Origin of the sequence: Parapedobacter sp. GCM10030251, assembly GCF_042666505.1 — a bacterium.
Taxonomy (GTDB): domain Bacteria; phylum Bacteroidota; class Bacteroidia; order Sphingobacteriales; family Sphingobacteriaceae; genus Parapedobacter.
Genome location: NZ_JBHTDN010000001.1, coordinates 1,149,466 through 1,264,808, shown reverse-complemented (window position 1 = coordinate 1,264,808; position 115,343 = coordinate 1,149,466). Strand labels below are relative to the sequence as shown.

The 115,343-nt window shown below is 48.2% G+C and carries 83 protein-coding genes (2 of these 83 only partly in view); 46 read left to right on the top strand and 37 right to left on the bottom strand.

Going from position 1 to position 115,343, the window contains the following annotated elements:
* Positions 1-1,155, bottom strand: the 5' portion of a protein-coding gene (locus tag ACFQRK_RS05530) for an ROK family transcriptional regulator (protein WP_379004464.1). It extends 102 nt beyond the left edge of the window; only the first 1,155 of its 1,257 coding nucleotides appear in the window; its start codon is at positions 1,153-1,155; its stop codon lies beyond the left edge, outside the window.
* Positions 1,156-1,413: 258 nt separating this feature from the next.
* Here ACFQRK_RS05530 and ACFQRK_RS05525 point away from each other — a divergent pair, with 258 nt between their 5' ends.
* From ACFQRK_RS05525 to ACFQRK_RS05505, 5 genes are all read left to right on the top strand, one after another.
* Positions 1,414-2,685: a Gfo/Idh/MocA family oxidoreductase gene (locus tag ACFQRK_RS05525; RefSeq protein ID WP_379004462.1), complete on the top strand. Its 1,272-nt coding sequence runs from the start codon at positions 1,414-1,416 to the stop codon at positions 2,683-2,685.
* Between the two features lie 138 nt (positions 2,686-2,823).
* Positions 2,824-6,231 carry a family 16 glycoside hydrolase gene (locus ACFQRK_RS05520; RefSeq protein WP_379004460.1) on the top strand — a complete coding sequence of 1,136 codons (3,408 nt, stop codon included), beginning with the start codon at positions 2,824-2,826 and terminating at the stop codon, positions 6,229-6,231.
* A 197-nt stretch (positions 6,232-6,428) separates the two neighbouring features.
* Complete coding sequence (locus ACFQRK_RS05515) at positions 6,429-7,079, top strand: hypothetical protein (protein ID WP_379004458.1); 651 nt, start codon at positions 6,429-6,431, stop codon at positions 7,077-7,079.
* 189 nt (positions 7,080-7,268) lie between these two features.
* Positions 7,269-7,658, top strand: a complete 390-nt coding sequence (locus ACFQRK_RS05510) for a response regulator (protein ID WP_379004457.1) — start codon at positions 7,269-7,271, stop codon at positions 7,656-7,658.
* On the top strand, positions 7,642-8,727 hold the full coding sequence (locus ACFQRK_RS05505) for a sugar transferase (RefSeq protein WP_379004455.1): 1,086 nt from the start codon (positions 7,642-7,644) through the stop codon (positions 8,725-8,727). Before ACFQRK_RS05510 ends, ACFQRK_RS05505 begins: the two co-directional genes overlap by 17 nt.
* A 13-nt stretch (positions 8,728-8,740) precedes the next feature.
* Here the strand turns inward: ACFQRK_RS05505 and ACFQRK_RS05500 are convergent, their stop codons facing one another.
* The gene (locus ACFQRK_RS05500; protein ID WP_379004453.1) at positions 8,741-9,604 is read right to left on the bottom strand and encodes a beta-1,6-N-acetylglucosaminyltransferase; all 864 of its coding nucleotides are present in this window, start codon (positions 9,602-9,604) and stop codon (positions 8,741-8,743) included.
* Positions 9,605-9,801: 197 nt separating this feature from the next.
* Here ACFQRK_RS05500 and ACFQRK_RS05495 point away from each other — a divergent pair, with 197 nt between their 5' ends.
* From ACFQRK_RS05495 to ACFQRK_RS05480, 4 genes are read left to right on the top strand one after another with little or no spacing between them, the layout of a single operon-like run.
* Complete coding sequence (locus ACFQRK_RS05495; RefSeq protein WP_379004450.1) at positions 9,802-11,646, top strand: ABC transporter ATP-binding protein; 1,845 nt, start codon at positions 9,802-9,804, stop codon at positions 11,644-11,646.
* Positions 11,647-11,676: 30 nt separating this feature from the next.
* Positions 11,677-12,849, top strand: a complete 1,173-nt coding sequence (locus ACFQRK_RS05490) for a glycosyltransferase family 4 protein (RefSeq protein ID WP_379004448.1) — start codon at positions 11,677-11,679, stop codon at positions 12,847-12,849.
* Between the two features lie 4 nt (positions 12,850-12,853).
* Positions 12,854-13,861: a glycosyltransferase family 2 protein gene (locus ACFQRK_RS05485; protein ID WP_379004446.1), complete on the top strand. Its 1,008-nt coding sequence runs from the start codon at positions 12,854-12,856 to the stop codon at positions 13,859-13,861.
* Positions 13,861-14,919, top strand: coding sequence for a UbiA family prenyltransferase (locus ACFQRK_RS05480; RefSeq protein ID WP_379004445.1), 1,059 nt, complete (start codon positions 13,861-13,863; stop codon positions 14,917-14,919). Before ACFQRK_RS05485 ends, ACFQRK_RS05480 begins: the two co-directional genes overlap by 1 nt.
* Here the strand turns inward: ACFQRK_RS05480 and ACFQRK_RS05475 are convergent.
* A complete protein-coding gene (locus tag ACFQRK_RS05475; RefSeq protein ID WP_379004442.1) occupies positions 14,914-16,524 on the bottom strand; it encodes a hypothetical protein in 1,611 nt (536 codons plus the stop codon). The two genes, ACFQRK_RS05480 and ACFQRK_RS05475, sit on opposite strands and share 6 nt — an antisense overlap.
* 263 nt (positions 16,525-16,787) lie before the next feature.
* Between ACFQRK_RS05475 and ACFQRK_RS05470 the strand changes: the two genes are divergently transcribed.
* From ACFQRK_RS05470 to ACFQRK_RS05425, 10 genes are all read left to right on the top strand, one after another.
* Positions 16,788-17,495 (top strand): TolC family protein, encoded by a 708-nt coding sequence (locus ACFQRK_RS05470; protein WP_379004440.1) that lies wholly within the window; start codon positions 16,788-16,790, stop codon positions 17,493-17,495.
* 4 nt (positions 17,496-17,499) lie between these two features.
* Positions 17,500-19,647, top strand: coding sequence for an exopolysaccharide transport family protein (locus ACFQRK_RS05465; protein ID WP_379004438.1), 2,148 nt, complete (start codon positions 17,500-17,502; stop codon positions 19,645-19,647).
* Between the two features lie 341 nt (positions 19,648-19,988).
* On the top strand, positions 19,989-21,188 hold the full coding sequence (locus tag ACFQRK_RS05460; RefSeq protein WP_379004437.1) for an O-antigen ligase family protein: 1,200 nt from the start codon (positions 19,989-19,991) through the stop codon (positions 21,186-21,188).
* 131 nt (positions 21,189-21,319) lie between these two features.
* Positions 21,320-22,507 carry a glycosyltransferase gene (locus ACFQRK_RS05455; protein ID WP_379004435.1) on the top strand — a complete coding sequence of 396 codons (1,188 nt, stop codon included), beginning with the start codon at positions 21,320-21,322 and terminating at the stop codon, positions 22,505-22,507.
* 116 nt (positions 22,508-22,623) lie between these two features.
* Positions 22,624-23,727 (top strand): glycosyltransferase, encoded by a 1,104-nt coding sequence (locus ACFQRK_RS05450; RefSeq protein ID WP_379004433.1) that lies wholly within the window; start codon positions 22,624-22,626, stop codon positions 23,725-23,727.
* An 11-nt stretch (positions 23,728-23,738) separates the two neighbouring features.
* Positions 23,739-24,770 carry a RimK family alpha-L-glutamate ligase gene (locus ACFQRK_RS05445; RefSeq protein WP_379004431.1) on the top strand — a complete coding sequence of 344 codons (1,032 nt, stop codon included), beginning with the start codon at positions 23,739-23,741 and terminating at the stop codon, positions 24,768-24,770.
* Between the two features lie 6 nt (positions 24,771-24,776).
* Positions 24,777-25,355: a gluconate 2-dehydrogenase subunit 3 family protein gene (locus tag ACFQRK_RS05440; protein WP_379004429.1), complete on the top strand. Its 579-nt coding sequence runs from the start codon at positions 24,777-24,779 to the stop codon at positions 25,353-25,355.
* Positions 25,356-25,370: 15 nt separating this feature from the next.
* On the top strand, positions 25,371-26,873 hold the full coding sequence (locus ACFQRK_RS05435; protein ID WP_379004427.1) for a lipopolysaccharide biosynthesis protein: 1,503 nt from the start codon (positions 25,371-25,373) through the stop codon (positions 26,871-26,873).
* Positions 26,874-26,988: 115 nt separating this feature from the next.
* The gene (locus ACFQRK_RS05430) at positions 26,989-28,191 is read left to right on the top strand and encodes a glycosyltransferase (RefSeq protein ID WP_379004426.1); all 1,203 of its coding nucleotides are present in this window, start codon (positions 26,989-26,991) and stop codon (positions 28,189-28,191) included.
* Between the two features lie 40 nt (positions 28,192-28,231).
* The gene (locus ACFQRK_RS05425) at positions 28,232-29,929 is read left to right on the top strand and encodes a GMC oxidoreductase (RefSeq protein WP_379004424.1); all 1,698 of its coding nucleotides are present in this window, start codon (positions 28,232-28,234) and stop codon (positions 29,927-29,929) included.
* Here the strand turns inward: ACFQRK_RS05425 and ACFQRK_RS05420 are convergent, their stop codons facing one another.
* From ACFQRK_RS05420 to ACFQRK_RS05370, 11 genes are all read right to left on the bottom strand, one after another.
* Complete coding sequence (locus ACFQRK_RS05420) at positions 29,930-31,168, bottom strand: glycosyltransferase (protein ID WP_379004422.1); 1,239 nt, start codon at positions 31,166-31,168, stop codon at positions 29,930-29,932.
* Positions 31,169-31,244: 76 nt separating this feature from the next.
* Positions 31,245-32,003 (bottom strand): hypothetical protein, encoded by a 759-nt coding sequence (locus ACFQRK_RS05415; RefSeq protein ID WP_379004421.1) that lies wholly within the window; start codon positions 32,001-32,003, stop codon positions 31,245-31,247.
* Between the two features lie 9 nt (positions 32,004-32,012).
* Positions 32,013-33,083, bottom strand: a complete 1,071-nt coding sequence (locus tag ACFQRK_RS05410) for a sugar-transfer associated ATP-grasp domain-containing protein (protein WP_379004419.1) — start codon at positions 33,081-33,083, stop codon at positions 32,013-32,015.
* Positions 33,084-33,236: 153 nt separating this feature from the next.
* Complete coding sequence (locus ACFQRK_RS05405) at positions 33,237-34,097, bottom strand: glycosyltransferase family 2 protein (protein ID WP_379004417.1); 861 nt, start codon at positions 34,095-34,097, stop codon at positions 33,237-33,239.
* 38 nt (positions 34,098-34,135) lie between these two features.
* Positions 34,136-35,035: a glycosyltransferase family A protein gene (locus ACFQRK_RS05400; RefSeq protein WP_379004415.1), complete on the bottom strand. Its 900-nt coding sequence runs from the start codon at positions 35,033-35,035 to the stop codon at positions 34,136-34,138.
* 225 nt (positions 35,036-35,260) lie between these two features.
* Positions 35,261-36,325, bottom strand: a complete 1,065-nt coding sequence (locus ACFQRK_RS05395; protein ID WP_379004413.1) for a sugar-transfer associated ATP-grasp domain-containing protein — start codon at positions 36,323-36,325, stop codon at positions 35,261-35,263.
* Positions 36,326-36,618: 293 nt separating this feature from the next.
* Positions 36,619-37,992, bottom strand: a complete 1,374-nt coding sequence (locus tag ACFQRK_RS05390) for a hypothetical protein (RefSeq protein ID WP_379004411.1) — start codon at positions 37,990-37,992, stop codon at positions 36,619-36,621.
* Between the two features lie 191 nt (positions 37,993-38,183).
* On the bottom strand, positions 38,184-39,131 hold the full coding sequence (locus ACFQRK_RS05385; protein WP_379004410.1) for a hypothetical protein: 948 nt from the start codon (positions 39,129-39,131) through the stop codon (positions 38,184-38,186).
* Between the two features lie 5 nt (positions 39,132-39,136).
* On the bottom strand, positions 39,137-40,432 hold the full coding sequence (locus ACFQRK_RS05380) for an MBOAT family O-acyltransferase (protein WP_379004408.1): 1,296 nt from the start codon (positions 40,430-40,432) through the stop codon (positions 39,137-39,139).
* A gap of 302 nt (positions 40,433-40,734) precedes the next feature.
* Positions 40,735-49,185, bottom strand: a complete 8,451-nt coding sequence (locus tag ACFQRK_RS05375; protein ID WP_379004406.1) for an amino acid adenylation domain-containing protein — start codon at positions 49,183-49,185, stop codon at positions 40,735-40,737.
* Between the two features lie 11 nt (positions 49,186-49,196).
* Positions 49,197-55,760 (bottom strand): amino acid adenylation domain-containing protein, encoded by a 6,564-nt coding sequence (locus tag ACFQRK_RS05370; RefSeq protein WP_379004404.1) that lies wholly within the window; start codon positions 55,758-55,760, stop codon positions 49,197-49,199.
* 248 nt (positions 55,761-56,008) lie between these two features.
* Between ACFQRK_RS05370 and ACFQRK_RS05365 the strand changes: the two genes are divergently transcribed.
* Positions 56,009-56,929, top strand: coding sequence for a glycosyltransferase family 2 protein (locus tag ACFQRK_RS05365; protein WP_379004402.1), 921 nt, complete (start codon positions 56,009-56,011; stop codon positions 56,927-56,929).
* A 10-nt stretch (positions 56,930-56,939) separates the two neighbouring features.
* Here the strand turns inward: ACFQRK_RS05365 and ACFQRK_RS05360 are convergent, their stop codons facing one another.
* From ACFQRK_RS05360 to ACFQRK_RS05335, 6 genes are all read right to left on the bottom strand, one after another.
* The gene (locus ACFQRK_RS05360; RefSeq protein WP_379004400.1) at positions 56,940-58,220 is read right to left on the bottom strand and encodes a flippase; all 1,281 of its coding nucleotides are present in this window, start codon (positions 58,218-58,220) and stop codon (positions 56,940-56,942) included.
* Between the two features lie 292 nt (positions 58,221-58,512).
* The gene (dapA, locus tag ACFQRK_RS05355) at positions 58,513-59,394 is read right to left on the bottom strand and encodes a 4-hydroxy-tetrahydrodipicolinate synthase (protein ID WP_379004397.1); all 882 of its coding nucleotides are present in this window, start codon (positions 59,392-59,394) and stop codon (positions 58,513-58,515) included.
* 80 nt (positions 59,395-59,474) lie between these two features.
* Entirely contained in the window at positions 59,475-61,496 is a 2,022-nt protein-coding gene (ligA, locus tag ACFQRK_RS05350; protein ID WP_379004394.1) for an NAD-dependent DNA ligase LigA, read from the bottom strand.
* An 85-nt stretch (positions 61,497-61,581) separates the two neighbouring features.
* Positions 61,582-62,310, bottom strand: a complete 729-nt coding sequence (locus ACFQRK_RS05345; protein ID WP_379004392.1) for a hypothetical protein — start codon at positions 62,308-62,310, stop codon at positions 61,582-61,584.
* Between the two features lie 127 nt (positions 62,311-62,437).
* On the bottom strand, positions 62,438-63,469 hold the full coding sequence (locus ACFQRK_RS05340) for a glycosyltransferase family 2 protein (RefSeq protein WP_379004390.1): 1,032 nt from the start codon (positions 63,467-63,469) through the stop codon (positions 62,438-62,440).
* 24 nt (positions 63,470-63,493) lie between these two features.
* Complete coding sequence (locus ACFQRK_RS05335) at positions 63,494-64,414, bottom strand: lysophospholipid acyltransferase family protein (protein WP_379004389.1); 921 nt, start codon at positions 64,412-64,414, stop codon at positions 63,494-63,496.
* A gap of 184 nt (positions 64,415-64,598) precedes the next feature.
* Between ACFQRK_RS05335 and ACFQRK_RS05330 the strand changes: the two genes are divergently transcribed.
* Both ACFQRK_RS05330 and ACFQRK_RS05325 read left to right on the top strand, forming a co-directional pair.
* The gene (locus ACFQRK_RS05330) at positions 64,599-65,210 is read left to right on the top strand and encodes a WbqC family protein (RefSeq protein ID WP_379004387.1); all 612 of its coding nucleotides are present in this window, start codon (positions 64,599-64,601) and stop codon (positions 65,208-65,210) included.
* Positions 65,211-65,267: 57 nt separating this feature from the next.
* A complete protein-coding gene (locus tag ACFQRK_RS05325; RefSeq protein ID WP_379004385.1) occupies positions 65,268-65,927 on the top strand; it encodes a hypothetical protein in 660 nt (219 codons plus the stop codon).
* 4 nt (positions 65,928-65,931) lie between these two features.
* Here ACFQRK_RS05325 and ACFQRK_RS05320 read toward each other — a convergent pair whose 3' ends face one another.
* Positions 65,932-66,579, bottom strand: coding sequence for a hypothetical protein (locus ACFQRK_RS05320; RefSeq protein ID WP_379004383.1), 648 nt, complete (start codon positions 66,577-66,579; stop codon positions 65,932-65,934).
* Between the two features lie 74 nt (positions 66,580-66,653).
* Positions 66,654-69,281 carry a valine--tRNA ligase gene (locus ACFQRK_RS05315; RefSeq protein ID WP_379004381.1) on the bottom strand — a complete coding sequence of 876 codons (2,628 nt, stop codon included), beginning with the start codon at positions 69,279-69,281 and terminating at the stop codon, positions 66,654-66,656.
* A 293-nt stretch (positions 69,282-69,574) separates the two neighbouring features.
* Here ACFQRK_RS05315 and ACFQRK_RS05310 point away from each other — a divergent pair, with 293 nt between their 5' ends.
* The 11 genes from ACFQRK_RS05310 to ACFQRK_RS05260 all read left to right on the top strand — a co-directional run bounded on the left by ACFQRK_RS05310 (position 69,575) and on the right by ACFQRK_RS05260 (position 80,372).
* Positions 69,575-70,219, top strand: a complete 645-nt coding sequence (locus ACFQRK_RS05310) for a DUF6266 family protein (protein ID WP_379004378.1) — start codon at positions 69,575-69,577, stop codon at positions 70,217-70,219.
* A gap of 19 nt (positions 70,220-70,238) precedes the next feature.
* A complete protein-coding gene (locus ACFQRK_RS05305) occupies positions 70,239-71,102 on the top strand; it encodes an EamA/RhaT family transporter (protein WP_379004376.1) in 864 nt (287 codons plus the stop codon).
* Positions 71,099-71,716: an IMPACT family protein gene (locus ACFQRK_RS05300; protein WP_379004374.1), complete on the top strand. Its 618-nt coding sequence runs from the start codon at positions 71,099-71,101 to the stop codon at positions 71,714-71,716. Before ACFQRK_RS05305 ends, ACFQRK_RS05300 begins: the two co-directional genes overlap by 4 nt.
* 237 nt (positions 71,717-71,953) lie before the next feature.
* Complete coding sequence (locus ACFQRK_RS05295; protein WP_379004372.1) at positions 71,954-74,062, top strand: nitrite reductase; 2,109 nt, start codon at positions 71,954-71,956, stop codon at positions 74,060-74,062.
* A gap of 44 nt (positions 74,063-74,106) precedes the next feature.
* Positions 74,107-74,865: a uroporphyrinogen-III C-methyltransferase gene (gene cobA / locus ACFQRK_RS05290; RefSeq protein WP_379004371.1), complete on the top strand. Its 759-nt coding sequence runs from the start codon at positions 74,107-74,109 to the stop codon at positions 74,863-74,865.
* Positions 74,862-75,458 (top strand): bifunctional precorrin-2 dehydrogenase/sirohydrochlorin ferrochelatase, encoded by a 597-nt coding sequence (locus ACFQRK_RS05285; RefSeq protein ID WP_379004369.1) that lies wholly within the window; start codon positions 74,862-74,864, stop codon positions 75,456-75,458. Before cobA ends, ACFQRK_RS05285 begins: the two co-directional genes overlap by 4 nt.
* Complete coding sequence (locus tag ACFQRK_RS05280) at positions 75,455-76,156, top strand: phosphoadenylyl-sulfate reductase (protein WP_379004367.1); 702 nt, start codon at positions 75,455-75,457, stop codon at positions 76,154-76,156. The genes ACFQRK_RS05285 and ACFQRK_RS05280 overlap by 4 nt, the downstream gene beginning before the upstream one ends.
* Before the next feature lie 98 nt (positions 76,157-76,254).
* Entirely contained in the window at positions 76,255-77,193 is a 939-nt protein-coding gene (cysD, locus tag ACFQRK_RS05275) for a sulfate adenylyltransferase subunit CysD (RefSeq protein WP_379004651.1), read from the top strand.
* Positions 77,194-77,240: 47 nt separating this feature from the next.
* Positions 77,241-78,491 (top strand): sulfate adenylyltransferase subunit 1, encoded by a 1,251-nt coding sequence (locus tag ACFQRK_RS05270; protein ID WP_379004365.1) that lies wholly within the window; start codon positions 77,241-77,243, stop codon positions 78,489-78,491.
* Between the two features lie 304 nt (positions 78,492-78,795).
* Positions 78,796-80,127 carry an NADP-specific glutamate dehydrogenase gene (gene gdhA / locus ACFQRK_RS05265; RefSeq protein WP_379004364.1) on the top strand — a complete coding sequence of 444 codons (1,332 nt, stop codon included), beginning with the start codon at positions 78,796-78,798 and terminating at the stop codon, positions 80,125-80,127.
* Between the two features lie 50 nt (positions 80,128-80,177).
* Positions 80,178-80,372, top strand: coding sequence for a hypothetical protein (locus ACFQRK_RS05260; RefSeq protein ID WP_379004361.1), 195 nt, complete (start codon positions 80,178-80,180; stop codon positions 80,370-80,372).
* Between the two features lie 7 nt (positions 80,373-80,379).
* Here the strand turns inward: ACFQRK_RS05260 and ACFQRK_RS05255 are convergent, their stop codons facing one another.
* The gene (locus ACFQRK_RS05255; protein WP_379004359.1) at positions 80,380-81,063 is read right to left on the bottom strand and encodes an NAD-dependent deacetylase; all 684 of its coding nucleotides are present in this window, start codon (positions 81,061-81,063) and stop codon (positions 80,380-80,382) included.
* Positions 81,064-81,133: 70 nt separating this feature from the next.
* On the opposite strand from ACFQRK_RS05255, the gene rnhA reads away from it, so the two are divergent.
* The 5 genes from rnhA to ACFQRK_RS05230 all read left to right on the top strand — a co-directional run bounded on the left by rnhA (position 81,134) and on the right by ACFQRK_RS05230 (position 84,314).
* On the top strand, positions 81,134-81,592 hold the full coding sequence (gene rnhA / locus ACFQRK_RS05250) for a ribonuclease HI (RefSeq protein WP_379004357.1): 459 nt from the start codon (positions 81,134-81,136) through the stop codon (positions 81,590-81,592).
* Positions 81,593-81,702: 110 nt separating this feature from the next.
* Positions 81,703-82,212, top strand: coding sequence for a hypothetical protein (locus ACFQRK_RS05245; protein WP_379004356.1), 510 nt, complete (start codon positions 81,703-81,705; stop codon positions 82,210-82,212).
* A 24-nt stretch (positions 82,213-82,236) separates the two neighbouring features.
* A complete protein-coding gene (locus tag ACFQRK_RS05240; protein WP_379004354.1) occupies positions 82,237-82,890 on the top strand; it encodes a hypothetical protein in 654 nt (217 codons plus the stop codon).
* Positions 82,891-82,904: 14 nt separating this feature from the next.
* Positions 82,905-83,663 (top strand): sensor histidine kinase, encoded by a 759-nt coding sequence (locus ACFQRK_RS05235; protein ID WP_379004353.1) that lies wholly within the window; start codon positions 82,905-82,907, stop codon positions 83,661-83,663.
* A 24-nt stretch (positions 83,664-83,687) separates the two neighbouring features.
* Entirely contained in the window at positions 83,688-84,314 is a 627-nt protein-coding gene (locus ACFQRK_RS05230) for a response regulator (RefSeq protein WP_379004351.1), read from the top strand.
* A gap of 3 nt (positions 84,315-84,317) precedes the next feature.
* Here the strand turns inward: ACFQRK_RS05230 and lysA are convergent, their stop codons facing one another.
* From lysA to ACFQRK_RS05190, 8 genes are all read right to left on the bottom strand, one after another.
* Positions 84,318-85,511, bottom strand: coding sequence for a diaminopimelate decarboxylase (lysA, locus tag ACFQRK_RS05225; protein WP_379004350.1), 1,194 nt, complete (start codon positions 85,509-85,511; stop codon positions 84,318-84,320).
* 19 nt (positions 85,512-85,530) lie between these two features.
* The gene (locus ACFQRK_RS05220; protein WP_379004349.1) at positions 85,531-86,844 is read right to left on the bottom strand and encodes an aspartate kinase; all 1,314 of its coding nucleotides are present in this window, start codon (positions 86,842-86,844) and stop codon (positions 85,531-85,533) included.
* A 13-nt stretch (positions 86,845-86,857) separates the two neighbouring features.
* The gene (locus ACFQRK_RS05215) at positions 86,858-87,805 is read right to left on the bottom strand and encodes a D-2-hydroxyacid dehydrogenase (RefSeq protein WP_379004346.1); all 948 of its coding nucleotides are present in this window, start codon (positions 87,803-87,805) and stop codon (positions 86,858-86,860) included.
* Positions 87,806-87,853: 48 nt separating this feature from the next.
* Entirely contained in the window at positions 87,854-88,921 is a 1,068-nt protein-coding gene (serC, locus tag ACFQRK_RS05210) for a 3-phosphoserine/phosphohydroxythreonine transaminase (RefSeq protein ID WP_379004345.1), read from the bottom strand.
* A 151-nt stretch (positions 88,922-89,072) separates the two neighbouring features.
* The gene (locus ACFQRK_RS05205; protein WP_379004342.1) at positions 89,073-90,443 is read right to left on the bottom strand and encodes a sigma-54-dependent transcriptional regulator; all 1,371 of its coding nucleotides are present in this window, start codon (positions 90,441-90,443) and stop codon (positions 89,073-89,075) included.
* 31 nt (positions 90,444-90,474) lie between these two features.
* Positions 90,475-91,764, bottom strand: coding sequence for an NADP-dependent isocitrate dehydrogenase (icd, locus tag ACFQRK_RS05200; RefSeq protein ID WP_379004340.1), 1,290 nt, complete (start codon positions 91,762-91,764; stop codon positions 90,475-90,477).
* A 4-nt stretch (positions 91,765-91,768) separates the two neighbouring features.
* On the bottom strand, positions 91,769-93,901 hold the full coding sequence (locus ACFQRK_RS05195) for a cation:proton antiporter (protein WP_379004337.1): 2,133 nt from the start codon (positions 93,899-93,901) through the stop codon (positions 91,769-91,771).
* 87 nt (positions 93,902-93,988) lie between these two features.
* A complete protein-coding gene (locus ACFQRK_RS05190; protein WP_379004335.1) occupies positions 93,989-95,293 on the bottom strand; it encodes an ABC transporter permease in 1,305 nt (434 codons plus the stop codon).
* On the opposite strand from ACFQRK_RS05190, the gene fmt reads away from it, so the two are divergent.
* Both fmt and ACFQRK_RS05180 read left to right on the top strand, forming a co-directional pair.
* Positions 95,277-96,218: a methionyl-tRNA formyltransferase gene (fmt, locus tag ACFQRK_RS05185; RefSeq protein ID WP_379004333.1), complete on the top strand. Its 942-nt coding sequence runs from the start codon at positions 95,277-95,279 to the stop codon at positions 96,216-96,218. The genes ACFQRK_RS05190 and fmt overlap by 17 nt on opposite strands.
* A gap of 256 nt (positions 96,219-96,474) precedes the next feature.
* Positions 96,475-97,335: an RNA polymerase sigma factor RpoD/SigA gene (locus ACFQRK_RS05180; RefSeq protein WP_090629014.1), complete on the top strand. Its 861-nt coding sequence runs from the start codon at positions 96,475-96,477 to the stop codon at positions 97,333-97,335.
* Between the two features lie 72 nt (positions 97,336-97,407).
* On the opposite strand, the gene ACFQRK_RS05175 is transcribed toward ACFQRK_RS05180, so the two are convergent.
* Complete coding sequence (locus ACFQRK_RS05175; protein WP_379004330.1) at positions 97,408-100,248, bottom strand: M16 family metallopeptidase; 2,841 nt, start codon at positions 100,246-100,248, stop codon at positions 97,408-97,410.
* A 154-nt stretch (positions 100,249-100,402) separates the two neighbouring features.
* Here ACFQRK_RS05175 and ACFQRK_RS05170 point away from each other — a divergent pair, with 154 nt between their 5' ends.
* From ACFQRK_RS05170 to ACFQRK_RS05155, 4 genes are all read left to right on the top strand, one after another.
* Positions 100,403-101,107, top strand: coding sequence for an HAD family hydrolase (locus tag ACFQRK_RS05170; protein WP_379004328.1), 705 nt, complete (start codon positions 100,403-100,405; stop codon positions 101,105-101,107).
* Positions 101,100-101,855 carry a sulfite exporter TauE/SafE family protein gene (locus ACFQRK_RS05165; protein ID WP_379004327.1) on the top strand — a complete coding sequence of 252 codons (756 nt, stop codon included), beginning with the start codon at positions 101,100-101,102 and terminating at the stop codon, positions 101,853-101,855. The genes ACFQRK_RS05170 and ACFQRK_RS05165 overlap by 8 nt, the downstream gene beginning before the upstream one ends.
* Positions 101,856-102,221: 366 nt before the next feature.
* Entirely contained in the window at positions 102,222-102,638 is a 417-nt protein-coding gene (locus ACFQRK_RS05160; protein ID WP_379004325.1) for a Fur family transcriptional regulator, read from the top strand.
* 63 nt (positions 102,639-102,701) lie between these two features.
* Positions 102,702-104,693, top strand: coding sequence for a heavy metal translocating P-type ATPase (locus ACFQRK_RS05155; protein ID WP_379004323.1), 1,992 nt, complete (start codon positions 102,702-102,704; stop codon positions 104,691-104,693).
* Here ACFQRK_RS05155 and ACFQRK_RS05150 read toward each other — a convergent pair.
* From ACFQRK_RS05150 to ACFQRK_RS05130, 5 genes are all read right to left on the bottom strand, one after another.
* Positions 104,690-105,592, bottom strand: coding sequence for an amidohydrolase family protein (locus ACFQRK_RS05150; protein WP_379004321.1), 903 nt, complete (start codon positions 105,590-105,592; stop codon positions 104,690-104,692). The two genes, ACFQRK_RS05155 and ACFQRK_RS05150, sit on opposite strands and share 4 nt — an antisense overlap.
* A 16-nt stretch (positions 105,593-105,608) precedes the next feature.
* The gene (locus ACFQRK_RS05145; RefSeq protein ID WP_379004319.1) at positions 105,609-106,538 is read right to left on the bottom strand and encodes an amidohydrolase family protein; all 930 of its coding nucleotides are present in this window, start codon (positions 106,536-106,538) and stop codon (positions 105,609-105,611) included.
* 14 nt (positions 106,539-106,552) lie between these two features.
* A complete protein-coding gene (locus ACFQRK_RS05140; RefSeq protein WP_379004317.1) occupies positions 106,553-108,037 on the bottom strand; it encodes a RagB/SusD family nutrient uptake outer membrane protein in 1,485 nt (494 codons plus the stop codon).
* A 21-nt stretch (positions 108,038-108,058) separates the two neighbouring features.
* The gene (locus ACFQRK_RS05135) at positions 108,059-111,148 is read right to left on the bottom strand and encodes a SusC/RagA family TonB-linked outer membrane protein (protein WP_379004315.1); all 3,090 of its coding nucleotides are present in this window, start codon (positions 111,146-111,148) and stop codon (positions 108,059-108,061) included.
* Between the two features lie 815 nt (positions 111,149-111,963).
* The gene (locus tag ACFQRK_RS05130; protein ID WP_379004314.1) at positions 111,964-113,820 is read right to left on the bottom strand and encodes a von Willebrand factor type A domain-containing protein; all 1,857 of its coding nucleotides are present in this window, start codon (positions 113,818-113,820) and stop codon (positions 111,964-111,966) included.
* A gap of 77 nt (positions 113,821-113,897) precedes the next feature.
* Between ACFQRK_RS05130 and ACFQRK_RS05125 the strand changes: the two genes are divergently transcribed.
* A complete protein-coding gene (locus ACFQRK_RS05125) occupies positions 113,898-114,476 on the top strand; it encodes an RNA polymerase sigma factor (protein ID WP_379004312.1) in 579 nt (192 codons plus the stop codon).
* Positions 114,463-115,343: the 5' portion of a carboxypeptidase-like regulatory domain-containing protein gene (locus ACFQRK_RS05120; RefSeq protein WP_379004311.1), read on the top strand. The gene runs 427 nt beyond the window's last position; 881 of the gene's 1,308 nt are visible here — the first part of the coding sequence; its start codon is at positions 114,463-114,465; its stop codon lies off the right edge, out of view. Before ACFQRK_RS05125 ends, ACFQRK_RS05120 begins: the two co-directional genes overlap by 14 nt.

The following is a 115,343-nucleotide window of genomic DNA, read 5'->3' as shown; positions in this document are numbered from 1 at the left end:
TTCCACACGAGCCATATTCTTAAGCTGCGTCATGCAGTAGGTGTTGATGGCCTGCTGGATAGGAATGGTAATGTATTGGTTTGCCTCCGCGATCTTTCCACTCAGAATAATTAGTTCGGGATTGAAAAGTTGCACAAGCGCGGCGATGCCCTTCCCAAGCTTTTCGCCGATGAAGGAAAGGATGCTGATCGCATATTGATCACCTTTGTTGGCGGCTTCTATAACCTGTTGGGGTTCAATGTTTTCTATTTCTTGTTCGGATAACTCGTTGAGTAAGGAATCTTCACCGGATTGTATTCCTTCTTTGGCCATTCTTACCAGCGCAACCCCGGAAGCAACCGTTTCAAGGCAGCCTTTTTTGCCACAGTAACACAATGTGCCATCCTCGACAAACGGCATGTGTCCCATTTCTCCAGAAAACCCGGCTGTACCATTCCGTAATCGCCCATCCATGATTACACCTAACCCAATCCCCCAATCCATCAGGATGACCAATACATCCTTGCGTCTTTTTGCCATGCCGAATTTCAATTCGGCTATCGCAGCGCTTTTGACATCGTTGATGATAAATGTCGGCTTGTCAAATTGTGTTGAAAAGTAATCCTGCAGCGAAACGTGTTCATCCGGGTGCATCATATACGTATGATTGCGGCCACTGTTGTTATTGATAAGCCCCGGCATGCTGATGCCAACGGCTAAAATGGATGACCATGCAATTCCCGATGACCGGACGAAATTCGCAAGTAGCCGGTTTAATTCGATGGCAGAAGACCAGTCTTTCGTCAGCAAAAACGAAGATGTATCGGCATGTACAAACGTGTTGGTGTTGTCGACGATGGTCATTTTCACCCTGTATAACTCGACTTCGATACAAACAATAAAAAATGTATTGCTTTTTAACTTGTTTAATATCGGCTTTCGTCCGCCGATGGAACTTCCTTTTTCGTTTTGCTCCAATATTCCAGCTTCAGCCAAGGTATTAATCAACTCCAAGGTTTTTGGGGCGCTTATTTTTAGGTGTTTGCATATTTCGGCATTGGTCATACCGTGGTTGGCGATTAAGGCTTTAACCAATTTTAGCTTGAATCCTTGGTTTTTCCTCTCAATCTTCGACTTGTTTTCAAAGTGATTTTTACCCAAAAACGATGGCGACATAGCAGCTCTGTATTAGTGCTCAAAAATACTCATATTATCGGTAATGGACACATATTTTGCTACATATTTGCACATGTATTCTATCTTTTGAAAAAAAATATAAAAAGTTTTTGCTTTGACAGGGGAAATAATAAATTTGTCGGGCAAGACCGATTTGGAATTCAAATTATACAAATGAAATCGACTCCGTCAACGCCCTTATGCAAGGGCGATGAAGGAGTCGGTTCCATCAGACCATTAAAAACAAAATATTCTCTGATGAAAGAAAAAAACACATCCCGTCGGGAGTTTATTAAAAAAGTAACGATTGGGGCGGCAGCATTCAGCATTGTACCCCGTTTCGTATTGGGGGGGCAAGGTTATCTTGCTCCAAGTGATCACCTTACCAAAGGAGTGATCGGAGTTGGCGGAATGGGCCGGGGACATTTCGCTTATGCAGGTACGAAGACAGTTGCGATCTGCGATGTAGATACGCGTCACCTGGCATTGGCGATGAAGCAGCTCGGTGATACTGCGGTTAAGCAATTTTCGGACTTCCGTGAGCTGATCCAGTTGCCTGAGGTGGACATTGTGCATATTGCAACGCCTCCGCATTGGCACGGACTGATGGCCGCAGAAGCCGCGCGAATGGGAAAAGACATTTGGTGTGAAAAGCCGATGACACGTACCATTGGTGAGGGAAAACGTGTCGTGGAGGCCGTAAAGCAACATGGCAACATCTTCCGCTTGAATACCTGGTTCCGGTTCGAAGACAATTTTTATGGGATGAACGTTCCGGTAAAACGCATCAAAAAACTGGTCGATTCGGGTATGTTAGGTTGGCCGCTTAAGGTAACGATCAGCAAACACACCGGATTTGACTGGAAGTTTTATTGGGTAGGCCATGAAAACCTTCCCGTTGAGCAGGTTCCGAAGGAACTCGATTACGACATGTGGTTAGGTCCCGCACCTTATAAGCCTTATAGTACGCACCGTGTACATACAACGTTTAGAGGGTATTGGGATTACGATGGTGGCGGACTGGGGGATATGGGGCAGCATTATATCGATCCGGTCCAATATTTCTTGAATAAGGATGATGAAAGTCCGATTTCTGTCGAGGTGGATGCACCGCAACAACACAGCGACGCAGTTGGAACGTGGCGCCGCATAACGTATACGTATGCGGATGGTTGCCAAATTGTGCTCGATGGTGAAGGAAAGGATGTTGGTATGCCTTATATCGAAGGACCGAATGGTAAGCTTTTTCGGGGTTTCAAGTCGGATATTCCAGATATGGAACGGAAGCTCGCCGCTTTTCCGGATCCCGAACCACAGGTAACCGATTTTGTCGATGCCGTGAAAACACGCAAGAAGTTTGCGCTCAATGAGCAAAATGGTCACCGTTCCTGCACAATTGTCAATATGGGATTGGCGGCATTGCGCCTGGGGCGGTCACTCAAATTTGATCCGCAAACGCAATTATTCGTAGATGATGAGGCCGCCAACCGATTGGTGGATCAGCCTATGCGTGGCCCATGGGCAATTTAAATGACAGCGACGGATGCAAAAAGCCATGAAATCTGTTGAATGCCGTAAGCGGGCACAAACTTCATTGCAGCTACTAACAACTGAATGCAACAAGCTCATTTATGTCCTTGAAAATTTACGCTCATAAATATTATTGAAATGAAAAAAATCATATATGCGCTCTTGGCGCTGTTTATACACCAGGTGCCTGTGTCGGCCCAACATACCGATGTCCGGACCACCACCACCAAGATTGCCGACCTGCTGGCACAGCAACCTTCTGAAACTTCTGTGCGTTTTCGGGAAGCCATGGGGCAGATGGAACGGTTTACGGCGTCAGATATTGCAGCACTTCTTAAACAACTGGTGCCCCCGGGAACGGGTGATAATGCCGGAATCGAGTATGCAGTCAACAGTTACAGCTACCATGTGCTGTTACCGGGCAAGACGGGACAGCGTGCCACTTTCCTGCAAGGAGCTGTTGAGGCACTGAAGGCACTCGACAACAAAGACAACAAAGGGTTTGTGATCCAGCTGTTGCAGAATGCCGGAGACGACAGTGCCGTGGACGCATTAAGCCCGTACCTCACTGACGAATATCTGAGTGAGAAGGCCGCCCGGGCGTTGTCCCGCATCGGGACAGCGCGCGCAGGCGCTGCGCTGCAGAAGGCACTTGAAAACGCGAAAGGGATCACCGCGGTAAATATCATCGATGGGTTAGGTTTTATGGCTTACTCTCCGGCGGAGGAGGCTGTTTTGGCCAAAGCAAACACTACAGATCCTGCGCTTCGAAGAATCTCCTTGTACGCGCTTTCGAGACTGGGAGGAGCCGCCTCTCAATCGCTGCTAGCAGATGCGGCAAAATCGGCAGGTTATAAATACGATCCGACGGAAGCAACGTCAGCCTACGTCAACTATTTGCATAAACAAATAGCGAATGGTGAAACTGCAGCTGCAGGTAAGGCCGCGTCAAAAGTAATCAAGGAAGCTCGTCAAACGGATCAGACCCATACGCGCATTGCGGCTTTGGGCTTGCTTACCGAAACCAATAAGGAGCAGCAGGTGAAAACGCTGGTGAAGGCGTCACGCGATGATAACTCCAGATACCGCAACGCCGCTTTGGGTTTGCTTTCCCCATATTTGAACGGTGCAGTTTCAGCTAAATTGGTGAAGCGCTTGGACAGAGCCGACGAACAGGTACAAGTAGACATGCTACGATATGTTGCGAGCCATAAGCAATCAGGAGCCCTCCCGGAAGTCCGGAAGGCATTGCGCTCGGCCGCTCCAGCTGTTCGCAAGGAAGCCATAAACGCATTGCATCAACTGGATCCGGATGCCGCAGACAGCGAACTGATTGCCCTCTTACCGGCAAGCGATGCTGAAACCCGGCAGGCGATCAAGCAAGTGCTTCTTACGTCAAAAAATAAGCAGCTTACGCAGCTGGTCACCAGCGCGCTGAAAGATGAACAGAATGCCGATGTGCAAATCTTGCTAATCGATATTCTTGGTCAGCGAGGAGCGGGAGAAAGTATGCCTGTGATACTTGGGATCATTGGAAGCGACGCATCGAAAGCGGTAAAGACAGCAGCGTTCGGTGCATTGCCACAGATTGCCCGTTCCGAAGATTTGAATAAGATCCTGGACTTATTGACGGAGGCAAATAATGAATATGCGGGGGCGATACAGGCGGCAGCGGTGGTTGCTGTTACGTTGGGCGACGATCGAAAGACACAAACGCAATCGGTGATTTCCCGCTTTCAGGCTGCCGATGCCCAGCAACGGGCATTCTTTTTTCCAATACTGTCTGGAATAGGAGGAAAGGATGCCCTGGAAGTTGTTGCAGACCACACGAACCAAGGAGACCCGGTATTGCGAGGGGCTGCCACTACCGCGCTGGCAAATTGGACCGGAGAAGAAGCGTTACCGCAATTGATTGCATTGAGCCGAAAAAAGGTGACGGATTCCGGCCAACTGGATGCGGTAATCAAGGGGCTGGTCCGACTTGTGAGCGGTGCGGATCTTCCCGCTGATCAAAAAGTGCTCTACCTAAGGGATGCGTTCGAAGCTGCGGAATCGGTTGAACAGAAGAAGGCGGTATTACGTGCGTTGGAAGCCCAGAAGACGTACAACGCTTTGCTCTTTGCCGGCAAATTTCTCGACGATGAACAGTTGAAGTCGACGGCCGCAAATACGGTAATGAATATCGCATTAGACAATAAAGGCTTTTACGGAGCAGATGTAGTCCGTCTGCTGAACCAGGTAATCGAATTGCTTTCTGGCAGCGAAAGTAGCTATCTTCGTGAGGCAATCCAGAAGCACCTCAATGAGATGCCCAAGGGCTCCGGTTATGTATCGCTATTTAACGGGAAGGACCTAAAAGGTTGGAAAGGACTGGTAGCTGATCCCATAAAACGTGCGGCGATGGACGCCAAAACATTGGCTGAAGCGCAGATCAAGGCCGATGAAGTGATGCATGGCGGATGGTCCGTGCAAAACGGTGAATTGTTTTTTAATGGGCATGGTGATAATATCGCAACGGTTAAGCAGTATGGCGATTTCGAAATGCTGGTCGACTGGAAGCTCGCCAAAGACGGAAAAGATGGCGACGCCGGGATTTATCTTCGTGGTACGCCGCAGGTGCAAATCTGGGATACATCACGTGTGAATGTAGGTGCCCAAGTGGGGTCCGGAGGGTTATATAACAACCAGAAACATGAGAGTAAACCGCTGAAAGTTGCCGACAATCCGCTGGGAGAATGGAATACTTTCCGCATTCGAATGGTCGGCGATCGTGTCACCGTATATCTGAACGGTGAGTTGGTAACTGATAGCGTCGTGCTTGAAAATTTCTGGGACCGGAGCCTCCCTATATTCCCCAAAGAACAAATCGAATTGCAGGCCCATGGAACACACGTTTTCTATCGGGATATCTACATTCGTGAATTGCCCCGCAAGGAAGTGTTTACCCTGCCAGCACATGAAAAAAAGGAAGGGTTTAACGTGTTGTTTGATGGAACAAATATGGACGCTTGGCGAAAAAATACCGACGCATATAGTATCAGCGAAGAGGGCACCCTCGCGGTTGTCCCAACTGAGGGATCGGGAGGGAATCTGTTTACAAAAGAAGAATTTTCTGATTTTGTCTACCGTTTCGAATTCAGATTGACGCCCGGCGCAAATAATGGCATCGGAATTCGGGCGCCACTGGAGGGCGACGCCGCCTACGCCGGTATGGAAATACAAGTGCTGGACGACGGAGCCGAGATGTATAGGAATATCGAAGAATACCAACACCACGGCTCCGTATATGGCGTGATACCGGCAAAGCAGGGATACCTGCGGCCGGTGGGAGAATGGAATGAAGAAGAGATATACGTGAAAGGTAACAAAATCCGCGTGACGCTGAACGGTACGGTTATCGTTGATGGCGATTTGGCAGAAGCCTCCAAGAATGGAACGCTGGACCATAAGTCCCACCCTGGGCTAACCCGTAAATCAGGCCACATCGGTTTCCTCGGACATGGATCGGAGGTACACTTCCGGAACATTCGCGTGAAACGGCTATAGTCCATTTCAAAAAGCATGCATAAGGGCCGATATCCATAATTGACACGATATCGGCCTTTATGCATTTTATGCCAATAAGTTGCAGAAACATTGAATTGTTTTGTATGTTTGTTAAACTAATCGATTGGGCCAATCAATATTGATTGCTTACATATCTGTGCAAGATTCGAAAATGGAAGGTTAGCTATTTGTAAGGTATGGACTTTTATACAATTTTAGGACTGACAGGTGGCCTTGCATGGACGCTGGCATACATCGAAGCCATTCGTTTGGGCTTTGCTCAAAAGACGTTCGCGATTCCGTTTTGGGCCTTAGCACTCAATTTTTCTTGGGAGTTGGTGCAGTCAGCGTACAGTATCCGTCATAATAGTTTCAGTCTGCAATCCTATATTAATATCATATGGCTGTTATTCGATGTGCTGATATTGGTTACTTACTTTTTGTATGGTAAAAAGGGTTTTAAGAACTATGCAAATCCAGCTTATTTTATACCCTATAGCCTTATTGTGCTTCTGATTTCCATGCTCATCGAGTACGCATTTATTAAGGAATTCGGGGGCACTGACGGTGCTGTTTATTCGGCTTTTCTACAAAATGTCTTCATGTCGGTATTGTTCATATTGATGTTAATCGAGCGAAGAAGCAACAGCGGTCAAAGCCTTTTCCTGGCAATAAGTAAGGGCATCGGGACCGCTGCCAGTACCGTGTTATTCGGTGCCCTGGGGCACGCTGATCTGGCAAACTTGGTTTTTATACTCGGAAGCATTTGCTTTTTTTTAGATGTCGTTTACATCAATATGCTCGTTAAAGCAAAAACTTCGGAAGTTTCCATCAAAACAGGAAACTGAACTTTTCTCATAAAGCGATTAGCTGACCCCCGGCTATCATTTTCATACCTACCGCGTGGGTCTCTTTCAAGAGTTGATTTAGTTGTAGTGGATTGGCTACAAAGGGAGTTTATTGTACGTTTTTCTGCTTTTTTTCTTAAAAAAACTTTGAGATTTGTCCTCGGTAAATGCTTAGATCCTGTTTGAGGTATGAAGAAAAGAATTCTATTAGTAGAAGACGAACCAACGATACAGCGGTTATTACATTTTATACTATCGAAGGAATACGATGTACAGGCAACTGCGAATGGTTATGAGGCGTTTCTTTGGTTGGAAAGCCGCCAGATTCCGGATCTAATCATAATGGATTGGGTAATGCCGCAGATGGACGGGAGATCGTTTCTAAAATGCTTGAAAGTAAGTGGTTTATATAGCGAAATTCCAGTCATCGTACTTTCAGCATCGGAGAATGTCATCGAAGAGCTGAGTGGCCTTCCTTATTCCGTTAATAATTTTCTTAGTAAACCGTTTGATCCTATTATACTAAAAGAGACTATCAGAAGCATATTTAAAACATCGACTTATGGATTTGTTAACTGAAGTTAAGCAAGAAAGCAAATTTATAACAATTTCGGTTGCATATTTAGGGACTAAGTTTGTCGATGAGCTTGACAAAGCCTTGAATAAGGACATCAAGCTTATCCAATTCGACCACTTGGAGGTTTTAGATAAATACATAAAGAAACAATCGGTTTTGTCCGCGCCGGATATTTTGCTGTTGGAAATTGAGGAAAATATTGCTCCATTGCTTTCTTTTGTATCCGCATTCCGCAGCAATCCGCTTAATCAGGGCATCAGCATTATTTTGTTAGCATACAAAAATAACCGCTTAGCCGTAACGCAAGCATTTTCCTCGCTCGTCAATGACATTTATTTTTATCCGTTTAATGTAGGGAATATCGAAGAGCGATTAAAATTCATTATCAAATTTAAGTTGCTGAATAGCAAGTTGAAGACGGTGGATTCCAGATTGCCGAGTGGCGAATACCGGATGCCCTTAACAAAACGGATATTTGATATTCTGGTGGCCGGAACGGTGCTTATTCTGGCGATGCCGATTATGGTTATCGTTGCAATTTTGATTAAATTGGACTCTAAAGGGCCCATATTTTATATTAGTAAGCGAGCGGGATCCGGGTATAAAGTTTTTGACTTTTATAAATTCCGGTCAATGCGGGTTAATGCGGATAAAGAGTTGGCTAAATTGTCAGCCCATAATCAGTATGCACTAAATGGCGGTTCATCGGCATTTGTAAAGATTAAGGACGATCCCCGGGTTACACGTTTGGGGATGTTACTCCGAAACACAAGTTTGGACGAGCTTCCCCAGCTTTTTAATGTAATAAAGGGCGATATGTCATTGGTGGGGAATAGGCCGCTTCCACTTTATGAAGCGCAACAGCTTACCTCCGATGAGTGGGCCACGCGTTTCTTGGGTCCGGCGGGGATTACCGGCCTTTGGCAAGTGACAAAAAGGGGCAAAAGTGAGATGTCCGACGAAGAACGAAGGCGGCTGGATAACGACTATACCGAGAATTTCTCCTTCTGGATGGATTTCAAAGTGTTATTGAAAACGATACCTGCATTGTTGCAAAAAGAAAAAGTCTAACAAGCAACTTGCTTTATTTTTTTGTTAAGAGATCGGCATCTATGGCATCCAATACCTCACTGTCCGATTCGCTGTCGAACTTCCTGCCGTACAGTTTTTCCGATTGTTTCAATTGATCCAAGTCATCACAACTGAGTATTTTAGGACTCATGTTCCCTGCCGTCCAATCGATATAGCGCAAGTTGTCATTGACAAGTTCCTTTTTATGGACCGAATTGTAAAGGATGGTTTGAAAGAAGAATTCGTCCGGACCCCAGGTGTGTTTGAAAAAACGAGTGATCCGGGGGTGATCATGGATAACGGATAATACATGACGTATATGAGCGGTTGATAGGGTCATCCATTGAGATCGTCCAGTAAACGCCATGCCTAAGGGAATGTGCCGTGCGGGCAGAATACGGTTGATCACATTTTCTACGAAGTACTTTCCCCTGAACGGATAGTCTGCCAAATGGTATTTCCTGATTTTTTGCTGTGCTTCCACCCACCAGGGCGAATCATTAAAATGCATTTCGACAAACGATTTTCCCACATGGTTGTCCAGAAAGGCATGAACATCCGCTGCATTTTTAAGGGGATAATCGGCTTCGCTGAGCAAGTTGATGAAATCGTATTGCTCATCCTTACGGGATAAGATCTCTTTGAATGCTTCCAACGTAGCTCGCACCATGCTATAGGTACCCCATGTCACCTCCGTACGTTTGGTTATGAAAAAGGTATTTTCAATCGCGCCGACACGTTCAATAAATGGTGCAATGGATACCTTTTTATCAATGTGTATAAAAGTCTTTGCGTCCGCATGGGAAACCCTGCCGACCAAGCGCGATACCGACGCCGGTGAACGATGTGCTAAAATTAAATGTGCAACGCTTGCCACCTTAAGGTTTTTATTGTCGAATTTCCACTACAAAACACAAAATGTCAACGGTTTTTCCGTTTGAGTGCTGTAATTTATATCAATCTTTGCAAAGATACTAGGAATAATCATGTCGTCACGTGTCTGAGTAATTTTTGCAGTATCTTAAGAAATGGCAATCCTATCTAGTAGAAAAACAAGATATTCTAAAGTAATCAATGGTTAAAACGATATCGAAGACAAAAGATCAGGTCAGTTATTACCTTCATTTGCTATCCGACCTGAAGTTATCCCGTACACTCAAGATGGTATGGGCGCTGGAACCGCGTCGGACGGTCATCGTGGTTCTCATGCTTATTTTATCTACGGGCTTGCTCTTTCTGTCCTTATATACGCTTAAGGAGTTGATTGATATTGTCGCTAAATTTGAAATTGATTCACCTGGTTATCGAAATCAAATCATCGTTCAGGTGTTAATTGCGGGAGGCGCAATGGTGGCACATTCGGTCATGAGTTCCTTATCCAGCTATTTTTCCGAGGTCCAATCTACGCTTGTTTCCGAGCGGATTGACGATATGATTCATCGGCATACCGTCGATCTGGATATGGCGTATTACGAGGATCCCGAATATTTTAACATTCTGAAGTTGGCTAAGGACGCAGGAGGTGGGAGACCGAATGCAGTCCTTATGGGCTTGATCGGTATTTTAAGCGCCGGCTTCAAAATGATCGGTGCATCCGCTATTATCGTGTCCATCGATTGGCGACTGCTTCCGCTATTAGTTCTCTTTGTGTTCCCGATGTTTTTGGTGCATATATACTTTTCTGAAAAGCAGAACGCGTTGCGGATCAAGAATACACCCATTGAACGTCAAGCAAGCTATTTTGGCCACCTGATCACTTCCGAGATTTCGGCCCGTGAAATCCGGAGCTACAACCTTGGTGAGTACTTTAAACGGAAGTATTTTGCGATCCGTACCGAGTTAATCGGCCAGCGCTTAAAAATTAGCGGACAGCGGACAATCGCCGAATCGGGGTTTCATGCGATCGCTAGCTTGGGCTTCTTTACGTGTATCTATTTTATAACGATGGGGGCAATCGAGGGTAGGGTTTCTGCCGGAGATATCGCCATTTTTCTCGTAATTTTTCCGATGATTTTCGGATACCTGCATGAAATAACCACGGGCATTACGGCGGTATATTCCAATAATTTGTACGTTAAATATATCTTCGATTTGTTTGATTTAAAGAGCAAGATACATGACGCCGAATATCCGGAACCGGTACCTGTGACGGAGGACGTTAAGTTGGTCGTCGATCAACTGAAATTCCATTATCCGCATGATAAACGACTGATCCTCGATGGGGTTTCACTCGAAATACCACAACGGAAAATCGTGGCGCTTGTTGGGCTTAATGGCTCGGGTAAGTCGACGTTGATTAAGCTATTAACACGTCTGTATGATCCGACAGAAGGGGCGATCCGTCTGGACGGAACAGACATCCGGGATTTTTCTATTACCGGCTATCGGAAACAAATCAGTGTCGTTTTCCAAGACTTTTATAAATATAACGTAACGGCAGCTGAAAATATTTTCCTGGGTGATATCGATCGGGCTAAACACGATCCTTCCGATATCATTGAGGCCTCGAAGCAAGCAGGCGCTCATGACTATATTAAGGACTTCGAAGAGGGGTACCAGACGATGATGGGACGTGTGTTCGAAGGAGGGCATGAAATCAGTATCGGGCAATGGCAGAAGTTAGCCACCGCCAGGGCCTTTTACAGCTCAGCTCGGTTTCTTGTTTTGGATGAGGCGACCAGTGCGTTGGATGCGCAGTCGGAATATCGACTGTTTGATGCCTTGAAAGCAAATTTGGGAAACCGGGGAGTGTTAATCATCAGTCATCGTTATTCAACGGTGAAGCATGCAGATTATGTGTATGTCTTGTCTGACGGAAAAGTCGTTCAACACGGTGAACCCGATGCCCTGGCGAATTCGGCGGGTGCCTATACTGAATTGTTTAAAATCGACATAATGCAGGAAAGCGAAAATATATGATTGGAATTTTTACGTTATAGAACCTAAAACATGAGTAAAAAAGTCATTTTTGTCGTATCGGCCATTATGGATGCGTGGGGCGGAAGTGAAGAGCTGTGGTCCAAAGCCGTTCCCATTCTGCAAAAAGGAGGATTTCATGTGGTCGTTTGTAAACATCGAATCGACCGCGACCATCCAAAAATCGCGCGGCATATCCGGGAAGGAGTTGAGTTTTTACCTACCTCTCCGGTAAGGCCCCTGCCCGTACGCGTATATCGAAAAATCATTGAAAAATTGAGGCTGGCTTTGCGTTTACCGCCGTATACCGGGAGGCCGGCTTTTTCGTTAAGCATTGAGGCACTCACCTTTCAAAAATACCTGAAAAAATACCAGCCAAAAATGGTGCTTGTCTCACAAGGTGTCAATTTTGACGGATTGGGATATGCGTATGGCTGTATGGAATTAAATATACCGTATACCATTGTTTCTCATAAAGCCGTTGATTTTTACTGGCCACCGGCACCTCATCGAAATGAAATGCGGAACGTGATGTTGGGAGCGCGACGTTGTTTTTTTGTGTCCCAGCATAACAAACGGCTTACCGAAGAACAGTTTGGTGTCCGTCTGGCCAACAGCGAGGTGATTTTCAATCCCGTGAACCCCACAACTTATATTCCCTACCCAAACGGCAGCGAGAGTATCCATCTTTGCTGCATAGGGAGACTGTTTGCCATTGAGAAAGGGCAAGATATGTTAATACGCGTATTAAGCCAGGAAAAATGGAAGAATAGGCCCATAAAGGTTTCGATTATCGGAACCGGTCCCGATGAAGAGGTACTGAGAGAAATGGCTATAATGTTGGGGGCTACCAATATTTCGTTTCACGGCCATATTGACAATGTATATGAGATGTGGGGCCATTCTCACGCACTTGTTCTACCCTCCCGAACAGAAGGGCTTCCATTGGTTATTGTCGAAGCAATGATGGCTGGGAGACCGGTGATCACGACCGACGTGGGAGGTAATAAAGAGTTTTTAAAAGATGGCGAAACCGGGTTTGTCTGTTACGCAACAGATGACTCCTTGGACGCGGCTTTGGAACTGGCCTGGCAAAATAAACACCATTGGAAGGCAATGGGAGAAAAAGCAGCCAGTACCATACGAGCGACCATTCCTACTTCGCCAGAAACTATTTTTGCAGAAAAATTGCTATCGAGTTTATAAAGCTATGCAGTCGCCTCTGGTTTCCGTCATTATTCCTACATACAATCGCGCAAGCAAAGTGATGAACGCGGTGGAAAGCGTGATGGGACAAACCTACCCGCTAGTCCAGCTCATTGTGGTAGACGACGGTTCCGTCGATCAAACCCGGGATTTGCTTACTCAGGTAGACGGTATTACCTATGTCTATCAAAAAAACGCAGGCCAGGCCGCTGCACGGAACACAGGGTTGAAGTTTGCGAAAGGTGAGTTGATCGCTTCGCTAGATTCCGACGATAAATGGGCGCCCGACTTTTTGGAAAAATGTGTGCAGGCGCTAAACCAATTTGATGTGGACTTTGTCTTTACAAATTGGCATCAGCGATCCAAAGGGGCCGCCGACGATTGGGAGGATTTCTTTTCGGGGTATCGCTATTTAAAGCCTTTTTATAGGGGTGACGAGAAAGGGTTTGTGACATTGAACGCTCGTGACCTCCGTAGATTGTACTTGCAAGCGTGCCCATCGCCTTCGTCGTCAGCCTTGATAAAAAGATCATCAATGGTTAGCGGATGGAACCACCGCCTGAACATCGGCGACGATTGGGGGATGTATTTGGATATGATAATGACCAAGCCCACCCGTGCGGCATTCACATTGGAGAAATTGTGGTATAAGGATATCGATGGTCAAAATGTATTCGACGGTCGGCAACGAATAGAGGTAGTCAAATTGCTTTTAATAGACGATACCAAAACGCTATTGGATCAGTATCGAGATAAGCTGGATACAAATGAAAAAAAGCTGCTAGAACGGCAATATGTTGAAGGCCTGGTAGAGCTGGGTAAACATGTGCTAATCAGAGAAGGCAAAATCGCGAAGGCCCGTCGCCTGTTTATGGAGGCTTTCTCGCTAAGCGCCATACATAGCATGATATCCTTATGCAAATTGACTAAAACCGCCTTCGAACACCATTATCCGAATATAAAACGGAGGTTGCGGATCATTGGCCAGCCCGTAGCCGTCTCAAAAAATTAATGGAGGACAAGACTATGCCGGCTAGGAAAAATAACAAGGGGATAAGTGGTTTAAGCAAGCTGATACGTGCTTCGGAATGGTGGGGATTCAAGTTGCCGCCGTTACTGTCTATCGCCTATGCGACAACGTTTTTGTCGGGAGGCCGACTGTACGCGCTTTCTCCGTATTACCTTTTTTTTCTGCTTTCATTAGCCATCGGCGCTATTTATGTAAGCATTATCAATGACTTGACGGATATCCAGGAAGACCAGGCAGTCGGTAAACGCAATCGCGTGGCTAATCTCTCTCCTTGGTCGCGGACAGCGATTGTAGCGGGATGTTTCGCGGCTGGCACGGCCGTTTGCTATTGGGTATGGCCCGATCGACTCACCGTTGGCCTGTACGCATGCGCTTGGCTGGCGTTCACGTTGTACTCGGTACCGCCGTTTCGTTTTAAAAAAAGAGGAATTTTGGGTGTCATCTGTGACGCAAGTGGGGCACATTTCTTCCCTTCGTTGCTCATGGTTTCAGGTATCAGTTATGCAATGGGCGTAGAAGTAGACTATCATTGGTTTGCGTGGGTGGGCGTGTGGTCGATGTCGTTTGGGTGCCGGGGCATCTTGTGGCATCAATTCCTCGATCGTGAAAACGACATCAAGACACAGATTAAGACCTTTGCAGCCGGAATACGTCCCGAAAAATTCAAACCTTTCGCCATTGGATTATTTTGCGTCGAGTTGGTTGCGTTTACTGGTATGCTTTCACACCTAAACTTGGGTGCCGCCTGGTTATCGTTGGTTTTATATGTAGTGTTGGTGATCATACGATATCGGCGTTATGCGAATGTTCCCATCATCGTAATCTCACCGGAGAACAAGCACACACAGGTGTTGATGATTGACTATTATCAAACGTTCTTCCCCGCAAGCATATTGATATCCGCCAGCGTCGATCAGCCGCTTGCATGGGTTATATTGGTTGTCCATACAATTTTATTTCCCCGAAATTTGATTATTCCGCTCCGGGATTATTGGGTGGCGACGGCTGCATTATACCGACGAATACGGTATTCGCTATAGTACTTCCACAAAGATGGGAGTTTCCGTTACATTGACTGTAATTTTACCGTTTGCCACATCTTTCGTGCTGGTTTTCATTTCCTTGGCGCCGGCTACCAATTCGTGAATCCGAACCTGTTTGCGGTTTCCCACGGCAAGTTCAAATTTCTCTTCGCGGCCACGCTCGTCGGGAACGGTGAGCACATATATGCTTTTGTCATCCAGGGTATATAAGTCGACAATCGGGTCGGTATTCAATGTTTTTTGATAGAAATATTCGCCGATCAGCTTATTGGCTTGTAGAAGGAAGTCCCAAGTCGGCTTGCTTGTATACGGTTTATTTTGCTTATCTACGAAGCCCGAAGATGCGTATTGTATCGTGCTCCGTGCATCCACATCGTGCAACATGTAAAAAAACAACCGGTCGACGCCGAGTCTGGCATACATAAGCGCTGTGCGCAGATTCCAGTCAGCCTGGGTTTGGAGGGCAGATTTTTCCTTTATGGGGATCGCACGTTGAATGCTGTGTTCGTTAACGTCATAACCGACCTCCGTATTCCATACTTCCATACCCGGTAAATCGTTAATCACAAACTTTAAGAATTGATGAGCTACTTCAGGTGATGGAGAGATTTCCGGGGCAACCCCCCGTTGTTCTTTTCGGTCGCGCGTGGCCTGCCGGTTATTGGAATAATGGTGGTAATTTAGCACATCGAAACAAAGGTCGATGCTGCCATCTGCTTTGCGCCCGCGGTGTTTTTCACACCAGTCAATCATTTCTTTGATAAAATCCGGCTTAGCGGCAATACCGCCCATAACTACCTGCATATTAGGATCCGCATTTTTAACCCCCACACCAGGACCCAACGTGCCTTTGTGTCCGTCGTAAAAAGCTGACATATTCGCCGCGTATTCAGAACCCGTTTGCTGGGCAACTTTAGTGGGCTTCCACCACCTGTCCGGTTCGTTGTTGCACTCAACGTATTTAACGAGACCGAGACCTATTTTTACTTGATTGGGATCGTAATGAGGTTTCGGGTTGACATGGACGAGGGCTGGATCAACGTTTTTGTTGGCGCCATATCTCGCAGCGAACTGAAATCCCAGTTTAGCATGATCGATGTAAGACGCCGGATCACTCAGATCGGCTCCGTAAGGTGCAGGTACATTTTCGATGTCCCTTTTTTCAGGGGGATAGGTCTCTAAAAGCCAAGCCGGAATAGTCTTAATACAAGCCAGTACGGTAATGTCTTGTTCTTTACACCACTGGTATATTTCATCGTATTTCCACCCTCCCCTCGACGTAGGATTATATCCATATTTACCCTTGTTCTCCTCGATTTGCCGCCAATCCAAATAGTGCCGGAAACTGGAAAAAGGCTTGAAAAAGTAAGCTTGCTCAGGCTCTATCGGGATCCGTTGACTGCCGAAGTTCCATTCGAAGGCATTTATGCCCAACATGTCTTTGAATCGAATCTGATTGGCTTTGTTCGGTTGAGTGGCGGCTGTCAGCGGTGTGGTGCCCACTAACTCGGCCTGACCTTGCTGTTCGATACTCCTGTTATAGCAGGACAAAATCCCTAATAAACATAGACAAGTGATTAACAGGGTGTTGTTTATAATCATACCATCCTAACTTTAATGAACCTATTGTTTTCAGCATCAAAATAATAACGGTAGATTAACAGCTACAAAGCTAATAAATTCCTGTAGTTTTTAAACTACAATATCGAATAAATATGCGGATTGGCCATTACTTATTCTGGCATTAGAAATACTTTTGTTTGCCTGTTTGAAATACATCTGAAATGAATAGATTTTATCAACGGTTTTGTTCTTCTGAAATGGAAACTGTATTACATCCCACTAGTTTTAAAAATAATAGTCGAATGGTCTTAGGCAAAATAGGTATGGGCAAAATTGCCATAATGTTTATCGTGGTTGTTGCATTTTCGGCAAAAGGTGTGCGCGGCCAGGAATCGCTCATCAGAGAATTGGATTACCGATATCTGGATACGTTAATTGCGTTAGCTAAGCAAAACTACCCGAGAATGAAGATCCTTCAAGAGCAAGAAGCATTATCCCGGACGGACTTCCAAAGTTCCAAGCTAACGTACTTGGATGTATTTAACGGATCGTATATTTATCGCCCCAGAAATGCGCCTGCAGTCAACGAAATCAATCCGTATTTAATCAATGGCTATCAGTTTTCCGTAGGGGTGAATCTGGCCGGGCTGATTCGGAAACCTATTAACGTAAGGCAAGCGAAGCGGAGCTATCACGTTGCGCAATTGGAAAGCGAACAATATGAGGCCGAACTGGAAAACAATGTGAAGACTGCGTATTATAGTTATATGCAATCGATCAGCGAGCTCAAAGTCCGAACCCAATATGCACAGGACAGCAAGATTATGTTTGATCGCATACAACGCCAGTTTGAACAAGGGGAGGTCGAGCTGGAAACCTACACCGCTGCGAGATCGGAGCTATCGAGTGCGCATTCTGCTGTCATGCAAGCGGAGGTCAATTACCTAATCGCCAAAGACGGTCTGGAAGTGTTGGTTGGTATCAAGCTGGAAAATATTAATAAAGGTTAACGTCATGATCGATTTTAAAAGGTTACTGAAGTACATTTCAAGATATTGGTGGTTACTCATATTATTACCGGTATTTTCCATTGCGGTTACGTACTATTTTGTAAGGGACATGCCGGACAGTTATGCCTCGCGAACGTTGCTTTCGACCAATATTTCAGAGCTGTCTCGCCTAGGTACGGCGGGGCAGGTGCCTCGGCAGTTATATTCAAATATGTTGGGAATGATTCGAATGAAGCGGGTACTGGATGCCGTTTCTTACCGGCTTACCCTCCACGACCTGGAAGACGAGCAGCACGCATTTAGAAAGTATAACGATTCCTTGCGCACATTAACAGCAGGGGAGAAGGAAGCCCTGATTAATGAATTAAAGTCTAAAATCGCACAAAACACAGCATCCCCGAAGGAACTGGAGGCTTCTCCTGCGCTTTCAAAGGCGATTGAAGCCCTGGGCTATACGAACGAAGCCATTTTGAACAGTTTGGATATCAATCGGTACGGAGACAGCGATTTTCTGGGAATCGATTTTTATTCCGAGCACCCTGAGTTATCGGCTTATGCGGTCAACACCCTGGCTAATGAGTTCATCCAATACTATCATACGGTTACCAGGGTCGACGATGGAAGGGCCGTTGCTTTTTTAGATTCGCTGTTGAAGCAAAAAGAACAGGCGATGCAAGCAAAAAATGATCAATTAAGGGATTATCGCTCAACCAGTGGCATTTTAGACGCTAGCTCACATACCGGTATGTTGTACCAGCAAATAACCAGCCTGGAAAGTAGCCGGGCGCAGAAGCTTGTTGAAGTAGAAGCCGCGCAGGGTGCGATAAGGAATTTAACGAATCAGCTAAACTCTCCCGCTTATTCCAACCGCTCGGCACTGAATAACGAGGTGATTTTGCTGGATGGCGAATTGGAGGCGGCCAATCGGAAGTATATCGAAAGTAACTTTGGCGCCGCAGAGAAACGACGCGTTGATTCGTTGCAGCAAGAAAGGAGAAAATTGGTGGCGGGTTCCGGCGGCCAGACCGGATCCCTGCCGCTTACGTCGAATCGATCGCTCCAGGAAAGCCTTCAGCAAATGCAATTGAATTTGTCATCGTTGCGAAGCAGTATTACTGCTATCGAATCAGAGCTGGCAGCGGCACGGAGACGTTACAATGCCATGGTTCCCATGGATGCCGGGTTGCAAAGTCTTGAGCGCGATGCGGAGTTGGCGACAAGTGAGTACATGGAGATGCTAAACCGGTATAATCAAGCAGGATTCGCTTCAGAAGCGGGCTTACGGCTAAATGTGGTTGAATACGGCTTGCCGGGGCCTCCTACACCTTCAAAAAAACTGATCTATACGGGGCTGTCCGGGTTCGCAAGCCTGATGATGTGTCTCGCAGCACTCACGGTGTTATTTTTGTTTAATCGTCGGATAAACGATTCGGAACAATTGATGTCTGCGACAAAGGGTACGGTACTGGGAAGTTTAAATAAAATCAATCTCAACCAGTGGAATATCCGGAATATCTGGAAAGATGCCACCGAAAATCCACAACTCGGTCTATATAAGGACTTGATTCGGTCCCTTAGATTTGACATCAGTAGGCGTTCATTGGCCAATAATGATAAAATTCTCGGGATTACCAGCTTGAAACCGGGCGCCGGAAAATCATTTCTAGCCGGTAGCCTTGCGTACGCGTTTGCGCTAACGGGTAAAAAGGTCTTGCTTATCGGGGACGATTTAAGCGGTCTGATAGAAACACCGTCCACCGCACGCAACGGGGTCGAAAAAGGAAAGCAGGAGTTTGAGACGTTTCTCGTTAAGCGAGAGATCCAGGTCGAAGACCTCATAACGGTTTTGACACGCAACAGAGAGAACGCTTCGTTGTTTGAACTGCAGGACAGCCACACGCTTCAGACCGGATTTCGTACGTTGAAGGATACGTTTGATTTTATTGTGATCGATATCGACAGTTTTCAACGTGTTAATCAAGCGAAAGAATGGTTAATGTTTTCGGATTTATGCGTCGGTGTGTTTGAAGCGGGCGACCAGATTTCTGAAAACGCACAGGATTTGGTTCAATATATCCAGCGACATAAGGGCTTTTTAGGCTGGGTGCTGAATAAGGTCAATATTAAGCGACTTAGTAATGTCGGAAATTGATCTTACTGAAAAAGAGATTTGTTAGGTAACGGCTTTCTGTCAAGTATGATAAATAACAAGGTTGACATCACATGAAAAGGTTGGTTACTGCCGGTAACTCCACGCTAATGAGGGGGCTATTCCCGGCTATACTTATCGTAATTAGTGTCGCCCTAGCCTACACCACTAGTGAGATTGGGATTTTCGCGCCCATAGCGCTTATCTTGGCGAGCATCGGCGTTGTTTTTTGCATCGTATTATTCCGGAACCCTGTTTTAGGCCTTTTTGTCACATTGGTATTTTGCTTTGTAGTCACGATGATTACCAGGGAACTCCGGCTAACGATACAACTTGGTATTGGATTGGAAATACTACTTTGTTTAACGTGGTTGGCCGCTTTTTTAAACAAAGCAAAAAGTAATTGGGCAAACGCCAAAAGCGATGTCGTGGCGTTGGTGATTGTTTGGTTTGTGATCAGTGTTTTTGAGATCGTTAACCCTACGGCCCCAAGTATGATGGGGTGGGTTCACGAAGTGCGTAATACCGCGTTGAACCTGCTGCTCGTTATCCCTCTCACTATGATTTTGTTTACGGAAAGGCGGCATTTAGATATATTCCTAAAGATCATCATTTCCATTTCACTACTAGCGGCACTGAACGGCATAAAGCAACTTCATTACGGTCCGTTTCCGGGTGAAATGCGGTTTTTGGTTAATTCACCAACGCATATGCTTTTTGGTAAGATAAGGGTGTTCTCATTTTTTTCTGACGCTGCCGGGTTTGGTGCATCGCAAGCGCATATCGCGCTGATATGTTTTGTATTGGCAGCTGCTCCACTGAAACAGTGGAAAAGGATCGTATTGGTATTGATCGGTGCCGTGTTGATGTATGGGATGTTGATTTCGGGAACTAGAGGTGCTCTTTTTGTTTTCGCAGGCGTTCCAATCGGCTTATTCCTGACCAAGCAATTCAAGTTATTGTTGGGAGGAGCGATTGTTCTTTTCGGTATGGTCCTCTTCTTGAAGTTTACGATGATCGGTCATGGCAACTATCATATTCGGCGACTGCGGACGGCCGTTAATCCCGAACATGATGCTTCGTTTCAGGTTCGTTTAAATACGCAAGAGGAGCTACGTAGCTACCTAAGTTCAAGACCATTTGGAGGTGGATTGGGAACGATTGGCGCAAACGGACAAGAATTCAATCCGCATGGATATTTAGCGACTGTTGAGCCCGACAGCTATTGGGTCAAGGTCTGGGCGATGTATGGTATTGTTGGACTTGTCATTTGGTTCATCATCATGGCGTACATCATGGGCAAATGTTGCGGGATTATTTGGAACATAAGGGATCCGGTGTTGCGGATAAAGCTAGTAGCGCTGGTTTCGGGCACGATTGGAATTTTCATTGCCAGTTATGGCAATGAAATAATCAACAGAACGCCATCGTCAATCATTGTATACATGTCTTGGGCTATTATTCTTGTGGCTTCAAAATGGGATAAACCCGTCGCGCTCGATATAAAAAAGGAAAAGCATCTTGCAGCAAATCCATTAAACTAACAACAGTTACTTACATGCCTTTTGAAATTTTTATCATTCCGGGAATCATTGCCTTTCTGATAGGCATTAGCGCCGGCATAAAGGTCAATGCTACATCAACAAAACCGAACAAGAGATAGAAAGGGCTACGCATGGTCAATCAAAATATAGTCGTAGTCGGACAACAGCCTTGGGATACAACGCTGGGAAGCAATTGTAAAGACATCGCTGTGGAATTCAGCAAACACAACAAGGTGCTCTATGTCAATTCGCCGCTCGATAGGTATTCGTCCATATCGTTGAGAACCACACCATCCATACAAGATCGTTTACGAGTGATTAAAGGTAAGGAAGCTGGTTTTCGGGAGGTCAAAGAAAACCTATGGACATTGTACCCCGACTGCATCGTGGAATCTATTAATTGGCTAGACAATGTGCCCATTTTCAATGCGGTCAATCGGTTCAATAATAAACGCTTTGCGAATAGCATCAAACGCAGCATGGCACACTTAGGATTTGATGACTTTATTCTATTTAATGATAATGAAATTATCAAATGCCACTATTTACAAGAATATCTCAATCCAAGGGTTAGCGTCTACTATTCGCGGGACCTGATTATTGCGGCGCCTTACTGGAATAAGCACGGAAGTCGGCTTGAACCGCTTATGATTAAGAAAAGCGACGTTTGCGTAGCCAACTCCATGTTCTTGATGAACTATTGCAAGCAATACAACGAAAATTCACATTATGTGGGGCAGGGATTTAACGATAAGTTGTTTGCCAATTTCATAGGCAATACACCTGCGGAAATGAAAGAAATAAAAGGCAAACTAATCGGATACGTTGGTGTATTGCACAGTAGTCGGCTGGACGTAGATGCCATGATTTATATTGCCAAACAACGGCCTGAGTGGACAATTGTATTGGTTGGCCCCGAAGATGAAGGGTTTAAACGGAGTAAACTGCATGATTTACCCAACGTCGTTTTTTTGGGAATGAAAGACGGTAGCGAATTGCCCAACTATATTTATTCGTTTGATGTCTGTTTGAACCCCCAAGTGCTGACGCCGCTTACCATAGGCAATTATCCGCGGAAGATAGACGAATATCTGGCGATGGGCAAGCCTGTCGTCGCCTTGCAAACGCATGCCATGGAAATGTTTTCGTCGGTCACCTATTTGGCACAAAACAACGAAGACTATGTGCATCTCATTGATTTAGCACTCCAAGAAGATTGCAATGAGCTACAGGAGCAACGGAGGGAATTTGTACGGTCTCATACCTGGAAAAATTCCGTCGAGGCTATTTACGAGGCAATTGGAGCATTGAAAAAATAACTATGGATCTGGAGATATTATTATACTTGATTTGGTACAGTGTTCAGCTGGTTATTGGCTTTAACTTAGTATGGCCGCTACTGTTATATGGCATATACCTAATCAGGCGGAACAAATTGAACAACCAACCAGGAACTGCTGTTTCGCAAGGCGACTACGCAGTCATTGTGACGGCTTACGAGCAGACAAGTATGATTCCCGCCGTTGTGGATTCGCTGTTGCGATTAGATCACGATCAGTTCATCATTTATGTTGTGGCCGATAAATGCGATGTGTCATCGCTCCGATTCAACGATAACCGGGTGATTTTGCTTAGGCCCGAAGAAGTACTAGCCGGCAATGTGAAATCGCATTTCTATGCCATTGACCGATTCGTGAGGCCTCACAATCGCCTCACCATCATCGACAGTGACAACCTGGTCGAACCGACGTATTTGAGCGAACTTGATCGATCTTTCGCCTTGGGATTTAAAGCGGTGCAAGGAGTCCGTAAGGCCAAAAACATGGACAGCATATTTGCCCGCTTGGACGCGGCCCGAGACTTATATTACCATTTTTACGATGGCAAAATATTGTTCGATGGTGGGTCGTCGGCTACATTAGCCGGCTCCGGTATGGCGTTTACAGTGGATTTTTATAAAGAGTGCCTATTGGGAAAGACGATAGAAGGAGCCGGTTTTGACAAAGTGTTGCAATACGAGATTGTCAAACGGGGCGAACGAATTTGTTTCAATGAGTGGGCAATTGTGTTTGATCAGAAGACGAGTCATGCTTCCCAACTCGTTGCCCAACGATCACGATGGATCAACACGTGGTTTAAATACTTTACCTATGGTTTCAGTTTGATTAAATCTAGTTTGGTAGGTTGGAGCACTAATAAGTTCTTGTTTGGGTTGGTGTTACTGCGCCCGCCATTGTTCTTCTTTTTGATGTTATCCGTGTTGTTTCTGCTCATAAATTGGCTGGTCGGCAGCGTAGTGGCCTTGGTATGGCTGGTCGGGCTTGCGTTATTTGTTGCGGGGTTTTTCCTGTCGCTTTATGCATCGGGCGCGGAACGAGGAATCTATCGCGCCCTTATCAACATTCCCAGGTTTATGTTTTATCAGATATTGGCATTGATGAAATCCAAAAAAGCGAACTCGATTTCGGTGGCGACTAAACACACGGAGTACGAACAAAAGAATGATCATAAGCAATTGGGATCGGAAAAGTCTTATTAAAAAATTGTACAATGAAGATTGCGATACATCATACGCCCGGCACATTTTCGAATCGTTGGATCGAACACTGTGAGCAATTCGGCATAAATTACGGAGTCGTAAACTGCCACGATAACGACATTGTCGACCAGTTACGTGATTATGACGCCTTGATGTGGCACTATTATCACGATAACTACAAAGACTCGCTGTTGGCAAAACAGCTTCTTTTTGCATTGGAACAAGCTGGCAAGGTGGTCTTCCCAAACTTTTACACCAACTGGCATTTCGACGATAAGGTTGGCCAAAAATATTTGTTAGAGCTCTTTGAGGCTCCGCTCGTCCCTTCGTACGTTTTTTACGACGAAGCAGAGGCGAAGCAATGGGCCCGGCATACTTCCTATCCGAAAGTCTTCAAGATACGCAGAGGTGCGGCCAGTTCAAACGTCCGGCTTGTGAAAAGTGATAAGCAATGCATACGGCTGATCGATCAAGCGTTTGGAAAGGGGTTTGGTCAGTTTGATCCATTTCAAGCGTTTGAAGACCGAACAAGGCGATTTCGAGAAACAATGAACCCGCTTGAACTGATCAAGGGATTAGGCAGGTTTGTGGCTCCTCCTGCGTTTGCCCGAAAAGCCGGTCGTGATAGGGACTATGTTTACTTTCAGGACTACATCCCGAACAATGACTTTGATATTCGGCTGATAGTGATTGGAAATCGTGCCTATGGTATGAAACGCATGGTTCGTAGCGGTGACTTCAGGGCTTCCGGAAGTGGGCATTTCGTTTATGACGATATCGAAACGGATGTTCTGCGTGTTGGATTCGATGTTACTAAACGGTTAAGGCTTCAATGTGCAGCCTATGACTTCATCTACCACGATGGCAAACCGTTGATCATCGAAGTAAGTTTCGGTTTTGGCATTAAAGGGTCCAGTAAGTGCAAAGGATATTGGGATTCGGAGTTGATTTGGCATAGCGGCGAGTTCAACCCGCAAGGCTGGATGGTCGATGCCGTCCTCGAAGAAGTAGTGCGGTCGAAGGAAAACAGGGGCGATCATTGAACGGGTATGTTGATTGATAGAAAAAAGGCAATCGCCTACATGGCATTATTGATGACCGGCGTGTTTGTTTTTACGTCCGTAAAGTGGCTTTTGCACGTTCGTGGCATCGATCTGAGATCGTTGGCAAAAAAGAAGCAATTGATTAACGAATTGACTGAAACCATCATTCCACGTACAGACACACCCGGCGCTAAAGACGCCAATGTGGCTGATTTTATTATTAGTATGGTTACATCCGGGCTCCCAAAAACAGAACAATGGACGTTTTTGCTGGGGTTGGAGGATGTTGACAAATACAGCATCCGGCATTTTGGAGAGGTATTTTTAAAGTGTTCCGTCGCGCAGCGTACGAAGGTACTTCGTTATTTTGAAAGAAGCGAATGGGTGGGACCTCGATTGGTCCAAAAAATTAGAAATAAGTTGCTTGGGCGTTCGTTTTTCACTTTGTTTAGATGGTTGACGGTCTTAGGGTACTGCTCGTCGGAGGCTGGGGCAACAAAGGCGTTAAGTTATGATTTTATACCGGAGGTTTACAAGGGGTGTGTCCCTCTTGAAATCGGGCAAAAGGCTTGGGCAATTCAGTAATTAGATTGATTTATTGTGACAGAAGCAAGAAAAGTATACAGGCGGTGGTTTGAAACTGGCCATCTGACCGGGAATCTGAAGAAGAGGTCGGTGAAGGGAGGAGTCAATACTGTGTTTGCGCAGTTTTTCTCTTTTGGAACCCAAATGATTTCTACGGCTGTCATGGCTCGCCTTGTCAGCCCGGAAGGCTTTGGTGTGGTGGCGATGGTTACGGCAATCACTGGGTTTGTAGTGATATTCAAGGATTTGGGGTTTTCTTCTGCAGTTATACAAAATAAGTTTGTCACCCAAAAGCAGATCAGTACCTTGTTTTGGCTAAACATTATGTTTAGTTTCGTCATATCATTAATCATACTCGCGCTTGCGCCCGTCATGGTGTCGTTTTACGGAGAGCCTCGGTTGTTCAACATCACACTGGCATTTGCTTTCAGTATTTCTTTTGGCGGTCTTTCATTGCAACATAACGCCTTGATGAAAAGGCAGATGAAATTTAAACAATTGTCAAGTGTTAGGATGCTGAATGCTGCTACGAGTGTCTTGATTGGTGTTGCTTTAGCCTGGATGGGATTTGACTATTGGGCCATTGTTGGTGCAACGATAGCACAAACGGTTTTGAACGTGATCCAGCTATGGACCGTTTGCAATTGGCGACCAAATTTCGTGTTTGATGTAGCCCGTGTTCGCCATTTGGTAAGATTCGGGGCTGGCGTAACCGGATTTGACTTGGTAAACTATTTTTCAAGAAATGCTGACAATGTGCTAATAGGCCGTTTTATCGGCGCTACTGGCTTAGGGTTGTATAGCAAGTCATATCAACTATTGATGCTCCCCATCACCCAATTAAGGGGGCCATTGACTACCGTGGCCTTACCGGCGTTAAGTACGTTACAACGAGACCCCAAAAAATACGCTGAATTTTATAGGCGTTATGTTTTCATCCTGGCTTTTTTTTCCATGCCCCTGGTAGCATACTTGGCAGTATTTTCGGAAGAGGTCATTTTGTTGGTTTTAGGCGAAGCATGGATTGATGTGGCTTATATCTTCCAATTACTGGCCTATGCTTCGTTCATACAACCTGTCGCTGGTTCAACGGGACTGGTAATGATTACGACAGGGCAGACAAAGCGATATTTTATATGGGGGGTGATTAGTGCGATTGTCACAGTGCTGGGATATCTGGTTGGCATCAATTGGGGCATAACGGGCATCGCAGTTTCCTACATCGTCGTCAACTATACGTTGTTGTTTCCGGCGTTACATTGGAGTCTTAAGGGATCGCCAGTCTCCATCTACATGTTTTTAGCAGAAATTCAATACCCACTTCTGTTTTCAATTATCAGTGCGGCAGCCTGCTGGTCAACTAAAAATTTCTTCGGAAATTGGCCGGATTTATTATTGGTGGTCGTCGGTTGCAGTATTGGTTCCCTCGTCTATCTATCGCTTTGGTTTATTTCAAAACATACTCAAAATAAGTTTAAAGGGGTAATGGAAATTAAGAGTCTTATATTTAATAAATAAGAAAGGATTGCATAACAAATGGAGCGATTAATTATACCTGTTCACCAAATAGAGATAATCAAGCAATTTGTCGGTTTAGCGGGCTCCAACTTGAATACTATTGCATTAAAAAAATATGGATAAGCTGGATTTTGTTTTCGTTAGTTTACAACGCATAAACACTGATAGGGACTCGACGTCAACCGCTATTGCGAAAGAACTGGCCAAAACGCATCGGGTATTGTATGTAAATCCACCAATTGACAGAAGGACATTATGGTTCGGCAGCGATGATCCATATATCAGCGATCACATAAATTTACTTCGAAGTAATAAAGCGCCGGATAATTTGGAGAAGGCGGATGATAATCTTTGGGTTTTGACACCGCTGAATATTATTGAGTCGATAAACTGGATTCCACACACGGGTATTTTTAGGCTACTGAATAGACGGAACAATTCCATCTTCGGGGGTGAGATTCAAGCTGCATTGAATAAAATTGGTTTCGGGAAATTTATTTTTATAAATGACAAGGATATATTCAGAAGTTTTTATTTAAAAGAAATGCTACGTCCACGTTTAAGTGTTTATCTGGACAGGGATTATATTGTTGGCATGGATTATTGGAAACGACATGGAACCAAGTTAGAACCGGATCTTTATGCAAAATCAGATCTGGTGCTCTGTAACTCTCCGGGATTTACACAACAGGCGCTAAGGTACAATCCGAACAGTTTTTACATCGGAAATGGATGTGACATCACGCTTTTTGATCCTGCACGCCACTATGATGTTCCGGAAGACGTAGCAAGGTTAAGAGACCGCCCTATTGTTGGTTACATAGGTGCCTTGCTGGATATTAGATTAGACATTTCGCTGCTCGTGTATTTGGCAGAATCACGGCCTGCTTGGAACCTTTTATTGGTAGGGCCGGAGGACGAGGCTTTTGCAAATAGCAAGCTACATACACTGCCTAATGTATTTTTCCTCGGCAAAATAGAAAGCAGCCTAGCACCGGCATACATCCGTTATTTTGATGTTTGTATTAACCCGCAGATTAAGAACTCGATCACCGAAGAGAATTTTCCATTGAAGATCAATGAATACCTGGCTATGGGAAAGCCTACTGTCGCAACTAAAACGAATGTAATGGAGCAGGTGTTTAGTTCTGTAGTGTCACTGGCGTCATCGCCAGAAGAGTTTTTGCATTGTGTTGAAAGTTGCCTGGGGAGCGACACACAAGCGGCTACGCAAGCTCGGATAGACTGCGCACGGTCATTCAGTTGGGATAAAATAGCACAGAATGTGGTTGAAATTGTCACTCAACACTTGAAGTAAGGGAAAAAAATTCTGAAAATCACAACTAACGTTCTCTTGTATGCGTTCAAACAGCTACATAAATACAATTCAGACTTACGATGCTATCGTTATTGGATCGGGGATAAGCGGTGGCTGGGCTGCTAAAGAATTAACCGAGAAAGGGATGAAAACATTGTTGCTGGAACGTGGAAGAGACGTTAAGCATGGCGACTACCCAACGGCTATGCTGCACCCATGGGATTTTAATCTTCGCTTAGCGAACCCGATAGAAGATTACCATGAAAATCCCATACAAAGCATGGGATATGATCAAAGCAATAAGTTATTTTATGTAAATGACAGTGACCATCCTTACATTCAAGAAAAACCATTTAATTGGTATAGGGGGTACCAGGTAGGCGGGCGCTCGCTTACTTGGGGAAGGCAATGTTACCGTCTGAGCGATCTTGATTTTGAGGCAAATGTCAAGGAAGGCATTGGTGTGGACTGGCCCATTCGTTATCACGACCTAAAACCATGGTACGACTATGTAGAATCTTATGTAGGGGTAAGTGGCAGGAAGGATAATATAGCACATTTGCCAGATGGGCCTTATTTACCCCCTATGGAATTAAATTGTATTGAGCAGCATTTGGAGGAAAGCGTCAAACAGACCTATGGGCGTATGCTCACCGTAGCGCGCGTTGCAAACCTGACAAGTGAACGGAATGGCAGGGGGCCTTGCCGCTATCGGAACCTATGCTCACGCGGCTGCCCATTTGGTGGGTATTTCAGCAGCAACAGTGCCACCATTCCCCAAGCGCTGCACACCGGTAACCTGACCTTACGGCCTTTTTCGATTGTAACGGAAATCTTATATGATAACGCCACTGAGAAGGCAAAGGGCGTGCGGATCATCGATGCAATTACCCACGAAGTAATGGAATTTTATGCTCGAATTATATTTCTCAATGCATCAACTATACCTACGGCAGCCATTTTACTCAATTCTAAGTCACCCCGGTTTCCAAACGGGTTGGGTAATGACAGTGACCAGGTGGGGCGCAATCTGATGGACCATCATTCATCTGCCGGAGCGTCAGCCATGCATGAAGGCTTTGGAAACCAATATTACAAGGGTAGACGTCCCTGTGGTTTCTTAATACCTCGGTTTCGAAATCTGGTTGATGAAAAAAGCCGGAACCTTGACTTTTTACGAGGATACCAGATTCAGGGTGTCGGGCGAAGAGACGGTTGGCAGGAGAAGATGTTGTACCTACCAGGCTTCGGCAAAAAGTTTAAAAACGATTTGACGTCGCCCGGACCATGGACCGTGTGGATGGCCGGATGGGGAGAATGTTTGCCGTACCAGGACAATAGGATAACGTTAGATCGTTCCAAAATAGACCAGTGGGGCTTGCCTTTAGTGAACGTCGATTTTTCTTTTAGGGAAAATGAAAGTGCAATGCAGCAAGATATACAACGGACCTGTCATGAAATGTTAGAAAGTGCGGGGTTCAAAAATATTGAGATTTTTAATTATAATAGGCCAGGCGGGAGTACGGTTCATGAGATGGGGACGGCACGCATGGGACGTGACCCTAAAACCTCGGTAGTGAACCGTTTCAACCAATTGCATGATGTAAAGAACGTATTTATAACCGACGGAAGCTGCATGGCTTCATCTGCTTGTCAAAATCCTTCGTTAACCTATATGGCCCTTACGGCAAGAGCCTGCAATTATGCTTATAGTCAACTTAAAAATGGGTTACTATAACTACCCAGCCAAAACTTCGCAATAATACTTTTCTAATTTTTCACCGAGAACTTTCGAGTCGAAATTGTCGACTACGAAATTTCGGGCAGCTTCGCCCATTTTTTTTCTGAGGTCGGTGTTATGCACCAAAAGCTCTATTTTATCCGCAAAACCCTCTTCATCCCGTTCTGGTACAACAAACCCATTGATCCCGTTTTCTACACCATACTTCATTCCTCCGGCATCCGATACGATTACCGGAAGACACATCGCTTGGGCTTCTTGAATAACCAGCCCCTGGGTTTCAGCTCTTCCATCATCATCTACGATACCCGGTAATAAAAATAAATCAGATTCTTCCATGATTCGTATAATCTGTTCCTGAGTCTTGAAGCCGGAAAAAGTAATATGGTTTTCCAAGTTGTATTTATTTACTAACTTTTTAAGGTTTCCTAACTCTTTACCATTACCTACAATATGGAATCTAAGGCTTTTTATCTGCCTGTCATTGATTAAAATATGGGCAATTTTAATAAGTATATCGCATCCCTTGAGTGGGATTAACCGGCCACAAAAAAGAACATTGGTGAATTCAGCAATCGTTTTTGCCTTAGAAGGCTTGTAATATTGTGTATCTAAACCTACCGGCAAAAGCTTTATACGACGATAGTGCGGATTAATATTTAAAATCAGCGACTTTCCGAAGTCGTTGTTTACAGTAATTAATGTGTTGTTAGCAAAGAGCTCCTTGTAGCGTTTGCGATTCAAAGCTAATTCGTTCGGCATCATATCGTAACCATGAAACGTTGTTATTAGCTTGCTCTTTTCGAAAAACCCAAGGTATTTCCCCTTGAAAAAAAAATCGCTCATAAAGCCGAAATGGGCGTGAACGATGTCAAAATCTGATCCTAAACGATTGAATGCAAGGAGTTTGTAAAATACCTTCAGCTTCAAGGCGTCAATTTTAAATCTGAAGATATTGAGCGCTCTAATGTGGTTACGGCTTGGATTTCGTATACAGGTCTTGATAAAACATGCAAGCCGCTTTAACGCTGAATCGGGTATGTTCACATAGGTCGTTTTAGCAAGCAGGTCGTACTGGATAACCTTCGGATGTGGAGGGTGTTTCAGCGTACCCCAAGATAGGATCGCGATGTCATAGCCCCGGTCCAGCAAATATACCATTTGATTCACGATAAATGTTTCAGATATTCTTGGGAAATCAGGTATTAAAAATAAAATTCTTGGTTTTTTGTTCATTACACTAACTAATGGGAAGGAGCTGCTTGAAAAGTGATTGATCGTGGATATTTTAATTTAAAGGATTAATTGAGCGTTATAATGAGATGATTTTTTTTACAACCTTATAAAAGAATGTATTCTTTATAGGACGGGCTGCCTTGTCAACGTGGTACCTCCGTAGTGCCCCTTTGCTGAACCTATATTCGAGCCCTTCTTCAATCGTATACATACACGGATTGCAAATACCACACGGTTTGTTGTTTTTTGGAAGATGACAAAACCACGTTTTATTCATAATATCAATATAGTTCATTTCTTCGGCCCACCTCTTCATTGCTAACTTATTAGCATCCAGTATAGGGAAGCGATAATGTCCAAAAACCTTGATTAAACTTTCAGTTGAAACATCTTGGTTTAGCACGTAATAATCGCCGATTAACTCGTCCTGCTTTTTTATCAAGCTACCGTATTTTTTAATAATTGACGATGCCTTATCGTCTTCGTGTATAGCCAACTCTAGATTTTTAACGGTTACCGCAAACCTTGCTAACCAATCATATTGGCTACCAAAGAAGTTAGTTTTTAATATTTCATTGTACGCATCTGTGATTTCCGGATTTTTAACTATATCCTCTATCTTTATGGAGATCAGTTCGGAAATAACGCACTTTGTTTCTGGGTGCTGGCGAATGTCCTTTGTGATAATATCGATAGCCCTTAATTCGAAATCTTTGGACTTTCTCGTGCATTCGAGAAGGTAATAAGGCTGAATCGAAACAGGTTTATTTGCTAATTGCAGAATTCGGTATGTCGAATCCCATCCACCAGTCCAAAGAAGATGAATCTTTTCCATAGTTGTTTATTATGTGGTTCGTTTTCGTCTATTCGAGACCCTCCAAAGATTCTCCCAACCCAAATCCGAGAAACAAGGACCTTGGGTTGCTTCAGAGAATTTGATACCGTTGTGATTTCCATTCCACTCCATAATTTTAACGTCATCGTTTTCATCAACAATCATATCCCAGCCAATACATCGGGCAAGCGGCATTGATTTATGAAGGGCTACAGCAGTTGAGATACACTTAGCAAAGTTCGGTATCAGTTTTTTTGCAAACAGAGTGCCTGTATCTGGATGCCTGTCTGTCAGGTTCCAATTTGGCATAAAACCTTGATTATGCAATGCTCCCGTTTCCAAATTAACCGGAATCAATACACGGGACTCTGAGTTAATATGTGTGTCTTTACTGCGTCCTAACCGGAGAAAACAGGCTCTAGCTGTGCAACTGCCATAATCATCTATAGCTGTGGTAATACGTATTGTGGCGACTGAGTTGGGCATAAACGCTTTGAAAAAAGCATGCTGCTTGATATACTCCTGAATAACGCCATCGCCAAGCGTCTTTATCTTATTGACATCAAAATTTGATTCATCAAAGATCGAAATCCCGAAACCTCGGCCTGAATTGTCTTTTTTAAATACAACCTTATTTGAATCCCTGAAAACATATTCTTTGATTTTTTCTAGCGGAAAGGCGCTATAATCGGTTGTAAAAAAGAGCCCGTTGGTATAATAGAGAAGGTCTGGAAAACTATGCTTATTAAATAATTTGTTTGTTAACGATTTAAGGTCGCCAATTTTGCCATATTGTCCCTTTAATGCAGGAACCACAATTTTACCGTAGTAATTGTCGGGTATCCACCCTTCTTTAAAGGACTCGGCTACAGCGCTGTATACGTAAAGCCAGGGTGCATATCCTTTCCATCCCAAAACGTCGCTTGCATATTCATTTGAAAGTTTTATAGATTTTGCATCAGTCTTCCCTTTTATTGATTCAATGCTTTTTAAAGTTTCAAAGGCAATATTATTAAGCGATTTGTGATATTCATACGTTAAATATCTCTGGACCAAATTCTTTATAGTTTTTCTTTTCATCGTTCATAACGTTAATAGGCATTCTTAATTTTGGCTTTCATATCTTGCCTTTGAAAGCGAGTCAAACCAGGTTCACGCGAGCATTCCGCGGTGCTTCTGGATGGTGTTTTACCGTTTTTATATGATAAATCTTACGTTAGCTTATTTAAAAGATCAGTAGTTTTCCGAAGTCTTGGTGTCATGCTCCGGTAAAGGTCTGAACAGTGAAAAAAGGCGTTTGATCTCTTTGCGGATTCTATTAAATAATACTTTGGCGAAACTTCCTTCGGATTGCAGCGTCCGTGGCGCTGTCCAAACGCGCGAGCGGTTAGCCTTCATTTGTTTGATTTTTCCAAACTTCATCAGGTCAAAGCACATTCTGCCGTCCTCACCACGGATATTGTGATCCACAAAGCCGATAGCGCGCCCATTCGCAGCAATATACCCCATGCTCATGCCGTATGCATTAAGGTATGGCCGTTTGAAGTGTCTCAATTCGGCAATCATATCCTTCATTTTCTCGAATAAATACAATTTCCAGCGCGGATATTTCTCGTCGGGCAAAAAGGAATATCGACCGTAAGCACATACTACCTCCGGTTTTTTTAACACGCCGATCATATCATCTACCCAAGTAGGCGGATATAGGCAATCGGCATCTGCCAAAAGAATGTATTTTCCACGGGATTGTTGCTGGCCCAGTTCTCTCGCAGGCCCCGGCCCTTGAATGGGCTGGAGGAAGGTTCTTACGTCAAGTCGCTTTAGCGTTAGGTCCGTATGATCGGTAGAATTGTTGTTTACAACGATAATCTCAAGCGGTAGTACGGTTTCCATACGGGAAAGGCTATCAATACAGTTCAAAATATTGACTTCTTCGTTCCATGCGGCTATGACAATAGATACCGAGGGTGCATTACTTTGCAGCCTTTTAAGCCGGCCGTTTATTTGAGTAAAGACGTCGCCGGGAATTTCCCAATAGCTACCGAATTTATGATCACAGGTGTCAACCCAGTTTGGAATACGTATTGCGCTCATTTGGAATATAAAAAATACATATAATACAGCTGCCCATGTTAAGGCTGATAGGGCTTATACCGAACGCTTACATTCTCGAAATTGATCCGTAGATCGATTAACCTGTCAATTTCGGTATTGGAAACAAAAATGTTTTTCTCGGCTTTTGCTTTGAATATTTTTCTGTTCTCCTGATCATAATAGTCCCAATCTTTTCCGTTACCTCCTAAATTTTTTATTTTTTCATCCCGGGAGTTGCTGATATAATTTAGAAAGTTGTCAATCTGGACTTTTTTGTACGTAAGTCCGCTTCTTACCGCACGTTCTCTCAATTCATAATCTTGGAAACCGGTAGGGTAGAAGTCCTCGGAGTATCCACCTAATTTCAGAAAGTTCTTCCGGCTTAGCGCAATCCGTCCCACGGTTCCCCACAACGGATCTCGTTTAAATTGTACGATACAGTCTTCGCCGATTGTATTAAATAGGTAGTTCAGATAAAAGGCAAAGTCCTTTCCGGTGAAATTATCACCATCTACGTTGCAGACAACATCTCCGGTCGAGAAGTAGTGCGCTAGATTCTTTGCTTTAGACGCATGAAATGTTTTGGGTTCCGTCGTGTGAATATAGCGCAAAATGCCTTTGTCGATATAGGATTTGAACTTTTCGCGAATAAAACTATCCAAATTATCTGTTGAGTTATAGTTTACTAAGCAAATCTCCAAATTGGGATAGTCGATATTGTCATGGATGTTTTGCAATAAGGTCTTTTCTAGCTGGTACAGCCTGTTCATACAAGTAATACACAGCGATATTTTGTAATAAGTTAAGTCCGGAGCATAAATTGCCTCCGGGAGCTTTTCGATTTTCAATCTTCTTAATTTACTATCCCGTATTTCACGTAGGCGCTTTTCCCAGCTCAGTGGAATGACTCGTGATAGCAATAAACTGAATGTCGACATTAACGTTTAATTTTAGTTCAAAAACAAATACCGTATCCGATACATAAGATAAATAACCCTTTCATTAGGATCTTTACCGATTGGATGGCCAAAAATAAGATTAAGGTATTGAAGTTGTCTGTAAACCCATAAACAATACTTTTTCTTGTCGTCAAAATTCTACAATTACATCGATATGGATGACGGGCTGATGGTTGTTTATTAGTTCAAGTACTGGTAAGTGACTTAATCAATTAGCGATCTCTGCTCTCTCCAAAGTGTTTCCCAATGCATATCTGAGAAACAAGGGCCCTGGGTTGCTTCTGAGAATTTTATGCCATTATGATTTCCATTCCATTCCATAATTTTAACATCATTGTTTTCGTCGACAATCATATCCCATCCGATACATCGCGCCTGAGGTATCAATTTATGAAGCTCTAATGCTGTTGAAAGGCATTTAGTGAAATTCGGAATCGTTTTTCTTTCAAATAAAATTCCGGTATCAGGATGCCGGTCTGTGGTCGTCCATTTTGGCGTAAATCCCTGTTCATACAATTCTCCGGTCCTTAAATTAATTGGAATCATGATATGGGAATCAGACTTGACATGCGTATCTGCACTGCGCCCTACTCTTAAGTAACACGCTCTGACAACAGAATTGCCACTGTCATCTATTGTGGTAGTAAAGCGCATAGTGGCTACCGAGTTAGGCATAAGTTCGTTAAAAAAGGCGTGTTGGCTAATGTAGTCCTGAATAACGCCGTTACCTAACATTTTTACTTTATTGACATCAAAGCTTGATTTTTCAAGAAAAGAAATCCCGCGGCCCTGCGCTGAATTATCTGATTTAAAAACAATCCGATTTGAATGTTTAAAAACGATTTCCTTGATCTTCTCTGGTGAAATAATTTCATAATCTGCTGAAAAAAATAATCCGTTTGCATAGTATGCAAGGTCGGGGAAAACGTCTCGTTTAAATATTTTACTATTGAATGATTTTAAGTTTGCAACCTTTCCATAATCACCTTTCAGTGTAGGGACTACAATTCTACCATAATAATTGTCTGGTATCCACCCTTCTTTGAAAGAGCCACATACGGCGCTGTATACACTGAGCCAAGGGCCGTATCCTTTCCAGCCGAAAACATCGTTTGCGTATTCATTTGAAAGTTTAATCAATTTTGGATTGGTCTTTCCCTTTATAGATTCAATGTTTCTTAATATGTTAACGGCACTACCATTGAACTTGTTGTGATATTCATATGACCAATATCTTTTGACCAATTTCTTTGCGATTTTTCGGATCATAGTTGTTATGGGTTTACAATGTTTGGTACTATTTACGTACAGAAAAGTATTCGACTTTTGCAGCTGGTTTTATAATAACTTGCTTGTTTACAGGTTTTAATTGTTTTAGAGCATCTTTAGTCGCTTATATAGATACGTTGCCCGGAATCGCACAATCGGTCAGCTAATTTGACAGACCACCCTCAAGTATGTATATATAAAAGTAGGTGTATGTTGACTAAATCAAAGGAAGAACGGCGCGAATATTTTATTTTGTAGGTGAAACACTACAAACGCTCAGACGAACGAAAGGCTCATTCAACAGCACCGATAGATGGCGAGCTCGTATTCCGCTGTGTGCGATAGAAATCGAACGCCAAGAAATTGGGTGATCCGTTCCTATACGCTTCTGATTTCGTCGATAGTCTGAAGTTTTTTTCGTCAATGATACCTGCAGCGCTCGCCGTCGCAAAATAGCTGTTATTGGATTCGTTGAGCTTGTCCAGCTCCATCGATAAGTAGCTGACAATAGGGCTCTTCGGGTGTGGGGTAGGTAGGTTATAAGCCAGGTTATTGTAAACTTCGCATGTGCCACCAAGCAGGCGATAGGCATCCAGCACCACGCCATACCAGTCTTGCGACAGGTTAAGGCGCCCACAGGTATTGTGGTAGACCTTTACATTGGCGTAGGTGGTTTGCTGTGGAATCATCATCCGCGCGAAGGATTGCGTTTCGAAGGCGGAATATTTCCGGGAACTGAAAACAATGTTATTGAAAATGTGGACCTCTTTGGGCGTATTACCCACGCTGACCGCCCAGGCCCGGATGGCATTGCCCTGATGGTTGCTGATGTGGTTATTATGAAACTTCCCATTCCCGATCAGGTGGAACATGGCATTGTGATTATTATTTTGCGTGTTGATGTCGGAAAAAACGTTTCCGAAAATGTCGTAATCTTCAACCATGCCGACGTAAATCACATCTCCCGGGGAGGGACAGTTTGAAACATCCGTATTGGAAACCTCCAATTTCCTTACCAAGCCGGTAATCTCCGATCCACTTATCCCCCCGCTAAAATGTATTAATCGTCCCGTATTCGTCGCTTTCAGATGGGCAAACTTTATATCCTGGGAATAGGAAGCCGTCGAACCATCGTATATTTTCTTGGGGTTATAGGAAATCACATAGTCGGCTACATTTTTGAATTCGGCATGTTGGTAAACGAAATGATTAATGTCTCCGCTTAATTCAACCGCCCGATGTTTGTTGTCCCTAAAAACGAAGCCGTTTTGTATTTCTTCGGAGCCATCGCCCGAAATGACGATATGCGAGACGTTGGCAATGGCCATGGTTTTGCGGTAACCCACAAATTCAACCAGTCCTTCGTTTTCGATACGAAAGGGGCACCCCGCGCTGCCGTGAAGGTTTCGAATCACAACTGAGTTATATTGTCCTGCCTGGATAGCTAAGGTGATATTACAAGCGTATGGTTGGGTCTCACCATCAATGATCAACACGCCTTCGCTGTTGCCAGTCAAAATAAGTTTCTGTCGAGGAACGTCCGGCTCCGGACCTGACGAATCGGACTCCTCTTCCGCTATTGGCGAAGGGATCACATTTTTATCGCACGAAGAAAAGAAGCAAATCAAACACAACAATACCGGCAGTAAGCGAAGTCCAGGTAACATTTTGTTTTATCAAAAGGTAGAAAAAAAATATTTTGTAGTAGAAACACTACAAAAGAAATAAAATATTGTCAATCAGGCAAGTTTTTGTTGGTTTTTTAGTCAAAGGTATTTGGCAGAACACCGGGAGTACGCGGTGTTCTGATTAGCAATTTTGGTAAATGCCGGGGAGACGACTTGTTATTCCGATCGTTTTAATTCACAATATCATGTGCTAATTCACTGGAATATCTCTCCGCGCCTTTTTTGTTCAGGTGGAATATGTCCGCATACAATTGAAACTTATCGGTGTAATTGGTATCCTGTGAGTAATCGTAAAATTTAACCGCAGGATAATCCGCCACAATATCCCGGAGTTTTTGGAGTTTAGTGCTGTTGAACGAATTCGAAAAAATGACGGGAGATACAACAACCAGCGTTTTTATATTTTTCTCTTCGGCTTTCCTTAAAAATTGACGGAGTAATGCGATGGCTTTCTCATCGTAAATATCTTTTTGTTTCTCTTCCGCTGCTGCCTCATGTACGGCATTGGCTTTCTGTATTTTGAATCCTTTTTCCCCCATCGACCGTTCAAGTGGTAGGTAGCCATTGGCATAATCCGGCAGCTTGTTTTTCAATAGAAAATTGTACAGACCGATAAACAGGGAGGAATTATACGGGTAAATATGGCTGTATAACTTCACAGGCTCCAAATCACTTGAATAGCTCACGTATTTTAGTAGTTCGGGGTGTTCATCGACGTAAGGAAGTAACGCGGAGAGTTTGTGGTATTTGGCCTCGCCGGCATTTAATTCCCATGGGGTAACGTCCAGGATAATCATTTTGGGCGTATACCTGTTCAAAATGACTTCCTGTAATGCCGCATAATAGGGGATCATCTGTCCATCCATCCCTACGTTGTACACGCTTTTCTTTAGCTTCTCAGATAGGATGGCGGGCGAGTAGTGTCTGATCGCTCTTGAACTTCCAAAAACCAGCACGTCATGTGTTGTGCTGTCCAGTGAATAGGTGATTTGCGAGAATTGTCCCTTTTCTTGAGAAAAATAAAGCTTTTTTAGAACAAATCCTCCAATCCGGTCAACAGCAACAACGAGAAGTATAAAGATTAAAAGTCTTTTGGCAAATCGTAGAAACCCGTTCATTTCTGTTAAAATTGAAAGTAGATAAACTGCCCACCGCTAAATACCCCAAATAAGAGGATAATGACGATTAGCGTTGCCATGCTCGTATACCTGACCCACATTTTGGGGTGATTGACTAAGTTTAGCGCGTTCGGGAAATACTCCATTTTGAACTCGATTAGAAAGAGTAACAAGATGGCGAAAAGACAATGAGCCATGTTATTTATGCCGCCGGTAAATGGCGTTTGTCCGAATGTCTTTAAGCTTGACAACATTGTAATGGCATCGTCAAACGTATTCGCCCGGAAGAATATCCACGTAACAGACACCAGCAGTATGGTGATCGCGATGTTGATAAATCCGGGCAGTTCGTAGGTTATGCCCCATTTTTGCTTCAATCGGTCGAATATGCTTGCCGTTATCAGAAAAATACCGTGAAGAAAACCCCATATCACAAAATTATAACTTGCGCCATGCCAGATACCACTGATCGTAAAAACGATCAATAGATTCAAGTACATCCTCGGCACGGGTACGCGATTACCGCCCAGTGGAATATATAGATAGTCCCTGAACCACGTCGACAGCGAAATATGCCACCTGCTCCAGAATTCCTTTATTGATTTAGAAAAATACGGTCTGTTGAAATTTTTCATTAGGTCGATACCCATCGTGCGGGCACAGCCAATAGCTATGTCGGTATAACCGGAAAAATCGCAATAAATCTGTACCGCGAAAAAGAGCGAAGCAATGGCCACGGTCGTCCCATTGTGCGAAGACGGGTGACCAAAGACGGAATCTACGTAGATGGAAAGGCGATCTGCCACCACCAATTTTTTAAAAAATCCCCAGAGCATCAGTTTTAAACCGGACACCATTTTTTCGTAATCGAACCGTTGTTCGGTATGAAACTGGGGGAGTATGTTCTGCGGTCGTTCAATCGGCCCTGCCACCAGCTGCGGATAGAACATGACGTATAAGCTGTAGATGCCGAAATGCCGCTCTGCCTTGGTCCTTCCCCTGTAAACCTCAATGGTATAGCTCATGGCTTGAAAGGTATGGAAAGAAAGGCCGATCGGCAGGATAATATCAAGATAAGGGATTGGGTTTTGGTAATGGAAATTGTTGAGCAGGAGACTTATATTATCATTTATGAAATTATAATACTTGAATACGCAAAGCACGCCGATATTGGCGATCAGGCTTAGAATGAGGAAGTTTTTACGTCTTTTACCTTCACTTTTCTCAATCCAGATACCGGCGATGTAATCCACGACAATGGTTCCGCCTAATATCAAAATGTAGACTGGAACAAAAGCCATATAAAAATAGCAACTGGCGCTCAGCAAGAGTAGCCAACGGTATCGGTGAGGCAATATAAAATATAGCACCGTTACTATCAGGTAAAACGCAACAAAAGCGAGCGAATTAAACAACATGTTTAAGGATTTTAGTTGTTTTGAATGTATTTTATTAGGTATCCAATTCGTTTGACGTATTAATATGCCGTTCCTCCGCTACCGTCAGGATCCGGCGATCAAAAATAACGCAGCCAACGTAAAATTGATAGCAAAACGCCTCCGATAATTACAATTGTAGTCAAAATTCTACAGCCATTGCCGTTTTAAGCGACCTCAGCCTCCGTTACCCGCTCCACAAGCAAACTTTCGTTGATGCTTTGCTGCAATTTCTCCGCGATGTCCGAGACGGACTCGGGATAGAACAATTGCGTATGCGCATGCTGGACCGGGACGATTTTTAGCTGATCACCGATTATGGGACCCCATCCGTTGGTTTGGTAATCGGCCAGATGCTCGGCTCCCGGTTCATCCGGGCTCCGGAAAAGGTACGCATTGATCCGGTAAGGCGTTACGTTGTATTTTCGCTGTGCCAGCGCATGGATAAGCTGTGCCTTACTTCGCCAATAGTCAGGGGGAAACAATTTTTGGTACCATCGCTTATTGATTCTGCTCACGGTATTTTTCAGCAAAACATCCACCAGCAGCAAACCGGCAAATAGGAAAGCCAGTTTCGCGGTGTATTGCTTGATACCTTCTTTGATAACAACCCAATAAAAGCCAAACCAACTCGTGAATCCACCAAATTGGAGTTTCGGTGTAAACGTATCGATCAGTCCGAGAAAATGTACCCGCTTGCCGATGCGCTCAAGCTGCTTGGCCATTTCAAATGCCAAGAGCCCACCCGATGAAAAACCGGCAAATGCATAGGGACCGCCCGGGTTTTGCTCGAGAATGGCTTTCACGTAATGGGCGGCGATTTTTTCCACCGTATTGGCGGCTTCGCTTTTCCCGCTTAACCCCATGCCTTGTATCCCGTACAAAGGTTGGTCGGCGTCCAGATAAGGCAATAGATTTCGCACATACAGGATGTCTAACAGCGCTCCATGCACTACATACAACGGAGGTTTACTGCCTTCCTTTTTTATCGGAATGAGGCAATCCCATTTCATGGGGTCTTGCTTTTCGTCGATCAGTTTTGCCTGTTGTTCGATGGTGGCATTCTCAAACAGGCTGCCGAGCGGCAACTTGATTCCGAAATGCCGGTGAATCTGATTCATCAACGTTACGGCAATCAGCGAGTGGCCGCCCAAGTCAAAGAAATCGTCTCTGATGCCAATATGCTCGACATGCAGGCAGCTGCGCCATAGCCGAATTAACTTCTGCTGCGTCTCGTTTTCTGCGGCGACCCTGCCATCGGCATTTGATGTTTCCACGGATTGCGTTGCGTTCTCCAGTGCCCTGCGGTCGACTTTTCCACTTTTCGTAAGCGGTACGCTGGGGACGATTGCCCATTCAGACGGCACCATGTAATCCGGAAGTTCCGCCTTCAGTCGTGCAATAACCCGTTGCCGTTCAAATGCTGCACCGGGCCGTACGACTACGCACGCCATGAGTCGCCTGCCATCCGTGTCATCCCGCAATATGACCACCGCTTCCTGTACTTCCGGTTGTTTGGTTAACGCGTGTTCGATTTCGCCCAATTCGACGCGAAATCCACGTAATTTGACCTGAGAATCCTTCCTGCCGATGAACTCTATGTTGCCATCCGGCAGCCGACGGGCTAAGTCCCCAGTTCGGTAAATACGCACAAGCGAATCGGTTGTCGAAGCACGAAAAGTGTTGAATCGTTCTGCGGTTTCGGCCGGCGCATTCAGGTAACCTTCGGCAAGCGCAACTCCGGCAATGCAAAGTTCCCCGATGACACCCGGCGGCTCCTCAATAAGCTCCGCATTTAGGATGAAAATATCCGTATTGGCAATGGGTTTCCCGATAGTGGGTAAAGCGGGCCACTCGTCGGTATTTTGAGGCAATTGAAGTTGCGTGACCACATGGGTCTCCGTGGGCCCATATTGGTTAAAAAGGATAGCACCCGTACGTTTGAAGAACGCTGCAATTTGCGGGGTGATCTTCAGCTGTTCACCTGCGGTCATCACCTCTTTCAGCGACAATGGCGTAGGGAGGCTTGCAGCGTGGTCTGCCAGCGATTGCAACGCTACAAACGGTACAAACAAGCGATGGATGTTATTTTTTTGGATATGTTGAAGCAGCTGTCCGGGATCCATTCGTGCTTCATCAGCAATGATCGATAATGTGCCTCCGGTAAGGAGCGTGGAGAAGATTTCCTGAAAGGATACGTCGAAGGTCAGGGGCGAAAAATGTAACGTGTTAAAGGCAGCAGTCGCCGTGGATGCCTCGATTTGCCATTTCAGCAGATTGACCAGTGCACGTTGACCCATGCAGACGCCTTTAGGTGTTCCAGTTGAACCGGAAGTGTGCAGGATATAGACAATTCGATCCGGTTCCGATGGAATCAGCGGTGCGGCGGTATCGGACGCTGCACATTGGCGAATCAGCGATTCGATGGTCAAGTGCTTTTCCACCGTCGGGAATGCGAATGGACCGCCCTCTTCGCTGATGACCGTTTTCAGCGATGCCCCGTTTACGATCTGATTGATCCGTTCCTGTGGATAGCGAAGGTCAAGAGGAAGGTACGCAGCGCCCGATTTAACAATGGCAATTAGGGTGACAATCGCGTCGATTGAGCGGTTCAATGCCATGCCTACCGCATCTCCGGGCTTTACCCCATTTTCCACCAATAAATTCGCGAGCTGACTGCTTTTCACATCCAGTTCCTTATAGGTCATGGTCCGCTCGACCGAGGATAGCGCGATTTGATCGGCATGCCGATGTACGGCGGTCTTGAGCAGCGTGTCCAATTGCGCATCATCGAGGGAATGGAAAGCAGCGCTGCGAGTTCGCTCAGTTGGCAGCAGCAACGAAACGCGGCCGACCTGGATGTCTTCATCCTGTCCCAGTTGCGTGATGATTTGCTCGAATCGTTGATGGAAGGCCTGGATGGTCTCCGGTTTGAACAACGCGGTATGGTAGTCCCATCGGATCCGCATCCCATCCGCATGTTCAATGGCATCGATGACGAGTTCAAAATTCTCGAAGAATTTTGGCGCCTCTTTCAGCTCGTTTCGCAGGCCGTGGAACAACGTGGTGCCGTTGTCCAGCCATACGCCGGTATTCAGTACCACCGAAATCAATGTGGGTCTGCTTTTATCTCTGGGGATATCCAGCTGTGGCAACAAGGTACTGAACGTTATTTTTTGGTGACTGAATGCTTCCAATAACTGGGCTTTCCTGGTTGTCAGGTAGTTCATGAAGGACGCATTTCCGTCAATTTGAGCACGCACCGGCAACATGTTGACGCAGTGCCCGATTAAATGTTCGCGATTGGTCAGGAGTTGACCTGCAGCAGGCATTCCGGTAATAACATCGGCCTGACCGGTCATCCGGTACAAAAACACCTCCAATACAGACCGGAGCACCATGGCCACACTGCAGTTGGCTTTTTTGCTGATTTGCTTGAGTATATCAAACTTTTCTGCCGCCAGGGAAAACGAAGCCCGGTCGCTTTGATACGTCCGTTTTTTCGGGCGTAGGTAGTCTGTCGGCAATTCGATTGGCAGGAGTTCACCCCGGAGCCTGGCTAACCAGAAGTTGACAACGGTTTCGTGTTCATTGCTCTGGTAATAGGTGTGCTCTTCCGATGCATAATCGCTGAACTTTGGCGCCGGGTCGATGTTCGGCGTTCGGCCCGTGGCAAACGCCGAATAAAACTCGCCCAGTTCGTTCATGGCGGCGTTATACGACCAGCCATCGAAAACAATGTGATGCGTTGTAAGGATAAGGTGATGCCGTTCGGCATTCAATCGATACAGCGATACCGCGAAAAGAATATCGCTTCTCAGATTGAACACGCGACTGGCGCATTTGTGCATTTCCCTTTCGATGCATGCAACCTGCTCGCGTTCAGTTAGGTCGGACAGGTCCCGGAAGGTCCAGTCGACATCCGCTTGGGTTTTTACGATCAGCTCGTTGCCATCGTCACTTAGGTTAGCGCGAAGTGTTTCGTGCCGATCGACGAGTTGCTGCGCCGCACGGCGCAGTGCATCCGGCTGAAGCGGCCCGATCAATTCCTGGTCGAACGTGATGGTATAGACATTATTGGCGCTGTCGCCGCCTACTTCGCAAGCCAACCAAATTTCCCGTTGCGGTTCAATCGTCGGTATCGTATAGAACGAAGGATGCGCGATTGCCGTCGGTTCCGTGCCGCTCGGATACCCAACGCCTTCGTCCAGGCGCTGTTCTTGTTGATCCATCTCGATCAACCGGGCAAGTTTTTCGATGGTCGAATTTTCAAACAGCGAGGTAATGGGAAGTCGTTTCCCGGTTTCGCGCTCGATGGCGAGCATGACCTTAACGGCAATCAACGAGTGCCCGCCCAACTCAAAGAAATTGCTTGTCGTACTGATATTCTTTAGTTGTAGCAAGTCGGACCAGATCGCTGACACCAGCTGTTCTGCCTGGGTTGCAGGTGCCTGGTAGTCTTCTACCCGCGTTGCGTCCAACGCTTCCGCTGGCTGGGGCAGTTTTGCACGGTCTATTTTGCCATTTGAAGATAGCGGCAGCCGGTTCAATACGACATAGAATGCCGGGACCATGTAGTCCGGCAAGGTTGCCTGTAAGGCGCCTTTCCATCGTTTGATCTGATGTTCGGGAAACGCCACTACCTGAATCGCTTCCTCCGCTTGCCAGGCATTCGTTGGCATGGGGGTATCCTTTGCAAGTTGAGGCCTTTCGGGAATTAGGGGTAATCCGCGGGGAATGAATACCGCTTCTATGCGCCCGTCAGAACCATCGGATGACCACCTGACGTGTGTAGCAAAACCCTGTTGCTCGCCGATGGCCCACAAATCCGAGGGGTTAAAGCCCGAAACCGGTATCGATTCCATCCGATCCTTCAATGCCCGGATGGGAGTGGGGCCTTCCGATTGATTGATCAATTGCAGCAATGCAAAATCCCGGCTCAGCCGGCTGTTCGGGATTTGCGTGATACGGATAATCTGATCGGGATGAGCGCTCAGCTGCTGTCGAAGCCAGGGCATATCCGAAGCGGTGCCCCACGTCAGTTCGATGCCGGGCGTAGCGGCTTTTGGTGCCGTGTCCCCAATGTACAGCCAAATATCATAGTGGCATTTGGTTCCTTCATTTAGGTAATCTCCGCCCCGTATCTGGACGTCAACGCTGCTTATCGCCGGAATCGCCGCCGGCAGGTTATAAAAGAACGTAGGGTCAACGCTTAATTCTTCTTCTTTCTTTATACGAAGCTCGATGATTTCTTTGAAAGCTTCGACCGTGGTTTGATCGCTCGTCACAGCCAGCTGATCGAGGTAAAAGTGCATGGCCACGGTGCCAAGCGTTTGCATATCGCCGATATAGATACAGCCGCCTGTTCTCAATGCCGTGGCAGCTTTCCGGATAACCTGTTCCAGGTACTGCAAACTGGGGAAATACTGCGCAACGCCATGCAGGAAAACCAGATCGTAGGCATGCGGTTCAATTCCGGTAAAATCGTCAGCCATGGCGGTATAAGCCCTGACGTGCTGCCATTTCTGGGGGTCGGCGGCCAGCTTTTCCTTCAGCTTGTTGATTGCCACTTCGGAATAATCCGTGGCAATATATTCTTCGACTCCGGACCCCAGGGCAAAAAGCAGGTGACCGCCACCGGTACCCAATTCGATGATTCTTTTGGCGTTCAGGGCTTTTAGGCGTTTCAAGCCTTCATTCGTCCATTCCACGCCTTGTTCCTCGATTTGCTCGCCCTTGTAATATTGGGATACAATGGCCAGGTCCAAATTCTGATCGGCCAATGGAAGTGCTTCTTCACTTTTTACACCCAGCGTATATAAGTCTTCCCAGCGATCTTTCCAAAGTGACGCGTCGTTTGCGTCGGGAACAATATAACCGACAAGGGCCTTATCCCCGGCCTTATTGTCTACCACATGAACTACCGCATCTTTTACGCCGCTTTGTTGAAGCAGGCACTGTTCGATTTCTGCCAGCTCGATCCGGTGCCCCCTAAGCTTGATTTGACCGTCAACCCTGCCTACGTACTGGATTTCACCATTGGGTAGGTATTTGCCTAAATCCCCGCTTTTATACATCAACCTGTTCGGTTCACGGGCAGCGGTGACTGGAACAAACGCATTGGCCGTCAATGTCGGTTCACCCCAATAGCCCTCGCTTACGCAGTCGCCCGATATGCACAGTTCGCCTACCTGGCCGACGGGTACGGTATTGCCGTCGCCGTCAAGTAGATAAACTTTCGTGTTTCTAAGCGGCTTTCCAAGGGTAATCGGGGCATCCGCAGATACAATCCGCTTGTTTAGGACCGCAACGGTTGTTTCGGTTGGGCCGTAAACATTCCACAGCGACGTGCAACGCGCTAATAATTCGGCAGCCAATGCCTGACTCAGCGGTTCACCACCGCTTTGGATAGTCATATCCAAGCGGGTATTCCAACCCGCGTCGATGATCATTTTCCAGACACTTGGGGTGGTGGCCATCCAACTGACTTGGTGCTCAAGCATCAGATCGTGGATACGGCGTCCATCCCGGATCGCATCGTCATCGGCAACGATCAATTCCGCCCCCGATACCAGGGGTAAAAATAACAGCATGGAGGCATCAAAGGATATCGGGGTGATCGACAGGAACCGGTCGCTGGCCATTATACCCGGCTCCTCTTGGGTACTGATCAGAAAATTGACCAGATTGGAATGCGTTACTTTCACGCCTTTGGGCCGTCCCGTTGAGCCTGATGTAAAAATGACATACAGCAGATCGCGGCCTGTAACGGCGGTAGCGATCGGTTCGTCTCCATAACGCGTCGAAGCAGCGTGCATGTGCGCCGTTGTGACGGTCTTGATTGTCGCAAAGGCGGACGGCCGGTCGACAATCACGAGCTTAGCATCGACGGTATTGAGCATTTGTTCAATCCGTGTCTGTGGCAGGTGGGGATCTATGGGTACGAATACGCCACCCGCCTTCATGGTCGCCAGCAGCGAAGCAATGAGATCGATGCTTCGGAAAAGGACAATCCCAACCCGGTCGCCCTTGGTCAGGCCGCAATCGGCGAGGTATTTCGCATACCGGTTGGATTGCCGTTCCAACGCTTCGTAGGAAATACGTTGACCGTGAAACGAAATCGCTGTCTTCGCCGGATATAACGCTGCAGCCTTTTGAAACATCTCGTGAACCGTCTGTGATTTATCGTAGGTTAACGCCGTATTATTCAGCTGGTCAATAACCGCCTCTTCGTGGCCGTCGCGTAGACGGAAGGTGCTTATGGCATGATGGGGGTGCTGCAGTATGCAGCTTAGCAGGTGAAGAAATCCCCTGATCATTCGATCGATGCTGTCCTCGGCAAAAAGCGCCGTGTTGTACGACCATTCCAACATGTATTCGCCTAACGACTGCGTGAGATTCACCGAAAAGTCGAAAACATCGAATTTCCGGCGATTGGACACGATGGCATACTCCAGTCCCTGGAAAACGATTTTTTCGCTGATGCCGAGGTCCACATTGAAGACGGTGGAAATCAACGGCAATGCAGATTGCTGTCTTTTAATTTTTAGCGCCTTCAAAATGGCACCGTAACTGACGAGCTGATGGTCATAATCGTTCAATAAAGCCTTCTTTCGCTCAGCCAGATAGGCAGAAAACGATTGTGCCGGTTTTACCGTGCATCTGATCGGCAGTAAGTTGACACAATGCCCCACGAGATTAAAGCTGCCGGTTGCCAATTGCCCGGAAGTGGGTAATCCAAAGGCGAATTCATGCTGGCCGGTTACTTTGTAGAGGTAGACTTCGAATAAGGCAATCCATACGTTCACCATGCTGGTATTGGTGGATTGCCCGAGTTCTTTTAGCTGGTGGATAACCTCTTTGTCGATGCGGACATCTTTCCGGTTGCTGGCGTAGGTACGCGTGGCAGTGCGTGGGTAATCCAGCGGAATGTTAATTTCCGGAACTTCACGCGTGTATTTTTCAACCCAGTAGGACAGCGAAGTTTGGTAATCCATCGTGCTTTCATGCGCGTTCAGTTCCGACGCATAACGCGTAAAGCCGGTAGCGGGCTCAAGATCGGCACTTTCGCCTGTCAGATATGCCGTATACAGCGCACCCAGCTCTTCCAGGATAACACCAAAAGACCACCCGTCGCAAACCAAGTGATGCGCCGTCAGCCGGACATGGTGTTCCGTTTCGCCCAGTTTAAAAACGGCAACTCTGAATAGCGGGCCCGCGTTCAGGTCAAAAGGTGCCGCAGCATCCTGGTCTCCATACCGTTCAAGAAATACCGTTTGTTCGGCGTCCGGAAGCGAAGACAAATCTGTATAGTGCGGCTCGATATAACGCTCGGAATGAATGCAGAAGTACTCGCCATTTGCACTGATTGTAGACCGAAGCGCTTCATGCCGACGGACAATGTTTTGCAGAGCGTATGTTAGCGCGTCTGGCTTAAAATCCCCACGGAGAATCAACGATAGCGATTCGTTGTAGGAACAGTTGGCCTCAATACCCCCGATGATACACGCCGTCCAGATTTCTTCCTGGGATTCGGTCAAGCGCATTGTTTTTTCGATCTCGCCATCTGCAAAAGGGTCGAAATCAACGGCATGGGTCGTATAGTTTTTGGATTCCACGGTAGCGTAGTCTAGTTTGGTACGACTTGTAAGTATTTTCCGGGGTTCTGTTCGTCGGCCACAAACCAGGCGGGATTTCCTTCCCGGTCTTTGCCCAGTCTGGCATTCGGCACAGGTGGGACGGTGGCCAAGCCTGTCGGCTTGGGCGATGAGGTTGGAATAAAGCCCGCATCTACCAGCTCCCGGACACTGGATTCAAATGCCTGCACCACGGCTGCAACGTCATTTTCGGTGTGCGCGGCGGTAAGAAAACACGGAAATCCGTCCAAAATATGGATGCCGCGCATCCGCATGGCCACGAACAGCAATTCGCTGTACGCGTATTCCGCGTGGAATTTCACCTTCCAAAGTGACCCGAACTGTGCAATATACAAAGGGGTTCCATAACGCTCACATACGGCGTTGAGCTGGTCGGCGAGGGTTTTCGTAAGCCGGTTTACTCGCTCCTGAAGTTCCGGACCTTGAGCTTTTAGATACGTCAGTGAGGCTTTCGTCGTTGCCAGCGCCAAGGGGTGGCGCACAAAGGTGCCGGCGAAGTACGTGACACCTGCTTCCGGGGCGGAGTCGTCGCCGAACGACCAAGAACCGCCGTCCAGCGCATCCATGAACCGCTTTCTTCCGGCGATGATTCCGATGGAAATACCCGCTCCCGCTACTTTGCCGTATGTAGCGATATCGGCGTCGATGGCAAAGAGCCCCTGCGCTCCCTGGGGGTGGAACCGGAATCCAGAAATGACCTCATCGAAAATCAATGGGACGCCTGATTCGGCAGTGATCGCCCGCAGCTTACGTAGGAATTCCACCGGCACGAATTCCGGTCGTCGGCTTTGGATCGGTTCGACCAGCACCCCGGCCAGTTCGTGTGCCCGTTCCTGGATAATCCGCAGCGATTCCTCCGTTCCGTAATCCAGGATCAGCATGTTTTTGACCGCGTCTTCCAAAATGCCGGAAGCCGCCGGAAATGTTTTCAGTTTTTTCGTCCCCCTTACCACCACTTCATCCATGATACCGTGATAGGAATTGGTAAAGGCGATGATGGTTGCGCGTCCGGTTACGGTCCGGGCGATGCGCATGGCACCCAATACCGCCTCCGAGCCTGTGTTGCAGAGTGCGGCCCGGTCAAATCCCGTAAAATCGCATATCAAGCGGCAAACTTCTCCCGACTTTTCATGCTGTGGACCGATTTCATACCCTTCTTCAATTTGCTGGAGCAAGGCTTCCTTAATCACATCCGGCTGGTAGCCCAGGAAGTTGGACCCAAAACCATTCAAGACATCGATATATTCATTACCGTCAATGTCCCAGATCCGGCAGCCTTTCGACCGGTTGGCTACGATCGAATAGACAATCTCCTTGGTCTCGGGTTTGAACCCCGTTACCACTCGAGGGTCGGCCATGTGCGGACGGTGTTGCTGCGTATAGGCTTTGCTCTTGGCGGTTTTGAGATTGTAGTGTCTGATCAAGTCATCCAGGTAGGCAGCCTGCCGGGCAGTTAGCGCGGAACGTTTCCGCTCAATGCGTGCAGCGGCACCGAAGGGCTTCTGGAGTTCGACGGATTCTTCCGGTGTGATATCCGGCAGGGCGTGCTGCGGAATCGTATGGCCATTCCGTAATCCGGAGCTGTGTTGAATGCGGCCTTCCTGCAATAGGGCGACTTGCTGAGCCAACAAGGCAATCTGTTGCGAGAGAAGCGCGATCGCGTCCGGTGCCGTTCCCCCTGAAGCGGTGCCCCTTTCCGTCGCTTCTGGAGGCGTGTTGCGGTGTACCGGTTGGAATGCATCCGGTTTCAGGTGTTGATCGAGGTACGTGCAAAGTGTATCGAGGCTGTAATACGTTTCATTCAGCCCCCTGAAAGTGATGGGCAACGAAAAAGCTTTTTTCAATGCCAACGCCACCTGCGTTAGGACAAGCGAATCGAGTCCGAGCTCGACAAAATTCATATGATGTTCGTGGGCGTTGATTTCAATGCCCGACGCGTTTTCCAGAACAGACTTGACCTCTTCGGTAAGAAACTCTTTTCTTGTCATGTGTTGTTTTTCCGGTGTAAATGGGGAAGTATCGACTTGGGGCACGTTGGTTGCCGGCGTTTGGATACCTTGGTTGTTGGGACTGACCTCATACGGTTTGCGGTCGAAAGCGTATGTGGGAATTGCAATGCGTCTCGCCGCGCCGTGTTGGAGAGCCCTCCAGTCCGGCGCGAAGCCGAAGGACCAGAGGTCGCCCAGTGCCTGGTAAAGGGTACGGTATTCCGTTTCGGCACGGCCACCGGCGCCGCTGACCACCCGCTGGGCGATTTCCTTGCCATGCTGCCGCGCCAGGGTCGCGGTGACGTTGCCAGGACCGATTTCGAGAAATACCGGGTGTATTTCCCGGTCAAGGAACAGCAGCGCGTCCGAGAATTTCACGGTCGCCTTGGCGTGGCGAACCCAATAGGAGGGATCGGTAGCTTCATCGTCCGTGAGCCAGGTGCCGGTCACCGTCGAAGCGATGGGCAAACGGGGGGTGCGCAAGGACATGGATTGAAAGGCCTTTTCGAACGCTGGCAGCATCGGGTCCATCATAGCGGAGTGAAAGGCATGACTGGTATGGAGCGGCTTATTGGCAATGCCGCGGACGTCCAATATTTTTGAGAAGGCCGCGACGGATTCGGCACTTCCTGAAACAACACACAGCGAAGGTGCATTGATCGCTGCGATGGCTACACCGGGCGGAAGATGGCTTTCGAGGTCGCTTGCAGAAGATCTTACCGAAAGCATGGCCCCAGCAGGAAGCGCACTGATCAGTTTCCCCCGGCAAGCTACCAGCCGAAGCGCGTCTCCGAGCGTAAAGACACCGGCCAAATGGGCGGCGACGAATTCGCCGATACTGTGGCCGATATACGCGATGGGTTGAATGCCCCACGATAGCCAAAGCTTAGCCAACGCATATTCGGTCATGAACAATGCGGGTTGTGTAAACTGCGTCTGTTTCAAACGTTCGGCAGCGGTCTCTTCCGTAACGTCTTCCCCCGGAAAAATAATCCGGCGGATGTCTTCGCCGAGCTCGCCTTGCAAGATGGCCGTACACTCGTCAATAGCCCTCCGATAAACCGTCTCCCGCTCATAGAGCTGCCTTCCCATATGGACGTACTGAGCGCCCTGGCCGGGAAACAGGAAAGCAACCCCGCTTGCGTCCCGCTTCACCGTGTGTTTCGACCACGCCTTTTTTTCCAGTTGCAGGCGTAGATCGGCGAGGCTTGAAGCAGCAACATAACTCCGGTAATCGAAATCCTGGCGTGCGTGCTGTAAGGAGTAAGCCAGGTCGCGAATCGATGTGTCTGGGTTTTCAACAAGGAATCGCTGTAGCCGGTCGGCATACAGAGACAGCGATGTTTCGCTTTTTGCAGACCAGTTGATAATGCTCAGCCCGTCGGTAGGTGTCGCCGGCTGTTCGGGCACCGCGGTACGCTCGTACGCCTCCACGATTACATGCACGTTGGTTCCCCCCACGCCGAAGGAGCTGACACCGGCTCTTCTGGTTCCGGCAAGTGGAGTCCAGTCGGTAAGTGCATGGTTGACAACGAATGGGCTATTTGCGAAATCGATGGTTGCGTTGGCTTCGGTATAATTGATGGATGCGGGTATCTTTTTATGGTGCAGCGCCAGTACAGTTTTGATCAAGCCGGCCACGCCCGCAGCATGGGTTAAGTGGCCCAGGTTACTTTTCAGGGAACCGATACGGCAATACTGCCGGTCGGCCTGCTGGCCGAAAGCCAGTTTCAACCCTTCAATTTCTATCGGATCACCGATGGGAGTCCCCGTTCCATGAGTTTCGACATAGGATATGGTGGAAGCTTCCACGCCCGCGTCCGTCAGTGCCATGTGGATGCAACTGGCCTGTCCTTCGGCACTGGGTGCAGTGAAGCTGCCCTTGCCGCCTCCGTCATTGCTGACGCCCACGCCTTTGATGACCGCATAGATCACATCGCCATCTCGTTCGGCTTGTGCCTTGTCCTTAAGCACAACCGCTGCCACGCCATCGCTGAACAGGGTGCCCTGCGCATCTTTATCAAACGGTCGGCAATGCCCGTCAGCGCTGAGCATGGCTCCTTCTTCGTATAAGTGGCCACTGTGCACTGGAAACGTGACCGCCGCCCCACCGGCGATGGCCACGTCACACTGGCCTTTCCGGATGGCTTCAACGGCCTGTGCCACCGCCAGCAACGAGGTGGAGCAGGCCGACTGGACGGTCACGGCCGGACCTTTCAGATCCAGTGCATACGCTACGCGACTGGATAGGTAATCTTTATCGTTGAGGGTCAGTACCGATAGGTCGCCGGCACGTTCAATCAATTCCGGGTGCTTCAATACGTTATTCACGAAGTACGTGTTGTTTGCCGATCCGGCATAAACGCCGATGGACCCCTCGAATTTCTGCGGTACGTGACCTGAGCGCTCAAGGGCTTCCCAGGCGATTTCAAGGAAAAGCCGCTGTTGCGGATCCATGAGTGCCGCATGCTTCGGATTGATTCCGAAAAACGCAGCGTCGAAGTCGACGGCGCCGTCGAGGATACCACGCGCTTTGACATAATAGGGCGATTGCCGGTGCGACTCCGGGATGGACCTGTCGAGTTCCTCATCACTAAACCACCGTATAGTTTCTCTTCCCTGAATCAGCACCTCCCAAAGCGCTTCGATGGTGGCCGCTCCCGGAAATCTGCCGGCCATGCCAATCACGGCGACATCGTTCCGATCGGACCCGGTATTCCGGTTTTTCACCGAATCAGTGAACTCGCGCGCGGGACTGCGACCGTCGATATGGGCGGCGATGTCCTTCACCACCGGGTATTGGTATAATTTGATGACTGGGACGTCAATGCCCAGCTTCTTTAATGATAAGACCGCTTTCTGGGCAAGAAGTGAATTGCCGCCCAATTCAAAGAAGTGGTCATGCCTGCCTACGCGATCGAGTTGGAGCGTCGTTTTCCACACATCGGCGATGGTCCGTTCGGTTTCGTACCGGGCGGTCACGTAGGCACGGGTTTGCAATTCGGTCGCATCCGGAACAGGTAATGCTTTTTTATCCACCTTGCCATTGCTTGTAAGCGGAATGGTATCGACCGGTATCAAAAATTGGGGAACCATGTAGTCCGGCAATAGCTGTTCCAGGTGCGTGCGGATCGCGGTTTTGTTTGAAGAGGTTTCGGCAACGTAGTAGCCAACCAGCTGGTAATCGCCATTTCCCCTTTGCTGCGCAATCACTACACCGTGCCGTACACCCGGCGCCCGTTGCAGTGCATGTTCGATTTCACCCAGTTCAATCCTGAATCCGCGTATCTTGATCTGATTGTCCATGCGCCCGTGGTATTCCAGTGTGCCATCCTCCGTTTGCTTTACGAGGTCGCCCGTCCGGTATAACCGGGCATCGCCCTCAGCATGAAAGGGATCGGGAATAAAGCGGCTCGCCGTCAACTCCGGTTGATTCAGGTAACCCCGGGCCAGCCCCGCTCCGCCGACGTAAAGTTCGCCGATGGTATCGGGAGGTACGCGGTTCATCTGCTCGTCGAGCACATACGCGTAAAGCGTCGGGATGGGCTTTCCAATGATGCTGGCGTTGCTATCCAGGTGTTCGCCGGTGATCTCCTGGTAGGTTACGTGAACGGTCGTCTCCGTGATGCCGTACATATTGATAACCTTACAGGCCGGATATTGCGTCATCCATGGCTTCAGTTTGGCGGGATTCAACGCTTCCCCGCCAAAAATCACATACCGGACACTCAGCGGCAATCCTTCCGGGAATGACGATACCTGGTCTTGGAGCATGTAAAAAGCCGAAGGCGTTTGGTTGAGGATGGTAACTCCTTCATCTACCATCAACTGACTGAAAAGGCTTACATCCTTGGCTACCGCTTTGGAAATGACCACCAGCTTACCGCCAAACAAGAGTGCGCCATACATTTCCCAAACCGAAAAATCGAAGCAAAATGAATGGAACATCGTCCATACATCCCGTTCGTTGAAATCGAACACCGGGCCGTCGTTGACAAAGAGGCGGACGACGTTCCAGTGGGTGATCATGACCCCCTTGGGTTTTCCAGTCGATCCGGACGTATAGATGATATAGGCCAGATCGTCTGCCGTGATTGTGCAATCCGGCCGGATGGAAGGGTAGGGCAGTAGCGCTTGCGCGTCTGATAGGTCAATCGGAACCAGCGTGATGCCTCGCTCCTGGGTAATGCGGGTTACCAACGGCGTGCGTTCCGTAGACGTGATGGCCAGACTGGCCCGGATATCATCCAGCATGAAGCCGATCCGGTCCGCCGGATAATCCGGATCAATGGGAACATATGCGCAACCTGTTTTCAGTACGGCCAACAGTGAAACTATCATTTCCAGCGACTTATCCATGCAAACGGCTACGAGGGTCTGTGGGGCAACACCGCGGTCCCGCAGTAAATGCGCAAACCGGTTGGATTGCTCGTCCAGCTCCCGGTACGTTAAAGACACACCTTGGAAAACCACGGCAGTTGCCTCAGGTGTCCGTTGTGCTTGCGCATGGAAGAGACTTAAAAGGGTTTCATTTGTATTGCTTTTCACTGTATAGCTTTTTGTCGCGCGTATCGTCAGTCGGCGTTTGGCGTGTCCAAAAATACAGCGACCCGGAAAAAGGTAACTCCTTAGTTTCCAACTTTATTTTATTTTGTAGGAATAAGTCTACAGGTATATGGTTCTGGTTTTTGATTTCGCAGCGTCGGTCCGATTTGTAGGTGTAACGCTACAAGGGGCAATAATGTACCGGTGAGGAGCGCGCGTCTGTGCGTGTAAAAATTTAGCTTTGCATCGTCATGAAATTAACGTCCATTATCACGGTCAACTACCATCAAACCGCTCTAACGATCGATCTGCTTCGGTCACTGGTCCGCCACGCAGCGAACGATGCCATTGAGGTTATCGTCGTGGACAATGGGAGTACGGACGATCAGGAATCCGTATTCCGTGCGGTGTACCCGGAAGTGGTCTATCTTCGCGCTGAAACCAATCTTGGCTTTGCCGGCGGAAATAACCTGGGGATCAAACATGCAAAAGGCGATTATCTGCTCTTCCTGAACAACGACACGGAAATTACGGCCGGTTTTGTCGGATCGCTGCGTAATGAACTTGAACGCCACCCCGATATTGGACTCCTCTCGCCCCTTATCCTATATTTCGACGATCAAACGAAGATTCAGTATGCGGGCTTCACACCGATGAATTACCTGACCGGACGGAATAAGGGAATCGGGCAGATGGAAAGTGACGACGGTCAATATGATGACCTGACCGTCGAAACGGGCTATTGCCACGGTGCAGCCATGATTTGCCGTAGCGCCGACCTTCAACGGGTGGGACTGATGGAAGAACATTTTTTTCTCTACTATGAGGAGCTCGATTGGTGTGAGAAGTTTAAGCGGGCAGGCCTCAAAACCGGTTTTACGGGCAAGGCCAAAATTTATCACAAGGAATCAATGAGTGTGGGAAGGGAAAGCCCGTTGAAATCCTATTTTATGACCCGTAACCGTTGGTTATTTATCCGTCGGAATGCAAAAAGGGGTACGGCGATTGCTTTCAGCTGCTATTATCTCTTCTTCGCCACGCCGTTCTTGTTGATCAAATACGCGGCCAAGGGACGATTTGACCTGATTACTGCCGCGTTGCGCGGAATAGGATGGAATCTTACGCAGGCAACCAACAGCCGGCATTTGGGCGTTAAGTTACCCGGTGCCTAAGGATGGCCGGTTACGAAAATTCCGCTTCCCGTTTTCGTTCCACAAATTTGTTATAGGCTTCTCCGTAACTTTTGAAAGCATACATCAGCGTAGCGCCGGTACTTACGCCGAGGAGTTTCTTAAGGATCATTTGTGTCGAAATAAAAAGGATAAAGTAAGCAATCAACATCGCAACCGCCGCACCGATAATCCCCCAATACCGAATAAATACGTAGTTTAACAGTGCATTCAGTGCAACGGTTACGACGGTAATGTGAAAATTCAATTTTACCCGGCCCGTTGATTCGAGGATGGTGCCAAATTGCTTCGTGAAGGGTATGAAGAAAGCGGAAAGTAAGGTGATTTGCAACAGCGGTACCGATTCTGGATAGCGGTCGTCTCCGATGAAATGGATGATCGGACCGGCAAATATAAATGCGAGGACTACCGCGGGAAAAAGCATGGCCAACACCGTTCCGACTGATTTTTCATACAGGTATTTTACGGCCACGTCTCCCTGATCTTCTATTCTCCTTGCGCTTTGCGGAAAAACAATGGTGGCCATGGCATTGGTTGGAATGTTGATCATATTCGTAACCCGGACGGCAATGTTGTAAATCCCTGCTGAGATGGGGGACACCAGACCGCCAATCATCATCTGGTCAATCGAACTGGAAATTACCGCGGTCATGGCTGTTCCGAAGGAATATTTGCCGTATCGCAGCAATTGCTTTATCCAGCGCTTTTCGAGCGTTACCGACAGCCGAAAGGTACGGCGCACAAACAAGTAAGAAACGAGCGCTGCAGCCGCGGTACCTATCGTCATGACCTTCACCAACACGATCAGTGAAGTTTGTTCGCCGTTGAAATACACATATAAGATGAAGCCGAGTAGCGCAAATTGCCGGATCAGGTTCGATAAAAAGACGCCCCTGAATTGTAACTGAGCCTGCTCGATGGCCTGGTATTGGACGAGGAAACCCGACACAAAAAATGCGACAATGTATAAATTGAAGAGGGGAATCAATTGCGGACTGTCCCATAGGTTACCGAGTAGCGGAGCGAACAGGTAACAGGCCACGGCTAAGATGGCCGTAATGGTCAGGTTCAGGACGAAGGACACGGTGATAATGGAGTTGTGGGCGTCTTCGGAAGACGACGACAGATAGGTAATAAGGCTCTTGCTGATCAATCCGGTCCTCGCAAATTCCAGGATGGATACCGTCGATAGGAATAACACCCATAAACCGAAATCAGTCTTGTCCAGGATCCGGATCATGAAATAATACGAACCGAACGAAATGGCAAGCATGCATGCGTTTTGAAGCAGATTGATGGATCCGGATCTTAACCAATAGTTAGAGTTTAAAAATGCGATAATTTTCATGCACGTAGATTCCGAGGTAGATGTCGTTTTCGTCGCAGCGGAGATGCATAGCGGGCGGGAGTTCTCAATGGCAATTAATTTAATCGAATGCTTTTCCAGCAAATCCGGTCAAAAATAAACGGGATTATTGACTGTGAGAAAAGAAACACCGCCTAAAAAACCATTTTGTAGGCTTTGTCTTACAAATCAATCGGTAATAAACGGACGATCGATGCGGCTATCCAACCAAATTAGCCACTTCGCGCACAATGTGGTCCAACGTACCGGTGCCTACCCCGGCCAACGGCAGTCTCACGGTCGGTCCGCAAATACCCAGTTGGTGAAGGATGGCCTTAACGCCAGCGGGATTGCCTTCGACAAAGCACAATTCGGTAATTCGGATGAGTTTGCTGTGCAGCTGCCGCGCCTCTTCGAAACGGTTGTCCAGGCACATCCGCGCGAGTGTCGCCACCTCGGCGGGAAACGCATTGGCGACCACCGAAATTACCCCGACGCCACCCAATGCCATCAGTGGTAATGTTGCCGAATCGTCTCCCGAAATCAACAGGAAGCCCTCCGGTTTATCGCGGATAATTTTTCCGAATTGCTCAAAGCTGCCCGACGCTTCTTTGGTAGCGACGATGTTATCGACCTCCTTGGCCAAACGGACGGTGGTTTCCGGACTGACATTGCTGCCCGTACGCCCCGGTACATTGTAGATGATCAGGGGCAAGGGAGAGGACGCTGCCAAGGCTTTGTAATGCTGGAAAATGCCCTCTTGCGTGGGCTTGTTGTAATATGGACTCACAGACAATACCGCTGCATATCCGCTCGCATCAAATTGTTCAAGTTGGTGGATAATCTCGGCCGTGTTATTGCCGCCGATACCGGCAACCAACGGTACGCGCCCCTTTACCTTTTCTGCGGTAAATGCCCAGACGGCTTTTCGTTCATCTTCGGAAAGGGTGGCCACCTCGCCGGTAGTGCCCAACGAAACCAAGTAATCCATGCCACCGCTGATCTGGTGCTCGATTAGCTTTTCCAGACCTGCGAAATCGATTGTTCCGTCCGAATGAAAAGGGGTTACCAAAGCTACCCCAGCGCCGTAAAGTTCGTCCATACTGTGTAAGTTGCCGCTAATGTTTAATTATTTGATCTAACAGGCGGCCAAAATTAAGGGAAATAAATGATTTTACCGCATTAGGATCCGATCAATTGCAGCAGTTCCTTTTCGGAGATGATCGGAATTCCCAGTTTTTCCGCTTTGGACAGTTTAGAAGGGCCCATTTTATCGCCTGCAACGAGGTAGTCGAGCTTTCCCGAAATGCTGCTAAGTAGCTTCCCGCCATGACTTTCGATAAGTGTCGAAAGTTCCTCCCGGCTGAATTGTTCAAATACCCCAGAAATTACGAAACTCTTGCCCATTAGTGCGTCTCCCAATCGCTCGGTTTCTTTCTCAACAATTGCAAGTTGAAGACCGTCTTGCCGCAACTGCTCGATCTGTAGTCTATGTGTTTCGTTAGCGAAATATTCGCTGACACTTTCAGCAATGCGTTCACCGATTTCATAGACGGACTGAATTTCTTCTTTGGAAGCCGCCATCAGGGCATCAACCGTCCCAAAATGTTGGGCCAGTTTTTTCGCCACGGTTTCGCCGACATAACGGATGCCGAGCGCAAACAGTACCTTTTCAAAGGGCTTTTCCTTGGATTTCTCGATGCCGGAAATCATGTTGTCGATGGACTTCTGGCCAAAGCGTTCCAACTGGATAAGTTGGTCCTGTTTATCCTTGAGGCGATAGATGTCGGTAATATTGTGGAGTAAATCTTGTCTAAAGAACGTTTCGATCGTTTCATCGCCCATCCCTTCGATGTCCATGGCTTTACGGCCAATAAAATGCTGCATGCGGCCGACAATCTGGGGTGGGCAGCCGTCCTCGTTCGGACAATAGTGGACGGCCTCGCCATCCTTGCGTATCAAGGGCGTTCCACATACCGGACATAGGAGTGGGTATAAGATGGGCAGGGCACCGGGGGAGCGTTTCAGAAGGTTTACCCCCATAACTTTCGGGATGATTTCTCCGCCTTTTTCAACAAATACCGTATCGCCCTCCCGCAGATCCAAACGCTCAATCTCGTTGGCGTTATGCAGGCTTGCCCGTTTTACGGTAGTACCTGCCAGCAAAACGGGTTTTAAATTGGCTACCGGAGTTACGGCACCGGTGCGGCCTACCTGATAACTTACCGATTGAAACAACGTCTCTACCTGCTCGGCTTTGTATTTATAAGAAATCGCCCAACGCGGCGACTTCGCCGTAAATCCCAGCTCTTCCTGTTGACCGTAGTCGTTTACTTTGATAACAATGCCGTCGATATCGTAGCTCAAGTCGTAACGTGCCGCTTCCCATTTCGCAATAAAAGCCAGCACGTCGTCGATCGAGCTACACAATGCCGTATGTTCTGACACGTGGAAGCCCCAGGACTTTACCGCTTGGAGGCTATCCCAATGGTTGGTAAACAACCGGTTGCGGTTGTCGCTATACAGAAAGTAAAGAAAGCAGTCCAGCGGACGGCGGGCTACTTCGGCCGAGTTCTGCAATTTGATCGTACCAGCAGCGAAGTTACGAGGGTTGGCGTAAGCCATCTCGCCGTTTTCAATCCGTTCATTGTTCAGGCGCTGGAATGCGGCGCGATGCATGAAAATCTCGCCACGTATTTCAAACAGATCGGGATAACCATCAACCCTCAACCGATTGGGGATTTTCTTGATCGTACGCACATTGGTCGTCACGTCGTCGCCCTGAATGCCGTCCCCACGGGTTACGGCGCGTTTCAGTATACCGTTTTCGTAGGTTAAACTGATGGAAAGACCATCGAATTTCAATTCGCATACGTATTCGAAGTCATTGCCAATGGCTTTGCGTACCCGTGTGTCGAAATCACGCAATTCCTGTTCGCTGTAGGTATTGCTCAGTGAAAGCATGGGCCATCGATGACGTACCGTACTGAAACGCTGCGTGATGTCACCACCCACCTTCTGTGTGGGCGAGTCGGGATCAAGGAACTGCGGGAATAGCCGTTCCAGTTCTTCCAGTTCCTTCAACTTCTGGTCAAAGTCGTAGTCTGAGATGGTGGGGTTGGCCAATACATAGTACTGGTAATTATACTCATTGAGTTCCCGGGTTAGTTCTTCAATCCGGATCGTTGCTTCTGCTGGTGACATGACAGCGAAAATACAAATTTTAACGCCCAACCCAAATGCTGGCTACGAAATATCACCGAAGCTTCTTGCCCTGCGGTTGCGGTTCCTATTTTTCCAACTTATTCCAGATTTCATAAATCGGATTGCCCGTGGAACTCAATCCCGAATGATGCCACGCTCCGTTTTCGATTTTTCCGTCAAAGGAGAGTGAAGCGCCCACACGTTCGTTATCGCGCGAAAAGAACTCGATGTTTTCGGTATATTTTCCGTTTTCAAACGTATAAGTCCCCCCACCTGTTCCGGAGAACTCACCGGTTTTAATGTTGATGGCTACCCACTGAAAACGCGTACCGCTCAGTATCTTGAGGGTTCTGCGGTCACGTAACGGCATCTGTCCCATGTCATCACCTTCTTTCCTGCCCGTGATGCGCCATACCCCGGCCATCGGGCCCTCGTTTTTATCAATTCGCTCCCAGGTGGCTTGTGCTCCCGACATATTTGTCGATAAAGTGCTTCCGGGTGTTACATCAAACGTGCTCGATTGGCCGACCCACGTATCGGCAGGTGCATTACTTGCCGCTTTGTCGGTGTCGTATTGCCAGGTTACGGTTAGCGTTTTTCCGTCCGTTTTGTACGTGCCACCTCGGGTTGAAATGAACTTCTTATTTTTGAGATCAAAGGTGCTGTGCGATACGTAACCATCTACAAATACAGCGGTCTGTATAATATCGCCTTGTTGCAATTTCCAAGCTCCGGACAGGGCATCCTTCTGATGTGCATCGGTGGCCATACTTGTCGCACAGGTGACAAGCAGCGTAAGAATGATATGTTTCATGGTTTACTATATGGGTTTACAATTTGTATAAAATCACACAGACTACGGCAATTCCGTGGACTTATGCATAGATAACAAAAAGCGCCTTAAAAAGTTGCTTTGTAGCCGGTATTTTACAAAAGCTGTTTTATAAAAACTTTTTGGGATTCAACAACTTGAAAAGGGTTTTCCGCTGAATGTAAAATGCCCAAACGAAACTGCCGTTGTAAATCCCTTTTTTACCGAATGACTGTTTATATCGCCTGCGTTTTCGGGCCGTTTTGAAAAAGTCAAGGAAGAAACGCTGGTGTGAACGGCTGATGGCCCACGCATCGCTGAACTTGCCCTGTACCATAAAATGGATGAGCGCCACCAGATCGATCCACATGCGGGCAAACACGACCCAGCAGGCGTCGATCAGCGGAAGATTTTTCTGCATCATGAATAGGCTGTTCCGGAAATTAAGGTAGGTTTTTGTCGGATTGGCCGCTGCCAGCGTGCCACCACCAACGTGGTAGACAATCGAATGCGGGCAGTATCCGATACGATACCCCAATAACTTAAGCCGCCAGCAAAGATCCACCTCTTCCATATGGGCAAAGAAGTCGGCATCAAATCCGCCCGATTTCTCCCAGCAAGCGCGCTTGATGAAAAATGCTGCTCCGCTGGCCCAAAACACCTCACAGGCGTCATCGTACTGGCCATTGTCTTTCTCCACGACGTGCAACATCCGCCCACGGCAGAAGGGGAATCCGTAATAGTCAATAAAGCCACCGCCGGCTCCCGCATGTTCAAAATACTCGCGTTGATAGTAGGAGCGGATCTTGGGTTGTGCGGCGGCCATGTCAGGTTGACTTTCCAGCAGTTCAATGACCGGCGTGATCCAATGCGGGGTCACTTCTACGTCCGAATTGAGCAGCACGAAGTAGTCGGCTTCCACGTGTTTCAGTATTTCGTTATATCCCCCTGCAAAACCGAGATTGCGGTCATTACTCAGGATGCGAATGGCCGGATAGTTTGTTGTTACGAACGCTACCGAATCGTCAGTAGATCCATTGTCGCCCACCACAAATTCGATGTTGGGATAATCGGTGTTGTAGACCGAAGGGAGAAATTTTTCCAGAAAAAATCGCCCATTCCAATTTAATATGACGACAGCTACTTTCGGATAATGGTTCATTCGTACATTTTGTCTTTAAATGGCTCATGGAACCTGCTTTTGATCATCTTTTCTGTAAGACGTGTCAGGGGCAAGTTTCATACCTTTCGGTTTTCGTTTCCAACGGCGATGCGACCAAAGCCACCATTCCGGCTTTCGACGGATAATATCTTCGGTAAACCGGTTGTGAAGATCGGTGATGCCATGGCCGGGTATCTCGGCAGGGTTCTCAACCAAGGTGGTAAAAGTGCAGCAATAACGCCCGCGCCGAAGCCGGTCTATGTGACAGAAAACCACCGGAAAATTGGTCATTTTAGCAATTTTTTCCGCGCCGGTATATACCAGCGTGTCCTGGTTGAGAAACCGGATGAAATAGTCGGAATCCCGGTGCATCGGCGTCTGGTCGGCCACAAACATGCTGATGTGGGGTCGATGGCGGTACGCCACAATCTTGCGAAGTGTCTGCTTCATGGGTACCATCACCGCCCCAAAACGGCTTCGTACCGAATTATAAATGGTATCAACCGTTTTGTTGTGTAGGGGTTTGTAAATAATCAGCACGGGGTTGTCCGTCAGCAAACTGAGCCGGTGGATACCCAATTCCCAGTTTGCATAATGCGCGGTGACGCCCACAACTCCCTTGCCGGCAGCAAAATGGCGTTCCAGTTCTTCGTTTCCATAAATGATGATCCGCTTTTTTGCCTCTGCCGCGGAAATGCTACGCATTTTGATGGATTCCACAATCAGATCGGGAAGAAAGCGATAGAATTTCCGAGCGATTTGCTTGCGTTCATCTTCCGACTTTTCCGGAAATGCATTGCGAAGGTTTTCATAAACCACTGCTTTCCGATACCCAACTACGTGATACAGTACGACATATAAAATGTCGGACAGTCGGTAAAGCACCCAGAAGGGAAGTAACGAGACCAGATAAACAAAGAAATTCACTACGGAAGACTTTCGCATTACGGCCATTGATGGTGCATGAAGGTGCAAACTTAGATAAAGTTACGTTTATATGCAATTTAATCGTATTGCCCATAAATGCGATGTTTTCAAGTGCGCTGCGTCCCCTTAGAACGGCCTGGAAGCGGAAAATTTCCGTAATTTACGTTACTTTTACCGCATTAACGTATATTTCTTGTGTTTCATGGACAATCACCTTATTTTACCTGCCTGTTACCTGCCACCGGTATCCTATTTCCATACCATTCAAGCTACTTCATTGCCCATTCTCATTGAGCAGTATGAACACTATCCCAAACAAACTTACCGTACCCGTGCCTCCATTTACTCGGCCAACGGTAAATTGGATCTCATCGTACCCGTGCAGCGCGGACATAAGGGGCATACGAAAATGAAGGACGTAAAAATCAGCTACGAATGGGACTGGCAACGCCTGCATTGGATGAGCTTGCAAACGGCCTATCGCAGTTCGGCTTATTTTGAATACTACGAAGATGATTTCCTGCCGTTTTACCGACAGCGTTATGATTGGTTGGTCGACTATAACGTAGCGCAATTGGAATTGCTGCTGCGGTTGCTAAAGATCGCGCGCACCGTGGGGTATACCGAAAGTTACCGACAGGATTATCCGCCGCATTTGGATTTCCGTTCCTCCATCCATCCCAAACGCGATAGCCCTGTTGCATCGCATAAGCCTTATTACCAAGTTTTTGAGAATAAGTGTGGATTTCTTGCTAACTTAAGTGTGGTCGACTTGCTGTTTAACCACGGGCCTCAGAGCAAGGAGTTTCTCTGAGGTGGCAAACTTTTTGTTTCCGGCGCTGTTTTAGTGTCACAATAACTGAAAATAAACATGATTAAGCCGTTTTTACGCATTTTATATTTTTTTCTTTTGTTTGCCGGAACGGTTCGAGCGCAATCAGGCGCGGATACCATACATCACCGGAAGGTCTATGTAGTGAGCGGATTGGGATGGGGATTTGCGTTGGGAGAGACCAGCGAGGTACTGCAGCCTAAGTTTTCAAACAGCCTAGGGCTCGATATTTCCCTCGCCAACCGGCATTATTTTGTGTACCCTTCGGTCGACTTTCTTTCGTACCGGTACAATCAACAGGTCCATGACCCGGATTACCCGCATGATCTGGAAAGGGGGCGGAGCAATTTCTACATCCTGAATCTTGCCGGTGGCATCCGGAAACAGATAGAAAAACTTAATTTATATGCCTATGCCGGCCCGGGAGCCGGCGTGGTGGTCGAGCCGCGTGCACTTGTCTCGGAAGAGCGGCAACGAGTGGTTATTGAAAATACGACCCACTTAACACCAACCTTGCGGGCCGGTATCGGAGCAGATTATAAAATCGGCGGTTTTTTTCTGCTTGTCGAAGCCGGATGGCTTCACAACTTCCGGAAAATACAGGATCGCCAGGTCAATCTTCTGACGGTATACGGCGGATTGAAAACAGATGTGACCACGCTGAAAAACAACGTGGCCCGTGTGATGGGAATCCAATAAAACCTTACTTCCGTGAAACGGTTAGCTCGACAACTTCCACATCAATGGAATTGAAGAGTTTATGTGATGATTTCAGCTCCGATTCGGGTTTAATTTCATCCAACGTCCGTACGTCAACACCCCGTTGTTTCACGATATCCAGTTTTCCGCCCAGGCAGGGGTACTTCGTTTCGATGTCGCCGCCATTGAAACCGGTGATCTTGGCAAACCCATCTACGCTGTTGTAAAAATTCGTCATGGATATGGGCATGAAATTATTGTATTGCTTAACCTCATTTAGCGTTGAGCCTACACGCAACCCTTCAGCAGTTTTGTAAGGGCCAAAATTGTTTGCAACCGAAATTTTGGTAATCGTCGCATAAGGCTCTTTGTTTTCTGCCCAATACACCGTTATTTCTTCCGCTTCGTTTGGGAATAATTTGGTAATGTGTACGGTTTTGCCGTCTACTTCCGCTGTTCCGTTTTCCAGCTTATCGGCACCGAGGGCACTATCCAGGGAAGCATACGAATCGGTAAGTTTGACAGGTCCGATGCCTTCACAGGTTATCGCATTGGGGTCTACTACCGGCGTTTCTTCTTTTTGCTGTTTCTGCGGCTGTTGGCAGGCGATGGCGACCAGACCCACGCAGGCGATGTGCATTAGTTTTTTCATAATTTCGAGTAGTGTTCAACTTGTGTTGGCTAAACTATGAAAAAAAACTAACTAAACAACAAAGAAATAGCGTATTAGAGACTGGCCAAGCTTTCCTCCAGCAATCGGATCTTCGCTTCCGCATCGGCCTTTTTGTTCCGTTCATTGGCTACGATTTCCGGCTTGGCATTCTGTACAAACCGTTCGTTCGTCAGTTTCGCATTCACCGATTTCAGGAACCCTTCCAAGTAGTCGATCTCCTTATGGATGCGTTCTCGCTCGGCGGCCACATCAATATTCTGTGCAACGTCTACGTAAAACTCGTCTTTTCCCACCAGAAAACTGGCGACGCCTGCAGGCTTTCGATCGAGTACTTCGACGGCAGTAATGTTCGCCATTTTCTGAATGCTTTCGGCATAGCGAGCGAAGTCGATCGTCGAAGTCGCGTGTATGGCAAGGGGTAACGCGGTTTTCGGCGACAGTTGTTTGGTGTTTCTAAGGTTACGGATTTCCGAAACGACTTGTTGCAGTGCCATGAAGTCGGTCAGCAGCTTTTCGTCAAAATCGCCTCCCGTTGGATATTCCGCTACAATGCAGCAATCGCGTTCCTCCCGTGTACCGAACAGCTCGTCGTGCCACAGTTCTTCGCTGATAAATGGCATAAACGGATGAACCAATTTCAGCACCGATGCAAAGAAATCCTTGGTTGCCTCAAATGCTTCGCGGGCAATGGGCTGCTGGTATGTGGGTTTTACGAGTTCGAGGTACCAGGCGCAAAAATCATCCCATATCAACTTGTATGTGGCCATGAGTGCATCCGAAATCCGATAGGTGGTAAAGTGATCCTCGATTTCTTGCAACGCTTGGTTAAATCGGTGCCGGAACCAACGGGCCGCTTCCCGCTGCGCAGATGTAGCAGGTGCGTCGGCAACTTCCCAACCCTTCACCAAACGGAAGGCATTCCAGATTTTGTTGGCAAAATTACGCCCCTGCTCGCAATAGGCTACATCAAACATCAGATCGTTGCCGGCAGGAGAGGAGAGGAGCATGCCCACCCGAACGCCATCCGTTCCGTACTGTTCCATCAATTCGATGGGGTCTGGCGAATTGCCCAGCGACTTGGACATTTTGCGACCCAGCTTATCACGAACGATACCGGTGAGATAAACGTTTTTGAATGGCGGTTTGCCGGTGTACTCGTGGCCGAAGATGATCATACGTGCTACCCAGAAAAATAAGATTTCGGGCGCAGTAACCAGGTCGTTCGTCGGGTAATAATACCGGATGTCCGGATTGTCGGGATGACGGGTGCCGTCGAATACCGACATCGGCCAAAGCCCTGACGAAAACCACGTGTCCAGTACATCGTCTTCCTGCCGGATACCGGATGCTGATTTTCCTTCTGCAGCAAACAGCGCAATGGCTTCGGTCTCTGTTTTGGCAACCACCCACTCGTTCTGCCCATTAAACCAAGCCGGTATGCGTTGTCCCCACCACAATTGACGACTGATGGTCCAGTCTTTGATGTTCTCCATCCAGTGGCGGTACGTATTGATGAATTTATCGGGGATCAGCTTCACGTCGCCGTTAAGCACGTAATCCAGTGCAGGCTTGGCCAGCTCCTGCATGCGACAGAACCATTGCATGGAAAGCTTGGGTTCGATGACGGCGTCGGTACGTTCCGAAAACCCCACCTGTGATGTATAGGGCTCGGACTTTTCGAGCTGACCGGCTTCCTCCAATAGCTTGACCACGGCTTTGCGCGCTTTAAAACGGTCTTCACCAACAAGAATCTGTGCTTTTTCGTTGAGCGTGCCGTCGTCGTTCAGGATGTCAATAACCTCCAGGTTATGCTTCTGTCCGAGTTCGTAGTCGTTCAGGTCATGGGCAGGCGTTACCTTCAGGCAACCCGTGCCGAATTCCATATCTACATAATCATCTTCAATAATCGGAATTTCCCGGTTGATAAGTGGCACCAAGGCCATCTTCCCTTTTATGTGTGCATAACGGGGATCGTTGGGATTGATGCACACAGCGGTGTCGGCCATGATCGTTTCTGGTCGCGTCGTGGCAATCGTCAGATAGGATGGAGCTTCTCCTGGAGCGCCTTTTACTGCGTAGCGGACGTAGTAAAGTGTTTGGTTAACCTCTTTGCGGATCACTTCCTCATCAGACAAAGCGGTACGCCCCTGCGGGTCCCAATTGACCATACGGACACCCCGATAGATATATCCTTTCTTGTATAGGCGGATGAACGTGTCAATAACGGCCTCGGACAGGTCGGGTTCCATGGTAAAGCGCGTCCGTTCCCAATCGCAGGATGCGCCAAGTTTTTCCAGTTGCCTAAGGATGATACCCCCATATTTTTCTTTCCATTCCCAGGCGTACTCCAGAAACTGCTCGCGCGTAAGATCTTTCTTACTGATACTCTTCTCTTTAAGCATGGCAACCACTTTGGCCTCGGTGGCGATGGATGCGTGGTCGGTGCCGGGTACCCAACAAGCGTTTTTACCCTGCATGCGGGCGCGGCGGATGAGTACATCCTGTAACGTATTATTGAGCATATGTCCCATATGCAGCACGCCCGTAACGTTAGGCGGCGGCATGACGATGGTATAGGGCTCGCGGTCATCCGGCACCGAACGGAAAAAGCCCTTTTCCATCCAGTATGCATACCATTTTTCCTCAGCTTCTTTGGGATTATATGTCTTTGAGATACTCATGAACCGTCTACAGTTTTAAGGGACGCAAACTTAGGGAAAGTTGGGAATTAAAGCAAATACACGCGCATCGGGTTGACATAATCCCGGTCTTTGATGCATCCCGCTGACTTCTCTCATTTATACTTATGAAAATCCCATGATTTACTTTATATTTAATCGAGGTTTATTCGGATTTCGTTCGGAGTTTATTCGGAAGTTAACCGAATAAACTAAAAGTAAAATCAAAATAATATAACATTTATTTAAAATTTATCAATAAATTTGGTGTAAATTTTGAACAACGAAAGCGTAATATGGCGATATTGACAGATGGGGTAAACGGGCCGGTAACCGGCCGATTGGGCAATGTGGTTTTTTATCAGGTCAAGGGTCAGAACCGGGCGCGTTCGCTACCACGGACGCCCAAGCGTGGACGTACTCCAAGTCCGGTGCAGGTTATACAGCGGACCAAGTTCAAGTTAATGCAGGATTGGCTGCGACCCTTGAAACAACTGGTACGGATCGGCTTCGGAAACTATGCTCCGCCAAAGACAGGTCATAACGTAGCGATGTCTCATAACATGCGGCACGCAATCGTTGAAAAGGATGGTGAATTTTCGGTTGACCCAACGGCTTTCCGATTCAGTGCGGGCCCTCTGAGTCCGCCGGTCAATGCGCGTATTTCCGTGGTGGAAGATACCCTGCATTTTGCGTGGGAATTACCAGGCGCCGGTGCGCGGTTAGGAAATGCCCGGACGTTATTACTGGCCTATAATACCACCGAATCGGTGGTCTATTATGAAATCTGTGGCGCAAGCGCGTATGCATGCAAGGGAGCGTTGGCACTTCGCTTCCTGGGCTATCGGAAGGCAACGGTTTGCCACGCGTACATGGCCTTCATGAATGTGGAAACGGGCGAAGTTTCCGACAGCGTGTATGCGGGTTTGCTGCCCGTATAGGTCTGTTAAGTCAAGTACCATGATATATGTACTTTTCAGCGTCATATGCAGTGTCACGGTCTCCGTGATCCTGAAATTGGCGCGGCGTTATGGGATCGACACCTCCCAGATCATTGTTTGGAATTATCCAGTGGCGGTGTTATGTACATGGTTTTTTCTCCGCCCGGTATGGACGCCCTCAGTCGTAGCCGACGCGCCATTCGGGTTATACGGTACGCTGGCTATCTTGTTACCTGGCATATTTGTGGCACTTGGTGCTTCGATCCGCTATGCCGGAATCGTCCGTACGGAAGTAGCACAACGGCTATCGCTGTTTATTTCGCTAATAGCGGCGTTTTTGCTGTTTGGTGAGACACCTGAATCCACCAAGCTTATGGGCGTAGCCGTCGGTGTCGTCGGCATTCTATGTAGCATTGGTTGGCATAAGGGCAAAAATCAACACGGCCTGAACCATGGCGTGTGGCTATACCCGGCAATTGTATTCTTTGGATACGGCATTGTTGATATCTTATTCAAGCACGTTGCCCAACATTCCGATGTGCCTTACACAACGTCGATGCTGATGGTTTTTGTTTTGGCGATGATCGTGGCGTTCAGCTACCTGGCATATCAGGTCACCGTGGCGAAGAAGCGTTTCTCTGTGCCCGCAATCTGTTGGGGTATTGTATTGGGTGGATTCAACTTTGGCAACATCCTGTTTTACATGCGGGCACACCGCGCCCTGCCGGACAATCCCTCCATCGTCTTTACGGGAATGAATGTGGGCGTCATCGCGCTAGGAGCCCTTATTGGAATTTTTCTTTTTAAGGAAAAGTTATCATTTATCAACAAAATAGGGATAATTTTGGCCGTAATATCAGTACTGATGATCGCGTATCTGTGAGTTTATTTGAAGACACTTACAAGACTATCACTTCTCCGAGTGAAGGAATATATAGAGACAAAGGCAGCAAATTCATTGCCTATGCCTATCCATTGCGCGGCGAAGATCAGGTGAAGGAACGGGTAGCCGCCTTGAAATCCGAACACCCCAAAGCGCGGCACCATTGCTGGGCCTACCGGCTCACGCCCGACCGCTCGGTATTCCGGATCAATGACGACGGGGAACCGTCAGGCACGGCTGGGCGGCCCATTCTCAACACCTTACTGTCTTACGATCTTACCAATATCCTCGTGGTAGTGGTACGTTATTTCGGGGGGACGTTACTCGGGGTGCCTGGACTGATCCATGCGTATAAAACGGCCACGGTGGAGGCATTGAATGCCGCCGAAGTCGTAGAATTAACTACAAATGACGTGTATCGTGTGTCGTTCGGCTACGAACAAATGAACGACGTGATGCGCATCGTAAAAGAGGAAAACTTGGGGGTCCTGAATCAGGCGTTCGATAATCGTTGTGCATTGGAGTTGGAAATCCGTCGCCTGCGGGTGAACGCCGTATTGGAACGGTTGCAAAAAGTTACCGGAGTCAACATGGTGTATACCGACACGCGATAGCCAGAAATAACGCGTCGGGGGCGGTGATTATCAATTTTATATTTTATTCTACTATTTCTATATACTTTACGTATATTTGCCCCGTGAAGCAAACGAACGAGCGAAAAATGTATGGTTGCATGCCCCTCGAATAAAGGATGGCTGTTGGGATGCGCTTCCGCTAACGGTAAGATATAACGGCCTCCGCTAACATGTTAGGGAGGTTTTATTGTTTTAAAATATAACTAAACAACATTCATGCAGAGTTTCAGAACGGAACTGGAAAATCCGGTTGTTGAGAAGGAAATCATCGAGCTCGAACGCAAAATCCGGGCGTATCGGGAAGGGACCATGGTGGAAGATAAATTCAAGAGCCTGCGTTTGGCCCGGGGAATTTATGGACAACGCCAGCCCGGTGTTCAGATGGTGCGGATCAAACTGCCTTTTGGTAAAGCAACGTTTAAGCAATTGCTGCGCATTTCGGATATTTCGGACGAGTACGCAATCCGGAATTTGCATTTTACCACCCGGCAGGACATCCAGATCCACTTCGTAAGTCTGGATCGTACACCTGAACTGTGGGCGAAACTGGCCCAGGATGATATCACCATCCGTGAAGCCTGCGGTAATACGGTGCGTAATGTAACGGCTTCTCCGCAAGCGGGCATCGATCCGGAAGAACCGTTCGATGTATCGCCCTATGCACATGCGACATTTTCTTATTTCTTACGTAATCCGATCTGCCAGGAACTGGGCCGGAAATTCAAGTTCGGATTCTCCTCCAGTACGCGGGATACCGCCTTCGCTTTTGGGCAGGACCTCGGCTTTATTCCCAAAGTGCGGACGGTGAACGGCGTTGAAGAACGCGGATTCCGGGTCATATTGGGCGGCGGGCTCGGGGCGCAGCCGATGGCAGGGCACCTGGTACATGAGTTTCTTCCCGAGGATCAACTTATTCCCTATTCGGAAAGTGTACTCCGGGTATTCGACCGCTACGGCGAACGGAATAATCGGAATAAAGCCCGTTTTAAATACCTGATCCAAAAATTTGGGTTGGATGAGGTAAAACGGTTGATCGATGAAGAACAGATCGCGAGCAAGGTAAAGACGTTCGAGATCGACCGGGATGCGGTGCCCCAACCGGAGCCGCCGGCATTAAGTCCGATTGAGGCGGCGTCTGTGTCAGACCCGATCGCTTATGAAGTCTGGAAAAAAACCAATACCTGGGAACAAAAGCAAGCCGGTTTTTATGCCGTTTATGTAAAGGTGCCAACCGGTGATATGCCCACCAAAGATGCGCGTGTGTTGATCGCAGGTATCCGCGGACACGTAGCTGATGAAGTACGGATTACACAAAATCAGGGGCTGCTACTGAAATTTGCGCGTGAAGAATCCCTTCCGCATATATACAATGTATTGAAAGAAATAGGTTTTGCCAAACCTGGTTTTGACAGCGTAGCCGATGTGACCACCTGTCCGGGCACCGATACGTGTAACCTTGGTATTTCCAACAGTACCGAGATGGCGAGGGTGCTCGAATCGTTGATATACAATGAGTATGAAGATCTGGTTTATGACCGGGAACTGAAAATCAAAATAAGCGGCTGCATGAATTCATGCGGACAGCATGGGATTGCCAACATCGGAATACACGGCAGTTCGCTGAAGGCTGCTGGTAAAGTGGTTCCTGCTGCCCAGATCATGCTGGGAGGCGGTGTATTGGGCGACGGACTGGGACGTGTGGCTGAACGGGTGATTAAGGTGCCTTCGAAGCGCATAGTGGCTGCCGTACGGTTACTTCTGGACGATTACCTGGCTAACTCCACGTCGGACGAGCGCTTTCATGATTACTTTGACCGGCAGACAAAAGACTATTTTTACCGCATGCTGAAACCGCTAGCGGACCTTACTACGCTGGTGGAAGATGAATTTGTCGATTGGGGCCACCAGGAGACCTACGAACAGGCAATCGGTGTGGGCGAGTGCGCAGGCGTAGTCATCGACCTGGTTGCTGTGTTACTTTTCGAGGCGGAGGAAAAACTGGGGTGGGCAAACGAAAGTTACCAGGCTGGAGCATATGCTGATGCGATTTATCACGCTTACGCCGTATACATAAGTACCGCAAAGGCTTTATTGCTTGACAAAGGGGTCCACAGCAGCACGCAGATAGCTATTATCCGGGACTTTGATAAGAATTTTGTGGAGCCGGGCGAGTTCCTGTTATCCGGTGGTTTTGAAAGCCGGGTGCTGGAAATCAACAAACACGAACCTTCTGAGGCATTCGCCCGTGAATACCTTGCAGGCGCGATCGATTTCTATCAAACCGTTGCGGCGAAGCGATCGGTTACCGCCGAGGTCAATGGTTAAGAGCCGCAAAGCGGTTTAGGGCAATAACAACAAACGAATAAGAAATGAACGCTTATCCCAAAATAACGTTAGTAGGAGCAGGGCCGGGGGATACGGATTTAATCAGTCTCAAAGGGCTGAAGGCACTGTCAACGGCCGATGTCGTACTTTACGATGCATTGGTCGACGATGCATTGCTTGACTATATCCCAAAGGACGCCGTTCGCGTATTTGTGGGCAAACGGGCAAACCGCCATGCTTACAGCCAATTGGAGATTAATCAGATGATGGTTAATTTCGCCCGCTCGCACGGACACGTTGTTCGGTTAAAGGGAGGTGATCCGTTTGTTTTCGGAAGGGGTGGCGAGGAACTCGAATATGCGGCGCAGCATCATATTCCGACGTCGGTCGTACCAGGCATATCCAGTTCCATTGCATTGGCGGGATTGCAGGGAATCCCCTTGACGTATCGGGGTGTCAGCGAGAGTTTCTGGGTGATCACCGGCGCTACCACAACGGGTTCCATTTCCAACGATATTTACACGGCGGCGCAGACAGCGGCGACCGTCGTGGTGCTCATGGGACTGAATAAATTGGCGGAAATTGTGCAGGTGTACCAGGAAGCGGATAAGGGAAAACTACCCATAGCCGTTATCCAGAATGGTTCATTGCCCAATGAAAAAATTGCGTTGGGTACCGTGGACACAATTGTGGATCAGGTTAAAGAGCAGGCGATCGGTGCGCCGGCAGTAATCATCATCGGCGAGGTGGTGGCTAAACATAAACAATTTGCGTTGGAACCGTCCAACGCGGTGGCGGTATGAAAGAAGTGACAGGCAATCCGTTGTTTCCCGTTTTCCTGCAGTTGAACGAATTGCATGTGCTGCTTGTAGGTGGCGGGAAAGTGGGGCTGGAGAAACTGACGGCATTGCTGGAGAACAGCCCGAAAGCAACGGTGACGGTGGTTGCCCGCGAGATCAGCAACGATGTGCGTGCATACGTTGCCGACTACCCCGGGGTTCGGTTGCTGGAACGTGCTTTTGAAGATCCGGATCTCAACGATGTCGACCTGGTGGTCGTGGCATCCAACAATCCACAACTGAATACGCATATCCGGACCGAATGCCGCAAACGTCATTTGTTGATCAATGTGGCCGATAAACCGGATCTATGCGATTTTTACCTGGGATCGATCGTGAAAAAGGGAAATCTGAAACTGGGTATCTCGACGAATGGCAAGTCGCCCACCATTGCCAAAAGAATAAAGGAACTGCTGAACGATGCACTGCCGGAAGAAATCGACGAAACACTGACCTACATGAGCCAGTTACGGGATTTGCTGAAGGGCGACTTCAACGACAAAGTTAAGGCGTTGAATGCGCATACGGCTTCGCTGCTATCAAAAGAAAAAATATGAACGTGTTAACAGATGAAATAAATGCACTGGTCCACGGAAAAAATACGGTCGAGGTACTGACAGCCCTGGCCGACAGGTTTCCAGGGAAGATTGTGTTTTCAACAAGTTTCGGTATTGAAGATCAGGTTATTACTCATATTATTTTCAGTAATGATTTACCGATAAAGGTCTTTACGCTGGAAACCGGCCGGTTGTTTCCGGAAACGTATTATGTGTGGAACCGGACATTGGAAATCTATAAAAAGGACATCGAGGCGTATTTTCCCGATACGCACGCAGTGCAACAACTGATCAGCCAGAAAGGGCCCTCGAGCTTTTATGAGTCGGTTGAGAACCGGAAGGAATGCTGCCGTATCCGGAAAATTGAACCCTTGCAGCGGGCATTGGCCGGCGCCGAATGCTGGATTACGGGCATCCGCGCGGAACAATCGGATAACAGACAGGGCATGGCGCAGGTAGAATGGGATCAGGGCAATCAGTTAATTAAATTCCATCCCATTTACGATTGGTCGCTGGAAGAGGTTTGGGACTATGCAAAGGCCCACCATGTCCCGTATAACCCGCTGCACGACAAGGGATTTCCGAGTATTGGCTGCGCACCCTGTACACGCGCCGTAAGGGAAGGAGAGGACTTCCGGGCGGGGCGCTGGTGGTGGGAAGATACCAGTAAGAAAGAATGCGGATTACACGCTACCTAATTTGTTTGCAGGAAATACATCCTTACAAGAAGATATAACATTACGAGAATTCGTTGATCGTTACAAGTTAACTAAAATCCAAGTAGACGGCTGACGGCATTTGCCAAAGCCGACAAACGATGGCAAAAAAGCAACAAACAACACATATGGATTATTTAGACCATTTAGAGGCAGAGGCGATATACATCCTTCGGGAGGTGGCAGGTCAATTTGAAAAGCCGGCTCTGCTTTTTTCCGGGGGAAAAGATTCGATCACGCTGGTTCACCTGGCGGAGAAAGCGTTCCGGCCCGGTAAATTTCCATTCCCGCTGGTACATATTGACACGGGCCACAATTTCCCCGAAACCATTGCATTCCGTGACGAATTGGTAGCGAGATTGGGTGAGCCCTTAATTGTCGGTTATGTACAAGATAGCATCGACGCGGGAAAGGTGGTTGAACAAAAGGGGAAAAATGCCAGCCGGAACCCGCTTCAAACCGTCACGTTGCTGGATACTATCGCTGAACACGGTTTTGATGCGTGTATCGGCGGTGCGCGTCGGGATGAGGAAAAGGCCCGGGCCAAAGAACGTATTTTCTCGGTGCGCGATGAGTTTGGCCAATGGGATCCCAAAAGGCAACGACCGGAATTGTGGAATATCTATAACGGGCGTATCCACAAAGGCGAAAACGTACGCGTATTTCCCATCAGTAACTGGACGGAACTGGATGTGTGGAATTACATCCGGAGGGAAAACATTAAGTTGCCTTCTATTTATTTCTCTCACGAACGCGACGTCATTACCCGGAACGGGCAATTGATGGCTGCTGCCGAGTTTCTGAACATCGACCACGAAGACGTGGTGGAATACCGAAAAGTACGATTCCGGACGGTAGGGGACATGACCTGTACCGCCGCGGTGCCTTCCGAAGCGTACCACATCGATGACATCATCGAAGAGATCCGCTTGTCAAAGATCAGCGAGCGTGGCGCCCGAATGGATGACAAGGTTTCGGAAGCCGCGATGGAGGACCGCAAGAAGGGCGGGTATTTTTGAAGTGAATAAGTGAATGTGCAAACTAGTGAACTAGTGAAAATAAAAACATGGATCTATTAAAATTTATTACCGCGGGAAGCGTGGACGATGGAAAGAGTACGTTGATCGGCCGGTTACTGTACGATACGAATTCGGTGCTGGACGATCAGCTCGAAGCTATACAGCGCGCGAACCGCAAGAATAACGATGGCACGTTGGATTTAGCGATATTGACCGACGGCTTGAAAGCGGAGCGGGAGCAGGGAATCACGATCGACGTCGCTTATAAGTATTTCCATACGGCGAAACGCAAATTCATTATTGCGGATGCGCCGGGGCACATTCAGTATACGCGTAACATGGTAACCGGTGCCTCTAATTCCGATTTGGCCATCATCCTGATCGATGCGCGGAAAGGCGTGGTGGAACAGACCCGTAGGCATTCGTTTATCGTTTCCTTACTGGGAATTCCCAATGTGTTGGTATGCGTAAATAAAATGGACATGGTAGATTACGATCAGGCCGTGTTCGATAAAATCAGGGCAGACTATGAGCGCCTTACCCAAAACCTACGTATCAAGCAGGTCGATTACATCCCCGTGAGTGCACTCAAAGGGGACAACATTGCCTCGAAATCTGCAACCATTCCCTGGTATACGGGAAAGCCGTTGCTGGACTTCCTGGAAACGGTAACAATCGACCATTCGACCGAAAACAAACAGGCCCGTTTTCCCGTGCAATGGGTGATCCGCCCGCAGACTCCGGAGCTGCCCGATTACCGGGGCTACGCAGGGCGTGTGGTAGGCGGTACCTTGTCAGTAGGCGACCGGGTGGTGGCACTGCCTTCCGGATTCAGTAGCACCGTAAACCGTATCGAGCTGGCTTCAAAGGATTTAGAGGTTGCTGAAGAAGGTGCTTCGGTAGTGGTGCATCTGACGGACGACATCGACATCAGCAGGGGAGACATGTTGGTAAAAGAAGGCCAACAGCCGGCAGTTTCGCAGCGTTTTGAGGCCGAAATTTGCTGGATGGATACCAAACCGCTGGATATGAATCAATTTTATTTGCTTCAGCAGCACGGCAAAACGACAAAGGTTAAGATCCAAGATGTTGTTTACCGTGTGGACATCGAAACACTCCAACAATCGACAGCCACGGAACTCGGATTAAACGACATCGGCAAGGTTCAGTTTAAGTCGGCCGATCCGCTTGCGTTCGACAGCTATAAAGCTAACAAAGCAAACGGTGGCGCGATTCTTATCGATCTGCGGAATAACCTGACGGTGGCCGCGTTGATGATCACCGAATCGATCGATTGACAAAAGCACAAACAATATAATTAGACAGGGAAAGAGCCATTAGGATTCTTCCCGTGAAATACTATTTAACATAACGTCAATTATACAATCTGGAATCCGTACAATCTGGAATCCGTACAATCTGGAATCCGTACAATCTGGAATCCGTACAATCTGGAATCCGTACAATCTGAAATCCGTACAATCTGAAATTTGCTTTCAAATCGTCTAGATGTCACTTTTTTTTGATAATAAGACAATAAAATCTAAATTCTCTTAAAAATTTTATAAATTCGCCGCGAAACTTGTATTAAATTTTTAACGCATGCCTAATTATTTACATTCGTTTATCGAAGAGGTCGCCGCACGCAATCCCAATCAACCCGAGTTTTTGCAAGCGGTCAGGGAAATAGCTGATGACGTCGTTCCATATATCGAAAAAAATGCCCCGGAGTTTATCAATTTGAAATTACTTGAACGGATGGTTGAGCCCGAACGGACCATCTCTTTCCGGGTGGTTTGGCAGGATGATCAAAACAACATACAAGTAAACCGGGGTTACCGTGTGCAGATGAATAGTGCTTTGGGGCCATACAAAGGCGGATTGCGTTTTTCGCCAACGGTGAATCTCAGTATTTTGAAATTCCTCGCATTCGAACAGACGTTCAAAAATAGCCTTACGGGTTTGCCGCTTGGTGCCGGCAAAGGTGGTGCAGATTTTGATCCCAAAGGCAAGTCGGATAACGAAATCATGCGTTTTTGCCAGAGCTTCATGACCGAATTATACCGGCATATCGGTGCCGAGACCGACGTGCCTGCCGGAGATATTGGCGTCGGAGAACGTGAGATCGGCTATTTATTTGGTCAGTATAAACGGCTGCAGAACAATTTTACCGGTGTACTTACCGGCAAAGGGCCGACTTGGGCGGGCAGCTTCATCCGTCCGGAAGCCACCGGCTTTGGACTGCTTTACTTCGTTGAGCGCATGCTGTACGAGGTCGAGGATTCGCTAAAGGGCAAAACCGTGGCCATTTCAGGTGCAGGAAATGTGGCGTATTACGCCGCGTTGAAGGCCATTTCCCTCGGCGCCAAAGTGATTACCGTTTCAAATAGTACAGGTACCATTTACGATGAGAATGGCTTTACCGTTGAAAAGCTGGACTATGTAAATTCACTCAAACGGAATCTTCAGGAATACACGAAGCGCTATGCGGCGGAGTTCCATGCGGGGAAAAAGCCCTGGCAATTCCAATGTGATATCGCCCTCCCCTGCGCTACTCAGAATGAACTCGACGAGGAAGATGCTAAGCAGCTTATAGCAAACGGTTGTTTCTGTATCGCTGAGGGGGCTAATATGCCCTGTACCGAAGAAGCGGTCAGGGAGATTGGAAAAGCCAACATCTTATTTGCGCCCGGGAAGGCCGCAAACGCCGGCGGCGTTGCGGTATCAGGGCTTGAGATGTCCCAGAACCGCATCGGTCAGCAATGGCCTGCTGAAAAAGTCGACAGCAAACTCAAAAAGATCATGCACGATATCCACGATACCTGCTCGCATTACGGTAGGAATAAAAATGGCCGGATAAACTATTTAAAAGGCGCCAATATCGGTGGTTTTGTGAAAGTGGCTACTGCAATGCGGGCGCAAGGACTGGTATGAGAACGGTAGCGGAACTCCCCCACCCCGACTTCAAAATAACGATTTTTGCGATGAACCAGAAATTTATCGTAAAATTCGAACAGGGAACGCTTGAACAGGTGTATAAGATCGCGGAAGCAGACGTTATCGATGGAGTCAATGGCGTGTTCCAGCTGATCGATGACGAGTTTACAGCCTCGGTTTCCCGGCGCTTCGAGGAGATGCGGCAATCCTTTATCAGCGCCTACAAACGCCATGAGTTCTGAGCAGGCCTTAGGCCATCAACTTTTCCACGAGTATCGGGACGGCAACCGTTGCTTTATCGTCGACGCAGGTCACGTCAGATAGGCGGGATAGCGTCGACGCCTGTGGGTCTATAAAATACTTCGCCGCGCGAACTGGTATTTCATCAAGTAAACCGGCCGCCGGATATACCTGCAGCGATGTGCCCACAACGATAAAAATATCTGCCTGACGGCAGATGCCGATTGCCGTGCCCATTGCCGGTACCGGCTCGCCGAACCAAACGACGTGCGGGCGCAGTTGGCTACCCAGTTCGCAACATTCACCCATCCGGATTTCGCTCCCTGCTATGGGATAGGTCAGGGATGGGTTTATGTCGGACTGAGCCTTCGTAATCAGTCCATGGAGATGCAGTACCCGGCTTGATCCCGCCCGTTCGTGTAAGTCGTCTATATTTTGCGTAACGATCGTTACCCGGTATTTATCCTCAAGCGCTACCAATGCCAGATGCGCAGCGTTTGGTTTCGCTTCCAGCACCGCCTTCCGCCGGACGTTATAGAAATGTTGCACCCGTTCGGGGTCGCGCTTCCAAGCTTCCGGGGTGGCCACATCCTCCACCCGGTATCCTTCCCAAAGCCCATCCGAACCCCGGAAAGTTTTGAGTCCGCTTTCCGCTGATATGCCTGCTCCGGTAAATACAACAATATGTTTCATGGTACAAAATAACCAATTTCCCGAATAATTACCTAAGGATTTACCTGGGAATGGCTTACCTTTGCCAACCATGATCGAGCTGTATACCGATGGCGCTTCGAGCGGCAATCCCGGACCGGGTGGTTATGGTGTCATCCTGAGATCCGGTCCGCATTACAAAGAAATATCCCAAGGTTTCCGGAAGACCACGAACAACCGGATGGAGCTACTTGCCGTAATTACCGGACTGGAAGCATTACGGAAACCCGGCGAGGAAGTAACGGTTTTTTCAGATTCCAAATATGTCATCGACGCGGTTGAGAAAGGCTGGGTACACGGTTGGATGCGAAAAGGGTTTGCCGGAAAAAAAAATAAAGACCTCTGGATGCGTTTTCTTCAGGTTTATAAGCTGCACCGCGTACGATTCGTTTGGGTAAAAGGACATGCAGGCCATCCGGAAAACGAGCGTTGCGATCAACTCGCCGTGCAAGCGTCGCTTAACTCAGCCCAATGGCAAATTGACGGCGTCTTTGAATCGGGAGCTGCGTAAATAGCTGTTTGAAAAACGCATTTAAAATACCCATTTTGGTGTATTGCCCATGCTACTGTTTTTATGGATGTTTGTAACGTTCTAAAATTTAGCATGAAAAAAACTATGTTATGAAAGATTCAATCCATCCCAAAAAAAGTAAACTGAACCTCATTCCCGTCGAATTGGCACAGCAAATGGTGAATGCCTACAAAAAGCAACGATCTGAACCGGCAGCGAAAAAGCGCACCAAGGAATTAGGAAAAAAAGTTGAGGAGCCCCGCTCATTTTGGGTCAGCAAGGAAGCGCTGCTGGAACTGATGACCATCAACAAGGCCGACGGTATCCGGTTCTATTACGCCATTGCCGATGATTATCCCGGTTTCCCCCTGAAAAAGCCTGACCATAAAAAAGCACATACCGTGGTGATGGTGGCGACACGATCAGATGACCCGGACAATCCGACCATGGAAAACAGTACCGATTGCCTGAATATGCCCGACAAAGTGGAACGTGTTGCAGTAGATGGCGGTAAAATCGGATCGGTAATTTTGCCGATTGCCCCTTCCCAAGCCGGACTACCGGCGGATGAATTGGACCTGTGTCCTCCCCCATCGCCCTCTAAAGGACATATGCTGTAATCTCGGCTAACATCGAGCCAGCCTATGAATGCTGCTACTATCGTCCTGCTGGGACTGATCCTGTTGGGTGCGGTGATTGGTTTTTACAGCCGGAAAAATCTGGAATTGCCCGTTCTGAAGCTTTTCCCCTATTTCCTGCTGTTTCAATTCCTTTACCAACTCATCGCATCGCTGTATTCCTTTGTGTTTACTGCCCATGCATCCAACCACTTCATATTTAATATCACGCTGCCCATAAACGTTCTGTATTTTGGCATGTTATACCATGGCGTCATCCGGAACCCTGCCAAACGGAAAGTGATTTTCGTTGGCACGGCTCTGAACCTGCTTTTCTTCGTCGTCAATTTGCTTTTCATTCAGGACGTTTCATTCCTGATGACGTATTCGCGGACAGCCATGTCGGTGTCATTGATCGTATATAGCTTGCTGTATTTTCATGAAATTGTTGCCGATGATCGCGTGGAAAACATCAACCCCGTGCGGAACGCTTCATTTTGGGTTATTACCAGCATATTTTTCTTTTACCTAAGCAGCACTTTGACAATCATCTTCTGGAACTACTTTGTCATTAACAATGAATATGTCGGAAGCGTGATGATGCGTGTATTTGCATTCCTTTTATATTCCATGTATATTGCTGGCATGTTACTGCATCGATCAACCGACGAGGATTCATAAGGCGATTGTGAGACATGAATGCATCGAATGTTGAGGTGGTTATTGCGGTTCTGTTTGGGAGCCTGATACTTGCTTTGATAGGGGTCTTTATGTTCGTGATGGTCATCGTTTACCAGAAGCGGAAGATCCGAAACATCCGTGAACAGCAACGGCTGATTACGGAATATGAACAGGCAGTCCTGAAAGCCAAGGTCGAAATTCGCGAGGAAACCCTCAAGTATGTCGGCCAGGAACTGCACGACAACGTTGGACAGGTGCTGTCGTTGATCAAGCTTTATCTATCGCGGCCGGAGATGCGCCATAAGGCAGACATTCCCCAACTGATCGATCAGGCAATTCTCGATATCCGCTCGCTGTCGCAGGATCTCAATATCAATCGTGTAGAGCAATATTCGCTTAATGATTTTATCGAGCAGGAACTTAATAAGGTCCATAAGTCCGGTTTCGTGAAAACCTCATTTGAAAGTACCGGAACCTGTGAACCCGTAAAAATGCAGTCTAAATTGATGATCAGTCGTATTTTTCAAGAATGTATCAGTAATATCTTGAAACATGCCGAAGCAAAACATATCTTTGTCAAACTGTTGACGGAAGAAGGGAGCTGCTTATTGTCTGTAACGGATGATGGCATAGGCTTTGAAACCACTGCTGGACACCTTGGATCGGGGTTGATTAACATATATGACCGCGTAAAACTTATCGGCGGTGATATCAAGATTACGTCGCGTTTAGGTGTTGGTACGGAAATAATGCTCCGGATTCCGCAAAGTTGATACGTTTCGCTGAAAACTAACCAAATGATAACGATTGCCATCGCCGATGATCACAAATTAATGTCTGAGGGCATTGCTTCGATTTTGCAATCGGACCCCGATTTATCGGTATCCAAAATTTGCACCAATGGCAAAGAATTGGTCGAATATTTAAAGAACAACAAGGTAGACTTGGTATTGGTCGATTTGAATATGCCCGTGTTAAATGGCCCGGATACCATCCGGATTTTGCGGAATCAATGTAACGCCGTGAAAATCGTGGTCTTGAGCATGTATGCAGATGAGACCATCTACGCAAAATGCCGGGAATTGGATATAAATGGGTACTTACATAAAGACTCGGATGCGCAGCATCTTATCGATGCGATCAAAACCATATCAGCCGGAGAAAACCGCTATGATTACGATCATCCGACGAAGTCGTCTCTGTCGGAGGATCCTCTCTTTGAAGACCGGTTTGTAAACAAATTTAAATTATCCCGCCGTGAGCAGGAGATCATCCAATTGGTACGGAACGGCCATACCAACCAGGAAATTGCCGACATTCTTTTTTTATCTATCCATACCGTGATGACGCACCGGAAGAATATCCTTCACAAACTGGGCGTACGCAATACGGCGGAAATGCTTACGGTAATCAGCAATAATTGACGGTTAATCGGCAGAAACGTCAACCGGCGCCGAACTGTATAGGTAGCGTATTTCATCCCGCAAGTTGTAACGGGAAGCCATCACTTCGCCATATGCTCCCGCTGTCCGGATCGCAATCAGGTCGCCGCGCTCACAACTGGGAAGCAACACTTCCTTGCCAAAGCAATCACTGCTTTCACAGATAGGTCCCACAACATCGTAACGTTGTAGTTCGGCATCGTGCCCCGTGCCCTCACCGGTATCCAGCTTTTCGATCTGATGGTAGGCTTGGTATAATGCCGGTCGCATCAATTCGGTCATCCCGGCATCCAGGATCAGAAAGTTCTTTTTGAGGCCATGTTTTACATACAACACGCGGCTGATTAAGCTGCCGCATTGCGACACCAGGGCTCTCCCCAATTCAAAGTGCACCTCCTGCCCGGGTTTGCGTTCGAGAAAATCGGCAAACACGGAGAAATAAGCCGAAAAATCCGGAATCGGGTGAGCGTCGGGCTCGTGGTAATCAACACCCAGTCCGCCCCCTACGTTCAGCACACGCAGCCGGAAGCCCCGCTCATCAAACCAGTTATTAAGCTCGTTGACCTTAACACACAAGCTTTTAAATACATTCAAATCCGTAATTTGCGAGCCGATATGGAAATGAATACCAATTAATTCGAGATGTTCGGACTGGCTGAGGGTTTCCACGGCATCGCCCAGTTGCCAATGGGCAATGCCAAATTTGTTTTCATCCAATCCGGTAGTAATGTAATGGTGGGTTTGTGCATCCACGTTGGGATTAATGCGCAAGGCAACCCGGGCTTTCACTCCCTGGGCTGCCGCCAACGTATTTATAACCTTCAACTCCTGTATGGATTCAACGTTAAATGCAAAAATATCGTGGCTGAGCGCGTCCCTGATTTCCCTATCGGATTTACCGACGCCCGCGAATACGATATCGCTGGGATGGAAGCCGATTTCGATTGCCTTCCTGACCTCATTGCCGCTCACACAATCCGCGCCGATGCCGGCATCCCGTATCAGTTTGAGTATCCGTTCGTTGAAGTTAGCCTTTAACGCATAGTGTACGTGGAAGCTGTGCACATCGGCAGCCCGCTTGGCGGTCTTCAATGTCTGCTGCATGAGCGAAAGATCATAGTAGTAAACCGGCGTTTCCTGCTGGGAAATAGCGTTAACCAGTTGTTTGCGATCAAACATAGTCAGTTTCCTGTTTGCGTTAAAAAAGCCTGTTATGCAACGATCGCAAGGCTTCCACCTTGTGTTCGGTCTGCAACAGCATGGATATGTTATAGTTACTGCCGCCATAAGAAATCATCCGGATGGGAATGTGCTTTACGGCATCCAGCACGCGCGCAGCATAACCGTGGGTATTCACACCGAAGTCGCCCACCACGCACACAATGGTTTGGTCGCGGTCAATTTCAACCGATCCGAAGTCTTTCAATTCTTGTTCAATATCCGCCAGGTACTTCGTGTCATCGATGGTCAATGATATCGCCACTTCTGATGTGGTGATCATGTCGATCGGTGTTTTGTAGCGCTCAAAAACTTCAAATACCCGCCGTAAGAAGCCGTAAGCAAGCAGCATCCGTGACGACTGGATACGAATGGCTGTGATGCCATCCTTGGCCGCGATTGAACGTACAATGCCTTTGGCAGCACCTTCTTGATTGATCAGTGTACCGGAAGCTTGGGGTTCCATGGTGTTCAGCAGGCGCACAGGCACGTTGTAACGTTGGGCAGGGAAAACACTTTGCGGGTGTAGGATTTTTGCGCCGAAATAGGCCAATTCTGCCGCTTCGTTAAAACTGAGGTTCGCAATGGGGCTGGTGCCCTTTACAATACGGGGGTCATTATTGTGCATGCCGTCAATGTCCGTCCAAATCTGGATTTCATCGGCACCGATGGCTGCACCGATCAATGAAGCCGTATAGTCGCTTCCTCCCCGCCGCAAGTTGTCAATTTCGCCGAAAGCGTTTCGACATATATAACCTTGGGTAATAAATAAGTTATGGTCGCTTGACTGAAGCAGTAGTTCTGTTAAGTTTTCGCGGATAAAATCGATTTTCGGTTCGTTGTCCTCATCGATTTTCATGAAATCGAGCGCCGGAAGCAGTTTCGAACGGATGCCCAGCTCGGTAAGGTGAAAATGGAAAAGCGTGGTCGAGATCAACTCCCCCTGTGCAAGGATGATCTTCTCTTCGATAGGCGTGAAGAGTTGGTTGGAGAAAGAATCAATGAGATTGAAATGGTATTCAATCAATTCCCTTCCATTCCGAATCCCCTCTTCGGTGGTGAAAAGTTCGCCGATCAATGACCGGTAGCGATCGTGTAATGCTTGGATCAATGCGGAAGCCCGATCTTTATCCCCTTCGGTAAAGGCCTGTGAAATCTCGACCAGTGCATTTGTTGTGCCCGCCACCGCAGACAACACAACGATTTGGCGTTCTTGGGGACGGATGATATCCAGCAATGCCTTGATTCGTTCGGCACTCCCTACCGATGTTCCCCCAAATTTTAATACTTTCATCGCCTTCTTTTCCCTATTTCTTTAGGTGTTCGATAATCAGATTGGCCAATTCTTCGCCAATGCGTTCCTGCGCTTCGTTGGTCGCCGCACCGATATGCGGGGTTAACGACACCTTGGGATGGGTAAGCAGCTCCGTTCTCGGGGTAGGCTCATTGTCGAACACGTCCAAGCCTGCAAAGGCGACTTTTCCGCTATCAAGCGCCTCGAGCAGCGCTAATTCGTCGATTACACCTCCGCGTGACGCATTGACAATTCCGACTCCCGTTTTTAGTCGGGCGAATTCTTCCCGTCCGATGATCGGTTTATCGGTAAAGGGTACATGCAGTGAAATAAAATCAGCACGTTCCAACAAGTCGGCAATTTCGACCTGCTGAATCGGAACATCCACGGTAATGCCTCCGGATAAGGTCAGTGGAAGGCTCTTGGGAGCCTCAAACAGGTCACTTACGATGACGTCCATTCCCAATCCCAATCCGACTTTAGCGGTTTCGCGGCCGATCCGCCCGAAGCCGACAACACCAAGTGTTTTTCCGCGTAACTCGACTCCCTTGGCATAAGCTTTTTTAAGTCCGCCGAAATTCGTACCCCCTTCTACGGGCATTTTACGTTGTGCGTCATATAAAAATCTGACGCCGCCTAGCAGGTGTGCAAAAACCAATTCGGCTACGGACAGCGAAGAAGCCGCCGGTGTATTGATAACCGCAATTCCCTTCGAACGAGCGTACTCAACATCGATATTATCCATACCTACCCCACCCCTGCCAATAAGTTTCAGGTTTGGGCATGCGTCGATCAATGCGGCCCGTACTTTGGTTGCGCTACGTACCGTAATCGCATCGTATGCCTGCAGCCGAGTAGGCAATTCTTCCTGAGGTATGTGATCGGTATCCACGGAAAAGCCGGCGCCCTCAAGCAGTTGTTTTCCCAAAGGATCTATTCCATCGTTTGCTAGTATTTTCATTTTGTTTTAGATGTGACATGTGAGATGTGAGCGTCTCACATCTTTTATTTACGAATTCTTTTCTTCAAATTCCTGCATCGCATCAACCAATGCATTGACGCCGGAAATACTCAAGGCGTTGTAAATGGATGCTCTAAATCCTCCCACGCTCCGGTGTCCTTTCAGGCCGATCAATCCTCGCTCCTTTGCCAATTCGAGGAACGCTGCTTCATGCGCTTTTTGTTCGGTGACGAACGTTACATTCATCCGCGAACGATCTTCCTGGACCGCTGTACCCTTGAATAGCGGATTTCTGTCAATTTCGTCATAAAGTGTACGGGCCTTGATGATGTTCTCCTGCTCAATCACTTCCACCCCGCCCTTGTTTTTAAGCCAACGGAGGTTAAGCATCGATACATAGATAGAGAACACCGGGGGCGTGTTGTACATTGAACCGGCGGCGATATGAGGCTGGTAATCGAAAATGGTCGGTAAGGTACGACCGGTTTTTCCCAATAATTCATCTTTAACGATCACGAGCGTCGCCCCTGCCGGTCCCATATTTTTTTGAGCGCCCGCGTAGATCAGACCGTAGTCGGCTACATTGATTTTCCGGCTGAGGATGTCCGAAGACATATCAGAAACCAACGGAATGCTGCTTTGTGGTGTTTCAAAAACCTCCGTACCAAAAATGGTGTTGTTGGATGTATAATGGAAATACGCAGCATCTGCGGGTACTTCATAATTCTTCGGTACATAAGTATAATTAGCGTCGGCAGAAGACGCGATAACCGCCACATCTCCGATTTTCTTTGCCTCCTTAATGGCTTTACTGGCCCATGTTCCGGTGTCCAGATAAGCTGCTTTACCGCCGTTGGGGAGTAAGTTCATCGGTACCATGGCAAACTGAGTGCTGGCCCCTCCCTGCAAAAATAAGATGGAATATCCTTGGGGTACGGAGAGCAATTCGCGTACGAGGCGTTCTGTCTCGGCCATTACCGCTTCAAACTCTTTGCTCCGATGCGAAATTTCCAGAATAGATAACCCCGTGTCATTGAAATTCAGTACCGCTTGAGAAGCTTCCTGGAAGACTTCCTGGGGTAATATGCACGGTCCCGCTCCAAAATTATGTTTCATATACGCTTATTTGTTAACCTCACGATCTCTCGTGTTCATTTTTCAGCTGAAAGGAGTATGCTGTTTAATTGGCCGCAAAAATAATAATTATTTATTGAAATTCATTCAATAATTTTAATTGTTTGTTGCGAATAATTCAATAAGATGACACTCACTCAATGCCATATTTTTCCATCTTATTGTATAAAGTTTTCCGGTCGATATTTAACATCTGGGCCGCTTTACTTTTGTTGTACTTGGCCTTCTGCAATACATCCATAATCAACTTGCGTTCATGAGCCTCACTGTGTAAGCGTAGGTCAGGGTTATCGGAAGATGGTGCGGTGGTTGGGGAGCTATCCGCGTTTTTGATGGCAAACACCATTTCTTCGGGGAGCGCAGAAATTTCCGCCCGGCTGCCTGGCGAGAGCAGCACCATCCGTTTAACCACATTTTTCAATTCCCTGAGGTTGCCCGGCCAATCGTAGGCATTGAAAATTTCGGTCACTTCGTCGGCTAATTCCACGACTTGTCTGCCAAGTTCTGTATTTGCTTTACTTATAAAAAAGTTTACAAATTGCTGGAAATCGGCTCTTCTGTCACGGAGCGCCGGTACGATGATTTCAAATTCATTGATGCGGTGATAGAGGTCCTCACGAAATTTACCTGATCCGAGTAAGTCTTCATTGGTTGCCGCGATGACCCGTACATCGACACTGATTGTTTTATTTGCCCCTACGGGTTGGATGACTTTTTCCTGCAGCGCCCGGAGCAATTTAACCTGTACATCGTAGGACAGATTACCTATTTCATCCAAGAAAAGTGTGCCCCCCGAGGCTTCTACGAACTGCCCCGTTTTATCGCTAAGTGCGCCGGTAAAAGAGCCTTTTATGTGGCCAAATAATTCGCTGGAAGCCAGTTCTTTCGATAGCGTACCGCAATCAATCGATACGAATGGCTTATCTGCCCGTTTACTCATCCGGTGGATCGAACGCGCCACGTATTCCTTACCGGTTCCGCTCTCTCCGCGGATCAATACGGACATGTCCGTAGGCGCGACCAACGCAATGTACTCGTGAAGTTTGCGGGCCGCCGTACTGTTGCCTTCTACGTAGTCGGCTTCCTCGGTGTTGGACACGCTGCTTGCTGCTTTTCGCAGGGCGGGGCGTTCCCGTTCGACGGATTTACCTTCCAGCGCCTCATTCACGACCATGAGCAATTCATCCGGATTAACCGGTTTGGTAATGTAATCAAAAACCCCCTGACGGATGGCTTTCACCGCTGTGCGCACATCGTTGAAGCTGGTCATGATAATGGATGGAACCGTCTTGCCCTCGGCACGGAGGGCATCAACAACGTCCAGTCCTATCCCGTCGCCCAGCCGGTAATCCAATAAAATCAGGTGAAAGGTATGGCGCTTGAGTGCCTCAATGCCGCTTTTTACACTGTATGTTGCCGTTACATCAAATCCCTTTTTCCTCAAAAAGTTTTCGAGTATGGTTGCAAATGTTGTATCGTCCTCTACCAACAGAATATTGGCCATGTATTAAAGATTATAAAGTTGACTTCCTGTTTTATATCGAACGGTCAAAGTCGACTTTTATTTTATCAACGATTGCCGTTGCAAACTCACTTGTTTTTACTAATTCCCCGCCGGTCATCTGATTGAAGAAATCCACGGTAACTTTTTTCTGCAGTATGGTGTCTTGCAGCGCGCGTACAATTAGCGAAGCTGCCTCGCTCCAACCGATGTATTCAAATAGCATGACGCCACTGAGAATTACGGACGAAGGATTCATGCTATCCGTATTGGCAAATCTCGGAGCGGTGCCATGCGTAGCCTCAAATACGGCGTAACCCGTTTGGTAATTGATGTTTGCACCCGGTGCGATTCCTATGCCGCCTACGATGGCTGCCAGTGCATCCGAAATGTAATCACCATTGAGGTTTAAAGTGGCAATAACGGAATAATCTTGGGGATTTAATAGGATTTGCTGTAAAAAGTTGTCGGCAATCACATCCTTGACAATGACTTTTCCCGTGGTTTCTGCTGCTTTCAGCTCGCTATTGGCTTTCAGCTCGCCATGTTCTGCTTTGGTTCGCTCCCAGTGCGACCAGGTATACGTGTGCGAAGAAAATTCGGTTTCGGCTACTTCATAGCCCCAATTCTTGAACGCGCCCTCGGTAAACTTCATAATGTTTCCTTTGTGCACGAGCGTAACCGAAGGCAGATTCTTTTCGATAGCATAATTGATGGCGGCTCGGATCAAGCGTTTCGAACCAGTTTCGGAAACGGTTTTGATGCCAATGGCGGTATCCGGCGTGAAATTAAAATCCACCGCCATTTCGTGTTGAAGGAAATCTTTCACGCGTGATCCGTCTTCCGAGTTTGCCGGAAATTCGATGCCGGTATAGATATCTTCCGTATTTTCCCTGAACATCACCATGTCCACCAGTTCCGGGCGCTTTACCGGCGACGGAACTCCCTTAAACCACCGGGTTGGCCGTTGGCAGACATAAAGATCGAGCGCCTTGCGAATGGCCACATTGAGGGAGCGGATGCCTCCCCCGATCGGCGTGGTGAGTGGCCCTTTAATCCCCACATAATGATCCCGGATGGTGTCTATTGTGGCCTGAGGGAGCCATTCGCCGGTCTGATCAAAAGCCTTTTCGCCGGCCAGCACCTCTTTCCAGGAGACACCTCGTGTACCGCTGTAGGCGGTTTCAACAGCAGCGTCAAATACCCTGACGGCGGCGTGCCATAGGTCAGGTCCTATACCATCACCAATGATAAACGGAATGTCTACGCGATCCGGCACCTCAAGTGTCCCATCCGATTTCTTTGTGATTTTTGTGGTGGCCATGCGATTAATGTTTATCTTTTGTAAAGATGTTACCGATACCTCTGCCGATACGCTGCAAAATCGGCGCTGCGGATACGTCCTCGTATTCGTCCAATGAATACCCTCCCCTTCTGCTCGGAAAAATCAATATCCGATTGTGCTGTGCATAAATTTTACCCAGCTTTTTGGGGATGCCATCAAAGGAATGGCGATAGGATACTTCCCCTTGACGCGCCGAAATAAACACGACAAAATCATTATCTTTTACAAACTGACTCAGTCCGGACAGATCATCCCATTCCTGATAATCCGAAAAAAGTACACGGGAACTCGTTTTGCTGCGCTCGATGTATTCGGAAACCGCGCGTTCGGTCCGATCGTCGCACACATACAAAATGGGAATGGAAAGTTCCTGTCCTAACCTCAGCACCTTTTCCATACAAAAGTCGAATCCCAGTTCCGATTCGGATAACGGCGGACAAAAGACAACAATGCGTTTCAGCATCACCAAAGACTTATCTACATGGCACATAAACAGGTTGGTGTCTGTCTGGTTGAGGATGCTCTCCGTTTTTTCGCCCACCATTTTCTCGATGATGCCCGGGCGACTGGGCCATCCCAATAAAATGCCATCTGCGCTTACTTCGCGCGCCGCCCGGCTGATGCCATTGGCAATGTTATGATCGATGGTGGCGATCATGCTAACCGCTGTTTCGCTACCAGAGGCGTATTTTGCGGTTGAATCCAAGTTTTTGCGTGCCCGTTGCAAATTCTGATCCGCCATCTCGTTGTTCGGAACCACCGTCAAAACGGTAATGGGATGGGGAGAGTGTTTGCTCTTAATCAATGTTGCAAAATCCAGCAGCGACTCCATATTATTGAGGTTCGCTATGGGCAACATCAGCTGTTCTTCGCGGGCCACGTTTTTTTCACTGGTCACTTCGTCCTGATCGCCCGCAAGTACCACTTTTTTGGAAGCGGTTTCCGTGGCGAGCGAAGCAACGATACAGGTCACGAGAATAAGCACAATGGTGCCGTTAAGCACATTTTCGTCGATGATCCCGTATCGGTGTCCCACCATGATGACCGCCAGCGTTGCGGCCGCATGTGCGCTGCTCAGTCCAAAAATCACCTGCCGTTGCGCGGAAGAATACCGGAACGAAAGCTGCGTAAGCCACGCTGCGATCCATTTGCTGAAAATCGCTACCAAGGTGAGCGTTGCTGCGATGATCAAGGCAGCGGGACCGTTCATCAAAACACTGATATCGACGATCATGCCAACGCTGATCAGGAAGAAAGGAATAAAGATGGCGTTGCCGATAAACTCGATCCGATTCATCAAGGCCGAAGAATGCGGAATCAGTTTGTTTAGCGCCAGCCCGGCGACGAATGCGCCGATGATGTGTTCGAGTCCCGCCATTTCCGCCAGAAAGGCCGCAAAAAAGACCACAAAGAGCACAAAAATATAATGCGCCGTTTTTTCGCCTTCTATTTTCTGGAAAAACCATTTGGCAATCCGCGGAATGACGCCGAACATAATCAGTAGAAAAACCGCAAATGAGAATCCGAGCGTCAGCCAGAACTCCTTCCCGAGCTGTCCTTGTGAAGCACCGATAATGACGGCAAGTATGATCAGGACCGCCGTATCGGTGAGAATGGTTCCGCCGATGGTGATAGCTACTGCTTCATTCTTGGCTATTCCGTAGCTGTTTACCACCGGATAGGCAACCAGCGTATGAGTTGCGAACATGCTGGAAATCAAAATGCTGGATAACATGTCGTATCCCAGTATGTAATAGCAGACCGGATACCCGATAGTGATGGGAATCGCAAACGTGAAGAAACCGAACAAGATGCTCCTATGCCGTGTTTTCCGGAATTCGTTCATATCCAATTCCAGTCCGGCAATAAACATGATGTACAAAAGGCCAATGGTTGAAAACAGATCAACCGCCGAACTCCGCTCAAGCAGATTCAATCCGTGAGGGCCAATGGCCACGCCTGAAAGGATCAATCCGATAATTCCCGGAATTTTTATTCTTCGCAGCAATATGGGCGACAAAAGAATGATAAAAAGAATAAGTGCGAAGACGAGCACGGGATTGCTCAATGGAATTTCAAATGCGTGGCGAATATGGTCGAAGAAGTTTTTGATCATAAATAACAAATTGCCTTCAGCACGTCATGCAATTAGACGCCTTCAAATATAGTCAAAATCAGGAAGGAACGGGCAGCGATTACGCAGTTATTGAAACTGAATCGCTTTGATGGGGCTGATTTTGCTGATCAGATACGAAGGGATTAGCAATACCGCCAGGATCACAGCCACTACGCCTGCATTCAGCAACACGACATCGAGCACGTTGATGTCGACCGGAATGTAGGAAACATAATAGGAAGCCTCGTCCAGTTTGAAATACCGGGTCTGGTTCTGGAACGCATACAACCCTCCGCCCAACAGATTCCCAAATAACAATCCCAATCCGATCAGATACGCAGCCTGATATAGAAAGATTTTCCGGATCCCACCATCCGTGTAACCCAGTGCTTTCAAAAGGCCGATCATCGAGGTGCGCTCAAGGATAATAATCAGCAACGCCGAAATCATATTTACGGTCGCCACCACCATCATCAGGATCAGAATGATGACGGTATTGACGTCCAGCAGATCCAGCCACTGAAATATCTCCGGCAGTTGGTCGCGTACGTTGACCGCATCCACTTCGATTGGCAGTAGATCTTGTATTTCAACGGTCATTTCGGCCAGTTTATTGAAATTATCAATAGACACTTCATACCCTCCGACTTCGCCTTCCTTCCAATCATTTAATCTGCGTATTAGGGAAATAGAGCCTACTACATACGTTTTATCCAGTTCCTCCACGCCCGTATGGTAGATGCCGGCAATCTCAAACTTGCGCCTCCGTACAGGTTCCTGAACAAAATACATGATAAAATCGTCGCCAACCGCCAACTGGAGTCGATTGGCTGTATATTGTGATATCAGGATCTGCTCCATCGCCCGGGTACTGTCCGAAAAATCAATGGGTTGACCTGCTACCAGTAACTCGTTCAGAAAGCTAGGGTCATAGGTAGCATCTATCCCTTTTAAGAGGACGCCCTCAACCTCATTGTTTACATTGATGATGCCCGGCTTTGTCGCAAAATAACGAAGCGATGAAACACCGCGAAGATTTTTCACTTCGGCCACCTCCGATGCCGAAAGCGTAAATGGCGTAGGTTCGTAGGATACGTTCAGGTCATAGTTGCTGAGTACAACATCGCCGAAAAACCCCCGTTGTTTCGCCGTTATCTCGCCCTTGAATCCCCTGAGCACGGCAATGGACAGTATCATGGCGGCAACGCCGAGCGCGATTGCCCCGATAGCTACCCGGACAATGAGTCCGGAAAATGTCCGCTTGCCACTGGTAGCCCGCTTTGCCAAAAAGTAGGGAAAATTCAAGCCTTTCGAGATATTTTGTACCTTTGCAAAGGTAAGGCACGAGATTAGAAATACGAAATCAGAATTCAACATGCGCATTATTTTCATGGGAACCCCCGAGTTTGCAGTCGCTTCGTTGGATGCGCTGCTGGAGGCCGGCGAAGAAGTGGTTGCTGTGGTTACAGCGCCGGACAAACCGGCAGGCCGGGGACAGAAACTGCAGCAATCTACTGTTAAAGCCTTTGCCATCTCCCGGGGAATTCCGGTGCTGCAACCCGTGAAACTGCGCGATCCTCAATTTCTGGACGACCTGAAATCGTTTGCAGCTGATCTGCAGGTGGTGGTAGCCTTCCGCATGTTGCCCGAGGCCGTATGGAGCATGCCTCCGTTAGGTACGGTCAATCTTCACGCTTCCCTCCTGCCCCAGTATCGCGGTGCAGCCCCCATCAATCATGCGGTCATCGACGGAGAGACCGAAAGCGGAGTAACCACTTTTCTTTTACAGCATGAAATTGATACCGGCCATATCTTGTTTTCTGAAAAGGTGCCCATTGGTTCCGACGAAACCGCAGGCGATTTGCACGACAAATTGATGAGCGTCGGCGCGGGTTTATTGGTGAGAACGGTAAAAGCACTAGCTGCGGGGAAAGCAGCTCCGGTTCCGCAGGAACGCCTTGCACCGGCGGATACCGTGCTGAAGCACGCCCCTAAGATTTTTAAAGAAGACGGCGATATCAATTGGCATCGTTCCGTGGATGAGGTGTACAACCTAATCCGTGGACTCAGCCCCTACCCGGCAGCTTACACGGAACTTGATGGGCAGCTGCTAAAGATTTTCAAGGCATCTAAAGAAAAAGTTCCGGTTATCCACCCCGTTGGCTCGTATTACACCGACGGAACATCTTTCCTGAAGTTCACATGCGCCGACGGTTATATCAATGTCCAAGAAGTGCAGTTGGCTGGAAAAAAAAGAATGGACGTCCAGGCTTTTTTGCGGGGATATCGTCCGCGCTCTGTCACAATTTTCTCATAAAGGACGAGCATAAATTCCTTCTACGTTATTAGATTGCATTTAAGTGTCTGAAATACAGCATTTTAAATTTATGATGTGGATGAAGGCTGTCATTCTGTCACAAATTATTTGGAACGCTTTTTGTTGCATAAATTATTAAAAAAAAATCCGATAATTTCCTCTAAATCAGACAACTTTTTCCAAGAAAATCGGTTAATATGAAAGAGAAAATCGTATTTTTGCAAACTTTTTAGAAAGGAAGGTACTAATATATTAAATGAGACAGCTCAAAATTACACAATCCATTACCAATCGGGAGTCACAGTCGTTAGACAAGTACTTGCACGAGATTGGTAAAGTAGACTTAATTACAGCCGAAGAAGAGGTTGTCCTTGCCCAGAAAATCCGGGAAGGAGATCAGGCTGCACTGGAGCGGTTAACCAAAACGAACTTACGTTTTGTGGTTTCTGTAGCGAAACAATATCAGAACCAGGGACTCACCTTGGGTGATCTAATCAACGAAGGGAACCTGGGGTTAATTAAGGCCGCTAAGCGGTTTGACGAGACCAAAGGATTCAAATTCATCTCCTATGCGGTTTGGTGGATCCGTCAATCCATCCTTCAGGCGATTGCCGAGCAATCGCGCATTGTACGCCTTCCGCTGAATCAGGTGGGTTCACTCAGCAAAATCAGCAAAGCCTTCTCCAAATTGGAGCAGGAATATGAGCGTGAACCTTCACCGGAAGAGTTAGCGGACATTCTGGAGACCACGGTAGACAAAGTTTCCGATACGTTAAGCAATTCGGGCCGGCATGTTTCGATGGACGCACCCTTTGTACAAGGCGAAGAAAACACGTTATTGGATGTTTTGGAAAACAGCGATCCGGATACGGATAGCACGTTGATCGACGAGTCGCTTTCTGAGGAAATCAAGCGTTCGTTGGCAACGCTCACCGAACGTGAACGGGAAATCATTGTGTTGTTTTTCGGATTGGGGTCCAACCACCAATTGTCGTTGGAAGAAATCGGCGAAAAATTCAATCTTACCCGCGAACGTGTTCGCCAGATTAAAGACAAAGCCTTGCAGCGGCTTCGCCACACTTCGCGCAGCCGGATACTGAAATCCTATTTAGGTTAATTAATTATCTTTGTCATAAAAAACGCCCTGTGTTCACACAAGGGCGTTTTTTTATGAACCGGTCGTTCCTGCTTAAGGTTCCTCCGGCATGAGTATGAATTTGAATAGACGGTCTTCAACGAGGTATTTATTAGCCACCGTCTTGACGCTTTCCGCGGTTACCTTACGTAACTCATCCAGGTATTTCAGGATATACGCGGGATCCTCGTTATTTTGATACGACCCCGACAGGTGACCCAACCAGAAGCCGTTTTCCCGTAGCTGCACTTCCAATACACGCCTCTGCTCGCTCATGAACTTGTCGATATCCGTTTGTTCGGGGCCATTCTGTTTAATTTTATTGATTTCATCCAATACCGATGCCATTAATGGCGCTACTTTGTCAGGGCTGGTTCCATAGGCGACGCCAAATGAATAGCGATAGCGGGGATATTTTGCATAAGAAGCATTTGCAGATACCCCATACACCCCGCTTTCCGCTTCACGGAGCCGTTCGATCAATTTGATATTCAGGATACTTTCCAGCGCGTCCAACTGCATGTTTTCGTCCTCCGAATAGTGGTAATCGCCGAAATAATACAGGCGTACGCTGGATTTTTGTTCTTTGCCGCGGTGAACTGTCCGTTGTAAGCCCTTTTCAGGCGGATCAATCCCAAGATCACGGGCCTCTTCGTCTCTGCCGGTATTGGGTAAACTTGCCAGGTACTGCAATACAAGCGGCATAATCTCGTCTTCGGTGAAACTGCCTACGAATGTGAATGTAAAATCAGAGGCATCCGCAAAACGTTCTTTAAAAATATCATACGCGCGCTGCGGGTCAATCAGGTCTACCTGTTCAACCGTCATGCTTGTACGCCGGATGTTATTGTCATACAAGACGGCGTTGATCGTATCGGCAAATACCGCATCGGGATCATCTGATCGATTCGCAAGGGACGCCTTGATCCGCTTCATATATCCTTCGAATACATCCGGGTCCAGTCGGGGTACAGTGAAGTAGGCATAGATGAGTTCGAACGCCATTGGCAAATCCTTCTTACCGCTGGAAGCGCGGAATCCTTCTGTACGCTCGTTGATGAAAGGCTGTACGGAAACCTTCTTACCACTGAGGTACTTGGTGAGCTGCGTCGCATTGTACGGGCCTAAGCCGCTTCCCCCTACTACCGTGGCTGCGTAGGCAGCGGAAAGGAAATCCGAGTCGTTATAAAGCGATGTTCCCCCCGGACTGAACGCGGAGAAGATAATCTCGTCATTTTTAAAATCTGTCGGCTTCAACACCACTTTTACGCCGTTGCTCAGGGTCAATTCGGTTATGCCCAATTCGGGGTTTTCCGTCCGGTTGGTTACCGTTCCCGCTTGCGGCGGCGTTTCCAAAAGTGGGAGATCCTGCATACTGTCGTCATAAGGCGCAATATCAGCATTCTTGATTTCCGCTAGCCAGCTATTCACCGCCGTTTCGTCGGGCAGGCTGTCTTTGTCTTTATCCGGTGCCAAGATGAGGATATCCCGGTTGTTATCCACGTAATATTGCTTGCCCAGCGCGTTCACATCATCCAGCGAGATGGTTGCAATGAGCTGTTTGCCCAGGCTGTAGCGGTCTTCGTTGCTTAAGGCACTTTCCCCTTCCAAAAAATGGTTGAGATAGCTATCTATATAGGCCTGCGACTCACGCTTATCGCGCTCGGCATATGCGGACTCAAGGCCGGTCAAAAAGTTGCTTTTTGCGCGTTCCAGTTCGGTTTCTGTAAAACCATGCCGGCGGGCTCGTTCAAATTCAGTTACGACCGATTCAAATCCGCGTTTAATTTCACCAGGTTTAGCAACCACATACATCGTGAATGCGTCCAATCCCCTTAAAAAACCGCCAATGCTTCCTCCGCCTTGTATAAAAGGCGGATCTGATTGGCGTGTAAGCTCCGCAAAACGGGCTGCAACCATCTGATTGAATAGCGACTTGGCCAGTTGCATGCGGTAGTTTGCAACCGTTTTGACTTCGGCTTCCGGGTGTTTAACAATCACCTGCATCACCGTTTGAGGCATTTCGGGGTCTGTCACCGCCAAAAATTGATTCTTGCCGGTAAGCGGAATGGTGTATTCGTCGCGCTTTGCCTCCTGACCCGGATTTTTAAGGTCAGCGAACAAAGTCTTAATTTGCGCTTCCATTTCCGGTACGTTGATGTCGCCCACGATGATGAGCGCCTGCAAATCGGGCCGATACCATTTCTGGTGAAAGTTACGGAGGGTTTCATGGGCGAAGCCTTCGATGATTTCCTTTGTGCCGATGGGCAGCCGTTTTGCATACCGTGATTGATTGAGGATCATCGGCAAATACTGGTCACGCATACGCTGTTCAGCACCACGCCCTCCCAGCATTTCGTTGAGTACCACCCCTCGTTCTTTATCGATTTCCTCCCCGTCCAGCAAGGCATCCTGAGCCCAATCGCGTAGCACCTGCAAACCGTTTTTGAGTAACTCGGGGTCATCCGAGGGAATCGGTAGTTGGTATACCGTTTCGTCAAAACTGGTGTAGGCATTCAGGTCTGATCCGAAACGTACGCCCGCCTTTTGCAGGTAGTTCACGAGTTCATTCTTGGGAAAATTCTTTGTTCCATTGAACTGCATGTGTTCGAGGAAGTGCGCCAAGCCAAGTTCTTGATCCGTTTCGAGTATGGATCCAACTTTGGTCGCCAAATACATCACCACACGGTCTTTCGGTTCCTCGTTGTGGCGGATGTAATAGACCAGGCCGTTTTCGAGTCGCCCTCTCAACACACTCCCATCCATCGGCAGTGTGTCGGCCAGCGAAAAGTCGCCCGTTGGCTGGGCGGGTTGGGCAAATGACGCTTGGATGGAAAGCAAAAGGAACGCGAGGGGAAATACCACAGCGGTAATCAATCCATTTCTGTTGTGCATACGATATAATTTAATTCAAACGATATTCACTTGACTCCGGATACCGGTCAGGTTCAAAAGTACTATTATTTTTTGTCACTTTCAGGGCACAGTAATTCCGTCGCCTATTGCATTCAGCGACGAACGCGCGCCCGTCGCCAAACAACCGTGGGGCGTGGATAAATCTAAAATCATCATTACCTTTGCAGCTATGGATAACTATGCGGTCATTTTCGACATGGACGGCGTCATCGCCCACACCAATCCCCATCACGCCGAAGCATTCAAACTGTTTTTTGACAAGTATAACGTTTCTTATACCGATCAGGAATTCGAAGACCACATGTATGGCAAGCACAACGATTACATCATGCGGTATTTTTTCAAACGGGCACTCAGCGATGCAGAGATCCAGCACCTAGCAGACGAAAAAGAGGCGCTGTTCCGGGAAATTTATCACGCAAACCTGACACCCATTGCTGGTCTGCCCGAATTTCTTTCCGCCCTGAAATCACAAGGATTCCGTTTGGGGGTAGCGACATCGGCACCCCGAGCCAACCTGGATTTTATTCTTGATGGCCTCGCACTGCGTCCGTTGATGGATTCGGCGTTGTCCAGCGAGGACGTTAACGCACACAAGCCTGACCCGGAAATATATGTGAAATCGGCTGAAAATCTAGGTGTTAGGTCTGAAGATTGCGTGATTTTTGAGGACTCCTTTTCCGGAGTAACCGCTGCTACCCGTGCCGGAGCCAAGGTAGTTGGCGTACTTACGTCGCACACACCGGGGCAACTGCCTCCCTGCCAAGCGTATATCCACGACTATCGGGATATCGACGTAGCCCGCATCCATCAGCTCTTAACAGCTTCACATGCCTGATTTTCCCGACCTGTTGCATGGCCCCTGGGAATGGTCACTTTTTTTCTTTTGCGCGGTATTGATCGGATTATCAAAGACCGGCATACAAAACATCGGCACGGTCACCATTCCCGTCTTTGCCCTGCTTTTCGGCGCCAAGCATTCCACGGGCATTGTATTGCCGTTGCTATGCATGGCTGATTTGCTGGCCGTCATTTATTACCGAAAGCGTTTTCACTGGGATCTGGTCATCAAGCCCATGCCGTGGGCGCTTGCAGGACTGGTTGTGGCGCTTATGCTGGGAAACGGGATTCCCGAATCGAGCTTTAAAATGGTCATGGGTGGATGTGTCTTACTGGGTGTGGCGGCCATGATCGGGATGAACCATCCGGAGCGGATCGAGCGCATCGTTGCTTCGCGTTTATTCGCCCCTATCATCGGTTTCGTCCTCGGTTTTTCCACGATGATCGGTAATGCCGCCGGCCCCATCCTCACGGTCTACCTGCTTGCGATGCGGCTGCCCAAGTTTGCCTTTGTGGCTACCGGCGCGTGGTTCATCATGATCCTGAATTACGCAAAGATTCCGCTGCAGATCGTGGTCTGGGATAACCTGTCGTGGGCAAGTTTTCTATTGGATCTTTGTGCGCTGCCTTTCATCCTCTTAGGAGGCTGGATCGGCATCCGCATTGTCCATGTCATTCCGGAACGCCAGTTTAAAGTGCTGATGATCTCGTTAACGATCGTAGCCACCTTGTTTCTCTTGTATTAAGGCCCGCAGTCGGGCCACTGTGCCGAAGGCCGCAAATGCGGCAATACCGGCGGCCGAAATGCCCAGCCACGCGAAATACGCGTAGTATAAACCCGCCGCGGTGCTATAAGTAGTTGCTATGGCGTATGGCTGCTGGTAAAAAAACAGCTTTATGATATAAAACTAAACGTAATCGGGCGGCAACGGCGTAAACATGATTTTTCATAGTTGATGTAGGGTACTTCTGATCAGAGAAAAACCCATTGGATTTCTGCTCAAAAACACAAAACAGCTTGTGTCGGCAAATAATATATGGATAGATGAATGAGATGAGCGATTGGATGAATTTATGTATATTTGATGAACGCATTTGTGTGCAGTTACCCAATGAATGAAAAACAGCTGACAACGATTCTGAATGCCCGCTCAGTGAAACCCACGGCGATGCGACTGCTTGTCCTGAATATGCTCGCACAGCAAGAAACCGCCATCAGCTTATCGGACCTCGAAGAGCAATTTGACAAAGTGGACAAGGTAACCCTTTACCGGACGCTGAAAACTTTCGAGCAGCATAAGATTATCCACAGCATTGATGACGGTACCGGGTCCGCGAAATACGCGTTATGTGAAGATGGTTGTGAGTGCAACCCCGGCGATTTGCATGTACATTTCCATTGCCAGGTCTGCAAGCGGACTTTTTGCCTAACCGATTATACCATCCCCACGGTAAGCCTGCCCCGGAAATTCATCCTGAAAGAAATGAATATGGTGCTGAAGGGGTTATGCGAAGACTGTTCGGCATAGCCTTCTATCCGGCATAACTTTGCAAATCGGTTGCATCTCTTTAGCAGGTATCTTTGTATCGTTATGGATATAAAGAAGCAAAACCATACGGCTTGCTGCTCATGCGAGGCTCCCGAGGACGGAGCTGCCGACCGGAATACGGCCGACGGCAAAGCGCATGGCCACACTCACGACCACGGTGACCAAGCCTCCGTATTCAGGCTCTTCTTGCCAGCCCTCGTTAGTTTTGTACTGTTACTGTCGGGTTTAGCCTTCGACAACGGATGGCTTCCCCGTCCTTCATTCTTTGCTGATCCCGTACGTTTAGCTTGGTATGCAATTGCCTACATCCCGGTCGGGATACCGGTCATTCTGGAGATGTTTCGGGCGTTCCGGAAAAAAGAGCTGTTTTCGGAATTCACGTTGATGGTCATCGCCACCCTTGGTGCGTTTTTTATTAGCGAATATCCGGAAGGTGTCGCGGTGATGTTATTCTATACCGTCGGTGAAAACCTGCAGGGCATGGCGGTACGTCGTGCAAAAGGCAATATTAAAGCGCTTTTGGATCAACGGCCGGACGAGGTGACGGTTCTCGCAGACGGCGGTCCGCGCACCATTGCCGCCCAACAGGCGACGATTGGCCAAATTGTGCAGCTTAAGCCCGGCGAGAAACTAGCATTGGATGGTGAGCTGGTTTCCGACCGCGCTGCCTTCAACACCGCTGCGTTAACCGGCGAAAGCAAACCCGACACCAAGGTGGCCGGGGATTCCGTATTGGCGGGTATGATTAACCTGAACACGGTTGCACAGATACGTATCACCGCCGCCTATCATGACAGTAAACTCAGTCGGATCATCGCCTTAGTACAAGACGCCGCCGCCCAGAAAGCGCCTACCGAGCTGTTTATCCGCACCTTTGCGAAGGTTTATACGCCCATCGTCGTGGGGCTTGCCGTGCTTATCACCGTGCTGCCCGTATGGGTTGTCGCCGATTACGTGTTTTCCGATTGGCTGTATCGAGCCTTGGTATTCTTGGTTATTTCCTGTCCCTGTGCGTTGGTTATTTCGATCCCGCTTGGTTATTTCGGCGGTATCGGGGCCGGCAGTCGCCGTGGCATTCTGTTCAAGGGCGGCAATTTCCTGGATGCGTTGGCCCATATCCAGCAAGTTGTACTGGACAAGACCGGTACCCTTACCAAAGGTGTGTTTACCGTACAGGATGTCTTTATATCGGACGGCTTTGACCGTGCGGAAGTCCTCGCATGGGCAAATGCGCTGGAGCGCAACAGTACGCATCCCGTGGCAACCGCCATCCATGCCCATGTCGGACCGGTGGACGAAAGCCTGCAGTTGGAGCAAATCGAAGAAATCGCCGGTTATGGACTGAGAGCTCTTTTAGATGGCAAGGAGCTTTTGGTGGGCAATTTCAAGTTGCTTGACCGATTTGGCGTTCCCTATGACGCCGATACCCGCCAAACCGCGCAGACGCTCATTGCCATTGGCTACGATGGCCGGTTTGCCGGATACCTCGCTATCGCCGATGAGATTAAACCGGATGCAGCGCAGGCTATTAGCGAATTAAAGACGTTAGGGGTTACGCCCACCATGCTGAGCGGTGACCGTCCCGCCGTTGTCCAGGAGGTGGCCACTAAATTGGGGATATCCCAAGCCTACGGAAATCTGCTTCCAGAAGATAAAGCAAACAAAATCAAAGAGATGAAAATGGCCAACTACCGTGTCGCTTTCGTTGGGGATGGGGTAAACGATGCCCCCGTTGTTGCCCTGAGCGACGTCGGTATCGCCATGGGCGGGCTCGGCAGCGATGCGACCATCGAAACGGCTGACGTGGTTATCCAGGACGATATGCCCAGCAAGATACCCCTTGCGATCCGCATCGGAAAAGCTACGCGTCGCATCGTATGGCAGAACATCACGATGGCCTTCCTAGTTAAGGCCATCGTGCTTATTCTCGGAGCCGGAGGGTTAGCCAATATGTGGGAAGCGGTCTTTGCCGATGTCGGGGTAGCATTAATCGCCATTGGGAATGCCATCCGTATCCAGCGTATGAAGTTCTAGACCGTTATTGACCATCCCTTCTTACGAAAGATGGACTCAGCAAGACGCCTGTAATTTCGTCCAAATATTTTCATCCGGTCGTCGTGCGACAGCGAGGCATCGAGTACTTTAGCCAACTCAGTCGCATACGACCGCGAAGGGCCGTGCCCTCCCCACACGATCCGGTCGGCCCCCAGTTCCTTCACCGCCAGGTCTACGGAGCCGGACTGGGGGTCTGCACCGCTGAATTCCAACAATACGTTTTCGCACGAGCGGATTGCTCGGATGCCCAATTCCCAATCGCCGCCGGCATGCCCGCAGATCAGCGAAATGTCGGGGAACCGCTTGGCAAGCACCGCTACGTCCATGGGGGTCGATTCGCCCTTCAGGTTGGCACCGCCCGGATGGCGCGGATCGCCACCTGTCTTAATCCAGGTATGGATATAGATAACCGCCCCCAGTTCCGCTGCATAGCGGATAATCTGATCGTTATTCGGATGCTGGCAAGTTACCCCCAACTGGTTTCCCCCTACATATTTGATCCCCACGCAAGGACCATTGGCAATCCACTCCGTCATTTTCTCGCAACTCTGGTCCGGATAGCCGGGGTCGATGGTGATGATGCCCGACAAGTGATCTTTTTCTTTTTCCAGCAGCGCTTTGATGGGATCGCCGAAGGGCGTGGCAATCAGTGGGCGTTGCAACGTGCCTCCCAGGTCGATCGCCAGGATACGTTCGATACCCATCCGGCGGACATATCGCATCATCTCTTGATGTTGCTTAATCGGATCCGTATAATTCCAGAATCCATGATAGTGGGTATCCCAGATCCGATAGCCGACCAACTCCTCCCGATCCGGTACGCCATAAGCAGTGGGGCCGAGCGCAAACTGCTCGTAACGTTCTATATCGCTTTGCATGGTTACATATTAATCGTTAAGACTTTTTTAAGAAATTTTCCGCATTCCGATGCATAATGGCGGTCATCTGTTCACGGGTCAAGGGCGATTCGAACAGCCGCAGCACCGCCGCTTCCACCGGAAAATACGGAGCATGTGATCCAAACAAGATCCGGTCGACCGGAACGGGCGTAGCACTTCCTCCCCAAGGTTTCCCCTCGATCAACCGGCCTACCGCCCCGTTTGATTCAAGCCGGGAAATATCCAGTGACACCGATGTTTCTTGCACCAATTGGTTCAGTAATTTTTGCCCCATCCGCCCATTCCAGTGCAACAGTTGCACCCGAGCCTGTGGACGTTCCTTTAACAACGCTAACAAGGGTTCAAACGACATCGGTCTCACCTCCACGATGGGATGCAAATGACGGGCATCTTCCAGGTCGCCCACGATTTGCAGGATCATTCCCCGTTCCGAGACGGCATGGAACAGTTTCGTAAAAAGCGGATCGCTCAGATCGATCATCTGATAGATCGGATAAATCCGTATGCCTACCATCCGGTGCACCTCGTGGCATCGGCGCAAATCTTCCTCCCAGTCGGGCCATGAGGGGTTTACGGTGCCGAACGGGATGAGCATGCCTTTCCCGTCCTTTTGGCACGCTTCCACCAGGCGGCTATTTACTAAGTCAATGTTTTTGGAGAACAGCGCCTCAAAGCTGCCGGCCCAAGCCTGCGTAATGCGATGACGGCGTAATTTTTCGATAAGTGACCGTGTAGACGTACCATATTTAAGCGTTCTGAACGGCCATTCAAAAAGATTGATATTCGTGTCAATAATTTCCGGTTCGTCACCACGAAGAAGAGCCGTTTCGTGCTCCGGATGTTGCCCCGCAGCGAGCACCGGACCCGAAAGGGCCAGCGCTGCTGTGGTCTGCAGGGAATGGGAGATGAATTTTCTACGATCCATGGATTTCATACCTGCTAGTTATATCCGTCGTTTTGTGTAAGTACGCCCGGCGCCGCCAATTGAATCTGTTCCCAAGGTATCGGAAAAAACTGCATATACGGTTCCACGGTAAGCCGTTCGATTTCCGCTTTTCCGGTACCCGGATTGTACTCCCCTTCGAATTCCGTCAGCTCCGTGGTAAAGCGCCCGGTGCGGACCAAGTCGAACCAACGGTGGTTCTCAAAAGCCAGCTCCAGGCGGCGTTCCATCAGCAGCAGGTCCATGAACGATTCCTCATTGTGGAAATCGGCCGCCGTATAATTGTGGTCAGCGTTACCAAAAGCACGTTCGCGGATCCGGTTCAGTTGGGTGAGCGCCTCGTCAGACTGATTCAATTTGTACAGCGTTTCTGCGTACAGCAGGATGGCCTCACCCAGCCGGAGAATCGGTATATCCAATCCCGAATTGTTTGCCTGATGCGGCACCATGTACTTGTTCACGTACGGATACCAGATCGGTTCGTCGCCTGGCTTTGCATTTGCAGGGAGTTGGTAATCTGAAATGGTGACCGCTTTCCGTTGGTCTCCCTCTTCGTATAACTTATTGAGGTCCCAGGAAGGCCTGCCGACGCGCGTGCCATTTGGTACGATACCATATACGCCCTGCAAAGGCGCAAACGTGGTGGACAAAGCATGTCCGTTTGTTCCCTGGATAAACGTAACCGAATAAATCGCTTCCGAATTGGTTTCGGTTTCGAGCGAAAACAGGTGACGGAAATTGGGAACCAGGCTGTAATGATAATCATTGAGTACCTTTTCCAGGTACGTTTGGGCATTTTCCCACTCTTCGAGATACACATACACCCGTGATAAAAGGGCCGCTGCCGCTGCCTTGCTGGCTCTTCCGGCAACTATATTTGCCGGCGCCGGTAAATTCTCTTCTGCGGCTACCAGATCCGCCACGATAAAATCAAGTACCTGATCCCGGGGTGTTCTGGCCGTTTGTTCTGCCTGTTCCACGGTCATCAATTCCGTCACCAACGGAACGTCTCCGAATATGCGTACCAAATCAAAATAGAAAAGCGCCCGGAGAAATTTCGCTTCGCCCGAGTATTGGTTTTTCTCGTTGCCCGAATAATCAATGGGATTATCGATGTTCGATAGGACGGCGTTCGCGCGTGCAATACCCGCATAGGTTGTTTTCCAAAAGTTATTGATGATGTTGTTCTCGGTGGAGACTTCCAGGTATTCCACTTCTATTAAACCGGGCTCGGTGGCATAATACTCCGCAAACATGTTGTCGGAGGTCATTTCCATCAGCAGGTAATCCTTCTGCACCTTCGCTTGTAAGCTGTTATAGATACCCAACACGCCCAGATTCATATCTTTCGATGTATTAAAGGCCCGGCCTGACGGAAGAACAGATTCCGGTTCCGGATTCAACAGCATGTCGTGGCAGGCGGTCAGAAGCAGCGTGACGGTTACCATCAGGCTCCATTTGGCTATATTCTTCGTGTTCATCGTAATTTCAATTAATGGTTATTAAAAGCTAGCATTGACACCTAATGCAAAAATCCGGGTTACAGGCTCCGATCCGGAATTAAAGCCGGGGATACTGTTAATGCCATCGATCTCCCCTCCTGTAAAACCTTCCGGATTATACGAATGGTTTTCTTTACTCTTGATCAGCAGCAGATTGTTCATCGTTGCATAGGCCCGCAATCTACTCATGCCCAGCCGCTTGGAGACACGGTCCGAAAAGGTATACCCAACATTCAGATTTCGGAGCGCGAGAAACGAAGCATTTTCAACATAGTAGTCCGTGTTGGCGTTGTATTGTGTTAACTGGCTTAATGCCGCCGCCGGTGTTTTTCCATCGCCCGGCTCATCTACGGACCACCACTGGTTAACAGACAACGAACGCCGCATGGCACCCAATGTATTTCCCTCGTAGTATTGATTCTCCAAATTGAACATCTTGGCGCCCAGCGAAGTCTGGACGATGAAGCTTAGGTCGAAGCTTTTCCATGAAAGGTCGTTGGCCAGTCCCAGTATAAATTTAGGCTGGAAGTTTCCCAGGATTACTTTATCCTGAGGGTCTATCCGGCCATCGTTATTCCGGTCTTTGATAATCGGGTTGCCCGGCTTGGCACCCGGCAAATGCGGACTTGCCGCAATTTGTTCCTCGGTTTGGTAAATGCCATCCATCTTATAGCCGTAATACGAGAACATCGGAGCTCCCTCCCGGAGAATCCAGCTCATACCCAGCGAATGGTTATAGATCCGTTCGGAGACATCTCCCAGATTGACCACTTTGTTGATGTTGCGCGTGACGTTAAAGGAGGTTTGCCAGTTCACCGGACCGGTAAGGTTCTGCGTGGTTAGTTCCAACTCGATGCCTCGGTTGTTGACTTCGCCCACATTCGTGATGGTACTGGTGAATCCGGTGATACCGGGCACCGACACGTTATAAAGCAAGTCGGTCGTGTTTTTATTGTAAAGATCCACATTCAGATAAATCCGGCTATTGAACAGTCCCAATTCGAGGCCGACGTCGTAGCTGTGTGTTTTTTCCCAGCCCAGTCGACGGTTCTCCAGCGTTGAAATGACATGACCGTTCACCAATGAATTTCCTGGTGAATACGGTACGTAACTCATTTGCCCAAGGTAAGCAAAGTCGCCTATGTTGAAATTACCGGTTACGCCATAGCTTGCACGCAGCTTCAACTCATTGATTGCGGCAATTCCGCTGAAAAACTCCTCTTCGGATACACGCCACGCAGCGGATAGCGATGGAAACAACGCCCACTTGTTTTCCGGACCGAACCGGGAAGAAGCATCCGTCCGGATCGACCCTGCGAACAGATATCTGCCGTCATAGGCGTAGTTAATCCGCCCGAAATACGACACCAGTCCCCACTGTGACTTCGAACTGTTAGTGGCCGAAGGGTTGATGATGGCATTGTTTAATGTTTGGATGATTTCGTTATTGTACGACCCGGTTACGGCACCCATAGTGGTCGACCGGGACGTTTGCCGCTGATAGGATGCGCCCAACAGGGCCGTAAAATCGTGGCGATCGCCAAATGTTTTCGTATAATTCAAGGTATTTTCGTTCACCAGGTTAAAGCTCTGGTAATCACTGGCCGTTCCCTGTGTCGGGACCAGGTCGTCGCCGGCTCCTCCACGGAAATAGTCTGTCGAATTAAAATTGATATTTGCGCCCACCGATGTGTTGAACGTCAATCCTTCCATCAGGTTTACATTGACAAATACCCGGGCCAGGTTATTGAAGTTTTTAACATTACTATTTGTTCCATACAAGAACGTATAAGGACTTGCCTGGCCCGAGTGACCGGTAGGAATATAATCCTGCGTTCTTGGGTATTTGCCGGTTTCATCAACCGGCGGAACGAAAGGCGGATACTTAACCAGGGAGACCATGTCGCTGCCCGCTATCCGACGGGTGTTATAGTTCGGGCTCAACTCGGCTCCCATACTGACTACATCGTTGATTTTGGCATCGATATTCGCTCTCAATCCATATTGCTTGTAGCCAGCTGTCTTGACATTACCCACTTCGTCTTTATAGGCTGCTGAGACGTAGTATTTGGTATCCTCCTTGCTGCCGCTGATAGACAGGTTGTAATTTTGGATCGGTGCATTTTGGGTAATTTCGTTCTGCCAATTCGTCTGGGGCAGTTCGTAGGTCAGCGGATTTACCTGATAGGTAACCGGTCTTCTTGCATCGCCATACATCGGCAGGGACACATCCCCTCCCGACCAGGCAAATTCCCGATTCTGATATTTCACCAGGTAATCATACCACTCCTTACCCATCAGCCAATCGTCGTGTAGGATCGGTGAAGAAAATCCCGCATAGGCATCGACATTGAGACGCGCTTTTCCCGACCCGCGCTTGGTCGTTACAAGGACCACCCCGCCCGCCCCCCTGGAGCCGTAGATGGCCGAAGAGGAAGCGTCTTTCAGGACCTCAATGGACTGTACGTCATTCATGTTAATGTTGGCCAAGCTACCACCCGGAAAACCATCGATCACCACCAACGGATCGTTGCTTGCGGAAATGGAACCTGCCCCGCGGATCCGTATGATCGGCGCGGCACCGGGGGTACTCCGCGCATCCGAGATGCTGACGCCGGCCATTCTGCCTACCAGCGCCCGTTCGGGGCGACCCGCTGGCATTTGGTCAAGATTTTTGTTTTCAACCTTGGAGATCGCTGCCGTTACGGAGCTTTTCTTCACCGTACCATAGCCCACCACCACCACCTCGTCCAATTCCGAAACGGACTCGGTCATCACTACGTTAAGTTGGGTTTGCTGGCCGACTGACCGCTCGGTTGTTTCATAACCGATATAGGTAAATACCAATACATCCTCCGGGCCGACTTCTAGCGTGAATCGGCCGCCATCATCGGTTGACGTAGCTTTGTCCGATCCCCTTACCTGAACCTTTACACCTTGTAACGGTTCCTGCTGTTCGTTACTGACGGCACCGGAAATCGTTCGTCCCTGCTGCGCCCACAGCGTGCAGGGTAATAAGACGATTAGAAGTAATGCCGAGATCAACATACGGGTTGTCGACCTTCCCTTTTTTAACTGCAAAGTTTCCATATTCATTTTTGTTAAATCCGTTTCGTATGTAATTCATTTTTTTGCGTGTACGTAACCGTAAACTCACATTACATCAGCCAGTTCCTGGTGATGTGCTTTTCTCCTCCTATGCCGTCCCTCAAAATTATCTGGTTACGCCAGATGCTGCTGTGTTTATAATCGAGCGATCCTACTTTGTTTTGGCATGTTACTTTCCATGCCCCTACGCGCGGTTTGCTGAAGGCAAGTATAGAAAAAAAACGTGTACGTAAACGAGGAATTTTAATTTTTTTGCTGTCATCCTTTACGGCAGCTTCAATTTCCTTCCCTATGTGCCTTTCTCCCGCTATACAGCCGCTGTCCCTTCGCTAAGCTGCCGCTTCTCGGCCTTTTTACGGCAGTATATGCGGGACATAGGGATTAGCGCCTGAAGGAAGGGTAAGGGAAGGTTGGCTGACGCATGGACGGCGCCGGCTTTCCGGAGACCGGTACATTAATGCCCGACTTTCTCCCGACTTTCTTGTGCCTTTCTCCTGCCATCTGCTATGCCGTACGTAAGCGGTGCCTAACGTGTACCTAAGGTATTAATAGATACGGCTTAGTCGTACCTTAGTCGGTTTATAGTAAATGTCAGGAGAAAGGCAAAAAAAGGTACGAAGTTAATCACCTTCAAATGTCCGTCGGAAGACTGCACCCGGCCTGGCGAAAGTGATGGAAATGTTGTCGCACATTGTGCCGCATTGAGTGTTTCCGTTGACATCCGTTACATAAATATTGGCTAAGCTGTTCGACGAGGCAAACCGATTGGCGAGCAGCCCTAAACCCAGTATGGGATTTTACCGGTGACTTGCTGCAAGCAGCTTCGCACTTTCCGCCAAGCGGATAAATTCGGCCCGGTACCCTTCACCGTCCTCGCCTTTGGCACCTCGAGCCCGGGCGATCAGCTGGTTATAATCTGCCTGCTGTTTATAGTCCGAATCGCGCAGCAGCATACCCAGTTCGGCCACGGCACTGGCAAAGCGAAAATCCTTGGTAGCGCTTGCCAAAGCTACAGGCTTATCGACCACGGTTACTTGTTGCAACCGACTTTTGTCGCCGTCGGGATCTTTATATCGAAACTTAACAGTGGCCACCTCGCGATGGTTGCTCGCCGATGGCCGCGCTTTCACGGGCTGGTATTTCAACGGATCTACGTCACCGGGGTAGGTGCTCTTCACCCCTGCGGGCACGATTTCGTAAAGTGCCGTGACCGTATGCCCTACTCCCATGTCGCCACCGAGTTTTTCGTCGTTGTTGAAATCTTCCTTTTCCAGCAAGCGGTTTTCATAGCCCACGAGCCGATAGGCCTGCACTTTCCCCGGATTGAATTCGACCTGTACTTTCACATCTTTGGCGACCGTAAAAAGCGTGCCGCCAAACTCAGTAACCATGGCTTTGCGAGCCTCGGTGCTGTTGTCGATATAGGCGTAATTTCCATGGCCCTGATTTGCCAATAGTTCCATCTTGCTGTCCTTCAAATTTCCCATGCCGAAGCCCAGCACGGAAAGGCTTACGCCGCTCTTTCTCTCCCGTGTAATGAGCTGCTCCATGTCACTATCGCTGGATGGGCCTACGTTGAAGTCTCCATCGGAAGCGAGGATGATGCGGTTATTTCCTCCCTTAATAAAATGTTGCTGGGCGATGCGGTAGGCCAGCTGCAGGCCTGCGCCCCCTGCCGTAGATCCAGCCGCATGCAGCGCATCGATTGCGTCTTTGATTTTGGTTTTCTGACTCCCGGGCGTGCTTTCCAGCGCTACGTCGGCCGATCCGGCATAGGTGACAATAGCGACCTGATCGCGACAGCGGAGTTGGTCCACAAGCATTTTCATGGATACCTGCGCCAAGGGTAGACGGTTACTTCCCATCATAGACCCGGATACGTCGATCAAGAATACTAGGTTGGATGGAGGTAGTTTCTCGGTGGGAACCGATTTTGCTTTTAGGCCAATACGCAGCAGCTGATGTTTGGGATTCCAGGGTGCTATGGCCAACTCGGTATGAATAGCCACCGGCTCGCTGCCGGTCGGTCCCGGCAGCTCGTATTGGAAATAGTTGATCATTTCCTCGATCCGGATGGCATCCGTCGGCGGCAATTGCCCATTATTAATGAACCGGCGGAAATTGCTGTACGAAGCGGCGTCTACATCGATGGCAAAAGTGGATAGCGGCTCCTCGAGGGGATTGAAGAAACGATTTTCCGTGATCCCCTTGTAGGATTCGGTGTCGACAGGCCGAGGCATACGGCGGATATATGCCGCATCAGCGGTACCCCGGATACGGATACCAGCGGTATGACCGGCCAAAGCCTTACCGGCAAGTGCGCGATAGCCGATGGTGACTGTTTCTTCCAACGAAACTTTTGACGGATTCAGCTGAACGTCCAAGGGTGCCTGCTTCCCGATCTTTATCCGTTTGGTATCATATCCAACATAGCTGAAAATCAGGAAATTTCCGGCTTCGGCAGAAACTGAATATTTCCCCAGGGAATCGGTTTGGGTGGCGGTTTCGGTGCCTTCTACGAAGACAGAAACACCGGCGATTGCTGCTCCGGTCTGTTGGTCATACACCCTGCCACTGATAATCAGCGGCGTGGTGGACCGGAATCCGGCCAAGGATAGCGTCAGCAATGTTGCAAAAAAAAGGATCGACTTCATAACCATAAATTTTGGCGAAGGATGCACGGTGTCGGAGATTTCCATAAACCGTGAAAAAAAACTAATTTCACCCGGCAATGGGTTGGTTAAGCAAGTCCAAAAAGAAAGAAGATGACGACGATGTGCTCCTCAGGCGCTATCGCGAGACCGGCGATTTAGCCGTTCTGGGCAGGTTGTATGACGCGCATGCCGAAATGGTCTATTACGTATGCATGCGTTATCTACAGGACAGTGAGCGAAGTAAGGATGCGGTCATGCAAATTTTCGAGGAACTCATTCACAAGGTCAATAAGCAGGAAATTCAGAAATTCGGCAGTTGGCTTTATGTGCTTAGCCGCAATCATTGCCTCATGCAGTTGCGTTCGGAAAAAAACCGGCAGCAGATTTCTATTGACGATTATGTGGAATTTCCGATGCCGATGCATCCGGAAGACGACGCAGGGGAAAAAGAACGGCAACTTTCTGCGTTGGAACGATGCATGGAACGGCTGCCGGAAAAACAAAAACGGAGCGTTGATTTGTTTTATCTGAACGAAAAGTGCTACAAGGAGATAGCTGAAATCACGGGATACAGCATGAACGAGGTGAAAAGCTATATCCAGAACGGCAAGCGGAATTTAAAACTGTGCATGGAGGCGAGCGATGGAAAAAGGTAAGGTGGACATTGGATTAATAAAGCGATACCTTCGCGGGGAGCTCAGCCCCCGCGAAATGTATGCATTGGAGCGGCAGGCGCAGGACGACCCCGCGCTGATGGATATCATACTGGGGATGGAAGGCGCGCCCGAAGATGTACACGAAGGTAACCTCGAAGCCATCCGCAAGCGCATGGTTGCTCGCACAGGACAGGGCCGCGTGCGTAGACTCAGTTCTGCCCAGCGCTGGGCCATCGCAGCATCGATATTGGTAGCCTTTACGCTTAGCACCTGGTGGTTCACGCAGTGGCGCTCGTTTGAGCAAACGCCCGCAACCGCATCGGTACCGCCGGAGGTGGACGAGCAGCTGGGCACCGATGAGCGGCAGCGTTTGGAGCGGTACGCTGTCCCTGAATCCAGCGACGAAACCACCACAGCCGAGCAGGCGCCGCAATCCGAAGAACCGGCATCTCCCGATCGCTCGGATCGGATAGCGATGCAAACCGAAAAACAAGCACAGTCCATGGATACTGCGGACGAAACCGTAGTAGTGGTCGATTACGGTACTCAGAAAAAATCGGAATTGATAGGTGCGGTTGCTAGCAAGGAATCGGCCCAGACCGGTGTTGTTATGCGCACACAGGTGGAAGAAATCGATACGCAAGCACAGTTAAACGAGCGGGCCCTGGCGGCACGTGCACCCGGTATCCAGTTGCATGAAACCGGTAGAAAGGCTACAGATTCATCCACATCAATCCGGATCCGCGGCGTTAGCCGCCATGGGAAACCGGATACCATCACGGGCAAGGTCGTGGACGCGGAAACACAAAAACCGTTATCGGGTGTGACGGTGGAACTTGCTGAAAACCATACGGTAATTACCGACTC

What these genes read in the sequence shown, in the direction of transcription:
- ACFQRK_RS05525 (WP_379004462.1), top strand. Translation starts at nt 1,414, where the DNA reads ATGAAAGAAAAAAACACATCCCGTCGGGAGTTTATTAAAAAAGTAACG.
- ACFQRK_RS05520 (WP_379004460.1), top strand. Translation starts at nt 2,824, where the DNA reads ATGAAAAAAATCATATATGCGCTCTTGGCGCTGTTTATACACCAGGTG.
- ACFQRK_RS05515 (WP_379004458.1), top strand. Translation starts at nt 6,429, where the DNA reads ATGGACTTTTATACAATTTTAGGACTGACAGGTGGCCTTGCATGGACG.
- ACFQRK_RS05510 (WP_379004457.1), top strand. Translation starts at nt 7,269, where the DNA reads ATGAAGAAAAGAATTCTATTAGTAGAAGACGAACCAACGATACAGCGG.
- ACFQRK_RS05505 (WP_379004455.1), top strand. Translation starts at nt 7,642, where the DNA reads ATGGATTTGTTAACTGAAGTTAAGCAAGAAAGCAAATTTATAACAATT.
- ACFQRK_RS05495 (WP_379004450.1), top strand. Translation starts at nt 9,802, where the DNA reads ATGGTTAAAACGATATCGAAGACAAAAGATCAGGTCAGTTATTACCTT.
- ACFQRK_RS05490 (WP_379004448.1), top strand. Translation starts at nt 11,677, where the DNA reads ATGAGTAAAAAAGTCATTTTTGTCGTATCGGCCATTATGGATGCGTGG.
- ACFQRK_RS05485 (WP_379004446.1), top strand. Translation starts at nt 12,854, where the DNA reads ATGCAGTCGCCTCTGGTTTCCGTCATTATTCCTACATACAATCGCGCA.
- ACFQRK_RS05480 (WP_379004445.1), top strand. Translation starts at nt 13,861, where the DNA reads ATGGAGGACAAGACTATGCCGGCTAGGAAAAATAACAAGGGGATAAGT.
- ACFQRK_RS05475 (WP_379004442.1), bottom strand. Translation starts at nt 16,524, where the DNA reads ATGATTATAAACAACACCCTGTTAATCACTTGTCTATGTTTATTAGGG.
- ACFQRK_RS05470 (WP_379004440.1), top strand. Translation starts at nt 16,788, where the DNA reads ATGGTCTTAGGCAAAATAGGTATGGGCAAAATTGCCATAATGTTTATC.
- ACFQRK_RS05465 (WP_379004438.1), top strand. Translation starts at nt 17,500, where the DNA reads ATGATCGATTTTAAAAGGTTACTGAAGTACATTTCAAGATATTGGTGG.
- ACFQRK_RS05455 (WP_379004435.1), top strand. Translation starts at nt 21,320, where the DNA reads ATGGTCAATCAAAATATAGTCGTAGTCGGACAACAGCCTTGGGATACA.
- ACFQRK_RS05445 (WP_379004431.1), top strand. Translation starts at nt 23,739, where the DNA reads ATGAAGATTGCGATACATCATACGCCCGGCACATTTTCGAATCGTTGG.
- ACFQRK_RS05440 (WP_379004429.1), top strand. Translation starts at nt 24,777, where the DNA reads ATGTTGATTGATAGAAAAAAGGCAATCGCCTACATGGCATTATTGATG.
- ACFQRK_RS05430 (WP_379004426.1), top strand. Translation starts at nt 26,989, where the DNA reads ATGGATAAGCTGGATTTTGTTTTCGTTAGTTTACAACGCATAAACACT.
- ACFQRK_RS05425 (WP_379004424.1), top strand. Translation starts at nt 28,232, where the DNA reads ATGCGTTCAAACAGCTACATAAATACAATTCAGACTTACGATGCTATC.
- ACFQRK_RS05420 (WP_379004422.1), bottom strand. Translation starts at nt 31,168, where the DNA reads ATGAACAAAAAACCAAGAATTTTATTTTTAATACCTGATTTCCCAAGA.
- ACFQRK_RS05415 (WP_379004421.1), bottom strand. Translation starts at nt 32,003, where the DNA reads ATGGAAAAGATTCATCTTCTTTGGACTGGTGGATGGGATTCGACATAC.
- ACFQRK_RS05410 (WP_379004419.1), bottom strand. Translation starts at nt 33,083, where the DNA reads ATGAAAAGAAAAACTATAAAGAATTTGGTCCAGAGATATTTAACGTAT.
- ACFQRK_RS05405 (WP_379004417.1), bottom strand. Translation starts at nt 34,097, where the DNA reads ATGAGCGCAATACGTATTCCAAACTGGGTTGACACCTGTGATCATAAA.
- ACFQRK_RS05400 (WP_379004415.1), bottom strand. Translation starts at nt 35,035, where the DNA reads ATGTCGACATTCAGTTTATTGCTATCACGAGTCATTCCACTGAGCTGG.
- ACFQRK_RS05395 (WP_379004413.1), bottom strand. Translation starts at nt 36,325, where the DNA reads ATGATCCGAAAAATCGCAAAGAAATTGGTCAAAAGATATTGGTCATAT.
- ACFQRK_RS05390 (WP_379004411.1), bottom strand. Translation starts at nt 37,992, where the DNA reads ATGTTACCTGGACTTCGCTTACTGCCGGTATTGTTGTGTTTGATTTGC.
- ACFQRK_RS05385 (WP_379004410.1), bottom strand. Translation starts at nt 39,131, where the DNA reads ATGAACGGGTTTCTACGATTTGCCAAAAGACTTTTAATCTTTATACTT.
- ACFQRK_RS05380 (WP_379004408.1), bottom strand. Translation starts at nt 40,432, where the DNA reads ATGGCTTTTGTTCCAGTCTACATTTTGATATTAGGCGGAACCATTGTC.
- ACFQRK_RS05365 (WP_379004402.1), top strand. Translation starts at nt 56,009, where the DNA reads ATGAAATTAACGTCCATTATCACGGTCAACTACCATCAAACCGCTCTA.
- ACFQRK_RS05360 (WP_379004400.1), bottom strand. Translation starts at nt 58,220, where the DNA reads ATGCTTGCCATTTCGTTCGGTTCGTATTATTTCATGATCCGGATCCTG.
- dapA (WP_379004397.1), bottom strand. Translation starts at nt 59,394, where the DNA reads ATGGACGAACTTTACGGCGCTGGGGTAGCTTTGGTAACCCCTTTTCAT.
- ligA (WP_379004394.1), bottom strand. Translation starts at nt 61,496, where the DNA reads ATGTCACCAGCAGAAGCAACGATCCGGATTGAAGAACTAACCCGGGAA.
- ACFQRK_RS05345 (WP_379004392.1), bottom strand. Translation starts at nt 62,310, where the DNA reads ATGAAACATATCATTCTTACGCTGCTTGTCACCTGTGCGACAAGTATG.
- ACFQRK_RS05340 (WP_379004390.1), bottom strand. Translation starts at nt 63,469, where the DNA reads ATGAACCATTATCCGAAAGTAGCTGTCGTCATATTAAATTGGAATGGG.
- ACFQRK_RS05335 (WP_379004389.1), bottom strand. Translation starts at nt 64,414, where the DNA reads ATGCGAAAGTCTTCCGTAGTGAATTTCTTTGTTTATCTGGTCTCGTTA.
- ACFQRK_RS05330 (WP_379004387.1), top strand. Translation starts at nt 64,599, where the DNA reads ATGGACAATCACCTTATTTTACCTGCCTGTTACCTGCCACCGGTATCC.
- ACFQRK_RS05325 (WP_379004385.1), top strand. Translation starts at nt 65,268, where the DNA reads ATGATTAAGCCGTTTTTACGCATTTTATATTTTTTTCTTTTGTTTGCC.
- ACFQRK_RS05320 (WP_379004383.1), bottom strand. Translation starts at nt 66,579, where the DNA reads ATGAAAAAACTAATGCACATCGCCTGCGTGGGTCTGGTCGCCATCGCC.
- ACFQRK_RS05315 (WP_379004381.1), bottom strand. Translation starts at nt 69,281, where the DNA reads ATGAGTATCTCAAAGACATATAATCCCAAAGAAGCTGAGGAAAAATGG.
- ACFQRK_RS05310 (WP_379004378.1), top strand. Translation starts at nt 69,575, where the DNA reads ATGGCGATATTGACAGATGGGGTAAACGGGCCGGTAACCGGCCGATTG.
- ACFQRK_RS05305 (WP_379004376.1), top strand. Translation starts at nt 70,239, where the DNA reads ATGATATATGTACTTTTCAGCGTCATATGCAGTGTCACGGTCTCCGTG.
- ACFQRK_RS05295 (WP_379004372.1), top strand. Translation starts at nt 71,954, where the DNA reads ATGCAGAGTTTCAGAACGGAACTGGAAAATCCGGTTGTTGAGAAGGAA.
- cobA (WP_379004371.1), top strand. Translation starts at nt 74,107, where the DNA reads ATGAACGCTTATCCCAAAATAACGTTAGTAGGAGCAGGGCCGGGGGAT.
- ACFQRK_RS05285 (WP_379004369.1), top strand. Translation starts at nt 74,862, where the DNA reads ATGAAAGAAGTGACAGGCAATCCGTTGTTTCCCGTTTTCCTGCAGTTG.
- ACFQRK_RS05280 (WP_379004367.1), top strand. Translation starts at nt 75,455, where the DNA reads ATGAACGTGTTAACAGATGAAATAAATGCACTGGTCCACGGAAAAAAT.
- ACFQRK_RS05270 (WP_379004365.1), top strand. Translation starts at nt 77,241, where the DNA reads ATGGATCTATTAAAATTTATTACCGCGGGAAGCGTGGACGATGGAAAG.
- gdhA (WP_379004364.1), top strand. Translation starts at nt 78,796, where the DNA reads ATGCCTAATTATTTACATTCGTTTATCGAAGAGGTCGCCGCACGCAAT.
- ACFQRK_RS05260 (WP_379004361.1), top strand. Translation starts at nt 80,178, where the DNA reads ATGAACCAGAAATTTATCGTAAAATTCGAACAGGGAACGCTTGAACAG.
- ACFQRK_RS05255 (WP_379004359.1), bottom strand. Translation starts at nt 81,063, where the DNA reads ATGAAACATATTGTTGTATTTACCGGAGCAGGCATATCAGCGGAAAGC.
- rnhA (WP_379004357.1), top strand. Translation starts at nt 81,134, where the DNA reads ATGATCGAGCTGTATACCGATGGCGCTTCGAGCGGCAATCCCGGACCG.
- ACFQRK_RS05245 (WP_379004356.1), top strand. Translation starts at nt 81,703, where the DNA reads ATGAAAGATTCAATCCATCCCAAAAAAAGTAAACTGAACCTCATTCCC.
- ACFQRK_RS05240 (WP_379004354.1), top strand. Translation starts at nt 82,237, where the DNA reads ATGAATGCTGCTACTATCGTCCTGCTGGGACTGATCCTGTTGGGTGCG.
- ACFQRK_RS05235 (WP_379004353.1), top strand. Translation starts at nt 82,905, where the DNA reads ATGAATGCATCGAATGTTGAGGTGGTTATTGCGGTTCTGTTTGGGAGC.
- ACFQRK_RS05230 (WP_379004351.1), top strand. Translation starts at nt 83,688, where the DNA reads ATGATAACGATTGCCATCGCCGATGATCACAAATTAATGTCTGAGGGC.
- lysA (WP_379004350.1), bottom strand. Translation starts at nt 85,511, where the DNA reads ATGTTTGATCGCAAACAACTGGTTAACGCTATTTCCCAGCAGGAAACG.
- ACFQRK_RS05220 (WP_379004349.1), bottom strand. Translation starts at nt 86,844, where the DNA reads ATGAAAGTATTAAAATTTGGGGGAACATCGGTAGGGAGTGCCGAACGA.
- ACFQRK_RS05215 (WP_379004346.1), bottom strand. Translation starts at nt 87,805, where the DNA reads ATGAAAATACTAGCAAACGATGGAATAGATCCTTTGGGAAAACAACTG.
- serC (WP_379004345.1), bottom strand. Translation starts at nt 88,921, where the DNA reads ATGAAACATAATTTTGGAGCGGGACCGTGCATATTACCCCAGGAAGTC.
- ACFQRK_RS05205 (WP_379004342.1), bottom strand. Translation starts at nt 90,443, where the DNA reads ATGGCCAATATTCTGTTGGTAGAGGACGATACAACATTTGCAACCATA.
- icd (WP_379004340.1), bottom strand. Translation starts at nt 91,764, where the DNA reads ATGGCCACCACAAAAATCACAAAGAAATCGGATGGGACACTTGAGGTG.
- ACFQRK_RS05195 (WP_379004337.1), bottom strand. Translation starts at nt 93,901, where the DNA reads ATGATCAAAAACTTCTTCGACCATATTCGCCACGCATTTGAAATTCCA.
- fmt (WP_379004333.1), top strand. Translation starts at nt 95,277, where the DNA reads ATGCGCATTATTTTCATGGGAACCCCCGAGTTTGCAGTCGCTTCGTTG.
- ACFQRK_RS05190 (WP_379004335.1), bottom strand. Translation starts at nt 95,293, where the DNA reads ATGAAAATAATGCGCATGTTGAATTCTGATTTCGTATTTCTAATCTCG.
- ACFQRK_RS05180 (WP_090629014.1), top strand. Translation starts at nt 96,475, where the DNA reads ATGAGACAGCTCAAAATTACACAATCCATTACCAATCGGGAGTCACAG.
- ACFQRK_RS05175 (WP_379004330.1), bottom strand. Translation starts at nt 100,248, where the DNA reads ATGCACAACAGAAATGGATTGATTACCGCTGTGGTATTTCCCCTCGCG.
- ACFQRK_RS05165 (WP_379004327.1), top strand. Translation starts at nt 101,100, where the DNA reads ATGCCTGATTTTCCCGACCTGTTGCATGGCCCCTGGGAATGGTCACTT.
- ACFQRK_RS05160 (WP_379004325.1), top strand. Translation starts at nt 102,222, where the DNA reads ATGAATGAAAAACAGCTGACAACGATTCTGAATGCCCGCTCAGTGAAA.
- ACFQRK_RS05155 (WP_379004323.1), top strand. Translation starts at nt 102,702, where the DNA reads ATGGATATAAAGAAGCAAAACCATACGGCTTGCTGCTCATGCGAGGCT.
- ACFQRK_RS05150 (WP_379004321.1), bottom strand. Translation starts at nt 105,592, where the DNA reads ATGCAAAGCGATATAGAACGTTACGAGCAGTTTGCGCTCGGCCCCACT.
- ACFQRK_RS05145 (WP_379004319.1), bottom strand. Translation starts at nt 106,538, where the DNA reads ATGGATCGTAGAAAATTCATCTCCCATTCCCTGCAGACCACAGCAGCG.
- ACFQRK_RS05140 (WP_379004317.1), bottom strand. Translation starts at nt 108,037, where the DNA reads ATGAACACGAAGAATATAGCCAAATGGAGCCTGATGGTAACCGTCACG.
- ACFQRK_RS05135 (WP_379004315.1), bottom strand. Translation starts at nt 111,148, where the DNA reads ATGGAAACTTTGCAGTTAAAAAAGGGAAGGTCGACAACCCGTATGTTG.
- ACFQRK_RS05130 (WP_379004314.1), bottom strand. Translation starts at nt 113,820, where the DNA reads ATGAAGTCGATCCTTTTTTTTGCAACATTGCTGACGCTATCCTTGGCC.
- ACFQRK_RS05125 (WP_379004312.1), top strand. Translation starts at nt 113,898, where the DNA reads ATGGGTTGGTTAAGCAAGTCCAAAAAGAAAGAAGATGACGACGATGTG.